The following is a 115,343-nucleotide window of genomic DNA, read 5'->3' as shown; positions in this document are numbered from 1 at the left end:
GGCCCCGGCGTCACAGGCGCTGATATCGCGCATTCCGATGCGGTAAAAGCTATTGACGATCAGCGCCTGCCCGTAGCCGATAAGCGCCGTGGACGGCACCAGAGCCAGAGTAGAGGTTTGCGTTCCGAGGTGATAAAACGTGGCGCTCAGCAGCAGCAGGCCGACAATCTGCACCGACAGGCCAATCAGCAGGATGCGCCCCATGCTGTAGCGGGCAATCAGCTTCGGCGCGTACAGCGCAGAGATGAAATAGGCCACGCCGAGGGCGATAAAGCTGTTGCCGGACTGCCATGGCGCCATTCCCAGGCCTGCCTGCATGGTCAGCGCCATACAGAACATAAACCCGGACCAGGCGCTGAAAAAGAGCAGGGCAATGGCCATGCCAAAGCGAATGCTGGTGAGCTTCAGCAGGCGGGGCGGCAATAACGGTTGTTCGCCGCGCTGCTGTTTGCCCAGCGCGCTGGCTCGCATCCACAGCAGCAGCGGCAGCACGGCGACTAGCATTAGCTGGAGTGCCCACGGCCAGTGCAGTTCCGGCCCCAGCGCCATCGGGAACAGCAGGCAGCAGAGGATCAGCGCAAGGCTGAAAGTGCCCTGCCAGTCGATACGCGAATGCGCTTCGCGCCGGGTCTCGGGGACGTAGCGCGGGCTAAAAGCCAGCACCAGCAGGCAGATTGGCACGTTGATAAAGAACGCATTTCGCCAGCTTAAACCGGCGATGTCCGCCGATACCAGCCAACCACCGCCCATCTGGCCGACGATAAACGCGATACCGCCAATGCCGCCGTACAGGCTGATGGCCCGAGCGTGGGCGGTGCCTTTGAGGGTGATATGCAAAGTGGCGAGGATCTGCGGCACGATCAGCGCCGCACCGGCACCCTGTAAGGTGCGTGCCGCCAGCAGGGTATGAATGGAATTTGCCATCCCGCACAGCAGGGAGGCGATGCCAAAAATCGCTACACCCCACATAAACAGACGGCGGCGGCCATAGTTATCGCCAAGTTTGCTGCCCATCGCCAGACAGACGGCAAAGGCGACGCCGTACAGCGCGACGATCAGTTCCAGTTGGGTGGCGCTGGCATTCAGTGATTGGGTGATCGAATCCAGCGCGACATTAGCGATCGAGGTATCGATCAACGGCAGCATCTGGCCGGTCAGCAGCAGTAATAAACCGGCACGGCCGGGCGAAACAGCAGACGAATTCATCGGATCTCTCCATTGCGTCATTCAGCGGATAGCCGTAGCATCACCGATAATTTAAACGGGTACCAGTTCCTGCCTATACTGGTATTAGTACTACCATGCTGGAGGTTTTATGACGACGATGCCGCAACGAGAATCGGTGGTCACCGCGCCAGATGACAGTCGTAAACAACTGGGGGCGTTTCTGCGCGCCCGGCGCGAAAGCCTCGACCCGCAGCGTCTGGGGCTGCCGCGCGTCGGACGGCGGCGAACGCCGGGTCTGCGCCGGGAAGAGGTGGCGATGCTGGCGGACGTTGGCGTCACCTGGTACACCTGGCTGGAGCAGGGGCGGGAAGTGAATCCGTCTGAGACGGTGCTGGTGGGGGTAGCGAATGCGTTGCAGTGCAGCCCGCTGGAGACCCGGCATCTTTTTGTCCTGGCCGGGTTGACCCCGCCGGAAGCCACTCAGGTCACGGTATGCGAAGGCATCAGCCCTGGTACCCGGAGGATGCTCGATAGCCTGATGCCGCAGCCCGCCAGTATTCAGAAGCCGAGCTTCGATATTGTGGCGTGGAACGACAGCTTTTGTCGGCTGATGGGTATCGACTTCGCCACGATCCCGGAAGAGGATCGCAACTGTATTTATCTGTATCTGACTAATGAAACCTGGCGCAGCCGCATTGAAAATCGCGATGTGCTGGCGACGTTTGTCTCTTACTTTCGCGCGGCGATGGCGGAGCACCGCGGCGACCCGCTGTGGGAGAATAAACTGGCGCGCTTTTTCGCCGCTTCGGCTGAGTTTGAGGCGCTGTGGCATCAGCGCTACGAGGTGCGCGGGGTGGAGAATCAGGTGAAAAACTTTAACCATCCGCAGCTCGGACGCTTCAGCCTGCAGCAGATGTACTGGTATTCGGCCCCGCGCAACGGCTCGCGTCTGCTGGTCTATTTACCGATGGATGAAGCGGGCGAGCAGGCGCTGGCGTGGCTGGATAAACAATAATGACAAGGAATGCCTATGAACATTACCCGTAAAGAGCAACGCATCATTCAGCGCACGCTGGACGCCTGGCAGAACAGCGGCGAGTTAACACCGGAGGATGGCCAGCGATTGGCGCAAACGCTGCACGTTTCCCCCTTCGACTGGCAGCGGCTGAGCCGCTACGCTTTCTGGACCGCGCTGGCCTGCGTGCTGGTGGCGCTCGGCAGCCTGTTTGCCGACAGCGATCTGATTGAGTATCTGCTTAGCCTGTTTAGCAGTTCGGCGCTGACGCGGATAATTCTGCCCACGCTGCTCGCGGCGGCCTGCTACGGCTGGGGTTTTCGCCGCCAGCGGCGGGAAACCCAGTGGCACTACAGTACCGAAGCGATTCTGTTTCTTGGCGTGGTCTTTACCGCCGTGGCGTTATGGCAACTGGGTGAGCGCCTGGATACCGGCAGCGGCCATATCGCGCCTCTGTTCCTGGCCGGATGTGTGATTTACGGCGCGATTGGTTTCTTTGCCCGCTCCGGGCTGGTATGGCTATTTTTCCTGCTGTCGTTGGGCAACTGGTTTGGTGCAGAAACTGGCTACGTTTCGGGCTGGGGTGCCTACTGGTTGGGCATGAGCTATCCGATTCGCTTTGTGCTGTTCGGCGGCGCGCTGCTCGCGCTCTGCTATGGCGCGCAGAAATATTTACGCGAGCGTCAGCTGTTTACCGTCAGCAAAGCGATGGGCCTGACGTATCTGTTTATCGCCCTGTGGATCCTGTCGATTTTTGGTAACTACGATCTGGATAGCTGGTCCAGTATGTCGCAAAGGCAGCTGCTGCCGTGGGGCCTGCTGTTCGCCGTAGCGGCAGGGATCTGTATTTATATCAGCCTGAAAACCGACGATGGCATGCTGCGCGGATTCGGCCTGACCTTCCTGGCTATCAATCTCTATACCCGCTTCTTCGAGTTTTTCTGGGACGGGATGCATAAGGTGGTGTTCTTCCTGATCCTTGCCGTTTCGCTGGCGGTGATTGGCCGCTATGCGGAGCGCATCTGGCACGCCGGGGAGCGGTAGTTAAGGTGGGGGTCTCCTGACTGCAAAATTCTGCGGTGTATCCCCGGGAGCGGCGCTCGACGCGCCTTGCCCGGGCTACGAGTTAGTATAGTCGGTGGTTTTGTAGCCCGGATAAGGCGACAACCGCAATCCGGGGATTATCCTGGCGTAAAAGAAAACCAGAGAATTAAATCTCGGTGATCGTCGTTGCCTGCGGCAGGCGGGATTTCGGCAGGGCGGCGTTGAAGTCTTCAACGCTGTGATGGCCGACCGGCACTACCACCAGGCTGGTGTAGCCCTGGGCTTTCAGGTCGAACTCGGCATCGAGAATCGCGAAATCGACGCCTTCAATCGGCACCGCATCCAGACCCATTGCCGCAACGCCAAGCAGGAAATTACCGACGTTCAGATAAACCTGCTTCGCCATCCACTGGTCGTCATCGTGCAGGTCTTTGCGGTGCATATCGGCAAAGAAGGTGCGACCTTTGTGGTTTGCGGCTTTGGCTTCAGCATTAGCAAAGCGGCCATCGGCCTCTTCCTGATTTACTACGCGCTCAAGCCAGGCGTCATCCATCGCGGTTTTGGCGCAGAAAACCACCACGTGGGATGCGTCGAGAATTTTACGTTCATTAAAGACGTAGGTGCCGCTCGCTGCTTTAGCAACGCGCGCTTTACCTTCATCGCTGCTGGCAACGATAAAGTGCCACGGCTGGGAGTTGGTGCTTGACGGACTGTACTGCAGCAGCGTTTTCAGGTTTTCCGCCTGCTCGGCAGTTAGCTTTTTGGTGGCGTCAAATGCCTTGGTGGAGTAGCGCTTTAAGGCAACCGATACGATATCCATACTCTTCCTCACTGTTTACAACCCCTTGCGGGTGCGTTTCGTGCAGGAAGAGTACAGCGATGTTGGGGAAATGATAAGGGGCAAAAATGCGATAACACTTATCGCGCTGCGCTGAAAATCACGCCGGGCGCAGGCGCTGCTGCTCTTTTTTACTGAGGGTATCGACTATCAGGTTCCACGAATCATTAATCAGCTCCGCCAGCAGGCCTTCACTGATATCCTCGCCGGGAATCACCGAGATCCAGTGCTTTTTGTTCATGTGATAGCCGGGCTCAATACTGCGGTAAATCTCCTGATGAAGCAGAGATTTCTGCGGGTCGCACTTCAGGTTGACCAGCGCACGGCCATGCGCCGTCATCGTCAGCATAAAAATCCGCCCACCGACTTTAAACACATCGCACTCCGGGCCAAACGGCCAGCAGTGCTCGGTAAAGGGAAGCTCCAGTGCGATACGGTGCGCGTGGTCATGCAGCGAGCGGTGGTCCATTAGTGATTGTCCTCGGCAAGCGCCTGCCACATGGCTTCAAAGCCCAGCTCGACAAAACGAACAGCGCGATCCGGCTCGTGGCTGGCGTATTCAATGGTGGTTTCGGCCAGCGAAAGAAACAGCGCATCGCCGAAGGTACGGTATTCGTCGGATTGAAAAACGGGTTTGATTGAGCGCTGACACAGCTCGTTAAGCTCGGGGAACATCTCTTTGACGCGGTTGCGGGTTTCGTCGGTGATCCTCTCGCTGAGCGCCATCCGGCGAATCGCTTTATGTTCCATCGGATTACGCACGCCCCAGCCGATATAGCTGTTCCAGATATTGCGGGTGTTCTCTTTTGGCCGGATCTCGTCTGGGTTGAGACCGGCTATCATAGTCTGAACCAGGTCAGATTTGATGGTCAGATAAAGCTCGTTGAGCAGATCGTCCTTGGTGGCAAAATAGCGAAACAGCGTCCCCTCAGCAACCCCGGCGCTGCGGGCGATGGCGGAGGTTGAGGCGGCGATTCCCGATTGGGCAAAGGCGGCGGTTGCGGCCTCCAGTAACGCTTGCTTTTTATCTTCACTCTTAGGACGAGCCACTACACTTTACCTCACACGTTATAAAAACCTGATCTAAGCATGCCTGGCATGGGCACTGCAACGCCGACTGTCAAAATTTGAAAATCGTCTTGACGACTTTCAGCTTCTTCCCAATAATGAGTGCTTACTCACTCATAATCAAGTCTTATAACAAAAACCTCCAGGAAGGAGGATTTCGCCAGGTCAGGATATGAACCGTATCATCTTCAGCGTGGTCGCCATCATGTTATTAGCGTCAGCAACAACTTTGCCGTTTGTGTTAAATGCCGGATTTGGTCAGGCACCGCAGGGCGCACAGCTCAGCCTGGTGGAACAGTCGCCGCACTATCATGACGGCCAGTTTCATAACCAACTGCCGACGCCTGGGTTTACCGGGCAAAAAAATATGCTGGCCGCGTGGTGGGAGTTTCTTGTCGCCAAACGCGAAAACGCCAGACCGGCCCAGCCGCTGCCGCTGGTAAAAACCGATCTTGCCAGTCTGCCGTTAGGGCAGGACACCATGGTCTGGCTCGGGCACTCTTCCTGGTACCTGCAACTGGCGGGCAAACGTATCCTGATTGACCCGGTGTTTAGCAACTATGCTGCACCATTCTCCTTTATTAATAAGGCGTTTCCGGGGGATTACCCGTGGCATGCTGAAGGAATGCCGGATATCGATCTGCTGATTATCTCGCACGATCACTATGACCATCTTGACTACGCCACCATCAAAGCGCTGATGCCGAAAATCAAGCGCGTGGTAACGCCGCTGGGCGTCGGCTCACACCTGCGTTACTGGGGCGTTGATAGCGCTATTATCAACGAAGCGGACTGGAATCAATCGGTGCAGATTAGCGATGAGCTGACGGTACACGCGCTGCCCGCGCGCCACTTTTCCGGTCGCGGCCTCAAGCGTAATCAGACGCTGTGGGCCAGCTTTATGTTTGTCACCCCGCAGCAGAAAATTTACTACAGCGGCGATAGCGGCTATGGCCCGCACTTTAAAGCTATTGGCGAGCAGTTCGGTGAAGTGGATTTGGCGATTATGGAAAACGGTCAATACGACCAGGACTGGAAGTACATCCATATGATGCCGGAAGAGACGGCGCAAGCCGCTGATGATGTTCGTGCTCGTGCGGTGCTGCCGGGCCATGCCGGGCGCTTCGTGCTGGCAAAACACACATGGGACGATCCGTATAAAAGGCTGGCGGAGGCCAGTACAGGGCGGCCGTGGCGACTGCTGACGCCAATGTTGGGTGAGCCGGTTTGGGTCGCTGATAAAACGCAATCATTTAACGCCTGGTGGCGGTCACGATGAGAGTGGTTCAGGAGGAGAGAGGACATATGACTATTTCCGCTCAGGTCATTGATACGATCGTCGAGTGGATTGATGATAATTTGCATCAACCGCTACGTATTGACGATATTGCGCGCCATGCCGGTTACTCGAAATGGCATCTGCAACGACTTTTTTTACAGTACAAAGGGGAGAGTCTGGGACGCTACATTCGCGAGCGTAAGCTGCTGCTGGCAGCGCGCGATCTGCGCGATACCGATCAGCGGGTTTACGATATTTGCCTGAAATACGGCTTTGACTCGCAGCAAACCTTTACCCGCATTTTCACCCGCACGTTTAACCAGCCGCCGGGTGCCTACCGTAAAGAAAATCACAGCCGCGCGCACTGAAAAGTGTCCGCCGGGGGAAGACCGGCGGACGCTTTTCTTACCAGGCGTAATTCACTGTTGCCGTTACCGTCCGACCAATGCCGTAGAAGCAGGCGCTATCGCTGGCGCATGAGGCCACGTATTTGGTATCCGCAATATTGTTGACGTTGAACTGTACTTTCGCCCCTTTCAGGCTCGAACTCAATTCGCCTAACTCATAGCTCACCATCGCGTCATACAAATCCACCGCCGGAACCTTAAAGGTGTTTTTCGCATCGCCATAGCTGGTGCCGATATAGCGTACGCCAACGCCCGCCGTCAGGCTTTTTAGCGCGCCGTCCGGCAGGGTATAGCTGGTGAACGCCGAGGCCATATGGGTCGGAATGCGCGCCGGGGTTTTTCCTTCGGTACCGACCACGGTGGTATTGACAGTTTCCGCATCGGTGTAGGTATATGAAGCAATCAGGTTGAGGTTATCAAAGACCGTCGCGTGCGCTTCGGCTTCCACTCCTTTCGAACGAACCTTACCGCTATTTTCAAACCATCCGGCCGCGCTGTTGTAGGTGGCGACGTTGCTCTGCGTCAGGTCATACAGCGCGAGGGTCATTAACGCGTTTGGGTTCGGCTGATATTTCAGGCCCACCTCCACCTGTTTGCCTTCGCTTGGATCGAACGGCCCGACGCCCGGCGCGCGGTTAGTTTGCAGGTTAGGTTCAAATGAGGTGCTGTAGCTGATATAGGGCGAGAGGCCGAAATCAAAGGCGTACAGCAACCCGGTACGCCAGGTAAACTTGTTGTCGTTTTGCTGAGTGCTGCTGGCATCGGTAAAATCAGTGGTGCGCACTTCTGCCCAGTCGTAGCGCCCGGAAACCAGCAGCTCCCAATTTTGCCAGCTCAGCTGATCCTGGAGATAAATTCCCGCCTGGTCGAGATTTTGCTGCTCATCGCTGGCGGTGCTGAAGGTGCTTTCATCAACGCTAACGCCGTAAGAGGGGCTGCGCCAGTCGATATCGTACTGTGAGCCGCCGGCGCGGCCGAGGTACTGTTTATCTTTACTGGTTTTGTAATCCAGACCGCCAATCACCGTATGCGCCACCTGGCCGCTGGCAAACTGCGCCTCAAGCTGGTTATCAATACCAAATTCATCGGTCTGGCGCTCTTCATGTTGGGCGCGGCGCGAGAGCACCGAGCTATTGGCGGCGCTGGTGGTGTACACCAGATAACGATATTTCTGTTTGATGGTGGCATAACGGGCGTTCTGGCGCAGGGTGAAGGTATCGTTGAGCTGGTGCTCGAATTCATAACCAATCATCGTTTGTTCGCGCCACGACTGATTGTAGTTAGGGTCGCTGACGTTAAAATCGCGCGGAATATAGCTTCCGTCGACGCTTTCCACGGTGCCGTAGCGCGGCAAGAAGTTACGGTAACCGGCATCCGGGTCTTTCTGGTAGCTGGTTAACAGGGTAAAGCGGGTGGCGTCGTTAGGATACCAGGTCAGTGCCGGGGCAATGGCCATCCGTGTCTCTTTGTAGTCATCTATCTGATTATTCTGGGTGCGGGCGATCCCGTTCAGGCGATAGAGCAGGTGGCCGTCATCGCTCAGCGGACCGCCAAAGTCGAAAGCCCCTTCGGCAAGGTTGTTATTGCCGGTACGGAACTGCACTTCATGAATCGGCTGGCTGGTGGGGCGTTTGCTGGTCATGCTGATAAGCCCGCCAGGGTTCACCTGACCAAACAGCACCGAGGCCGGGCCGCGCACCAGCTCAACGCGCTCCAGCAGCCACGGGTCGAAAGTCCCGGTCTGCGAGGAGGCGGTGGCCCCGTAGCTCAGGCCATCGAGGAATTTGGGCACGTAGCTAAAGCCGCGTACGAAAACTTCGTCGTTGCGGTTAGAGGCGCCGCGATATTCGGTAAAGACGCCCGCGCTATAGCGCAGCGCCTGGGAAACCGAGGTGACATCCAGCGCCTGCATTTGATCGCGGGTGACCACCGATACCGACTGCGGCGTCTTGACGATCTCTGCGGCAGTTTTCGTCGCCGACAGCGTCTTTGTTGCCACAATTCCCTTTAGCGGCGCTGTTGGATCTTCGCCGTTGCCTGCGGTGACAACGATCGTTTCCTCCGCCGCCAGCGCCTGCCCGCCGAAGGTGGATACCGCGAGGCTCGCGGCCCAGAGTGCTGTTATCTTATTATATTTAAACATTTTTATGATTTTTCCTTGGTTAAGTCGCCATCAAAAAAACCGCCATCTTCGAGATGAATCGTCCAGCGGCTGTCATTAACGGCGTCAATGTTATTGCAAATAGTTATTATTTGCATTAGCGTTATTAACAAATTTTTACAAGGAAATATCGGGCAATGAAGACGGCGTGGAGCGGCCTGCTAATTGGCATGAGTGCCTTACCGGCAGCGGCGATGAACTGTGAATCCCCTTCGTTACAAGGTGAACTGCAGGGGAAGTTTGATGCCAGCGGCGAGATCTGTTTTGACCTGCCAAAGCTGGGTGAAAACTATGTTGCGGCGACTCTCTCCGGCGTCACCGATGCCCGACTGCTGGATGAGAACAATCGTCGCCTGCGCACGCTATTGGCAGGCGGTCCGGCAGATGGAGAACAAACTTTGCTATTTTCTCTGCCGGTAAACCGTGCCTCCTCACTGGTGCTGCACGGTGAAGAGGGCGCGCGCTGGCGCTTTCAGTGGCAGATGCGAGAAACCACCGCGCTGGCAAAAACACAGGCGCTGGATCCGGTCAGCCCACGTTTGCAGCAGCTCAAGCGCGAGCTGGCGGCGGGAGGTTCAACGGCGAATTTCTGGCAGGAGCGCGAACAGGAAGGGACTCCCATGGTGGAACCGGTGGACGTCAGCCATAAGCGAGTGACTTTCCTGTGGCGCGGGGCGAGCCAGAACGTGTTTATTCTGGGTTCTCCGGCAGGGGATCACGATCCGCTGTTTCGTCTCGGTGACTCCGACGTTTGGTTTCGCAGCTATGTGGTGCCCGCCGATACCCTAATGCAGTATAAGCTGGCCCCGGATGTGCCGCAGGTGGCGGGCAGCGCGCGGGAGCAGCGGCGAGCGATTCTGGTTAGCGCCCAGGCCGATCCGCTCAACCCTAACAGCGTCAACGCAGCCCACGACCGCTGGAGTCGCTACTCTTTGCTGGCGCTTAATCCTGCACGTTTTTGCTCGGCGCAGCGTATGACACAACCGCTACGCTACGGAACCTTAACCCGCCATCAGCTACGTAGCGACTTCCTGCAAAATACACGAGAAGTGATGATTTACCGCCCGCGTCTGCCGCAGCCCGCACGCTGGACCTTAATGCTGTTCGATGGAAAGACTTATCAGGACGAATATCACTTTGCCAACGTACTGGATTCCCTGATCGCCAGCCATGTACTGCCGCCGATTAACGTGGTGTTTATCGATAGCCTTGATCATCCGCGACGGGCAAAAGAGCTGCCGCCAAACCCCCACTTCGCCGATTTTATGGCCCATGAACTGCTGCCGTGGCTGAACCGGCAGGGTCTCAACCTGACCCGGCAAAAAACCGTGGTCGCAGGTTCCAGCTACGGCGGGCTGGCCGCATCCTGGGTGGCGCTGCGTTATCCGCGACAGTTTGGCAACGTGCTGAGCTTGTCCGGGTCGTACTGGTGGTCGCCGAAAGGGGAAGATGCCAGTTGGCTGACGCGGCAGTACCAGCAATCGCCGCGCTATCCGGTACGTTTCTGGCTACAGGCGGGGAGATTCGAAACCAGCGGTCCGGATGGCGGCATTTATGCCAATACACTCGAATTTGAGCGGGTACTGAGAGAGAAGGGCTATGCGGTGAGCTTCCACCCCTCGTCCAGCGGCCATGATTACGCCGCCTGGTGTGAGGCGCTGGTCAGCGGCATGCGCGACTTTACTGGCTTAGCGCTCAAGGGAAAACCAGCGACGCCACACCCAGCGCAACACCACATACTCAATAGCGCCCAGCGCTAAGAACCACAGGCAAAAGATCAGCGTATAAAGCTGGTTGAGATCCATCAGGTGGAACGTCTCAACCAGCTTTTGCGCCAGCGTCAGGCCAAGAGACGGTGCTGGCAGCAGCAGGCAGGATATCAACGCCAGCAGAAGAATGCCGGCGGCGCTGAGGAGCGTTTCTAGCGGATGTTTCATTATTTGTTAATCATCAGTTAAAAACATATTGTCCGGTAAAAGGTGAATCAATGCAATATAGTTTCGCAGGGAATTAAATTACGTCTTAAGTATTATATCTAATAATCCTCTTTAATCCCCATGTTAATTAATTTGGGAATATTTGTGATTAAGTTAATTACACCGAACTGTAAATTAACGTCATTATTAAGCCAGTGCTTTTACAAAAGTATAGGTGCTATATCCCACCAGAGTAGCGATAATAATGGCCAGCAAGATGTACAGCACCAGACGGCGTCCGCGGTAGATTCCAAACATAGTAGACCTCGTTTAGTTTTGGTTTATTAATATTTTGCAATTATTGTTTTATAGAATTAACTTACCACAAATTTTGTATTTGCGAGAGACTAAATATTGCGCAAGCTCAAATTATCTCCCGCCTGTTTTTTAATTTTCTCATTGGCCCGGAATGATTCCAGGCTTTCCGCCTCACGGAATTTTAAGGGAGATATATTTTGACCAAAATGATCAAAACTAATAATACCACCCCCTCAGGGGATACCGCGCCACGCCGGGCATATCAGCAGACCGTTGATGCGGTGCTGGCGCAGAAAAACAGCCATACCAGCGGACTGAACTCCGCTGAAGCCGCCGAGCGTCTGCAGACCTTCGGCCCGAATGCGTTACCAGAGAAGAAAGGCAAGCCCGCCTGGCTGCGCTTTCTCGCCCACTTTAACGACGTACTGATTTTTGTCCTGCTGGCTGCTGCCGCGCTTACGGCGGTAATGGGCCACTGGGTTGATACCCTGGTTATCCTTGGCGTCACGGTGATCAATGCCCTGATCGGCCATATCCAGGAGAGCAATGCTGAAAAATCGCTACAGGGCATCCGCAATATGCTCTCCAGCGACGCCCGCGTGCAGCGCAACGGTAAGCATGAAACCATCCCAACCCGCGACCTGGTTCCGGGCGATATCGTCATTCTGCGCGCGGGAGACCGTGTGCCTGCCGATATGCGCCTGATTGAAACTCATAATCTGCGGGTGGAAGAAGCGATTTTGACCGGCGAGTCGACGGTAGTGGATAAAACCACCGACGCGCTGGAAGGTGAACTGCCGCTGGGCGATCGCACGAATATGCTGTTCTCCGGCACCACCATCAGCGCTGGTGGCGGCGTTGGCGTAGTGACCGCAACCGGTCAGGAGACCGAACTTGGCCATATCAACCAGATGATGGCGGGCATTGAGAAGCACCGCACGCCGCTGCTGGTGCAGATGGACAAGCTCGGCAAGGCGATTTTCGTCATTATTCTGGCGATGATGGCCGCGCTGTTCGTCTTCAGCCTGGCGCTGCGCGATATTCCTCTCGGCGAGCTTCTGCTCTCCCTGATTAGCCTGGCGGTTGCCGCCGTGCCGGAAGGTTTACCAGCGATTATCTCGATTATTCTCTCCCTCGGCGTACAGGCGATGGCTCGTCAGCGGGCGATTATCCGCAAGCTGCCGACGGTGGAAACCCTGGGCGCCATGACCGTGGTGTGCTCGGATAAAACCGGCACCCTGACGATGAACGAGATGACCGTCAAAGCGATCATTACCGCCGACTGCTGCTACCGCGTTGAAGGTGACAGCTACGAGCCGCAGGGCAACATTTGCCTGGAAGGCAGCGATGAGCCGGTGCAGATTAAACCGGGCAGCGTGCTGGAAACTTACCTGCGCACCATCGACCTGTGTAACGACAGCCAGATGATTCAGGATGAGCGCGGCCTGTGGGGTATTACCGGCGGGCCGACCGAAGGGGCGCTGAAGGTGCTGGCGGCGAAAGCGCAGCTGGAGCCGGTTGATGCGCGCCTGGTGGCGAAAATTCCGTTCGACTCGCAGTACAAGTACATGGCGACCCATCAGAAAATGGGCGACGTCGAGCAGGTGCTGATTACCGGCGCGCCGGACGTGATTTTTGCCATGTGCCGCCAGCAGATGAGCAAACAGGGCGCAGTGCCGTTCGAGCCGCAGTACTGGGAAGAGGAAATGGCGCGCTTTGCCCGTCAGGGCCTGCGCATGGTTGCCGCCGCCTACAAACCGGCTAACGTTGGCAGCACCACGCTGACCCACGACGATCTCCGCGAAGGTCTGGTCTTCCTCGGCATTGCCGGGATGATGGACCCGCCGCGCCCGGAAGCGATTGACGCTATCCACGCCTGCCAGAACGCGGGGATCCGCGTGAAGATGATTACCGGCGACCACCCGCAGACGGCGATGAGCATCGGCCAGATGCTGGGGATCACTAACAGCCGCCAGGCGATGACCGGCTACCAGCTGGAGCATATGGACGACGCCGAGCTGGCGAAAGCCGCCGTTGAGTACGATATTTTTGCCCGCACCAGCCCGGAGCATAAGCTGCGCCTGGTGAAAGCGCTGCAGAATAACGGTGAAGTGGTTGGCATGACCGGCGATGGCGTCAACGACGCTCCGGCACTACGCCAGGCCGACGTCGGCATCGCTATGGGGATCAAAGGAACCGAGGTGACCAAAGAGGCCGCTGACATGGTTCTGACCGATGACAATTTTGCCACCATCGCCAGTTCGGTCAAAGAGGGGCGTCGGGTCTACGACAACCTGAAGAAAACCATTCTGTTCATTATGCCGACCAACCTGGCGCAGGGGCTGCTGATTATCATCGCCCTGTTGGCGGGGAACATTATTCCGCTGACGCCGGTGCTGATTTTGTGGATGAACATGGCGACCTCCGCCACGCTCTCCTTCGGCCTCGCTTTTGAAGCCGCCGAGCGCAATGCGATGAACCGCCCGCCGCGTAAAACCGGCCAGCATGTGATGGATGCCTTTGCCGTCTGGCGCGTCGCTTTCGTCGGCACGATGATTGCCGTCGCCGCCTTTATTCTTGAGGCCTGGCTGGCGCCGCGCGGCCACAGCCCGGAGTTTATCCGCACCGTGCTGCTGCAGATGCTGGTCACCGCGCAGTGGGTCTACATGATTAACTGCCGCAGCAGCGACAGCTTCTCGCTGAACATGGGGCTGCTGCGTAACAAAGGCATCTGGCTGGTGAGCGGCGTGCTGCTGCTGATGCAGCTGATCATCATCTACGTACCGGTGATGCAGACGATGTTTGGTACCGAAGGGCTGCCGCTGCGCTACTGGTTCATCACTCTGGTCATCGGTATTGCGATGTTCCTGGTGGTCGAAGTTGAGAAACGCCTGACCCGCCGTTTCCGCAAAACCGCGTAGTCTGTCTGATTCGTCCGGCGTCCCTTCTCCTGCGGGAGGAGGGACGCCGCATCGTCGTAAGGAATTCCCCCCATGAAAAAGATCATCCGCTCCGCCTTGCTGGCCTGCGGCCTGGCAGGCTACGCCCTGACGATCGCTGCCGCTCCGGCGATTCCGGTGCGCGTTGCCACCGTTGAGCAAGCGCCGCATGCCAACGAGCGGCAAATTTCTGGTCGCGTTGAGGCCATCCACTCCGTTGATATTCGCGCCCGTACTGAAGGGGCGATCGTGCAGCGCCATTTTCAGGATGGGCAGTACGTCAATAAAGGAGATCTGCTGTTTACACTTGATGACGCCCAGCCCAAAGCCGCGCTGGCGCTGGCACAGGCCGAGCTGAGAAGTGCGCAGGCTTCGCTCCGCCAGGCCCAGCAGCTATTAAGCCGCTACCAGCAGCTAAAAAATAACCACTCGATCAGCCGCAACGACGTGGATACCGCCCAGATGCAGCGTGATGTCGCCGCCGCCGCCGTGGAGCAGGCGCAGGCGCGCATTGCCGCCCAGCAAATTACGCTCGGCTATACCCGTATAACTTCGCCGGTCACCGGACGCGTCGGCCATAGCGCATTTCACGTCGGTAGCCTGGTCAACCCTTCCAGCGGCGTGCTGGTGGATGTGGTCCAGCTCGACCCGATTCGCGTCGCCTTCTCACTCGATGAAACCGCCTTTTTCGACAAAGCGGGCCAGCATGCGGATATTGTCGCGCTGAAGCAGGCGTGGATAGCGCAGGTCGATGTTGATGGGCAGCGGCAAAACGGCGTACTGACTTCCGTCGATAACCGCATTGATAGCCGCACCGCCAGCGTGGCGCTGCGTGCTGAATTTGCAAACCTGCAGCACCGTCTGCTGCCCGGCGCTAACGTGGCGGTTTTCTTCCGCCCGCAGCAGCTTGCGCAAAGCCCGATGATCCCGGCGTCTGCGGTACAGCAGGATGCGCAGGGCTTTTACAGCTGGGTGCTGACGGCGGATAACACCGTCAGCTTGCGACGTTTTACCCCTGGCGGCCAGCAGGGGCAGGAGTTCGCAGTGTTAGACGGTATTAATGCGGGCGAGCGCGTGGTGACGGAAGGTGTGCAGCGCCTGCGTGATGGCGTAGCCGTTCAGTTGCTCAACTAAAGAGGGGGAAGGGATGTTGACGTTTTTTATCCGTCGCCCGCGTTTTGCGATGGTGATTGCGCTGCTGATGACTTTTATCGGCGCGGTATCGCTAAAGCTGATTCCGGTCGAGCAATATCCGCAGATTACGCCGCCGGTCATCAACGTTAGCGCCAGCTGGCCGGGGGCCAGCGCGGCGGACGTGGCACAAGCCATCGCCGCACCGCTGGAGACCCAGCTCAACGGCGTTGACCATATGCTGTATATGGAGTCTACCAGCTCCGATGAAGGCACCTACAGCCTGAGCCTGACCTTTGCTGCCGGTACCGATGCTGATTTAGCGGCGATTGATGTGCAGAATCGCGTTTCCCAGGCGGTGGCGCAGCTTCCTGCCGAAGTGCAGCAGAACGGCGTGCAGGTGCGCAAACGGGCAACCAACCTGCTGATGGGCGTGAGCCTCTATTCGCCGCTCGGTACGCTATCGCCGCTGTTTGTCAGCAACTACGCCAGTACCCAGGTGCGCGAAGCGCTGGCGCGCTTGCCGGGCGTTGGCGAAGTGCAGATGTTCGGCGCGCGCGACTACAGCATGCGCATCTGGCTGCGACCTGATCGCATGAATGCGCTCAATATCACCACCGATGATATTGCCCAGGCGCTGCGCGAGCAGAACGTGCAGGGCGCGGCGGGGCAGGTGGGGACGCCGCCGGTATTTAACGGCCAGCAGCAGACCCTGACCATCAACGGTATCGGTCGGCTGAGCGACGCCGCCAGCTTCGGGCAGATTGTGGTGCGCAGCGGCGAACGCGGTCAGCTGGTGCGCCTGTCGGACGTGGCAACCATTGAGCTGGGTGCGCGCAGCTATAGCTCCGGCGCACAGCTCAACGGCAAAGACTCCGCGTATCTCGGTATCTACCCGACGCCGACTGCCAATGCCTTACAGGTTGCCAGCGCGGTGCGCGCCGAGCTGACCCGGCTGCACGCGCGTTTTCCGGCGGATCTGACCTGGGAGGTGAAGTTTGATACCACCCGCTTTGTGGCGGCGACGATCAAAGAGATCGGCGTGTCGTTGGTGTTGACCCTGCTGGCGGTCGTAGTGGTGGTGTCTTTGTTCCTGCAAAGCTGGCGGGCAACCCTGATAGTGGCTCTGGCAATCCCGGTGTCGCTTATCGGCACCTTTGCCGTGCTCTATTCGCTGGGCTACAGCGCCAATACCCTGAGCCTGTTCGCGATTATTCTTGCCCTGACCATGGTGGTGGATGACGCCATCGTGGTGGTGGAGAGCGTAGAGACGAAAATGGCGGAGGGGCTGGATCGTGGGGCCGCTACCGCCGAAGCGCTGCGGCAAATCGCTGGTCCGGTGATCGCGACGACCTTAGTGCTGCTGGCGGTATTTGTTCCGGTGGCGATGCTGCCGGGTATCGTCGGCGAGCTGTATCGCCAGTTTGCGGTGACGCTATCGACGGCAGTAACGCTATCGAGCGTGGTGGCGCTGACCCTGACCCCCGCGCTGTGCGCGCTGCTGCTGCGCCCGCGTCCGGAACGTCCTGCCGCTATCTGGCGCGGCTTTAACCGCGGCCTGGATAAGGTGCGCGATGGCTATGGGCGTCTGGTGGGAGGTATGAATCGTCGTCCCTGGCTGGCGCTGGCCGCGACGGCGGCGGCTGCCGGGCTGGTGGTCTTTAGCTTCATCAACATGCCGAAGGGTTTTCTGCCGCAGGAAGATCAGGGCTACTTTTTTGCCAGCGTGCAGCTTCCTGAAGCCGCCTCGCTGGAGCGTACCGAAGCGGTGATGGCACAGGCCCGCGAGCTGCTGCTGGCAAATCCGGCGGTTGAGGATGTGATTCAGGTGTCCGGCTTCAATATTCTCAACGGCACCAGCGCCTCAAACGGCGGGTTTATCTCGGTAATGCTGAAAGACTGGCATCAGCGACCGCCGCTGGATTCGGTAATGGAGAAACTACAGGGCCAGTTGATGGGGCTACCGGAAGCGACGATTATGGCTTTTGCGCCGCCGACGTTGCCGGGGCTGGGCAACGCCTCCGGGTTTAATTTGCGCATTCTGGCCCAGGCCGGACAATCGCCAGCGGAACTGGAGCAGGTGACGCATCAGGTTCTGAGGGCGGCGAACCAGCATTCGCAGTTGAGCCGGGTATTTACCACCTGGAGCAGCAACGTCCCGCAGCTCACGCTCAACGTTGATCGCGACCAGGCGGCGCGGCTAAACGTGCCGGTGGCAAGGATTTTCAGCAGCCTGCAAACCGCGTTTGGCGGCACCCGCGCCGGGGATTTCAGCATCAACAATCGCGTTTACCATGTGGTGATGCAAAACGAGATGCAGTGGCGTGAACGGGCGGAGCAGATTAGCGAGCTGTACGTGCGTAGCGACAACGGCGAGCGGGTTCGTCTGAGCAACCTGGTGACGATTACGCCGACGGTTGGCGCGCCGTTTATTCATCAATATAACCAGTCTCCATCGGTATCGGTGAGCGGCTCGGCGGCAGAAGGCGTCAGCAGCCGCACGGCAATGGCGGTGATGGAGCAGATTTTACAATCGAACCTGCCGCAGGGGTATGACTACGCCTGGAGCGGAATTTCGTGGCAGGAGCAGCAGACCGGCAACCAGGCGGTGTGGATTGTGCTGGCGGCGGTGGCGATGGCGTGGCTGTTTCTTGTCGCTCAGTATGAGAGCTGGACGCTTCCGGCGAGCGTAATGCTGTCAGTGCTGTTTGCCATCGGCGGGTCGCTGCTGTGGTTATGGTGGGCCGGTTACGCCAACGATGTGTACGTGCAGATTGGCTTGGTATTGCTGATAGCGCTGGCGGCGAAGAATGCGATTTTGATCGTCGAGTTTGCCAGGGCGAAACGCGAAGAGGGGATGTCGATAGTCGACGCCGCCCGCGAAGGGGCCACCCGCCGCTTTCGGGCGGTGATGATGACGGCGGTTTCCTTCATCATTGGGATTATGCCGATGATGCTCGCCACCGGTGCCGGAGCGCAGAGTCGACGGATTATCGGTACCACGGTGTTTAGCGGCATGCTGGTGGCGACGGTGATTGGCATTCTGTTTATTCCATCGCTGTACGTGCTGTTCCAGCGCCTGCGCGAGTGGGGGCATCGGCGGATGTAGGTGTTTCGGGCACGGTGTCTGGAGATGTGCGGGTTTGGTAGCCCGGACAGGCGCGCCAGCGCCGCCTCCGGGACGGTGTAGAAGGGTTCCGCTCACCACTATTTCGCAGAAAATGCCTCACCGCGGTACGTGAACGGGTAAAGGGGGAGAAAACCGTCTCCCCCTTTACAATCCCCGCGGTCCCGCCAGGAAATCGGTGCTGCGCACTGCGCTCACCTCCCGGTCCTCAGCCTGCGGTCGGCTCAACTCGACATTACTCGTCCCATCCCTGGGACTCGCCCCTCCGGGGCCAGCGCAAGCGCTGTTCAAAATTGCTCCGGGCAATTTTGTCGTGTCTCGATTCGCCTCTGTCCGCCATCCCTGGCGGCCAGCCCTTGTCTTCGGACCTCCGGTTCGCCGATTTCAGCGGGCACCAGGGCATCGCTGCGAGTTTTTCTGTTTCAGGGGGATTCAGTTGCTGCATGAAAATCTTCCCGGAGGCGGCGCTGGCGCGCCTGTCCGGGCTACAAAACCCATGAAAGTGTATAGCAATTTGTTACCTTTCGGGCTACGATTACGTATAGCAATTTGTTACCAGTGAGGAAGAATCATGCAAAACACCGTCCGCAAGCCAACTCGTGATAAGCAGATCAATATCCGCGCCACTGATGAAGAGCGTGCGGTGATTGATTATGCAGCAAGTCTGGTGAATAAAAATCGAACGGATTTTATTATTGAGAAGGCTGTACATGAGGCTCAGAACATCATTCTGGATCAGCGTGTATTCGTTCTGGATGATGCCCGTTATCAGGCCTTCATCGAACAGCTTGAAGCGCCTGTACAAAATGTTGAGGGCCGCCAGCGTTTAATGGATGTGAAGCCTGAATGGAAATAAACGTGACGGCTCCGGCTTTGCTGACGGAAAGGCATATCCTTCAGTCATTCGATTGTGGGAATGATGTTTTAAACGAATGGCTGCGCCGCCGGGCGATGAAAAATCAGCTCCTCAATGCTTCCCGCACTTTTGTTATCTGTCTTGAAGGGACCCTGCGCGTAGTGGGGTATTATTCGATTGCAACCGGTTCCGTGAGCCATGCTGATTTAGGCCGTAGTTTGCGTCAGAATATGCCTGACCCGATACCGGTCGTGTTATTGGGGCGTCTTGCTGTCGACGTATGTACTCAGGGCCATCGTTTCGGAAAATGGCTGCTTAATGATGCAGTGATGCGCATTGCTAACCTGGCGGATCAGGTGGGAATTAAGGCCGTTATGGTTCATGCCATTAATGAGCAGGCTAAAGCGTTCTATGAGTACTTTGGCTTCGTTCAGTCCCCAATTGCGGCAGGCACACTATTCTACAAAATCTAAGTTCGGTATTGCGTGCGTCTTTTGCCAGGTGGCGGCTAGCGCCTGTCCAGGCATGCCGCCACCCGGGGACTACCTGCTCTCCACCGCGATCATGGTTACGAACGGGTGGTACTGCCACGGTACGCTGCCGCCTTTCTGGTACATCTTCGAAATGGTGCCGTCGAGATACAGCATCTGGCGCACGTTGAGCTTTGATTGCGCATAGCAGGCGAAATCATAGAAATTGGTTTCGCGCTCGCTGAGCATAAACACCACTTTGCCCTCACGGGTGATGCCCACGCCGTTACGCAGCTTTCGCGAGTTGGCTGAGGGCTTCAGCCGCCAGTTGATCTTGCCGTTTTCAATCAGCATCGGCCCGGACTGCACGGCGTACTGGATGGCTGGCGAGGGCTTAAATTTCTCGAGGCTGACAATGCCCGCGTTTTGCCCTTTTAGGTAAAACACTCCGCCGGGACGAATAAAAAAATTGCCGCCGCCGGAGGCGCGGTTAAGCGGGGTCAACTGTCTGCCTTTTTCGATATACAGCCCCAGCGGCGCATACGCTTTATCATAAATGCCGCCGTTCATCGCCATCTGTACCTGTCCGTTCTGGTTGATATCCGCCAGCAGCGATCGCAGCGATCCCCAGGCTTTGCCATCCTCTTTCTGCCAGTACATCACAATGCGCTCGCGCTGCGGATTGACGGTATAGCTTTGTAGCGTCAGCAACGGGTCGGTCAGCGAGCATTTCCCATTTGCGAAGGCAGGAAGAGATAACAGTAACAACGACATAAGAGATAAACAGCGCACGACAGGATCCCGGACAAAAACGAAAGCGTGCAGTATACCGTGTTATTGCCGCTACGCCGTCCAGATCTCGCAATACTTCTGTACCAGACCGATTAGCGATCCGCCGTTGGCGACAAACTCGCGCATCCGCTGAGATTCACTGCGATCCTGCTTCGCCTGGCGGACGGTTGCATCCAGTGCGCTGTCGGCCTGAAGCTTATGGGCAAAGGGCGTCAGTTTATCCGCCAGCTGTAAAATCTCTTCGCGAAACGGCTGCCGTTTACCCGTGTGAACATCGGTATTGATGCCATCCAGCCCATAACGGCAGGCTTGATAGCGGTTGAAGGGGTAGAGCAAATAATCCTCAGGCTGGTGCTTAAACGGACGCTCCGTCAGCAGCCAGCAGGCGATAATCTGGATAAATCCGGCAATATTCACCGCCTGGGCTATCGTCAGCGGTGTATCCATCACCCGCACCTCGACGGTACCAAAACCCGGACTCGGGCGAATATCCCAGTGCAGATCCTTCATACTGTCGATCATGCTGGTATAGCTGAGGCGGCGAAATAGTCCGATAAAGGCCTGCCAGCTGTCGACCCACGGCATCGGGCCGTTGTCCGGGTAGGCAGAAAAGAGATTGAGGCGCGAGCATGCAAAGCCACTATCTGCCCCGTCGAGCCAGGGAGATGCGGCGTTTAACGCAATAAAATGTGGCACAAAGCGCGACAGGCCGTGGAGAAGATAAATCGCGTCATCGCCGTTCTGACATCCCACGTGAACGTGCTGACCGAACACCGTTGACTGCTGCGCCAGATAGCCAAAGTGCTCGACGGTTTTCAGGTAGCGCGGGTTAGCGCTGATTTGCTGGCGCTGCCAGGTTTGAAACGGGTGGGTTCCGCCGCCGCAGATTTGCACGTGATGGCGGGCGGCGGCGCGCAGCACCGCCTGTTGAATGGCGCCCAGTTGCGCCGTGGCCTGGTGGATATCGCGGCAGATACCGGTCGCGATTTCCAGCATGCTTTCGGTAATGTCATGCTTGGCTTCGCCCGCTTTCAGCGTGTTTTGCACCTCATCAATCAGCGCGGAAGAGTCCTGGCTCAGATCGTAGCCCGGCGGATTGACGACCTGGAGTTCCAGCTCGATGCCGAGGGTAAAAGGCTCTGAACGGTGAAAATCGGGTAACGGCATGGTGACTCCCGGATTATCGCTATAAGAAGAGTATAGAAGAGAACGATCCAAACTGATGATTTACCGGAAATTATGAATTTAATTTATAAAAAATGACGCGGCGTGATTATTATCTCCCGGGAATATTAAGGCTGGTGCAATCCTGCAACACAATTCCCGCCGCTGGTGCAAAAAGATAAGGCTGTTTTATTTTTCAATTAAAATCATTGAGATAATATAAGTCATTCTTATTTTATAAACCATTTCACACTTATTTTCCGCAGATTCAGAACTGGTACGCATCTTGCCTGTTAAATAGCGACTTTTATTTAACAGGGACAATGTGATGCTGAAGAAAAAATTACTCTCACGTAAATGCCATCTCGCCGTTGCTGTTAGCGGGGCATTGGCGCTGTTTGCCGCTTTACCGGCTCATGCCTCAACGTTGCGGATAGCGATGACCGCCGCCGACATCCCTTTAACCCTCGGCCAGCCCGACCAGGGTTTTGAGGGAAACCGCTTCACCGGCATCCCGCTCTACGACGCTCTTGTTGAGTGGGATCTGTCGCAAGGGGAAAAGCCCAGCGGTCTGGTTCCGGGGCTGGCGACCGAGTGGCACGTTGACCCGCAAGATCAAAGTCGCTGGATTTTCACCCTGCGCCCGGGAGTGAAGTTTCACGATGGCTCGGAGGTCAACGCCGATGCTATCGTCTGGAACGTAGATAAAGTACTGAATAAAGCCGCGCCGCAGTACGCTCCGGGCCAGATTGGCAACACGCTCTCGCGCATGCCGACCCTGATTGGCGCGCAGAAGATTGACGACCACACCGTGGCGCTGACCACCTCCGAGCCGGATGCGCTGCTGCCGTACAACATCACCAACCTGTTTATCGTTTCCCCGACGGCGTGGCAGAAACTGTATGACGCGGTACCGGCAAGCAGCGGCGATACCGCCGCGCGCAGTAAGCAGGCATGGACCGAATTCGCCGCTCATGCGGTGGGCAGCGGCCCGTTTAAAATGGAAAAACTGGTTCCCCGCCAGCAGCTGATCCTCGATAAAAACCCCGACTACTGGAACAAAGATCGTATTCCACGAGTGGATAAAGTGGTGCTGATCCCGCTGCCGGAAGCCAACGCCCGCACCGCGGCGCTGCTCTCAAAGCAGGTGGACTGGATTGAGGCCCCGGCCCCGGACGCGGTCGATCAAATCAAAGCCCAGGGTTTTAAAATCTACGCTAATACCCAGCCGCACCTGTGGCCGTGGCAGTTCTCCTTCGAGGAGGGCTCGCCGTGGAAAGATATTCGCGTGCGCAAAGCTGCCAACCTGTGCCTTAACCGCGCCGAGCTGAAAAGCTATCTCGGCGGCTATATGACCGAGGCGACCGGCGTCTATGAGGCCGACAGCCCGTGGCACGGTAAGCCCACTTTCCAGATTAAGTATGACCCGGACACCGCCCGTAAGCTGATGACCGAAGCCGGATATAGCGCCGGTAAGCCGCTGCACGTGACCGTCGCCACCTCGGCATCCGGTTCCGGGCAGATGCAGCCGCTACCGATGAACGAGTACATCCAGCAGAGCCTGAAAAGCTGCTTCTTTAACGTCGATATCAAAGTTAACGAATGGAACACCCTGTTTACCAACTGGCGTCTGGGAGCGAAAGATCCGTCCGCGAAGGGGATCGACGCGATCAACGTCAGCGCCGCGGTGAACGACCCCTATTTTGGCATGATCCGCTTCTCTACCGCCAAAGCCTTCCCGCCAGTCGCAACGAACTGGGGCTACTTCTCGACGCCGGAAACCGAAAAGCTGGCCACGGCGGTGAAGCACGCCTTTACTCCGGCTGAAATGGATAAAGCCGCCGGTGAGCTGCACGCCGCGCTGGTCGATCAGGTGCCGTTCCTGTTCGTTGCCCACGATGTCGGGCCACGGGCTATATCACCTGCCGTCACCGGGGTGGTACAGCCGCAAAGCTGGTTTATCGACCTCAGTCTGGTGAGCAAAAAAGAGTAATCGTCACGGGAGCTAGAGATGATCAATACGCTGCTATATCGCATCCTGCTGGCCGTCCCCACCATGCTTGGGGTGGCGGTAATCTGTTTTATGCTGGTGCAAATAGCACCGGGCGACCCGCTGGTGTCGGTGATGCCGCCGGACGCCTCGGAAGCGTTGCGTCAGACCTTAATGCAGGCCTACGGTTTTGATAAACCTCTGCCACTACAATTTGTCCACTGGCTATGGCGGGCGCTGCACGGCGATTTGGGCATGTCGGTCGCCACCGGACGTCCGGTGATTGGCGAAGTGATGACGGCGGTGACCTACTCTCTGCGCCTGGCGCTGCTGGCGACGGTGATTGGCTTTGTGCTGGGTAGCCTGTTTGGTTTTGTCGCTGGTTACTTTCGTAACAGCATTATCGACCGCCTGGCTTCGGTGCTGTCGGTGTTTGGCGTTAGCGTGCCGCACTACTGGCTGGGGATGCTGCTGGTCATCATTTTTAGCGTCAAACTCGCGCTGCTGCCGGCCACCGGCGGCGGGCCGATTGGCGAGGTGGGCTGGCAGTGGGACTGGGAACATCTGCAGTTTATGCTGCTGCCTGCTTTTACGCTGTCGGTGATCCCAACCGGGATTATTGCCCGCACCGTCCGTTCGCAGGTGGCGGACATTCTTAGCCAGGAGTTTATCGTCGGCCTGCGCGCCAGGGGGCTTAACGAGTCGCGAATCTTCCTGCACGTGGTGAAAAACGCCGCTCCGACCGCGCTGGCGGTGATGGGGTTACAGGTCGGCTATCTGATGGGCGGCTCGATTCTGGTGGAAACGGTCTTCTCCTGGCCCGGCACCGGAATGCTGCTGAACACCGCCATTTTCCAGCGCGATCTACCGCTATTGCAGGGCACCATCTGGGTGCTGGCGCTGTTCTTTGTGCTGCTCAATCTGCTGGTGGATATTCTGCAAACCACTCTCGACCCGCGAATTAAGAGGAGCTGACGATGGTGGATACCGTGACAACCAAAGGCATTCCCGTTTCTGCAACGACGGTCGCCCGACAAGGCTACTGGCGCGGCGTGTTTAGCCGACTGCTGCGCGACCCCGGCGGGGTGTTTGTCGGGGCGATCATTCTGATTCTGCTGGCGCTGGCGCTATTTGGTCCGTGGCTGATCGTCAAAGACCCGTATCAGACCTCCATGTTTTTACGCCTTAAACCGATAGGCACCGACGGCTTTCCGCTGGGCTCCGATGAGCTGGGGCGCGATATGCTCTCCAGGCTGATCCTCGGCACTCGCCTGTCGCTGTTTATGGGCATAGTCCCGGTGGTGTTCGCCTTTTTTATCGGCGGCGCGATCGGCATTATCGCCGGATACGCGGGTGGTAAAACCAACACCATTATTATGCGTACCGTCGACGTGTTTTACGCCTTCCCGTCGGTTCTGCTGGCGATAGCGCTCTCCGGCGCGTTGGGTGCAGGCATCGGTAATGCGCTGCTGTCGCTGACCCTGGTATTTGTCCCCCAGGTGGCGCGTATCGCCGAAAGCGTCACTGCGCAGGTGCGGCATATGGATTATATCGACGCCGCCCGCGCCACCGGGGCCAGCGCGTTTACGATTATTCGCGTGCAGGTGCTGGGCAACGTGCTGGGGCCTATTTTCGTCTTCTCTACCGGGCTGATTTCGGTGTGCATGATCCTCGCTTCCGGCCTCTCTTTTCTGGGGCTTGGCGTTCGCCCGCCTGAGCCTGAGTGGGGGCTGATGCTCAACACTCTGCGCACGGCAATCTATACCCAGCCGTGGGTGGCGGCCTTGCCCGGCCTGATGATTTTTATCACCTCCATTTCGTTCAATATCCTCGCGGACCGCCTGCGTGCGGCAATGGCGATTAAGGAGTAAGCGATGCAACCCTTTATCAATATCGACCTCGGCGGACCGGCTCAGCCGCTGCTGAAGGTCAACAATCTGCTGAAACACTTTCCTGCCGGTGGCGGCAAAAAGCGCGAAGTGGTGCAGGCGGTGGATGACGTTAGCTTTACGGTGGTCAAAGGCGAAACCCTTGGCGTAGTAGGGGAGTCGGGCTGCGGTAAATCAACCACCGCCCGGCTGTTGATGCAACTGCTTAAGCAGGATAGCGGCGAGTTGATTTTTGATGGCCTGGAGGTCGGCTCATCGCGCCTGCCGATGAAAGAGTATCGCCGCCAGGTGCAAATGGTCTTTCAGGATAGCTACGCGTCGCTGAATCCGCGCATGACCATGGAAGAGAGCATTGCGTTCGGCCAGCGGGTACACGGCGTTAGCGCCAAAGAGGCCAGCGAATATGCACGCTATCTGCTGGCGCACGTCGGCCTCGAGCCTGGGCGCTTTGCCCATCGCTACCCGCACGCGCTCTCCGGCGGCCAGCGCCAGCGCGTCAACATCGCCCGCGCGCTGGCGATGAAGCCCCGGCTGGTCATTCTTGATGAAGCGGTTTCGGCGCTGGATAAATCAGTTGAGGCCCAGGTGCTGCTATTGTTGCAGGAGCTTAAGCGAACGCTGGCGCTGACCTATGTGTTTATCAGTCACGATCTGCACGTGGTGCGCTGGCTGTCCGATCGCATCCTGGTGATGTACCTCGGCGAGGTGGTGGAGATTGGCCCGGTGGAGCAGCTGTTTACCGCCTCGGCGCACCCTTATACCCGCGCGTTATTAAGCTCGATGCCGTCGATGGATCCGCAACATCGCACCTTAACCTCCCCGCTGAGCGGCGATCCGCCCAGCCCGATTTCCCCCCCTTCCGGCTGCCGGTTTCATACCCGCTGTCCGCATGCCAGAGCGGTGTGCTCGCAGGTGAAGCCGAAGCTTGAAAGCGTCGGTGAAGGACATCAAAGCGCCTGCCTGATGGCGCAGCCCGCGTCGCCCTGGCATCAGAATATCGTCATCCAGGAGGTGAGCCATGTCGCATGAAGCTTATGTCCATATCCGCGATCTGCGGGTGGAGTTTCGCCGCGACGGCCAGACGGTCAACGCGGTTAACGGCGTCTCCTTTGATGTGCAAAAAGGCGAAGTGATGGCGCTGATCGGTGAATCCGGTTCCGGGAAAAGCGTCACACTACGCGCCCTGATGCGGCTGCATCCGCCAAAAAGCAGCGTGCTTTCCGGCACCCTGAAAGTCGGGGAGGAAGAGGTGCTGACCATGAGCGCCGGGCAGCTGCGGCGCTATCGCGGCGCGCGCTGCGCGATGATTTTCCAGGAACCGCTGCTGGCGTTTGACCCGGTCTATACCGTGGGACAGCAGATTGTTGAGGGGCTGCGCCGCCACGAAGGGCTGTCGCGCCAGGCGGCGCGGGAGAGGGCGCTGGAGGCGCTGCGCCAGGTGCGTATTCCGAGTCCCGAGCGGCGGCTGGATGCTTACCCCCACGAGATGTCCGGCGGGATGCGCCAGCGGGCGATGATTGCTCTCGCGCTCTCCTGCAATCCGCAGCTGTTGCTGGCGGATGAGCCAACCACCGCGCTGGATGCCACGGTGCAAATCCAGATCCTGATCCTGCTGCGCGAGCAGCAAAAGCAGCGCGACCTGTCGATTATCTTCGTGACTCACGATATCGGCGCGGCTGTGGAGATTGCCGACCGGGTGGCGGTGATGTACGCCGGACGCATCGTTGAAGAGGCGTCGATTGAGGATATTTTATACCGCCCCTGTCATCCCTATACCCAGGTGCTGTTAGGCAGTCGTCCGAAAGAGGGGCTGAAAAAGGGCGACGCGCTGCACTGCATCCCCGGTTCGCCGCCCGATCTCTCGCGCCTGCCGCCTGGCTGTGCCTTTGCCGAGCGCTGCCCGCACGCGCGACCGGCCTGCGCCGAGAGCCAACCAACGACAGAACAGGTAGGGTCGCGTCATGTGGTGAGCTGCCATCGCTGGCGGGAGCTGAATGCGTCCGTTGAAAACCAGGCGCTTTATGCCTGAATCACAGAGGAGACCAACATGCAGGATGACCTTCGCGCCTTTATGCCCTATCCGGCGCACCCGGTGGCGCATGCCTTAAGCGGGCCGCTGAGCGGGCTGACCTTTGCGGTCAAAGATTTGTTCGATGTGGCGGGCTACCCGACCGGCGGCGGCAATCCGCACCTGCTGGCGCTGTCCGGGATTAAAAAACGCACCGCCCCGGTGGTGCAAACGCTGCTGGATAACGGTGCGCGCTTTATCGGCAAAACCCATACCAGCGAGCTGGCGTATTCGATGAGCGGGCACAACGTGCATTATGGCACCCCGCGCAACGGTGCCGCGCCCAATCATATTCCCGGCGGCTCTTCATCCGGCTCGGCGTCGGCGGTATCGAACGATGCCTGTGATTTTGCCCTCGGATCCGATACCGGCGGCTCGGTACGCACTCCCGCCAGCTATTGCGGATTGTACGGCCTGCGTCCGACCCACGGAAGAATCTCCCTCGACGGCTGTCAGCCGCTGTGTGCCACCATGGATACCTGCGGTTTCTTTGCCCGCTCGCCGGAAGTCTTTTCTGCCGTTGCCGCCTGCCTGTTCAGTGATGAGAGAGTGGATATTACCCGCGTTCGGCTGGCCAGCCATGATGGGCTATTTTCCCGTCTGCCGCCGCGCAGCCAGCAGGCCCTGCTACCGGTTCGCCAGCGGCTGGGGCACTTTTTTGGCACGGTTTCACCCTTGAGCGAATCGCTGCCGGAGGTGGACGATATCTATCTCGCCTTCCGCCAGATTCAGGGCTACGAAGCGTGGCAGGCGCAGGGGGAAACCATCGAGCGCTACGGCCTGCAATTGGGTCCGGATGTGCGCGAACGCTTTTTCTGGGGCAAAGCGGTGACTCGCGAGCAGTTTGAAACCGCCTGTCAGTTGCGCGAACGGTTTAGCGCCTGGTGGGACGCGCAGCTCGGCGATGCGGTGCTGGTGATGCCAACGGTTCCCGACGGCGCGCCGCTGCTGACGGCGCAGGCTGAAGAGATGGAAGCGGTTCGCCGCCTGTCCCACGACCTGCTGTTAATTTCCGTAATGACCCGGCGTCCGCAGGTGACGCTACCGGTTACTCAGGTGGGCGGTTTACCGCTGGGAATTTCATTTTTAGGGCCGCGCGGCAGCGATCGTCTGCTGGTTGAGCTGGCCGCCGCGTTTATGCAAGGAGACCGAAATGAGCAGTGATGTCTTTTTTACCCCGATGATAGAGACCACCGATTGCCGTGTTAATGGCGAGCGCCTGTGGGATTCGCTAATGACGCTGGCGAAAATCGGCGCCACGCCGAAAGGCGGCTGCTGTCGTCTGACGCTCACCGATCTCGACCGGCAGGGGCGCGATCTGGTCATTAGCTGGGCGCAGGCGGCCGGGATGAGCGTCACCGTTGATAAAATCGGCAACGTCTTTATGCGTCGGGAAGGGCGTAATCCGGCGCTGCCGCCGATTGTCTCCGGTAGCCATATTGACACCCAGCCGACCGGCGGCAAATTTGACGGTAACTACGGCGTGCTGGCGGCGCTGGAGGTGGTGCGTACCCTGAACGATCTGGAGATTGAAACCGACGCGCCGATTGAAGTGGTGTTCTGGACCAATGAAGAGGGTTCGCGTTTTGTGCCGGTGATGATGGGTTCCGGGGTGTTTGCCGGGATATTTCCGCTGGAGACCATCTACGCTGCGAAGGATGCAGATGGAAAAACCGTGGGCGAGGAGCTGGCGCGCATCGGCTATATCGGCAGCCAGGCGCCGGGCGACCACCCGATTGGCGCCTACTTCGAAGCGCATATCGAACAGGGGCCGATTCTGGAAGATGAAGAGAAAATCATTGGTATCGTGCAGGGCGTGCTGGGTATTCGCTGGTATGACTGCGTGGTGACAGGCCAGGAGTCCCACGCTGGGCCGACGCCGATGCGCCTGCGCCAGGATGCGTTGCAGGTCGCGACCCGCATTATGCAGGAGGTGGTGGCAATTGCCGGACGCAGCGATGAGGGGCGCGGCACGGTGGGAATGGTGCAGGTCTATCCGAACAGCCGCAACGTGGTGCCGGGCGAGGTGACCTTTTCGATTGATATGCGCAATCTTAGCGATGAGCTGGTGGATGCGATGGACCGCCAACTGCGCGAGTTTATCGGCAGCGTCGAGCAGGAGAGCGGCCTGAAGGTGGCCCTGAAAGAGGTGAGCCACTATCCGGCAGCGCCGTTCCACCCGGATTGCCAGGCGGCGATTGCCGGAGCCGCCCAGCGCCTCGGTTATCCGGCGCGGGAGATTGTATCCGGTGCCGGTCATGACGCGGTGTATATGAGCTATCTGGCGCCGACCGGGATGATTTTTATCCCCTGCAAGGACGGCATCAGCCATAACGAAATTGAGTATGCTTCGCCGGAACACGTCGAGGCCGGAGCCAACGTGCTGCTGCAGGTGATGTTGCAGTACGCCAGGGCGGTGTAGACAGTCGTTCTCCCCGGTCGCGCTGCGCTTACCGGGGCTACGTGAGTAGCCCGGGTAAGGCGTTTACGCCGCGACCCGGGATTTCCGGGCTTGGTGCCTGAAGGAGGCAGATTAGGTAGCCCGGACAGGCGCGTCAAGCGCCGCCTCCGGGACGATTTTCATGCAGCAACTGAATCCCCCCTGAAACAGAAAAACTCACAGCGATGCCCTGGTACCCGCTGAAATCGGCAAACCGAAGGTCCGAAGACAAGGGCTGGCCGCCAGGGATGGCGGCCAGAGGCGAATCGAGACAATGATGTCGAGTTGAGCCGACCGCAGGCTGAGGACCGGGAGGTGAGCGCAGTGCGTAGCACCGATTTCTTTGCGGGACCGCGGGGATTGTAAAGGGGGAGACGGTTTTCTCCCCCTTTACCCGTTCACGTACCGCGGTGAGACATTTTCTGCGAAATAGTGGTGAACGGAACCCTTCTACACAGTCCCGGAGGCGGCGCTTGACGCGCCTGTCCGGGCTACAAGAGCCCCTTCTGGCGGCTAAATTTATGCGAACCGACAACGCACAGAACCACTCCCAACGTCACCGTCGACAGAGCCAGCCTGAAGTACCGCTAACCCATCTGCGCCAGCTGACCGCGCAGCACTTCAACCCCTTGCTCAATAGCGTCGGGGTTAATGGCATGGAACCCCATGCGGAAGAAGTTATCCGGCGGCGCGTTGCTGAGAAAATGCCGCGCGCCGGGTTCAATCAGTACCCCTGCATGAGCGGCGCGCCAGGTGAGCTGCTGGGTATTGATTTGCTCCGGCGTGGCCAGCCAGAACGCATTGGCGTGCTCGCTGCCGGGAATAATCCGGCACTCCGGCAGATGATGTTGCAGCGCGTTGTTGAGCCTGTCCCAGCGCTGGGCCGAGTCGTAATGGTAGCGCCGCAGGTGCGTTTCATAGTGGCCCTGGGCGAGGAAATGCGCCATCTGATACTGAATATTGGTCGGCGGATGGCGATATACCAGCCGCCGCAGTGCTCTTGCTTCATCAATCAGGTCCGGGTCGGCGACCATAAAGCCCAGCCGCAGACCCGGCGACAGCGCTTTTGACAGGCTGCTGACGTAGACGACTCTTCCGCTGCGATCGCTGGCCTTCAGCGCCGGAAGCGGGTTAAGCATAAAGTTACTCTCCGAGTCGTAATCGTCCTCAATAATGACCGCGTCATGGCGAGCAGCATGCTCCAGCAGCTGGCTGCGTCGCGCCTTGCTCATCGCCACGCCGGTCGGTACCTGGTGGCCGGGGGTCACATAGTAGTAATCGCAGGGCGTATCGTTGAGGACGATCCCTTGTTCATCCACCGGGTGCGGCACGATATCCGTATCGGCAAGCAGGAAGGTGTTGATGGCCTCGCGAAAACAGGGGTTCTCCACGCCGACTCGCGTCTTCGACGACATCAGCAGGCGGGTCAGGAGATAGAGCGCGTTTTGTGAACCGAGGGTAATCAGGATCTCATCCGGCGCGGCGACAATACCGCGTTTGGGCAGTACCCGGGTGCGGATTTGCTCAATCAGCATCGGCACGTCCTGGTCGATATGGTCCACCACCCACGCCGGATCGCGCACCCCGCCGTGCAGCCAGTTTGCCGCTGAACGCCAGGTCGCCAGCGGAAACTGGCGGGTATCGGGCTGACCGTAGATAAACGGGTAGCGGTAGTTCATCCAGCCCGCCGGTTTCAGAATCGACTCCTGCTGGCTGGGGGTAATTTGCAGCCGCGTGCCCCAGCGTGGTGCAGCACCTTCGTCCTGCGGTGCAGCTTCCGGCGCAGTGGAAGGGGAAGTGTGCTGATAATCCGGGTGCAGGTAATACCCGCTGCGCGGGCGACTTACCAGATATCCCTCGTTCACCAGTCCCTCAAAAACCAGCGCCGTGGTGTTACGTGATACCCGCAGCTGGCTGGCCAGCTGGCGGCAGGAGGGGAGCGGCATGTCGGCGGAAAAAATGCCGCCCAGAATGGCGTTAATCAGCGTCTCGCGCACCTGCTCCTGCAAACCGCGGCGCGGGTCGAAATCAACGTGTAACAGGTGTCGGATCATGCTTAGCTCCTTACGCAAACGCTCTGTGCATGAACCGGAGCAAATTCCATACCATCCTGAAAATGACTGACACATCCACGCGGTGAATCTGGCTCTATCCGGAAATTAAAAACGCTCCCTACAGTAAAAACGCATTCATCAGTCGCGGTTCGGAACTTCCGTCGGCACATATTTTGCAAAACCTTTTCATGTTCTGGAATGAACACGTCTGGCGAATTAATTAGGGGTAGATTGATGAAAAAATCATTAGGTTCAATGTGTCTGGGCGCCGTTATGGCGATGGCCTTTTCTTATCACGCAGTTGCCGCCGATCTTCCGGAAATAGAAAAATCCGGCACATTGAAAGTCGCGACCGAAGATGATTACGCGCCGTTTAACTTTATGAATAACGGCCAGGCGGATGGCTTTAACAAAGATATGCTCGATGAATTACGTAAATACGCGAAATTCAATGTCGATCAGAGCATTCTGCCGTGGACCGGATTATTAGCGGCGGTCTCCACCGGCCAGTACGATATGGCGTTAACCGGCGCGGTGATTACCGACGACCGCCTGAAAGTTTTTGATTTCACGCCGCCGTGGGCTTCAGCGCAGCACTATTTTGTCAAACGCGCTGGCGATAATTCACTGGATACGATTGCGAGTCTGAGCGGTAAAAAAGTGGGCGTTCAGGCGGGCAGCGCGCTGCTGGCGCGTCTGCCGGAACTGAAAGCGATGCTGGAGAAAACCGGCGGTAAGCTGGGGCCGGTGGTGGAATATCCTTCCTACCCTGAAGCCTATGCCGACCTCGCCAACAAGCGCCTGGATTACGTGATTAACGTGGTTATTTCGGTTAACGACCTGGCGAAGGCCAAGCCAAAGGTATTCGCCAAAGGTCTGGCGGTTTCCGGTCCGGGCTATATGGCATGGCCGATCCCGAAAAACTCGCCGCAGCTGCTGGCTTATATGACTAAATTTATGAACCACATGAAGGAAACCGGCAAGCTCGCCGAACTGCAGAAAAAGTGGTTTGGCGAAACCTATGACGACCTGCCGACCGAAGCGATTACCAGCCCGGAACAGTTCCATAAACTAGCGGGTCTGTAATGTGTTCTGCGGCGGGTCACCGCCGCCTGTTAAGGTGTGAAGGAGGGCTTCATGGATGCAATTTCCTGGCAGTTACTGATTGAAGGCGCATGGACGACCCTCTGGATTTCGGCCATCGCCATCGCCTTTGGCGTGGTGATTGGCCTGCTGATTGCGCTGGTGCGAATGCTACGCGTACCGGTTATCGATCAGCTGCTGGTGGTCTATATCAGCCTGGCCCGCGCTACGCCGCTGGTGACGCTGGTGCTGTTCCTGTTTCTTTCTCTGCCGACGGTCGGGATTAACCTCGATAAAAACGTCGCGGCGATTGTGGCGCTGACGCTCAATACCTCGGCCTTCAACGCCGAAATCTGGCGCAACGCTTTTCGTACTTTCCCCCGCGAGCAGCGGGAAGCGGCGGAGTCGGTGGGGATGCGTCGCTGGCCCTATTTCCGCTATATCATGCTGCCGCAAATGTGGATTGAAAGCCTGCCCGCGCTGGTCAACGAAATGTCGTTTCTGATTAAAGGCAGCCCGGCCATTGCGGTGATTGGCGTGGTGGATTTGACCCGCGTAACAAACCGAATTTCTTCGGTCACCTATGAACCTCTTTCGCCGATTCTGGCGGCGGGCCTGCTGTACGTGGTGATCATTGGTCTGCTGCTGAAACTGCAGGGGATGGCGGAGCGTAAAGCGAAGCGTCTGGCGCGATAAATACAGGAGGTGCTATGAATCAGTGGGCCGTTATCTGGTCGGTGCGCGACAGCTTTATTGCCGGTTTACTCGCCACCCTTGAACTATTTATTACCGCAGCCATTGCCGGTTTAATTATCGGTATTGTGCTGTGCTATTTAACCGAATATCAAAAGAAAACCCTTAACCGGCTTATTATTGGCTTTGTCAGTTTAATGAGGGCCATTCCGTTTTTGATACTGGCCTATTTGCTCTATTACGGGCTGCCGGAAGTCGGTATCAGTATGGAGGCGTGGACCGCCGGGCTGATTGCCTTAATTATCTATCACGGCGCTTATTTCTTCGAAATATTGCGCAGTCAGCGCCGGGTATTTTCCGGCGGCTATATTGAAGCCGCGGTGGCGCAGGGTTTTTCACGCTACAAAATATTCCGCCGCATTATTCTGCCCAATATCCTGTCTTCCGCATTACCGTTGATGGGTAACCAACTAATTATTTGCCTGAAAGACACCGCTTTTCTCAGCATTATCACCGTCCAGGAGATAACCGCTGCGGCCAACAGCGTGCAGGCCACTTATTTTATCCCGTTTAACGCCTTTATCGTCGCGATTGGGCTCTACTGGGCTGTCAGCATTCTGCTGGAACTGCTGATTAAACGTCTGAGCGCCTGGGGAGCCAGAAGAGGAATGAGCCATGCATGATACGACTGCTGTAAGCGTCAAAAACGTCTCTAAACAGTTTGATAACGTTGAAGTTCTGCGTGATATCAACCTGACGGTAGAGAAGGGGACCGTGGTGAGCATCCTCGGTTCGTCAGGTTCCGGTAAATCGACGCTGCTGCGCTGCATGAACTGGCTGGAGCAGCCGGATCGCGGTGAGGTGCGCATCAGCGGCCAGCGGCTGGGTATTGATGAAGATAATGGCCGGGCCATGTCCCATCGCCAGCTGTCGAAAATCCGCGAGCGGGTCGGGATGGTGTTTCAGAGCTTTAACCTGTGGCCGCACCTGACCGTGCAGCAGAACGTCAGCGAAGCGCTGCTGCACGTGAAGGGGATGAAGCGTGATGAAGCGAAAGCTATTGCCATGCAGCAACTGGAGAAAGTGGGGATGGCGCATAAAGCCGACGTCTACCCCATTACGCTCTCAGGCGGACAGAAGCAGAGGGTGGCGATTGCCCGCTCGCTGGCGATGTCGCCGGAGGTGATTTTGTTCGACGAGCCGACGTCGGCGCTCGATCCAGAACTGGTCAACGAGGTGCTGGGCGTGATGAAAGCGCTGGCGGCCGAAGGTTATACCATGGTGGTGGTGACCCACGAGATGGACTTTGCGCGTCAGGTATCGGATGAAGTGGTGTTTCTTGAGAAGGGGTTGTTGATTGAGAAAGCGCCGCCGGAGAAGTTTTTCACTAATCCGGATTCCGAGCGCGTCAGGCAGTTTTTGCAGAGCAGCCGGTGATCAGCAGCCAATCCCCCCGGTGGCGCTGCGCTTACCGGGGCTACGGGTTTCCAGCCGTCAGCGGGGAGTAGCCCGGGTAAGGCGTTTACGCCGCGACCCGGGATTTCCGGGCCCGGAGCCTGAGGGAGGCAGATTGAGTAGCCCGGACAGGCGCGTAAGCGCCGCCTCCGGGACGCTGTTGAGGGGTTCCGTTCACCATCAAGTCGCAGAAAATGTCTCATCGAGGTACGTGAACGGGTGCATAACACGTTGTTTCAGAGACATATCCGTAGCTGCATGAAACTCTCCCGGAGGCGGCGCTTACGCGCCTCTCCGCTCTACCAAACCTCAATCCCGATCGATTGCGAACGGCTGCCAGGCCTGACGCACCGGCATCACTTCCACCCGGTTGATATTCATATGGTCCGGCAGCGTGGCGATATAAAACATCTGCTCGGCAATATCCCGCGCGCTCAGCGGCGTGGTGCCGCGATAAAGATTATCTGACGCCGCCTGGTCACCTTTGGTGCGCACCAGGGTAAATTCCGTTTCGGCAATCCCCGGCGCGAGGTCGGTCACGCGCACACCGGTGCCGAGCAGGTCGCAGCGCAGGTTGTAGCTGAACTGCTTCACGAATGCCTTGCTGGCGCCATAAACGTGGCTGCCCGGATAGGGCCACTGCCCGGCGATAGAGCCGATATTAATGATGCTCGCGCCTGCGCCGTGGTTAATCAGCGTCGGCAGCAGGGCGTGGGTCACGTTGACCAGACCGGTGACGTTGGTGTCGATCATCGTTTTCCAGTCTTCCAGCTCCACTTTCTGCGCCGGCTGCGGCGACAGCGCCAGCCCGGCGTTGTTAATCAACGTGGTGATATCGGCAAATTCAGCGGGCAGCGCTGCTACAGCCGCGGTAACCGCATCGCTATCGCGTACGTCGAGTTCGATAATATGCACCGGGACCTGTGAGGCCAGTTTATCCTGTAACGTCTTTAGCCGCTCAACACGGCGTCCGCTCAGCACCAGCGACCAGCCCGCATCGGCGAAAACCTGCGCCGCCGCTTCCCCAAAACCCGAGGTCGCCCCGGTAATAAACACCACTTTGCTCGTTGCCATTTCATTCTCCTGTGCAGGTTGTCGCTCCCACTATAAAAACGCCGTGCGGGTGGGCACAGGGCCAGTCGGTGCGCGGCGATGTGACACGGTGTCACATCATTTTCGCCGTACTGGCTCTATCCGTTTTTCTCAGGCGCAGCCAATGATGATGCCAACAACAACGACATGAGAGAGGGCAGGGTATGAAGCTGGCAATACAGAACGATGTAGCGGTAAGCAATGATGAAGTTCGGCAGCTGGATCGCGCCTACGTATTTCATTCATGGTCGATGCAGGGCAATTTACATCCGCTGGTGATCGCCGGGGCCAAAGGCTGCGAGCTATGGGATTACGAAGGCAATACGTACCTTGATTTCAGCAGCCAACTGGTGAACGTGAACATCGGCTATCAGCATCCTCGCGTGCTGGCGGCAATGAAAGCGCAACTGGAAGAGCTGGTGACCATCGCGCCTGCCACCGCCAACCTCGCCCGCGCCGAAGCGGCGAAACGTATCGTCGAGCTGGCGCCGGAAGGCTTTAGCAAAGTGTTCTTCACCAACGCCGGAGCGGATGCCAACGAGAACGCTATCCGCATGGCGCGGCTCTATACCGGGCGCGATAAAGTGCTCTCTGCCTATCGTTCCTATCACGGTAATACCGGCAGCGCGATTGCCGCTACCGGCGACTGGCGTCGCGTGCCGAACGAGTATTCGCGCGGCCACGTTCACTTCTTCAACCCCTATCTCTACCGCAGCGAGTTCAACGCCACGACGGAAGAGGAGGAGTGCCAGCGCGCGCTGGCGCATCTGCGGCGGATGATCGAGTGCGAAGGCCCGAACGCGATTGCCGCGATTCTGCTGGAGTCCATTCCGGGAACCGCCGGAATTCTGGTGCCGCCGGATGGTTATATGCAGGGCGTGCGGGCGCTGGCCGACGAGTTCGGGATTGTGCTGATCCTCGATGAGGTAATGGCCGGTTTTGGCCGTACCGGCAGTTGGTTTGCCTTCGAGCAGGATGGCGTGGTACCGGATCTGGTGACCTTTGCTAAAGGGGTGAACGCCGGTTACGTTCCGGCGGGCGGCGTGCTGATTAGCGAACCGATTGCCCGCTATTTTGACGACCATTTCTTTGCCGGAGGGCTGACCTATTCCGGCCATCCGCTGGCGATGGCGGCGATTGTCGCCACCATTGACGCGATGAAAGAAGAGAAAGTGGTGGAGAATGCGGCAATGATGGGCAACGAGGTGCTGCGCCCGGGGCTGGAAGCGCTGGCGGAGAAACACGCGATTATCGGCAACGTTCGTGGTCGTGGTCTGTTCCAGGCACTGGAACTGGTCAGCAGCCGCGAGCAGAAAACGCCGCTGACCGCTGCGGATATGGCGGCGATTAAGGGCGCGTTAACCGAGGCCGGTCTGCTGGCGTTTGTGGTGGAAAACCGCATTCACGTGGTGCCGCCGTGCACCATCAGCGCCGAGCAGGTAGCAAAAGGCCTGGCGATTTTTGATGCAGTATTCACCCGTTTCGCGAGCCTGGCGAAGTAAGGGGTTTGTGCGGTGTGTTTTCCGGAGCGCTGTACCGGGCGACCAAATCGTCGGCTGGAGTGGTGGTGTGACTCAATGAATATCGACGATGTATGGCCTGCCCGTGATGCGGTCATCCGGCCGTGGCTGGCGGTGGATAATTTTGATGGTGAAGGCAGGCAGCTGAAGCGGCTGGAAGATTTTCGGCCGATGTTGTCACAGTAGCGCCGGGTAATCAGGTTTGACTTCCCCAAAAAATAGAAGCGGGCTAAACGTTTTCTGAAAAAGAGATAGTGCTGGTTAAATATACAGCTCAATGCACAGGGAAGCGTATGATAACGGCGGGTGCCTGAGGCTTTCTGAGTTCAGGCTTAGGTGAGGATCCAGAAAGACGAAGCCCCAGGAGATGTTCCCATCAACCTGAGGCTCACGATCCAAACCCAACATTTGGATAGTAGCCTCTTCTTCGCATGGAGGCAACGAGATGCTGACAAAGTACGCCCTGGTGGCGGTCATAGTGTTATGTCTGACAGCGCTGGGGTTCACGTTAATGGTACGCGACTCGCTGTGCGAGCTGAGTATCAAAGAACGTAGTATGGAGTTTAAGGCCGTTCTCGCTTACGAAACGAAGAAGTAGCCGGTATGCGGGGAGCAATCCCCGCTTATCCGCAGGCTGGGTAAGGAACCTTAAGGCACCTTTTTTACCATTCCGGGCTAGCGCCAATGGCCCATTTTGAGTTTTCCACTTCTCTCATGAAGACGAGATCCTCCCTGAAATCCAGCCAGCCTAAACGTTTTCTGAAAAATGATTTTAGCTGGTTAAATATACAGTGATGTGAGCAGGGAAGGGTATGATGACTGCGGGTGCCTGAGGCTTTTTGAGTTCAGGCTTATTAGGTGAGGATTCAGAAAGACGAAGCCCCAGGAGATGTTCCCATCAACCTGAGGCCTACAATCCAAACCTAGCAGTTGGATAGTAGCCTCTTCTTCGCATGGAGGCAACGAGATGCTGACAAAGTACGCCCTGGTGGCGATCGTGGTGCTGTGTCTGACAGCGCTGGGATTCACGTTAATGGTACGCGACTCGCTGTGCGAGCTGAGTATCAAAGAACGCAGTATGGAGTTTAAGGCCGTTCTCGCTTACGAAACGAAGAAGTAGCCGGTATGCGGGGAGCAATCCCCGCCTATCCGCAGGCTGGGTAAGGAACCTTAAGGCACCTTTTTTCTGCTGATGGGGAGCAGGATGGACGGCGAGAGAAAATCGACCGGTTTATAGCAACAGTGCCGCCACCCTGCATAATTTTTAGCTCAGAGTATTAACGTCAATTACGTCCATACCCGCATTTTTCGCCGCTTCAATCCCAAAGCGGGAGTCTTCGAAAACAAGGCAGAGTTCAGGTTGCACATGAAGTTCGTTAGCGCACAATAAGAACGTGTCGGCGGCGGGCTTGTGATTTTTAACCCGGTCGGCGGAGACGATAGCGGCAAAGCGCTGGGTTAAATTAAAGCGGTTAAGCAGTATGTCCACAGTGCTACGTTCGCTACCGGTTCCCAGCGCCAGCGGTTTTTTATCCTGCCACGCCAGTAAAATGTCCATTGCTGGTAGAACCCGGATTTCCGCCGTTTGTAGCAATTTCTCAATGGCCTGCTTTTTACGATCGGCCAGTGAAAATGGGTCGGCTTTTAACCCTTTTAAGGCGACAAGCTGGCTGGCCACCTGCCAGGGAGCGGAGCCGTTGAACGGAATAAGTTCTTCTTCATAAATGGTGATATTGTCGGATGCGAATACGCTTAACCACGCCTGACGGTGTAAAGGTTCGGTATCAAAAAGGGTTCCATCCATATCAAAAATAAGGCCGTGATAGTGGCTATACATAATGGTTGCCTGTGTGCTGTGAACATCGTCAGGGAGGGAAATGCGGAGAGGGCTCCCCGCATTGTTATACCGTCTTACCAGCAGACAAAACCGCCATCGACGACCAGGTCAACACCAGTACAGAACGACGCGGCATCGCTTGCCAGGAACAGCGCTGGCCCGGCCATCTCTTCAACTTTCGCCATGCGCTGAATTGGCGTCTGGCTTTCGAATTCACGGGTCTGATGGACCATCTCAGGTCGGGTGTTCATTGGTGTAGCGGTATATCCAGGACTGATCGAGTTAACGCGGATCCCTTTGCCAATCCACTCCATAGCGAGGCTTTTCGATAAGTGAATAACACCGGCTTTGGAGCAGTTGTAATGGGCCTGATCGAGGCCCCGGTTAACGATAATACCGGACATGGAGGCGATATTAATGATAGAGCCGCCGCCGAATTCCTGCATCAGTTCAGCCTCTGCTTTACAGGAGTTCCATACGCCAGTGAGGTTAATATCGATAACCCGCTGCCATTGTTCCGTTTCCATCTCCAGCGCCGGATTAGCATTGGCAATCCCGGCGGCGTTAACGGCGACGTCAAGACGACCGAAGCGGCTTTTGGCCAATGCGACACCCGCGCGTAAATCGCTAAGCTGGCGGACATCACCGGTGTAAAAACAGGCCTGCCCGCCAATCGCTTCAATGTTTTTAACGGTTTCGGCAAGGCCGCCGTCTTCGCGGAGATCAAAGCAGACTACCCGAGCGCCTGCGCTGGCGAGGCCATAAGCAATCATCTGACCGATGCCGCTGCCCGCGCCTGTCACGAAGGCCACGCGGTCCTGCAGATTAAACAACTGTTGGGCAAAATCTTTTGCGATCATAGTTATTACTCTCTTAAAAATATTCTTTAGCATGCCCGGTGTTGGCGTTCCCGGAGGCGGCGCGTTGCGCCTGTCCGGGCTACGGGGCTTGTGCCGTCGGGTAGTCTTGTAGCCCGGGTAAGGCGTCAGCCGCAACCCGGGGAACGGAATTACGACATAATCAGTCCGCCATCGATATTGATGGTTTGCCCGGTGAGATAACGTGCGTCATCGGACGCCAGGAACGCCACCAGTCCGGCAACATCTTCCGGTTTACCGGCGCGCTTCATCGGAATGCCTTCGACCCACTCCGCCATCAGCTCACCCTTGCCGTAGCGTTTCTGCTCGGTGCTAAGGACTTCGCCCCATACGCGGTCGTTGTAATCCCACATCTCGCTTTCAATAATGCCCGGACAGAAGGCGTTGACGGTGATATTCCACGGAGCAAGTTCGTGGGCCAGGCTCTGCGTGATGCCGATAACGCCCATTTTGCTGGCCGCGTAATGCGGGGTGTAAATAAAGCCCTGACGACCCTGGCCGGAAGAGGTGTTGATCAGGCTGCCGTGGTTTTGTTTCACCATATATTTAGCGGCTTCGCGACAGCACAGCCAGACGCCGGTGGTGTTAACGGCCAGCACTTTTTCAAAGTCGGCTTTCGGCATGCGATCGTAATAGTCGATGGTGATCACGCCTGCGTTCTGAATAGAAACATCAATCGTGCCGAAGCGCGCTGCCGCCTGCTCGTACAGCGATTGCACCTGCGCTTCATCAGTTACATCGACCTGCAACGACAGAATGTCGGCCTGATAGCGCTGGCGTAAGGTTTCCGCCGTTTCGTGAACGCGCTCGGCGTTGGAGACCATTACCAGATTTGCGCCGTCGCGAGCAAAGCGCTCAGCAATACCGGCACCAATTCCGCGGCATGCGCCAGTGATAACAACCGTTTTGTTTTGGAAATTTCTTTGCATTTTTTCTTCCCTTGTATAGGCCGGACACCAGTGCGTCCGGCGGGGTAATGAAGACGTTATTAGCTGGTGGCTCCTGCCGCGGCCAGTTTCTCTTCATGGCGGCGCATCAGGATGACTTTGTTTTGTAGTTTCTGCTGGAACTGGTCGACAACGACGGCGGTGACGATAACCACGCCTTTAATCACCATCTGCCAGAAATCGCTGACTCCCATCATCACCATGCCGTCGGCAAGGAAGACGATAACGAAAGCACCAATAATTGAACCCGTTACCCGACCACGACCTCCCGCCAGCGCGGTTCCGCCGAGTACGGTCGCGCCGATGGCGTCCATTTCGAACATATTGCCGGTCATTGGATGCGCGGTTTGCAGCTGCGACGCGACGATCAGGCCAACGAATGCGGAGCAAAGGCCGGAGAAGGCGTACACGAAGACCTTCGCTTTCACGATGGGAACACCGGCCAGGCGGGCAGCGGATTCGTTACCACCAATAGCGTAGATATAGCGGCCCAGCGGCGTTTTAGTGGTCAGCCAGTAGCCCAGCAGCAGGAATGCAATCATCAGCCAGATTGGCAGATACACGCCCATTAGCGTACCGGAACCCAGCGTAGCAAAGCCGGTGTTGCCCAGTGCTTCCATGCCGTTAAGGTTGGGGTAGGTGCTGCCGTCGTTGAACAGCAAGGCTGAACCCCTGGCGACATACATCATGCCCAGTGTGCAGATAAAGGGCGCGACGCCGAAGCGGGTAATCACGGCACCGTTAATGAAGCCGACAATGACGCCGAAAATAGCCACGCACAGAATGACTTCAGGCACGTTGAAGAAGATAACGCTGCCGTTCCATAAGGGCAGGCCGTTGGTTAATAACGCCCCTGCGACCATGCCGCAGATCCCGGCGACAGCGCCGACGGAAAGGTCGATTCCTCCGGTCAGGATCACCAGCGTCATGCCGATGGCCAGCAGGCCGGTGATGGCCACGTGCTGAGTCATAATCAGCAGGTTAGATGTGGTCAGGAAATTCGGTACCATCACGCTGAAGAATGCGATAACCAGCAGCAGAGCGATAAACGTTCTGGCCTTCAGCAGGTACATATAAATCATATATTTCTGGTTCATGATGGGTTCCAGCCTGATTAATCTTGAGGTGTTGAAGCCGCGATTAATTTTTCGCGGGTAACCGCATGACGCGGTAAATCGGCGGTAATACGGCCATCGGCCATCACCAGGATGCGATCCGCCAGCGCCATGACTTCATCCAGTTCTGATGAAGAGAACATCACTGCCAGACCCTGTTGGGCCATTTTGCCAATCAGGTGATAAACGTCGGTTTTAGCGCCGACATCAATGCCGCGAGTCGGCTCATCGAGAAACACGACCTCCGGCTTTGTCATCAATGCCTTGCCGAGCACCACTTTTTGCTGATTACCGCCGCTTAAAGAGGTAATTGGCAGATCGGGGTCGCTAACCTTGATAGCCAGTTCTCGAATCATCTCTTTGACACAGGCGATTTCTTTCTGTGGATTCAGCCACTTCCACGCGCGGCGAAAACCCTGCAGACTAAAATCAGACAAGGTCATATTCGATTGAATCGACATCATCTGTACTACGCCTTCGCCCTGTCTGTCTTCAGGAACGAGCGCCAGCCCTTTTTTTAACCGTGCCTGGAACTGCGATTTTTCAATACTTTCGCCATTGAGATGTACGCTGCCGTTCTGGCAAGGCATCAGGCCGACCAGACCCTTGAATAGCTCCGTACGTCCTGCGCCGAGCAGGCCGTAGATGCCGATCACTTCCCCTTTACTTAAGGTGAAGGTCACGTCGTTGAGCTTATAGCCCCCGCTGGGATGCAGCGCCGTCAAACCTTCAACGGCAAGTACCGCTTCGCCTTTTGGCGCGGGCTGGTAGTCGAAATGCTTTTTCTTATCGCCGACCATTTGCTCGATGATCCACGGAATACTGGCATCGCTGACCTCGCGTTCGCTGATAAAGCGTCCATCGCGAAAAATGGTGATGTGATCGCCAATTTCCATCAGTTCTTCCAGACGATGGGAAATATAAATAATGGTGACGCCGCGACGTTTAAGCTGCTCAATGACGTTAAACAGGATTTTGACTTCCGACTGACTGAGTGCAGAAGTGGGTTCGTCCATGATTAATACGCGAGTATCTTTTGAAAGCGCTCGTGCAATTTCGACCATCTGCTGATGGCCGATACCTAACTCGCCAAGTTGCGTATAAGGGTCGACATTGAGTTCCAGCCTTTCCAGTAATTTTTTGGCTAACTCATATTGATATTTTTCGTTGATTTTCCCTTTCTGAAAGAACTCGTTGGCCATGAAAATATTATCCATGACGTTCATGTTCGGAAATAAATTCAATTCCTGAAAAATAATACTAATGCCGTGTTTTTCTGCCTGATGGGTAGAGCCAAGCGTAACCGGAGTACCATCAAGAATAATTTGACCAGATGACGGGGTTTCAACGCCAGCAAGCATTTTCATCATGGTGGATTTACCCGCACCATTTTCACCGATCAGAACGTTTACTTTATTTCGATAGACCCGGTAGTTCACGTTATCTAAGGCAATAACGCCCGGATAAACACGTGATAATTCGCGGGTTTCGATAATAACTTCAGATTCGACTGGTTGGGAATTGACGAGTTCTTGCCGCTGCATGTTATTGTCCTCCCAAACGAACAATTTTCGCTGGCGTAATATCAGGAACGGTTTGCGGAATATCCCAGGCTGAGAATACGCCATATACCTGTGTCGTTTCTCCCGGTTTAACCTGCGCTGCCTCTATCATTTTTACCGCATGTTCGTTAATTGCCCGGCCATACTCACCAAACAGAACCTGGTCGTTAAAGTCCTGATAGCTGGCGCCTTGATAGCCGTCGCGTAATAATGTGCCGCGCAGCGTTGGGCCAATTTGCACGACAACGTTGCTGCCGCTGGTATCCTGAATGGTCATTTTTCCGCTGCGGGAAGCGGAATCAATTTTGCTGATATTACCTTCAACTTTGACGTAAAAAACGCACGGGTTTTCGTCCTGAGCGCGATAGCCTAACGTTTTGCAAGCACTATCGAAATCTTTCGCCGCACGCAGGGCGGTCATTAATTCTGCGACGGGGCGAGCTTTGGCTACGACCTGTGGAACAACCTGGTCTTGCCATGTTTTATCAATGTTTGTCATGTGAGGATTGGGCGGGGATTTAAGATCGGCCAACTCCTGCTGAGAGACAATACGGCAGCCTCCAAGCGTAAGAACGGCCAGCGCCAGCCAGGTTTTTTTATACATAATTCTCTCCTATGCGCCCCCGAAGGGGCGCAACAACCCGAAATCAGGATTTGATATTGAAGTCCTGAACTTTGTCTGCGTTGTCCTGGGTGATCAGAATGCCGCGGAACATCACGCGCTGCTTCGCCGGTTTTTCGCCTTTTTGCAGGTAGTTATCCAGATCGGTAACACCCTGAGCGGCGATAGCCTGGGCCTGAAGCATGACGGTAGCCTGCAGGGTCCCTGCTTTCACTGCATCGCGTTCATCGTTGCTGCCATCAATACCGACGACCACAACATCAGTACGATTAGCGGCTTTCAGTGCGGCAATGGCGCCGAGTGCGACAGGACCGTTGCCGCAAATTACGCCCTTCACGTCAGGGTGTGCTTGCAGAATACTGTCCATAATGCGTTTGCCGTCGATCAACGTCCCTTTGGCATCTTGCTTCGCCACGCTGACCATATCCGGGTATTGGTCGATAACCTGGTGGAAAGATTTAGAGCGGGTAACGCAGTTATTATCCGCAAGGTTACAGGTCAGTTCGGCATATTTTCCTTTCTCTGCCATCTTCTCAACAAATACGTTGGCGACTTCAGAACCGGCCTGGAAGTTATTATGGGTAATCTGCTCAAGGGCGACGTCATCGACGGGGATTTCGCGGTTGATTAATACCACTGGAATACCGGCTTTTTTCGCTTTTTCAATCGCCGCGACGCTGGCGGTAGAGTCAGCATTATCCAGAATAATGCCCTGAACTTTTTTACCGATGGCAGTATCGATCAGTTCATTCTGTTTTTTTACATCTTCGCCATGCGAAAGAATGGTGGTCTGGTATCCCAGTTCTTTGGCTTTCTCACTGGCGCCTTTGGCTTCAGAAGCGTAATACGGATTATCCAGCGAGTTTACCATGATCATGATGGTGCCTTTTTCTGCCGCGTGGGCAGCAAAAGAAAAGGCGGTCAGGGTAGCAGCTGTTAAAAGCGTTAAACGTAATTTCATGACAATTTTCTCTCTTGGTTGTTATTGTCGGGTACGGTGAAACAACGTAAGGCCTGAAAATCAAATTTATGGGCCGGGGGTCTCCTTTTGTTGATGATTAAGGTTCGTCACACACAAGATTCCCTGGTGGGCGTCAGGCGGACGTTGCCGGTTTCCATAATGTTCTGTTCACCGCATGGCGCCACTCCTGCCATCTTTTCTGCAGGCGCTGGTGGCGGGCCATATCGGGGATAAATTCGCTGTGTTCAGTTAAAAAGGCCTTCAGGTCGGTAACCGAACCTGGATGCAGGGCCTTACGGGCGAGCAGGGCGGCGCCAATTGCCGAAAGTTCAGCAACATCGCTGCGCATCACCGGGCATCCCAGCAGGTCGGCCTGATACTGCATTAACCAATCATTTTTCGTTGGGCCGCCGTCGACCATTAATGCCGCCAGGTGGAAGTCATCCTGCTGACGCATGGCGACAACGACATCGGCGATTTGGTAGGTAATGGACTCCAGCGCGGCGCGAATCAGGTGCGCGCGTTTGACGCCGCGGCTCAGGCCGCAAATCACGCCTCGGGCGCTGTCATCCCACCACGGTGCGCCAAGGCCGGTTAAGGCTGGCACAAAATAGACGCCCAGCGTAGAGTCCACGGAGGCGGGTAGGGTGTTGAGCTCATGAGCCAACTCGGCATCGGAAAGCTCGCTTAGGCCGGTGCTGTCGGCCATCCACGCCACGGCATCGCCGGTGTGGGGAATATTACCTTCTAGTCCGTAGGTGATGCTGTCGCCGTCGTGCCAGGCGATGGTGGTGGCCAGTGCGTCGATATCGCACTGTGCGGATTTTACCGGCGCCATCACTGATGACCCCGTGCCGTAGGTGGCTTTAACGCAGCCCAGTTCACCAAGCGCGTGACCAAACAGCGCGGCGTGGGAATCACCCACCATCGCCATCACCGGGATACCGTCAGGGATATTGTTCAGCCCTCGGGTATAGCCAAATAATCCGCTGGAAGGTTTAATTTCCGGCAGTGCGGCGCGAGGGATTTGGAACAGCGCCAGCATCTCATCATCCCACTGTCCGGTTTGCAGATTCAGCAACTGGGTGCGTGCAGCATTGGAGTGATCGCAATGGAACGCTTCGCCCTGGGTTAAATTCCACAGCAGCCAGCTGTCGATGGTGCCGAGGCAGATTTCTCCGCGTTCAGCCAACATGCGGCCTTCAGGAATGGACTCCAGCAGCCAGCGCATTTTCGAGGCAGAGAACAGGGGCGCAATCGGCAAGCCGGTAGTCGTTTTGATTAGCTGCTCTTTGTTGTCATGGCGCAGTTCATCACAAAACGCGGCGCTGCGGGTACATTGCCATGTGATGGCTGCATTGATAGGTTTACCGCTCTGGCGGTACCAACCGATAGCGGTCTCGCGCTGGTTGCTGATGGCCAATGCGGCGATGTTCTCTGCACCCACGTGTTCAACCGCTTTAGCGATAACGTCCAGTGAGGCTTCAACCAGAACCTCTCCTGACTGCTCGACCCAGCCGTCGCGCGGCGTTTGAATTGCCAGCGGCTGCGAGAATTTCACTACCACGTCACCGCGGCTATCGAGTACGACGGCTTTGGCGTTAGTGGTGCCTTCGTCCAGTGCAATGATGAACTCTTTACGTGTTGCCTGCATTAGGTAGTCTCCTGAGTCACACTTCGTCCTGTCGCGGAGGGGGAAGGATACACACTTCTCTTTATCGCATTGCTTCCTGGCAGGCCATGATGTGACAATTCGGTTTCACTTTTTTAATCACTGAATATATATTCGATGGTGATTATTTATTTGATACCTTAGCCAGAAACTTCCCGTCGGGCTACAGGAAAAGTTATCAATTGTGCTGGCAATCACACTTATCCGTTTGGAGGAGCATCTGGCGGTGAGTGAAAAAGAGTGAAGATTAATTCATTTATCGTATTGAAATATAAGTGTTTATCTGTGTCACCTTTACGCTTTGGAGAAAGCGTAAAGGTTGTGGGAAAGTGTTTGATCAGGAAAATTAGTCAGCAACAAGCAGACGAGCGGTAGGATAATCAGTGATTAACACATCGATATAACCACCCGATAGCGCGCCTTTGATAGCCGCAACCTTATCGCTGCCGCCAGCCAGGGCAACCACATTAGGGCATTTCTTCACTTTCTCAAGCGCCATACCGATAACAGGATCTTCATCGTCGCGTAACACTGCTTTACCATTTTTGTCGTAGTAGTGCAGGCAAATGTCTCCGACCGCCCCGCGTTCCGCCAGCACCTGAAGCATATCTTCGTGGTAGTAGTTCCCTGAAGTTTTCAATAGTTGCGACGGTTCGAGAATGCCAATCCCGACGATGGCAATATCAACTTCGTCAAAACGCGCAATGACGTCGGCGACATCTTTGCTGGCAACGAGACGATTTTTCTCCTCCGTTGAGCCTTCAATGCTTTGGGAGGGAAGCAGCCAGGCATCACAGTTCAGATGCTGCGCCAGAGTTTGAGTGAGGATGGTCGCCTGTACGTTACCGTTTGGGCCTACGCCGCCCAGCAGTTGAATAACGCCGCTGGCTTTAAGATTTTGTGCATGAACCTCATCCACCATCGCGCGGATGGTGGAACTCCACGAAGAGACGCCAATCAGATCCTTTGGCCGTAATCGCGTTTCGAGGTAGTGGGCAGCGGCGGAACCGATAGCGCGCTTGATGGTGTGATCGTTTGCGTCCTCTTCGGTATCCACCACGATGGCTTGCTTAATTCCGTAGCGATCCTCAAGGCCCTTTTCAAGATTAAGAAAAATATTCGACGGCTGAACAACGCTAATTTTGACCACGCCTTCTTTTTGGCAGCGGGTAATCGCTCGGGAGATAAATGACTGAGAAAGCGAGAGAAGTTGAGCGATATCGGACTGCTTTCGTCCTTCAAGATAGTAAAGCGTGGCAATCTTAACTAATAGCCGTTGTTCATCCTGCTTAGCCATATATTTCCCCGAAAATCATTAACGTGCAGCCATTATCTTAGAGGCCTTTATCATACGCGAAAAGAAAAGACATTTAAGTGTGATGGATATCTAACTTTCGCCAATCCTCAAAATCAGCTATGGACAAAAACAGAACAGTGGCTGCATAATTGAATAAAGAGTCGTTATTGAATATATATTCATGGCGATTCCAGGTCAACTGAAAAGTACCCAGGCGCAAATATGCCTGGTGGTAAGGAGGCAGAATGTTCCTGAGTATGATGCAGCGGCGGAAGCCTTGCGATGCGTTGCCTGGGGATGTCTGGTTTTTTTAGTCCCTGACGGAATAAATATTCCAAGTTGAAAATAAATTCAGAGGTATTAAATGAATCCCTATAGCTATGATGTCCAGGCACTTGAGCGCAAAGCACGCGCCGTACGTCGCCATATCGTCAGATTGAATGCCAATAGCCCTGCAGGCGGGCACACCGGAGCCGACCTGTCTCAGGTTGAACTGATCACCGCGCTCTATTTCCGCATCATGAACGTTGCGCCGGACCGCCTGGCCGATGACCAGCGCGATATCTACATCCAGTCGAAAGGCCATGCGGTGGGCTGTTACTACTGCGTACTGGCTGAAGCGGGTTTTTTCCCGGTTGAGTGGCTGGAAACCTATCAACATGCGAATTCACATCTTCCGGGTCACCCGGTACGTCAGAAAACCCCTGGCATTGAGCTGAATACCGGCGCGCTGGGCCACGGTTTGCCTGTTGCGGTGGGGCTGGCGCTGGCTGCGAAGAAAAGCAACAGCTCCCGCCGCATCTTTTTAATTACCGGCGATGGCGAACTGGCTGAAGGCAGTAACTGGGAGGCGGCGCTGGCTGCGGCCCACTACGGCCTCGATAACCTTGTCATCATTAACGACAAGAACAACCTCCAGCTGGCTGGGCCGACCCGTGAAATTATGAATACCGATCCGCTGGCCGATAAATGGAAAGCCTTTGGTATGACGGTCACCGAGTGCCAGGGTAACGACATGGCGTCGGTGGTGGCAACCCTGGAAGGGCTGAAGCAGGAAGGTAAACCAAACGTTGTTATTGCCAACACCACGAAAGGTGCCGGTATTTCCTTTATCCAGGGGCGCCCGGAATGGCACCACCGGGTACCGAAAGGCGAAGAAATTGCACTGGCACTGGAGGAACTGAAAGATGAGTAATGCAGAACACCTGGCGAGCGTAATGGTTCAGGCTTTTATTGATGCAGTTGAAAGCGGTGTTGATTTGGTGCCGGTGGTAGCGGACTCAACCTCGACGGCAAAAATTGCTCCGTTTGTTAAACAATTCCCTGGCCGCCTGGTTAACGTGGGTATCGCAGAGCAGAGTATGGTCGGTACGGCTGCCGGTCTGGCGCTGGGCGGCAAAGTGGCGGTGACCTGTAACGCTGCGCCGTTCCTGATTTCCCGCGCCAATGAACAAATTAAAGTCGACGTTTGCTACAACAACACCAACGTTAAGCTGTTCGGCCTCAACGCCGGGGCCAGTTACGGTCCGCTAGCGAGTACTCACCATGCGATTGACGATCTGGCGGTGATGCGCGGCTTCGGCAATATCCAGATTTTTGCCCCTTCTTCACCGCGCGAATGTCGGCAGATTATCGATTACGCTATTGGCTATCAGGGGCCGGTGTATATTCGCCTTGATGGCAAGGCGCTGCCGGAACTGCACGACGAAAATTATCAGTTTGTGCCCGGTGCGGTAGTGACGCTGCGCGAAGGCGAAGATATCGCGCTGGTAGCAACTGGCTCTACGGTGCATGAAATTGTCGATGCGGCGCAGATTCTGGCCGATGCCGGGGTTCAGGCTAAAGTGGTGAGCGTGCCTTCAATCCGCCCTTGCGATACCGCAGCGCTGCTGGCGGCGTTGAAACCGTGTAAAGCGGTGATTACGGTGGAAGAGCATAACGTCAACGGCGGACTGGGTAGCCTGGTGGCGGAAGTGCTGGCAGAAGCGGGCGTCGGTATTAAGCTCAAGCGCCTGGGGATCCCGGATGGTGAGTATGCGGCTGCGGCAGATCGCGGCTGGCTACGCAAACACCACGGTTTTGATGCGGCCTCTATTGCTGAACTGGCGCAGAAGATGCGCTGATTTTATCCTGGCAGTGCACTGATAACCCGTGTGGATAACCGCGCGGGTTTTTGTTTTTATGACGAACATAGCGTAATAACAAACTCTCCGGCCTTAATCCATTGCAGCCGAAACTCCTCGGCGGATAGCCGAAGAAGCAATATTCCTTCCTTTATATACACCAACTCAAAATCGGTAAAACCTCTCCCGGCTTGTACGTTCGCATGGCAGGCCTTAAACGCGCTCTCTTTCGCCGAAAACGCCAGCGTCAGCGCCAGTTCAAACGGCAGGCCGCTGGCATCCAGCAGCATTTTTTCCTCAGCATTGACGATACTGCTTTCCAGATCTGCCGCCAGCGAAGGCGTCATGATCCTTTCGATATCAATGCCGACCGGCCGGGCAGAAACTACCGCCAGCGCCGTCTGTTTGCTGTGGCTGATGCTGCCGTACCACGGGGCGGGCCACAGGGGCTGGCGCTGGTCGCCAATGGCAGGAACGTTTTTTTCACCCACTTCCTGTAGCGCATAAGCCGCTGCGATGCGCCCGGCAAGATGCTCGGTCTGCCGCTTGCGGGCGCAGTCGGTTAGCAGGGCGTGATGCGGGAGCCAGAACAGATCTTCAGGTTGAAAGGTCGCCGGGTCGAAATCTATCCGCTGAAGCGAGTGACCGGCAAGCTGAATGATTGAGAGTTGGATTTTCATCGCGGGATGTTAACAGATTCTCCCGTCCGCCCTCTATGAGAAGAGGGCGGAGGAGATCACGCTGAGCAATCAGAAGTGGGTATTGACGCTCATATACCAGGTACGGCCCGGTTCGTTGTAGGTGTACGCGCCTGCGCCTCTCATATAGGAAACATCGGTTGTGCTTCCGGTAGTCTGGGAGTTACCTTCACGCCACAAACGTTTATCAAAGACGTTATCCACGCCGCCGGTCAGGCTGACGTTCTTCGTCACATCCCAGGTTGCGCTCAGGCCCACGATGCTATAAGGGCTAACTTCTTGTTTGTCCGAACCGGTAACCGGTTTGCCCTGATAATCGTATTTCTTCGGCTCTTGCTTGCCGTACCAGGTCAGGGTGGATTGCAGCGAAACATCCTGATGGACCTGCCAGCTCAGGGTCGAGTTCAGCGTATATTCAGGAATGATCGACAGTCGTTCACCGGTCTCTTTGTTCTTGCTCTGCAGCATATAGGTAATGTTGTTGGTCCAGTTAACGGTCTCGCTAACCGGTATATTCAACGTACCTTCCAGACCTTCAACCACGGCTTTAGGAACGTTTTCCCACTGATAGATATCGGTGTAGGTCGTTTTCCCCTTGCTGGTAATGGAGGTGCGGCTAAGTGGAACGGTACCCGCCTCAATCTTGTTTTTATAATCGTTGCGGAACCAGGTCACCCCGGCCAGCCAGCCGTCGCGTTTGAACTCAAGGCCAATCTCTTTGTTAACGCTGGTTTCGGCCTTCAGGTCGTCATTCCCCATCATGTAGCAGCCGATACCGGTGGCGGCACCGGTAGCATAGCAGCCTTGACCTTTGCTATAGAGAATATAGTTAGGGTTGGTTTGATAGAGGCTCGGCGCTTTATAGGCGCGGGCAATACCCATTTTCAAGGTGAAGTCATCCCAAAGTCCCTGGGACAAGTTCAGCGACGGGCTCCAGTTGTTGCCCACGATGCTATGGTGATCGAAACGCAGACCAGGCGTCAGCATGGTGGTGTCGGTCAGCTCCATATTGTTTTCGGCAAACAACGAGAAAATCTCAGCTTTCGAATAAGGACTACGGTTAGTGCTGTCGTAGCCCGGAATATCGCCGCCCATAAAGGTCTGCGAGTTAGAAAGCATATCCTTCATACGCTGCTGGTTCCATTCGGTACCGAGCGTCAGGTTCTGATTAACCCACAGGTCAAACGGAATGCTGACTTCGCTGTGCAGCATCACATCGTTCAGATCGGAATCGACATATTTGGATGCGGAGTTTGGATCGAAAATCCCTTCCGTTCCGCCCGCTAAACCTTCAGGCGTACGGGAGTTGCGGGTGTGCTCGTACTGTACCCAGTTGCTGGTGGTGACGCCGTTATCCCAACCGCCGTTCCAGGTCAGGGAGTAGTTCTGGCGATAGAGGCGGTTAGTCTCTTTACCGTAGTTGTCTTTTACCCGCTGGTTGGTGTTGGTGTTTTGCGTGTCACCTGCATAGAGGTTACCCTGGCGACTATAGCCAGCTTCAAGCTCAAGGGACTGCATTGGCGCGAAGTCCCAACGTACCGAGCCGTTGATATCTTTGTTTTCGACGCCTTCACGACCAGCAGGCAGCGTATCAACATAGTTACCGGTACGCTCGGACTGATGGCCCTGGTTGATATCCCATGCATCGGCCTGGGTTTTATCGAGGTTGCCGTAAAGGCGGAAGCTGAAATCCCCGCCCAGCGGGCCGGTGAGGCTAAAGTTGGTACGTTTGGTCGAGCCTTCGTCTTTGTGCTCCGGGGCGTTCATGTAGGTATTCCATGAACCGTGCCACTCATCGCCGCCTTTTTTGGTGATGATATTGACCACGCCGCCCGCCGCGCCGTTACCGTAGCGTGCGGCAGCCGGGCCGCGCAGGACTTCAATGCGTTCGATCATTTCTGGCGGAACCCAGCCGGTATCACCGCGGGTATCACGTTCGCCACGCCAGCCCTGACGCACGGAGTTGCGGCTGGTGACGGGCTTACCATCAATCAGGATCAAGGTGTTTTCCGGGCCCATGCCGCGAATATCAATCTGGCGGTTGTTGCCGCGCTGACCGCTGGTGGAGTTGCCGGTCAGGTTAACGCCCGGCATGGTGCGGATAATTTCAGATACGTCGCGCGCAGGCGGACGTTTACGGATTTCATCGGCGGTGATGGTTGAGACGCCCGGAGCCTGAAGGTTCTGTTCGGCGGCGGTAACGACCATGGTTTCGTCAGCGGTTGCGGCTTTACTATCAGAGGTGGTTTCCGCCGCGCTCAGCGGAAAGGCAGCCCCATAGATTCCCAGATTGACCAGCAAGGCCAGGGATTTGATCCTGTTATTCATTGTAAATCCTGCTTTTCGTCGCCACCTTCCCCAAAAGCCCTTTCCCGTCGGGAGGGGAGGCGGTATCAATGTTGCCAGTAGAGGGCATACGCACTCCGTCGCTGACTCAATAAGCCATCTCTGACATGTTTAATTTTGAAAGACGCGCTTCCCACAGCGCGCTAATACGCTATTGCAAATGAAAATAGTTATCAATAATATTATCAATAAATATTGCGTTTATTGATACGTTTGTTGATAAATGTCACGATAAACATAAGGTTGAAAAAGGAATGCAAAAGACAGGAAGTGACGACTGGTGGCGAAGTATCTCTGGTCCGCAGATTGAGTCCGTGGACGGCGAGTACCGGGTGACCTTCTGGTGGCGCGATCCGGCAGGCAACGAAACGTCTTCGGCAATCCAGCGGGTGTGGATTTATATCACCGGCGTGACTGATCACCATAAGAACTCCGTGCCGCAAACACTGCAGCGTATTCCCGGTACCGACGCCTGGTGCTGGCAAACCACGCTTTCTCCCACCTGGCGCGGCAGCTACTGCTTTGTGCCTTCCGCGCGCGACGACGACTTTTCTCCCCAGCTTTTTAACGGCGATAGCCCGGACCGTACGCTGCTGCGTGAAGGCTGGCGCAAACTGCTGCCGCGCGCGATTTCCGACCCGCTCAATCCGCAAAGCTGGAAAGGCGGGCGCGGTCATGCGGTGTCTGCGCTGGAGCTGCCTGAAGCCCCGGAACAACCGGGCTGGGCGCTGCGCGATGAACCTTATCAGCCGCCGGTCTGCATTGAGTGGCAGAGCCAGCGCCTCGGCAATACGCGACGGATCTGGGTTTACGCTACTGGTGATGCGAATCCGCAAGAGCGCCCTCTGGCGATTCTGCTTGATGGCCAGTTCTGGGCCGAAAGCATGCCGATATGGTCGCCGCTGGCGGGGTTAACCCGCGAAAAGCGGCTACCGCAGGCGGTTTATCTGCTGATTGACGTGATTGATAACCAACACCGGGCTGAGGAGCTTCCCTGTAATGAAACGTTCTGGCTGGCGGTTCAGGAAGAGCTGCTGCCGTTAGTTCGTCAGATGGCCCCTTTCAGCGATCGCGCTGAGCGAACCGTAGTGGCGGGGCAGAGCTTTGGCGGCCTGGCCGCCATGTTCGCCGCGCTCTACTGGCCGCAGCGCTTTGGTTGTGTACTCAGCCAGTCCGGCTCCTGGTGGTGGCCGCATCGCGGTGGGGCGCTGCCGGGCCTGCTGATTGACCGGCTAAGCCGCGGCGAATTACATCCGCAAGGGCTGCGAATCTGGCTGGAAGCCGGTATTCGCGAGCCGATCATTTTTCATGCAAGCCAGGCGCTTTTTGCGCATCTGGAACAGCAGACGATTTTCTGGCGTCAGGTTGACGGCGGGCATGATGCGCTTTGCTGGCGCGGCGGGCTGACGGCGGGACTCATCCAGCTGTGGCAGCCTCTATGCCGTGAAGAGTAGCAAAGCGCGCTTTACGAGGAATTTGACATGCAATTCAGTAACCCCTTCGACAATCCGCAAGGGCAGTTTTACATTCTGCGCAATGACCAACAGCAGTTCAGCCTGTGGCCGCATCACTGCGCGCTGCCGGAGGGCTGGACGGTAGAGTGTTCGCCGCAGTCGCTAGAAGCGTGCAACGCCTGGCTGGCAGCAAACTGGTCAACCCTCACCCCCGCGCACCATGCGTCCTAAGGAGTCGATCATGACCACTCGTTTACCGCTGGTAGCGGCACAGCCGGGGATCTGGATGGCGGAGCGACTCTCGACGCTGCCCGGCGCATGGAGCGTCGCTCACTATGTAGAACTGTATGGTGAGATCGACCCGGACCTGCTCGGACGGGCGATTGTCACCGGGCTGTCGCAGGCCGACACCCTCAGCATGCGGTTTTGTGAAGATAATGGTGAAGCCTGGCAGTGGGTCGATGAAACTCGTGCGTTTGCCGAACCGGACTATCAGGATCTGCGCGCAGTGAGCGACCCGCACGCCGCCGCGCTGGCGCTGATGCAGGCCGATCTCGAGCAGAATCTGCGCGTAGACGGCGGCAATCCGCTGGTCTGCCATCAGCTGCTGCGGGTAGGAGATAATCGCTGGTACTGGTATCAGCGTTATCACCACTTGCTGGTCGATGGCTTCAGTTTCCCGGCGATTACTCGCCAGATCGCTGCAATTTATCGCGCCTGGCAGCGAGGGGAAGAAACGCCCGCGTCACCGTTTACTCCCTTTGCGGAAGTCGTGGAAGAGTATCAACGCTACTACGGTAGCGACGCCTGGCAGCGTGACAAACAGTTCTGGCAGGAGCAGCGTAAAGCGCTACCGTCTCCGGCCTCGCTGTCTGCCGTCCCGCTGGCGGGAAGGGCGAGTAGCACCGATATCTGGCGCATGAAGCTGGAGGTCGATTCTGGCGTCTTTAGCCGTCTGGCAGCGAGCGCGCCGCAATGTCAGCGTGCGGATCTGGCGCTGGCGTTGACCACCCTGTGGTTGGGGCGACTGTGCAGCCGAATGGATTACGCGGCGGGCTTTATCTTTATGCGCCGCATGGGTTCTGCGGCGTTAACCGCGACCGGGCCGGTACTGAACGTCCTGCCGCTGGCGGTCAATATTGACGCGCAGGAAACGCTGCCCGAGCTGGCAACGCGCCTTGCCGGGCAACTGAAAAAAATGCGCCGTCATCAGCGCTACGATGCCGAACAGATCGTTCGCGACAGCGGCAAGGCGGCGGGCGATGAGCCGCTGTTTGGCCCGGTGCTCAATATCAAAGTTTTCGACTACCAGCTTGATATCGACGGCGTGCAGGCGACGACTCATACGCTGGCCACCGGCCCGGTCAACGATCTGGAGCTGGCACTGTTCCCGGACGAAGCGGGCGGCCTGTCGCTGGAAATTCTGGCTAACAAACAGCGTTACGATGAACAGACGCTGAACGGGCATATTGCGCGGCTATCCGCGCTGCTGACGCAGTTTGCTGACCATCCAGGCCTGCGCTGTGGCGACGCGAATATGCTATCGGCGGCGGAAATAACGCAACTGGAGCAGGTCAACAATACCGGCATTGCTCTGCCTTCCACTACGCTAAGCGCGCTGGTGGCGGAGCAGGCGGCGAAAACTCCGGATGCTCCGGCGCTGGCGGACGCCAGCAGGCAGTTCAGCTACCGCGAAATGCGCCAGCAGGTAGTGGCGCTGGCGCAATTACTGCGCGCGCGCGGCGTTAAGCCGGGCGATAGCGTGGCGGTGGCGCTGCCGCGTTCGGTGTTCCTGACCCTGGCGCTGCACGGTATTGTCGAAGCCGGGGCCGCGTGGCTGCCGCTGGATACGGGCTATCCTGACGATCGCCTGCGGATGATGCTGGAAGATGCGCGTCCCTCGCTACTGATTACCTCTGAGGATCAGCTGGCGCGCTTTAGCGATATCCCTAACCTGGAAAGCCTCTGCTACCAGCAGCCTCTGGCGGCGAGCGATGCCGCACCGTTGGCTATTTCTCAGCCTGAGCATACCGCGTATATCATTTTCACTTCTGGCTCCACCGGGCGACCGAAAGGGGTAATGGTCGGGCAAACGGCTATTGTCAACCGCCTGCTGTGGATGCAGAACCACTATCCGCTCTGTGTCGATGACGTAGTGGCGCAGAAAACGCCGTGCAGTTTTGATGTCTCGGTTTGGGAGTTCTGGTGGCCGTTTATTGCCGGTGCGCAACTGGTGATGGCCGAGCCGGAGGCTCATCGCGACCCGCTGGCGATGCAGCAGTTCTTTGCCCGCTATGACGTGACCACGACCCACTTTGTGCCGTCAATGCTGGCGGCGTTCGTTGCTTCGCTGGATGCGGAAAATGTCGCCTCCTGTCAAACTCTGCGGCGGGTATTCTGCAGTGGTGAAGCGCTGCCGACGGCGCTGTGCCGGGAGTGGGAGTCGCTGACCGGAGCGCCATTGCATAACCTGTACGGCCCGACGGAAGCGGCAGTGGACGTCAGCTGGTATCCGGCCTGCGGGCCTGAGCTGGCGGCGGTGACCGGCACCAGCGTGCCGATTGGCTGGCCGGTTTGGAATACCGGTTTGCGTATTCTGGATGCGTCCATGCGCCCGGTACCGCCGGGCGTGGCGGGAGATCTCTACCTGACCGGCATTCAGCTGGCGCAGGGCTACCTGGGGCGTCCTGATTTAACCGCCAGCCGCTTTATTGCCGACCCTTATGCGGCGGGTGAGCGTATGTATCGCACTGGCGACGTTGCCCGCTGGCGGGATAACGGCGCGGTGGAGTATCTCGGGCGCAGCGACGATCAGCTGAAAATACGCGGTCAGCGCATTGAGCTTGGCGAAATCGATCGCGTGATGTCGGAGTTGCCGGACGTCGCGCAGGCGGTGACTCATGCCTGCGTTTTCAACCAGGCGGCGGCGACCGGCGGCGATGCTCGCCAATTGGTGGGTTATCTGGTTTCTGAATCCGGCCTGCCGCTGGATACCGCCGCGCTCAAAGCGCGGCTGGGGGAACAACTGCCGCCGCATATGGTGCCGGTAGTGCTGATTCAATTACCGGAGCTGCCGCTGAGCGCCAACGGCAAGCTGGATCGCAAAGCGCTGCCGCTGCCAACGCTAAACCGCGAGCGCAGCGGCCGTCCGCCGGAGCCGGGGATTGAAAGCACTGTGGCAGTGGCATTCAGTCAGCTGCTGGGTTGCGAAGTAAACGATATTGAAGCTGATTTCTTCGCCCTCGGCGGCCATTCGCTGCTGGCGATGCGTCTGGCGGCGCAGCTGAGCCGCGAGCTGGAACGTCAGGTAACGCCGGGGCAGGTAATGGTCGCCTCGACAGTTGGCAAGCTGAGCGCGTTGCTGGCTTCGGATCTCAGCGATGAGCAGGCGCAGCGCCTGGGCTTCGACACGATCCTGCCGCTGCGCGCGAGCGATGGCCCGACGCTGTTTTGCTTCCATCCTGCTTCCGGTTTTGCCTGGCAGTTCAGCGTGCTGGCGCGTTATTTAAGCCCGCGCTGGTCTATCACCGGCATTCAGTCGCCGCGACTGCGGGGACCAATGGCGACGGCGGCGGATCTGGATGCGGTTTGCGAGCATCATCTGCAAACCCTGCTTTCGCAGCAGCCGCATGGCCCGTATTACCTGTTCGGTTATTCGCTCGGCGGCACGCTGGCGCAGGGCATTGCCGCCCGTTTACGCCAGCGCGGCGAAGCGGTAGCGTTCCTCGGGCTGCTGGATACCTGGCCGCCGGAAACGCAGAACTGGGCGGAGAAGGAGGCTAACGGTCTGGATCCAGAAGTGCTGGCGGAGATTGCCCGCGAACGCGAGGCATTTCTTGCTGCTCAGCAAGGGCAGGCTTCCGGCGAACTGTTCAGCGTTATCGAAGGCAACTATGCCGATGCGGTGCGCCTGCTGACCACCGCGCACAGCGCGAAGTTTGACGGTAAGGCGACGCTGTTCGTCGCGGAGAGAACTCGTCAGGCGGGTATGGATCCGCAGGTGGTCTGGGGACCGTGGGTTGGTGAGCTGGAGGTCTTTAGCCAGGATTGCGCCCATGTGGATATTATCTCTCCGCAGGCCTTTGAGGCGATTGGCCCGGTAGTCAGGGAGATATTGGGGTAATTGAACGCCGGGTAGCCCTCACCCTAACCCTCTCCCACAGGGAGAGGGGACAGATCGGCAGGGCGCGGGCGGTGGCTTTCTACCTTCGAATTGTCGTTGGGGGCCAATGTCAAAAATGAGCGCGGGTTTTCCCCCTCTCCCACAGGGAGAGGGGACAGATCGGCAGGGCGCGGGCGGTGGCTTTCCACCTGCGAATTGTGGTTGGGGACCAATGTCAAAAATGAGCGCTGGTTTTCTCCCTCTCCCTGTGGGAGAGGGGCGGGGTGAGGGGAAAGGAATTACCGACGTCCTAACGGCACCACCAGCGGCGTATGCGCCACCGGATCTTCAATGATCGTACAGCGCAGGCCGTAAATCCTCTCGATAAGCTCCGCGCTGACAATCTCTTTCGGCGCGCCTTCCGCGACGATTTTGCCATCGCGCAGGGCAATCAAATGGGTGGCATAGCGGCAGGCCTGGTTCAGGTCATGCAGCACCGCCGCCAGCGTATATCCCTTCTCCCGATTCAGCTCGCTCAGCAGCTCCAGCAGATCGATCTGATGGCTGATATCGAGCCAGGTGGTCGGTTCATCCAACAGCATAATTGCCGTTTCCTGGGCCAGCACCATGGCGATCCACGCCCGCTGACGCTGACCGCCGGAGAGCGTATCGACGCTTTGCAGCGCCAGGTCGGTGATCCCGGTGGCTTTCATCGCCTTGCTGACCGCCTCTTCATCCTCTTTACGCCAACGAGTAAACATCGGTTGATGCGGGTAGCGCCCACGGGCTACCAGCTCCTGAACCGTGATATCGCCCGGTGTGGTGGCGTTTTGCGCCAGCAGGCCGATGCGTTTGGCGACCTCTTTACTGGCGTAATGCTGGATCTGCTCACCATCGAGCCAGACATGACCGCTGGTCGGCGTCATCAGGCGACTCAGGGTACGCAGCAGCGTCGATTTACCGCAGCCGTTAGGGCCAATAATGGCGGTAAAATGGCCGTCGGGAATAGTCACGTTCAGCGATTCGGCGATGGTCTTTTTGCCGTACGCCAGGGTCAACTGGTCGCCGCGCAAACGGGAGGTTACAGCGGTCATTTTTTGCGGGACTCCTGAATTAATAACCCAATGAGGTAGATGCCGCCGAGGCTGACGGTTACCACGCCCACCGGTAACTGATAGGGCATAAACAGGCGCTGCGCGCAGTAGTCAGAGAGCGCCAGCACCAGCGCGCCGCACAGAGCGGATTGAGTCAGGCCCCAGCGAGCGGTACCGCTAAGGCGGCGCGCAATATGCGGGGCCACCAGGGCGATAAATGAAATCGGCCCGGCAAGCGCGGTAGCGGCGGCGGTCAGCACCACCCCGACCAGCATCAGCAGCAGGCGCGAACGCTCGACCCGCACGCCCAGCGCGCAGGCGGTATCGTCGCCCATCTCCAGTAGCCGCATACGTCGCGCCAGCAGCGCAGCACAAACCAGCATCAGCAGAATCAGCGGCGCGGAGGGCCAGGTTTTTCCCCAGGTCAGGCCGTTAAGCGAACCGGCGTACCATAATCCGGCAGAGAGCGCGGTTTCCAGCGAAGCACGCAGCAGTAGCCAGGTGTTGAACGCCACCAGCATGGCGCGGATGCCGATGCCGATAATAATCAGGCGGAAAGTTTCAATGCCGTTGCGCCAGGCTAGCAGCCAGACCACCAGCGCGGTGAGGATACCGCCAGCCATTGCCGCCATGGCGATAGCCGCCAGGTTCTGGCCGAACATCACCATCGCCACTAGCACGCCGCTCCAGGCGCCGGTGTTAAAGCCCATGACGTCCGGGCTGCCCAGCGGGTTGCGGGTGAGAGACTGGAAAATCGCCCCGCTAATGCCGAGCGCGGCGCCGATCAGCAGCGCCATCAGCACGCGGGGCAGACGCCACTCGGTCACCACCATGGTGACGTTACGCGGCGCATCGCCAATTAACGCGGAGATAACCTGGTCAACGCTTAACGGCACCAGGCCAGTGCCGAGCCCCCACAGGGAGACCAGCACGCTGGCGATAACTAACAGCAGGCAGCTAAAAATCAAGCGGCGGGAAGGGGCTATCACATTCCACCTCCACGCGGCTGGCGGCGCACCAGCCAGATCAGAACCGGCGCGCCGATAAAGGCGCTGACCACCGATACACGAAGCTCGCCGGGCACCAGCAGACGGCCCAGTACGTCAGCAAACAGCAGCAGGGCAGGGGTGGCCAGCAGGGTGACCGGCAGCGACCAGCGATGATCCGCGCCCACCAGCCAGCGGGCCATATGCGGCATCATCAGGCCGATAAAAGCAATTGGCCCAACCACCGCGGTGGCGCTACCGCACAGGACGGTAATCGCCAGCAGACCAATCAGTTGAGTTCGCGCGACCCGGCTGCCGAGGGCGGTTGCCGTATCGTTGCCGAGGCTCAGGCTATTTAAGGCCCGGCTGAGCAGCAGCGTGACCAGACCGGCGATAATGACCGGAATCAGGACGATTTTCAGGGTTTGCAGGGTGCGCACATCCAGCGAACCCGCCTGCCAGAAGCGCAACTGATCGTAGACGTCGGGATTCAGCAGCGCGATGCCGCTGGAAAGACCTTCCAGTACCGCCGCCAGGGCCACGCCCGCAAGCGTCAGGCGGACCGGACTAAGCTGACCGCCGCCCTGGCTGCCGGTAAAGGCCACCAGCAGTGATGCGCCGAACGCGCCGCAAAAGGCCATCAGCAGCTGCTCCTGCGGCGATGAAATGCCAAATAGCGCCGCGCCCAGCACGATGGCGAAACTGGCGCCGGAGTTAACGCCGAGGATCCCCGGATCGGCAAGCGGGTTACGGGTGAGCGTTTGCATCAGCGCCCCGGCCAGGCCCAGCGCGGCACCCGCCAGCAGTCCAGCGAGGGTTCGCGGCAGTCGGGCATCAAGAACGATAGTGCAATCGGCGCTCTGGCAGGTGCCGGTGAAGGCATCGACAACGACGCTAAACGGCAGGGGTTTGGCACCAATCAGCAGGCTGAGCGCAATAGCAATGATTAAAACGATTAAAAGACCCGGTACGGCAAAGGCGCGCACCGCAGTCGTGGAAGACGACATGGCTTACATCCCTGACATGATAATGATAGTAATTATCGTTATCGATTCTATCCAGTTATGTTAGCATGTGCACCCATAAAAATGGTATGGAAAATAATAACAAGGCGCTGTCATGAACCGACAATCCTGGCTGCTGAATCTCAGCTTGCTGAAAACTCATCCGGCCTTTCGCGCTGTCTTTATCGCCCGCTTTATCTCAATCCTGTCGCTTGGCCTGCTGGGCGTGGCGATCCCGGTACAAATCCAGATGATGACCCACTCGACCTGGCAGGTTGGGCTGTCGGTCACCTTAACCGGTGGTTCGATGTTTGTCGGTCTGATGATCGGTGGCGTGCTGGCCGACCGCTATGAGCGCAAACGCCTGATTCTGCTGGCGCGCGGTACCTGTGGGATTGGCTTCGTCGGCCTGTGTCTGAACGCGATGCTGCCGGATCCGTCGCTAATTGCTATCTATCTGCTGGGGATCTGGGACGGCCTGTTTGCCTCCATTGGCGTGACTGCGCTGTTGGCGGCGACTCCGGCGCTGGTCGGGCGGGAAAACCTGATGCAGGCGGGGGCTATCACCATGTTGACGGTGCGCCTGGGTTCGGTGATTTCGCCGATGATCGGTGGCCTGCTGCTGGCGACCGGCGGGGTGGTATGGAACTACGGTCTGGCGGCGGCTGGAACCTTTATCACCACGCTGACGCTGCTGCGTTTACCGCTGCTGGCTCCGCCACCGCAGCCGCGCGAGCATCCGCTGAAGTCGTTGAAGGCGGGAGTGACGTTTCTCTTTAATAGCCCGCTTATCGGCGGCATTGCGCTGCTCGGCGGTTTGCTGACGATGGCGAGCGCGGTGCGCGTTCTCTATCCGGCGCTGGCCGGAAGCTGGCAGATGTCGGCATCGCAGATTGGCCTGCTGTACGCCGCGATCCCTCTGGGGGCGGCGCTGGGGGCATTGACCAGCGGACAGCTGGCGCAAACGGCGAAACCCGGCGTGCTGATGCTGGCAACCACCGTCGGCTCGTTTGTGGCGATTGCGCTGTTCAGCCTGATGCCCATGTGGGAGCTGGGGGCGCTGTGCCTGGCGCTGTTTGGCTGGCTGAGCGCAATTAGCTCGCTGCTGCAATATACGCTGATTCAGACGCAAACCCCGGAAAACATGCTCGGGCGCATCAACGGCTTGTGGACCGCGCAAAACGTGACCGGCGATGCGATAGGCGCGGCGCTGCTCGGCGGCCTGGGCGCGATCCTGACGCCGGTGGCTTCGGCAAGTACCAGCGGATGGGCGCTGGTGATTGTTGGCATGATCCTGGTGGGATTGTTACGTGAACTGCGCCGTTTTCAACGCCCGGACAGCGCAGCGCCACCGGGAAAATAACGGAGAGACGAGAACAGCGATAATAAAAAGCCCCGGATTGCTCCGGGGCCTGTTATCACTCGTCAGTGAGGGTTAGCGCTTAGTACGCGCCAAGGTCAGTCCAGACGGCGAACTGGCCGCAGTTCAGGTCCGGCTGGTTGCCCTGAGACCACCATTTCACCTGGTAGTTGTGGCCTTTCCAGCTTACGGTTTCGAATGTGCCCCAATTGCCGCCATAGACGGTATTGGTATCCCACAGCGGGTAAGGTGTGGTTTCATCAGACGGAACGACATCGTCATCTGCCGGTTGAGGCTGATCGTCGGTGTTATCCTGCTCGTCTGCTGGCTCATCATCTTTCTGCTCTTCGGACTCCTCTTCGTCTTTGCCTTCGTCATTCTGAGACGCTGCAGCGACAACGGAGAGCACAAAGCGCTGCTGCGTTGACGGCTCGCCCCAGGTATCGCGAACGAACAGAGTGAAGGTGAATTCGGTATCGGCGGTTACTTCCGGTACGTCGAACTCGATAGTTGCGGTGGTTTTGTCCGCAACATCGATAGCCGCAGGCACGCCCCAGCTGTAGGTGATATCGTCATCATCTTCATCAGTCGATTTTTCACCGGACAGGCGAACGCGGGAACCGCCAACCACCATCAGTTCGATCGCGGCTTTCGGCGCGTGGTTGATTTTAGCCGGAGTCTGATCGTCTTCTTCCTGCTCTTCTTCTTCCGCCGGTTCTACGTTAATACCTTCGAAGTAGAACGGTTCCATATCAACGACTTCAGAAGCAATTTCATAGCCCAGACCTTCACGTGCAGCGTTAACCAGCACGCCGTTGTCCTGGTCAATAGTCCAGGTGAACAGGGCGCCCAGACCCAGTTTCGCGGCATATTCACCCTTGGCTTTTACTGAGCGAGGAGTATCGATGGACATAAACAGTTTGGTTTCTGGGTTGTACAGGTAGTCAGCATCAGCCACCTGGTCGGTGTAGACGTTGAAGCCGTTACGGCCTTTCTGGTTTTCCAGATCCAGGTAGTTATAAATGGTGTCGTACCATTCGGTCGTACCCGATTCAAAGGTGCCGACTGTGGTGCCAGTACCCGCGTCATAGGTGCCTTTCAGCGGAGACAGGGATTCCAGTTCTACATTACGGCCGTTACGGCTGTATGCTGCGTAACCAATGTTGATACGTTCAGCCGGGAAGCCTTCGGACAGCAGATGATCGACGATGGTATCCACCGCCCAGCCGCCTTCTTCAATGGCTTTCAGGTTAGTGTGGTGCGCGACGGTTTCGGCCCACGGCGTGCCGAAGAAGTCGTAGGTCATCAGGTTGATGCCGTACAGACCGGCATTCAGCAGCGCTTTCACGTTGGAGTAGCCGAATGTTTTGACCACCGCGGAGCTGGCGATAGAGATTTTTACGTTGCTCAGTCCGGCAGAGTCCAGCTGTTTACGCATTTCAGCAATCAGCAGCGCGTAGTTTTCGCCATCTTCCGGGCCGTAAGGGTTGCCTGCGCCTTCAGCGTTCGGGTATTCCCAGTCGATATCCACTTCGCTGAACATCGGGAACTGTTTGAACAGTTTCACCACGCCTTTAGCGAAGGTTTTACGGGCGGAATCGGAAGCTGCGGTCTCGTGGAAACCGTTACTCATGGTCCAGCCGCCGATGCTCATGGACAGCACCAGGTCGTGATTCTGTTGTTTAGCTTTTGCCTGCAGATCGCGCAGGCCGCCGAGCAGGCCTTTGGTGTTGGTCTGGGTAACGGTTTTCGGGTCAACGTCCCAGCCGCTTACGGAGTGGCCGACGTTGACGTAGGACTGGAAGTCGCCCCACGGATCGAGGAAGGTCGGTTCGTACTGAACTTTACCGCACTGCTCAGCGCCTTCGGCAACCACGTCACGCCACAGGCCATCCACCTTATGGAAGCCGGTCACGCCGACGAAACCCACGATGATTTTGTCGTAAGCGGTAGGGGAGACGTTAGTCAAATCGTAGCCGCGGCCGCGATTATCCTTCGAATCTCCACCCTGCAGGCGACCATCGTACTGTGACCAGTCGGTGTAGTAGCCGAATACTTTTGGTTTGGTGGTAGAGGCTTTGTATTGGTTATAAACCGGTTTTGCGACGCGGGCAGAAGTGTAGCTATAGTTGCTGACTTCTGTTGCCGGGTTAAAACCATCGGCGGCGTTGCTGGTTTCTGTCAGCGTATCGCCCTTAATCAATTTGCTTGTTGCCACGATAATTTCCTTTTGAGTTGAATGCGCCACCTTCAGCGGTGTGGAGCAGATAATCGGGCAACGTGGCGACCAGGGCTAATCACAAAACAACACCTGAAACGATGATATTTTGGCTGAGGTGATGATGATGGCGATGAGATATAGAAGGAAAAGTTAAAATAAAAAATACTTTTATAACAAAGAGATGATGCTAATGATGAGGCTTGATGATATTCCGGCGACGGGCGTCGCCGGAAAAAATACTTAATCGAAGAGTGCCGACAAACGCTGCAGCACCAGTACGGCGCTGTAGTAGTCAAGGCGGAAGGTTTCCGTGCCCAGCTGATAAACGCGTTTGCCTTCAACCGCAGGCAGATGCGACAGCAGCGGGTTGGCGTAAATCGCATCAGCATCTTTTTGGTCACCGGCGAACAGGAACAGGCTCTGGCCGTTAAGCCCGGCGGCTAAATTCTCACCACCCAACTGCACAATATCATGGCGTTTCCCCTGACTCTGGCTGGCATGTAGCCCGGCGGGCAGCTCGGCGAGGGTAAAGCCCAGTTGTTCGAGCATCTGTCCCTGAGCGGATTCTTTGGTCCAGATATTGGCGCTATGAGCCGCGGCGGTGTAGACCAGCGCGGTGACCGGCTGCGGCGGCAACTGCATTTTCTCTTTTAGCGCCGCCAGCTTCTTATCAAATTCAGCAATTCTTTCCGCCGCCTGTTTTTCATGACCGGTGATATTCCCCAATTGCGTCAGCAGCGCCTGCCAGCTTTTATCATCGTAGTTAATGATGAGCGTCGGGGCGATGGTTGAAAGCTGATCGTAGAGCGTCATCGCCGAATCGCCGCCGGTGGCGCTAATCAGTATCAGATCCGGCATTTGGGCGGCGACGGCCTCAGCGCTCGGTTCGCCAATATAAAGTCGCGACAATTTGCGTTCTTTCGCCACATCACTCCACTGGCGCAAAAAACCCTGACCATCGGCGACGCGGTTATTGGGCGTGGTGGCCCCGCTGGCGACGACCGGCGCGTCAATCGCCAGTAGCGAACCGGTCAGCGTCACGCTAGTGGAAACAATGCGCAGCGGCTGGCTTTCCAGCGTATGCGTTCCGCGGCTGTCGGTAATCTGGCGCGGCCAGTCTGCCGCCAGCGCTGAGCTAATTCCTAAAATCGCCAGACCGCTGGCGAGGAGAGTACGGCGGCAAAAAGTGGAGAAATTCACGTATTCGCATCCTGATTAAGTTGTGATAAATGCTTCTCATTTTCAGCTTTGCGCCGCATGGATGCAAGTCTAAGTAGCACAACATGCTACCTGTACGGTTGACATGTAGAGCAATACCTTTTAGGTTAGCCAACCAAAATATAAATGATAATTATTCGTAATATCTTTATCGTTTTTTTGGAGGATGATATGGAAACGTCTTTGGCTGAGGATGTTCGGGAGAAAAAAATGACCCTGCCGCCGGAAAGCTTCTTCTTTATGTCGCCGTACCGCAGTTTCAGAACATCTGGCTGCTTTAGTCGTTTTTCGCACCCTGCCGCCGATGGCGATAATCTGGACGGGGAATTTCAGCGCAAAATGGCGACCGCGTTTAAAGCCGCGCGGGCTGCGGGGATCGCGAAGCCGGTGATGGTTGGCGCTATCCCGTTCGACACCAATGAGCCGTCCGAGCTGTTTATCCCCGAGCGCTGGGAAGCGTTTTCCCGCACTGAAAAACAGCACTCCGCGCGTTATGCATCAAACCAAACGCCGATGGACGTGGTGCAGCGCCAGGAGATCCCCGAGCAGGACACCTTTATGGCGATGGTTGAGCGGGCTGCGGCTCTGACTGCAACGCCGGAAGTGGACAAAGTTGTCTTGTCGCGCCTGATTGATATCACCACTCGTGAACGGGTTGATAGCGGTGCGCTGCTTGAGCGCCTGATCGCCCAGAACCCGGCCAGCTTTAACTTTCACGTGCCGTTATCAGACGGCGGCGTGCTGTTGGGTGCCAGCCCGGAACTGCTGCTGCGTAAAGAAGGGGCGCATTTTAGCTCGGTGCCGCTGGCCGGTTCGGCCCGCCGTCAGCCGGATGATGTGCTGGATCGCGAAGCGGGGCATAAGCTGCTGGCGTCGGCAAAAGACCGCCATGAGCACGACCTGGTCACCCAGGCGATGAAAGCCGTATTAACGCCGCGCAGCAGCGAGCTTTCCCTGCCGGACTCCCCACAACTGATTACGACGCCGACCCTGTGGCATCTGGCAACGCAGATTCAGGGCACCGCGCTGGCAAAAGAGAATGCGATGTCGCTGGCCTGCCTGCTGCACCCGACGCCGGCGCTGAGCGGTTTCCCGCATCAGGTGGCGAAACGCCTGATTAACGAACTGGAGCCGTTTGACCGCCAGCTGTTTGGCGGCATTGTCGGCTGGTGTGATGACGAAGGCAACGGCGAGTGGGTGGTGACGATTCGCTGCGCGCGCTTGCATCAGCGCACCCTGCGGCTATTTGCCGGCGCAGGTATCGTTCCGGCCTCTTCGCCGCTGGGCGAGTGGCGCGAAACCGGCGTCAAACTGACTACCATGCTGAACGTATTCGGCTTGCAATAAGGGACTATGATGATCGAATTTAACCGCTGGCCGGAAGATTTCGCGGCCCGCTATCGGCAAAAAGGTTACTGGCAGGATCTGCCGCTCACCAATCTGATTACCCGCCATGCGGAAAACGATGCCGCCGCTATTATCGATGGCGACAAAATCTATAGCTACCGTGAATTCAACCGCCGGGTGGATAACCTCGGCTCCTCGCTGCAACGTCAGGGCCTGAAGCGCGGCGAAACGGCGCTGGTGCAGTTGGGTAACGTTGCGGAATTTTACATTACTCTGTTTGCGCTGCTGCGGATCGGCGTTGCGCCGGTTAACGCGTTGTTCAGCCATCAACGTAGCGAGCTGAATGCCTATGCCACCCAGATTGAACCCGCGCTGCTGATTGCTGACCGCGAACATGCGCTGTTTGCTAATGATGTTTTTCTTAACGCTTTTGTTGAGCAGCATCCGTCGGTACGCGTGGCGCTGCTGCTGAACGACAGCGGCGAACAGAGCCTGACGGCGGCCATTGAACAACCGGCCGATAATTTCGTGGCGAATCCGACGCCTGCCGATGAAGTGGCGTTTTTCCAGCTTTCCGGCGGCAGTACCGGCACGCCGAAACTGATCCCGCGTACCCATAATGATTATGACTACAGCATTCGCCGCAGCAATGAACTGTGCGGTGTGAGCGCCGAAACGCGCTATCTGAACGCGCTTCCCGCCGCTCACAACTATGCCATGAGTTCGCCGGGTTCATTAGGCGTGTTTCTCGCTGGTGGCGTAGTGGTTCTGGCGCATGATCCGAGCGCGACGCTGTGCTTCCCGCTGATCGAAAAACACCAGATTAACCTGACCTCGCTGGTGCCGCCTGCGGTGAGCCTGTGGCTACAGGAGATCCATGATTCCGGCAGCAATGCCCAACTGCAATCACTGCAGCTTTTACAGGTTGGCGGAGCGCGCCTGTCCGCGACGCTCGCCGCCCGTATTCCGGCGGAAATTGGTTGCCAGCTTCAGCAGGTCTTCGGCATGGCTGAAGGGCTGGTGAACTACACCCGTCTCAACGACAGCCCGGAGCGCATTATCAACACCCAGGGCAGCCCGATGTGCCCGGATGATGAAGTGTGGGTGGCCGATGCCGATGGTAATCCGCTGCCGCGCGGTGAAGTGGGGCGTCTGATGACCCGTGGTCCCTATACCTTCCGCGGCTACTACAAAAGCCCGCAGCACAATGCCGAAGCGTTTGATGCCGACGGTTTCTACTGCTCGGGCGATCTGATTTCGATCGACGAGGACGGTTACATCACCGTGCAGGGTCGGGAAAAAGATCAGATCAACCGCGGCGGTGAAAAGATCGCGGCGGAAGAGATCGAAAACCTGCTGCTGCGCCACCCTGCGGTGATCCACGTTGCGCTGGTCAGCATGGAAGACAGCCTGCTGGGCGAAAAAAGCTGTGCATATCTGGTGGTCAAAGAACCTCTGCGCGCGGTGGCGGTACGCCGCTTCCTGCGCGAACAAGGGGTCGCAGAATTTAAACTTCCGGACCGCGTGGAGTGCGTTGACGCGCTGCCGCTGACGCCGGTGGGCAAAGTCGATAAAAAACAATTACGTCAGTGGCTGGCTGAACGCAAGCTGGGCTGAAGGAGAAGACAGAATGGCAATTCCTAAATTACAGGCTTACGCGCTGCCGGAAGCCAGCGATATCCCGGCGAACAAAGTGAACTGGGCATTTGAGCCGTCCCGTGCCGCGCTGTTAATCCATGATATGCAGGAATATTTCCTCAATTTCTGGGGCGAAAACAGCGCGATGATGGAGAAAGTGGTGGCCAACATCGCTGCCCTGCGCGATTTCTGCAAACAGAATGGCATTCCGGTGTTTTACACCGCGCAGCCAAAAGAGCAGAGCGATGAAGACCGCGCGCTGCTGAACGATATGTGGGGGCCGGGCCTGACCCGCTCGCCGGAACAGCAGCAGGTGATCGCTGCGCTTGCGCCGGACGATACCGACACCGTGCTGGTGAAGTGGCGCTACAGCGCGTTCCATCGTTCACCGCTGGAAGAGATGCTGAAAGAAGCCGGTCGCGATCAGTTGATCATTACCGGTGTTTACGCCCATATCGGCTGTATGACGACGGCGACCGACGCGTTTATGCGCGATATTAAGCCGTTCTTCGTTGCCGATGCGCTGGCTGATTTTAGCCGTGAAGAGCACCTGATGGCGCTGAAATACGTTGCGGGCCGCTCCGGTCGGGTGGTGATGACCGAAGAGCTGCTGCCACTACCGGCGTCGAAAGCCGCGCTGCGCGCGCTGGTGTTGCCGCTGCTGGATGAATCCGACGAGCCAATGGATGATGAAAACCTGATCGACTACGGTCTGGATTCGGTGCGCATGATGGCGCTCGCCGCCCGTTGGCGTAAAGTGCACGGCGATATCGATTTCGTGGTACTGGCGAAAAATCCGACCATTGATGCCTGGTGGACGCTGCTTTCCCGCGAGGTGAAATAATGTCTGGATTAGATTTTCACGGCCAGACCGTGTGGGTAACCGGTGCGGGCAAAGGCATCGGTTATGCGACCGCGCTGGCGTTTGTTGAAGCCGGGGCGAGGGTAACCGGTTTTGATCTGGCGTTTGACGGCGAAAACTACCCCTTTGCTACCGAGACGCTGAACGTTGCCGATGCGCAGCAGGTGGCGCAGGTCTGCGGCCGCCTGCTGGATAATATCGAGCGACTGGATGTGCTGGTCAATGCCGCCGGGATTTTGCGCATGGGGGCGACCGATACGCTGAGTCTGGAAGACTGGCAACAGACCTTCGCCGTCAACGTCGGCGGGGCGTTTAACCTGTTCCAGCAGACGATGGCGCAGTTTCGCCGCCAGAAGGGCGGGGCGATTGTCACCGTGGCTTCCGACGCCGCACATACCCCGCGTATCGGCATGAGCGCTTACGGCGCTTCGAAAGCGGCGCTAAAGAGCCTGGCGCTGACCGTCGGTCTGGAGCTGGCGGGCAGCGGCGTGCGCTGTAATCTGGTCTCTCCTGGCTCGACGGATACCGATATGCAGCGGACGCTGTGGGTCAGCGACGACGCTGAACAGCAGCGTATTCGTGGTTTCGGCGAGCAGTTTAAGCTGGGCATTCCGCTAGGGAAAATTGCCCGCCCGCAGGAGATCGCCAATACGATTCTGTTCCTCGCTTCCGCCCACGCCAGCCACATCACGCTGCAGGATATCGTGGTGGACGGTGGCTCAACGCTGGGGGCATAAATGGCCTGGAAACGTCAGCTGACGCTGGATGAGCTTAATGCGACCAGCGTGAATACGATGGTGGCGCATCTGGGTATCGTCTATACCCGGATTGAGGAGGGCGTGCTGGAGGCCGAAATGCCGGTCGACGGCCGTACTCATCAGCCTTTTGGCTTGTTACACGGAGGCGCATCCGCGGCGCTGGCGGAAACCCTCGGCTCCATGGCTGGGTGGCTGATGACCGTAGAGGGCCAGTGCGTGGTGGGGACCGAGCTTAACGCCACCCATCACCGGGCGGTTTCCAGCGGCAAAGTGCGCGGCGAGTGCCGTCCGCTGCACCTGGGGCGCCAGGGCCAGAGCTGGGAGATTGCCGTATTTGACGAGCGGGGCCGGCGCTGCTGTACCTGCCGTCTGGGCACGGCGGTCCTCGGCTGAGGCATAGCCTGTTCCCGGGTCAGGCGTTTACGCCGCAACCCGGGGATGCGCCGCGATGAATACATCGGTGCGGCTTCTTCCCGGTGGCGCTGCGCTGACCGGGCTACGGGTTTGCAACCGTCTGCGGGCCGGTAGCCCGGACAGGCGCGTCTAGCGCCGCCTCCGGGGAAACAACCTGCGATGCAGTTACAGAATATCCCTCCCTGTTTTCATTCATTTTCCTGCCAGAAGTGATCTCGCTAGCAATGTGAGATAAATCCTTGCCGTCAGGCGACATCTGCATCGTTTCTAAGTTGTTAAAATCCATATTGTGTTCTAGAAACAAATTGTAACATCCTGATTACCCTACCTGTGGAACACAATGATGAATAATTCAGGGAAATACCTTATCTGGACACTGCTCTCCGTTATCGGAGCCTTTGCCCTTGGTTATATCGCGTTAAACCGGGGTGAACAGATCAACGCGCTATGGATTGTCGTCGCGGCAGTCTGCGTGTATCTGATCGCTTATCGTTTCTATGGCCTGTATATCGCAAAAAACGTGCTGGGAGTTGACCCGACGCGGATGACGCCTGCGGTGCGTCACAACGACGGTCTCGACTATGTCCCGACCGACAAAAAAGTGCTGTTCGGTCACCATTTTGCGGCGATTGCCGGAGCAGGCCCGCTGGTCGGGCCGGTGCTGGCAGCGCAAATGGGCTACCTGCCGGGGATGATCTGGATCCTCGCGGGCGTAGTGCTGGCCGGAGCGGTACAGGACTTTATGGTACTGTTCGTCTCTACCCGCCGCGATGGACGTTCGCTCGGTGAGCTGGTCAAAGAGGAGATGGGGCCAACCGCTGGGGTACTGGCGCTGGTGGCCTGTTTTATGATCATGGTGATTATCCTCGCGGTACTGGCGATGATCGTGGTGAAAGCGTTGACCCACAGCCCGTGGGGGACTTACACCGTGGCCTTCACCATTCCGCTGGCGATTTTCATGGGGATCTATATTCGCTATCTGCGTCCCGGACGCATTGGCGAAGTGTCGGTGATTGGCCTGGTGATGCTGGTATTCGCCATTATCTCCGGCGGCTGGGTGGCGGAAAGCCCAACCTGGGCACCGTGGTTTGATTATACCGGCGTACAGCTGACCTGGATTCTGGTGGGCTATGGCTTTATCGCTGCCGTCCTGCCGGTGTGGCTGCTGTTGGCACCGCGCGACTACCTCTCCACTTTCCTGAAAATCGGCACTATCGTTGGTCTGGCAATTGGTATCCTGATTATGCGCCCAACCCTGACGATGCCGGCGCTGACCAAGTTTATTGATGGCACCGGTCCGGTCTGGAGCGGCAGTATGTTCCCGTTCCTGTTTATCACTATCGCCTGCGGTGCGGTCTCCGGCTTCCATGCCCTGATCGCCTCCGGCACTACGCCGAAAATGCTGGCCAATGAAGGCCAGGCCTGCTTTATCGGCTACGGCGGCATGCTGATGGAGTCCTTCGTGGCGATTATGGCGCTGGTGGCGGCCTGTATTATCGACCCGGGCGTCTACTTCGCCATGAACAGCCCGATGGCGGTACTGGCTCCGGCGGGCGTCACCGATGTGGTGGCATCAGCGGCGCAGGTGGTGAGCAGTTGGGGCTTTACCATCACGCCTGATACCCTCAGCCAGATTGCTAAAGAAGTAGGCGAGCAGTCGATTATCTCCCGTGCTGGCGGCGCGCCAACGCTAGCGGTGGGGATGGCCTACATCCTGCACGGCTCGCTGGGCGGGCTGATGGATGTCTCCTTCTGGTATCACTTCGCGATTTTGTTTGAGGCGCTGTTTATCCTGACCGCGGTGGATGCGGGAACGCGTGCAGCGCGCTTTATGCTCCAGGATCTGCTGGGAGTGATAAGTCCGGGGCTGAAGAAAACCAGTTCGCTTCCAGCTAACCTTCTGGCGACCGGGCTATGCGTGCTGGCGTGGGGTTACTTCCTGCATCAGGGCGTGGTCGACCCACTCGGCGGCATCAACACCCTGTGGCCGCTGTTTGGTATCGCCAACCAGATGCTGGCGGGGATGGCGCTGATGCTCTGTGCGGTGGTACTGTTTAAGATGAAACGCCAGCGCTACGCGTGGGTCGCGCTGCTGCCGACTTCCTGGCTGCTGATTTGTACCCTGACGGCGGGCTGGCAGAAGTCGTTCAGTACTGATACCAAAGTGGGCTTCCTGGCGATTGCCAATAAGTTCCAGGCGATGATTGACAGCGGCAACATCCCGCCGCAGTACACCGAATCGCAACTGGCGCAGCTGGTGTTTAATAATCGTCTGGACGCCGGTCTGACCATCTTCTTTATGGTCGTGGTGGTGGTGCTGGCGCTGTTCTCAATTAAAACCGCGCTGGCGGCGCTGAAAGAGGACAAACCGACGGCGAAAGAGACCCCTTACCAGGCGATGCCTGCTGATGCAGACAACCTGGTGGCTCAGGCCAAACGTGCGCACTAATAGAGTTAGCCCCTTTCCTGAATGGGAAAGGGGCAATGGTTAGAGGTAAATATGTTCGATACCCTTTCAAAAGCAGGAAAATATTTAGGTCAGGCGGCGAAAATGATGATCGGCGTGCCGGATTACGACAACTACGTCGAACACATTCGCGCCACTCATCCTGAGCAGACGCCGATGACCTACGAAGAGTTTTTCCGCGAACGCCAGGATGCGCGCTATGGCGGTAAAGGTGGGGCGAAGTGCTGTTAACCCTCTTTCGGCAGATACAGGCTGATTTGCTCCTGCGTGCAGCCGTATATTGCCGCCAGCTTTTCGCGGGTGCGCTTTTGCGGGCGGGAGTCGATAGCTTCTAGCTGGGAAACCGCAGACTGACTCACGCCAAGCTTATCGGCAACTTCCTGCTGCGACAGGCCACGCAGGATACGCCAGGCAGCCTGCAGGCTGACTTTCTCACGATGCATGATGTCGCAGACGCTGTCAGGTAATGGGACATCGTCGAATTCATCAGATTCGTAGGGGACGTCTTCCCACTCTTCCTCTTTTTCATCATCGTATTCCGCCATTTTCAGACGCATCTGGAAGTATTCGTTATAGGGGATCACCACATACTGTGGGTTGCCCTCGTCATCCTTAATTAGTTGCACAGCCATAAGGCGTTGCCTCCTCGTGAAGATAGGTTGTTGAGGTTCTGCGCTTTTCGACCAAAAAACGATCATCCTGACCTCCACTTTATGTCAAAGCTCATCATAAGTAAATAATAAGATTATAAGTAAATTTAAATTATCTTATAGGAGACGATAATGCAGATTTTATGCGGAATAAAGACAGAAACATTAGCTTTGCGAGGCGACTCGAAAGCGCCTCCGCCGGGTGGCAGAGGCGAATAAAACGGGGACGTTAACCGGCGAAGCGTTCGACTTTTTCGAACGCCGCGCGCAGGGTTTCGGCGTTCAGCTCAACCGGCAGGAAATGGATGGACTCCACCGGGCGCAGGGTATGAGCGATGACTTTATCCAGCTCCTGGCGATTGTTGATATCGACCTCCAGCGCTGCCAGGGTGGTCGGCAGGTTAAAGCGCTGATACGCCTGCACTAACTGCGCCAGCACATCGTCCTGGCCAAGCAGGGCGCTCTGTACCAGAATGCCGTAGGCGACTTTGGTCCCGTGAAGATACTTCTCGGTCTGCGGCAGCACCGTCAGTCCGTTATGCACCGCATGGGCCGCGGCGACGCGGGTATAGCGCTCGCCTAATCCGCCGACCATACCGCCGCCGGCGATAATCGCATCGACTACATCGCGGAAAGCCTGAGTCAGTTCGCCGCGCTGCTGGTCGGCCAGCGCGGTTTCGCTGCTTTCCAGCAGCACATCGCGGATCGCCAGCGCGCCGTTGATACCGAGGCGCACGGTAAGCGGCAGCGTCTCCGGCTGCGGAGCCAGCACCACCGCTTCATACCACTTCGCCAGCGTATCGCCGATACCCGCCAGCAGATATTCCGCCGGTGCGTTGAGGATAATTTGCGGCTCCACCAGCACGAGGAAGTTGGCATCGTCGAAGATTTCAAACTGCAGCGCCTGACCGGCATCGTTGTACCACACCGACAGCGGCGTCCACGCTGCGCAGGTGGCGGCGATGGTGGGGATCGCCACCACCGGCAAGCCGAGGCGGCGGGCCAGCGCTTTCGCGGTATCCAGCAGCGCACCGCCGCCGACGCCAATCACCACCGACCGATCGTCGCCAGACTCGCGGGCCAGTTCGCTGACATCGCTTTCGCTGCAATGACCTTTAAATAAGATTCTTTTGGCTCCAGGAGCGTTAAACGCTTCCGGCAGGAATGCCTGCGCGCCAGCGATAGCCCGCTCGCCGTAAACCCATACCGCCCGTGAAAGCTGCTCTTCGCTGTAAAAATCATGTAGTCGGGCCAGGCTGCCAGGATGGGAGTAGTAGTTGGCGGGGCCGGGGACCACGCGGATATCGCTGTGACTCATAAATGCTGTCCTTGTTCTGTTTTGCTAACCCGATGTTATGTCTGGACATCCGGATGGCTAATATTATTTCGTTTTATCTTATGCCTTTTATGCATTTGTCAGTCAAGAGCGGCTATGAAAAATTCGTTAAATCAGAAGATTAATCGACAGGGTACAGGGGATGAGCGGCAATCGCCTTGAGATGCAAAATATTAGCCTGGCCTTTTCCGGCTTGCGGGCACTGAGCAACGTCTCTTTCACCCTGAACGGTGGTTCGGTGCATGCGCTGACCGGGGCCAACGGTGCGGGTAAATCGACGCTCATGGCGGTGCTGTGCGGTACGCACGCGCATTACGAAGGCGAAGTGGTGATCAACAATCAGCCGGTGGGTATTCGCTCGCCGCGCGATGCCAAACAACTGGGCATTCATCTGGTGCAGCAGGAGGTCGACGTTGCGCTGGTTCCGGGCCTGAGCATCGCCGAAAACATTATGCTCGACAGACTGGCGGAACCGGGGATCGCCTTTCGCTGGGGACGACTGCGCCAACTGGCGCGCGAAGCGCTGGCCCAGCTGGACGTCACCCTCGACGTGCGGCGTTCAATCGATAGCTGCACGTTGGCGGAAAAACAGCAAATCCTGCTGGCCCGCGCCCTGTCGCACCATTGCCGTTTTCTTATCCTCGACGAACCCACCGCGCCGCTGGACCAGAACGAAAGCGAACGCCTGTTTGCGGTGGTTCGCCGCCTGCAGCAGCAGGGGATTGGCGTGGTGTTTATCTCACACCGAATTCATGAGCTGAAGGCGATTTGCGACACCCTGACGGTGCTGCGCGACGGTCGCCTGATTGAGAGCGGGCCGATGGCTGAACTGAGCGGCGAGCAGATCGTCGAGAAGATGCTCGGCCATGAGCTGAGCGATATCTTCCCGCCGAAGCGTCCGCCGCACAGCGATGAGGTTCTGCTGCAGGTTGAAGGGCTGCACGACGAAGGGTTGCTGCAGGATATCTCCCTGCGCCTGCGCAAAGGGGAAATTCTCGGTATTGCCGGGCTGGCCGGGGCCGGGAAAACGGAACTGTGCAAGGCGCTGTTTGGTGCCAGCAAAAGCCGCCTGAAGCATGGAGAACTGAACAACCAGCCCTGGCGACCGCGCGATCCGGCGGATTCAGTCGCCCGCGGTCTGGCGCTGGTGCCGGAAGAGCGGCGCAAAGAGGGGATTTTTATCGAAGAGCCGGTGGCGATGAATCTGGCGGTCAGCGCCGATAACAGCTTTTCCCGCTGGAGCCTGTTTGGCCATCGTCAGGCCTGGCGCTGGGCAGAAGAAGTCATTGCGCGGGTAGGTATTCGCACTTCCGGACCGGCGCAGACCCTGCGCCGCCTCTCCGGCGGCAATCAGCAGAAAGTGGCGATTGGCAAATGGCTGCGCGGTAGCGCCAATGTACTGATTTTTGATGAGCCGACCAAAGGCGTCGATGTGAAAGCCAAAACGGATTTATTCCATCTGATTGACGGCCTGGCGCGGGAAGGCAAAGGAGTGATTTACGCCTCAGGCGAATTCTCCGAGCTGGTTGGTCTGTGCGATCGCATCTGCGTGCTGTGGGACGGGCGCATCGTGGCGGAAATTCCCGGCGCTGAGGCCCGGGAAGAGAACATTCTTTATTACTCCACCGGAGGAGCAGCAGCGTGAGTAAGGCCCTGACAGTTAACGCGACGGTATCGGGCCGTCAGCGATTTTTTGATTTTCTCTACAAATGGGGCATGTTGCTGACCGTTGTTTTGCTGATCGCCGTTTTTGGCCTGGCGTCGGACAACTTCCTCGACCCGTTTAACATCATCAACATCCTGCGATCCATCGCCATCGTGACGGTGATTGCCATCGGCGTGTCGATATCGCTGACTATTGGCGGGTTTGATTTGTCGGTGGGATCAACCGCCTCGCTGGCCAACGCGCTGGTGATTTCGCTGTTCGTCTGGCACGGCTTTGGCACTACCGAGGCGATTCTTATCACCCTCGCGCTCTGTACTTTAGTCGGGCTGTTTAACGCTTTTCTGATTGTGATCCTGCGTATTCCCGACATGCTGGCGACGCTTGCCAGCCTGTTTGTGATTCAGGGCGTGGCGATGACCTACAGCTACGGCGGATCAATCACCGAAAACATGGTGCTGCCGAGCGGCGATATGGCGGAAGGTGCGATTCCGGCGGCGTTTGGTCTGCTGGGGCAGGTGCCGACTATCGTGATCATTATGCTGGTGGTGACCGTTATCGCCCAGCTGGCGCTCTCGTTGACCACTCACGGACGGCGGATGTACGCCATCGGCGGCAACCCGGAAGCGGCGCGCCTGTCTGGCCTGCGGATCACTCGCTACAAAGTGGCGGCCTACGTCATTGCCTCTCTGCTGGCAGGGCTGGGCGGCATTCTTCTGGCTTCGCGCATCGGTTCATCACAGGTGAATGCCGGCAGCGGCTATCTGATGGATGCGGTCGCGGCGGCGTGGATAGGCTTTTCGCTGGCCGGTTCCGGCAAACCGAACGCGCTCGGTACGCTGGTGGGGGCGGTGATTCTGGGGGTGCTCTCCAACGGCCTGGTGATGCTCTCGGTGCCGTATTACGCAATGGACATTATTAAAGGGCTGGTGCTGGCTGGCGCGCTGGCACTGACTTATTTTCAACGCCGCACCTAATACTTTACAGGGTAAACACTATGAAAAAGATAACGCTGTCACTCATCGCACTGGGGTTATTCAACTCTGCGGCGGCCTTTGCTGAAACCCCGACGCCGGTTCCGGCGGCGATTGCCGAACATAGCGGCCCGATTCGCATCGCGGTGATCCGTAATTTGGGCTCTGATGATAACACTACCCAGTTTGTCTCCGGGGCAATTCAGGAAGGCAAAAAGCTCGGTTTTAAAATCAGCACCTTCCTCAGCAACGGCGATGACGCTAAGTTTCAGGACTTCGTTAACCAGGCGATTAGTCAGAAATATGACGGCATTATTCTTTCCCAGGGACGCGACCCTTACGCCACCGCGCTGGTAAAAAAAGCCGTGGACGCGGGGATTAAAGTCTCGGTCTTCGATACCGCAGTCAACGGCGAAATTCCGGGCGTGACCGTCACTCAGCAGGATGATGCCTCGCTGACCGAACTCTCCTTTGGCCAACTGGTGAAAGACTTCAACGGCAAAGCCAATATCGTCAAGCTGTGGGTCGCGGGCTTCCCGCCGATGGAGCGCCGTCAGGCCGCTTACCAGACGCTGCTTAAGCAAAACCCCGGCATCAAGGAGCTGGAGTCGATTGGCGCCGTCTCTTCTGACGTGCAGGGCGATACCGCCAACAAAGTCGGCGCGATCTTAGCCAAATACCCGAAAGGCAAAATTGATGCTATCTGGGGCACCTGGGATGCCTTCAGCCAGGGCGCTTATAAAGCGCTGAAAGAGAACGGTCGCACCGAGATCAAGCTCTACAGCATCGATATTTCTAACCAGGATCTGCAACTGATGCGCGAATCCGGCAGCCCGTGGAAAGTGAGCGTGGCGGTGGATCCTAAGCTTATCGGTGCGACCAACGTGCGTCTGATCGCCAATAAGATTGCTGGTGAAGCGACTCCGGCCACCTACGACTTTAAAGCCGCGGCGATCCCGCAGGCGCTGCTGGCGGCGCAGCCGGGAGCGGTGAACGTCGCCTCGCTGGGTAAAATTATTCCGGGCTGGGGGCAGACCGAAGACTTTATCGCCCCGTGGTTCGCCACTCTGGAAGCTAAGGCAAAATAATGCCCGGTGGCGCAGCCGCCACCCGGCAACAGGAGCTAACGTGACTGCATTACCCACCCCCGAATATAGCCGCAATATGCGGCTGATTGGGCATAGCGAACAGGGGGGACGCCCGGATGGCGTCCAGTTGATGGTGCACCGCGGCTTTGCGTATATCGGCCATATGGTGTCGCAAGGCTTTTCGGTGGTCGACGTGCGCGATCCGAAAAATCCGCGAACGGTCAATAACATTGCCGCGCCGCCCGGTACCTGGAACGTCCATTTGCAGGCCCATGACGATCTGCTGCTGGTGATCAACGCCCGGGATCTGTTTGCCGATACCCGTTTTGCTGACGAGAAAGTTTACTACACCCGCTCGGTGGGCGAGACGGTCAGCGACGTGCAGGATAAGGGCTGGAGCGCCGGACTGCGGGTTTTTGATATTTCGAAGCCGGATCAACCGCGCGAAATCAGCTTTCTGTCGCTCAACGGGATCGGTATTCATCGGATCTGGTACGTCGGTGGACGCTGGGCCTACGTTTCCGCGCTGATCGACGGTTTTAGCGATTATATTTTCCTGACCATCGATCTGGCCGATCCGCGTAAACCTGAAGTCGCCGGGCGCTGGTGGCTGCCGGGAATGAATCAGGCGGCAGGGGAAACCCCGCAGTGGCAGGAAGGTAAGCGCTATGCCCTGCATCACGCGATTATCGCCGGGGATACCGCTTACGGTAGCTGGCGCGACGGTGGCCTGACGCTGCTGGATGTCAAAGACCGCGCACAGCCGAAGTTGATTAGCCATCGCAACTGGAGCCCGCCGTTTGGCGGCGGTACCCACACCGCGCTGCCGCTACCGGACCGGGATCTGCTGGTGGTGCTTGATGAAGCGGTGCTGGATAACCAGCAGGATGGCGAGAAGCTGATCTGGCTGTTTGATATTCGCGACCCGACAAACCCGGTGAGTATTTCGACTTTCCCGCAGCCGGATGAGACCGACTACGTGGCGAAAGGGGCGCACTTTGGCCCGCATAATCTGCATGAAAACCGTCCCGGTAGCTTTGTCAGTTCAACGCTGATTTTTGCCACGTACCAGAATGCGGGCGTTCGTTCTTACGATATATCTAACCCTTATCGACCGGTGGAAACCGGGGCGCTGGTGCCTGCCGCTCCGGCAAAAATGATGGATACCCGCCCTGGCCGCCCGCAGGTGATTCAGTCCTGCGACGTGTTTGTTGATGCGCAGGGAATTATCTACAGCACCGATTATAACGGTGGGCTGTCGGTGATTGAGTATCTGGGGTAGGAATATTTCCCGGAGGCGGCGCGTTGCGCCTGTCCGGGCTACGGGTCTGTGCGGTTTGCGGGTTTGGTAGCCCGGACAGATGCGCAGCATCGCCTCCGGGGAAGTGGGGAAATACCTGGAGGCGGCGCTTGATACTCATTAACCGTACTGACGAATTCGCGCAATCAGCTCTTCGACGTTGTCGATGCGATCGGCAAGCACAATCAGCGCTTTACCCAGCGTGATGGCGTGGCGCAGGCATTCATGGCGCATGGCTTCGTCCTGAATAGTGTCGATATCCGCCACGTGCGACAGCCCGACGCTGCGGCGAATCAGCTCGGTACCGCAGAAGCCAATGGCATCGGCCCATGCTTTCTTCAGGAACGTGGAGGCATAGCCGGGGTAAGCCAGCGCCGCATCGCGGGTTTTCTCCGCCGTCAGCGCCTGGAAACGCTCGGCGAAGGTATTCCAGAACTGCTGAATATCGCTCAAACGCTGTTCACGGGCGGCGGCGGCATCGCGAATACCTAAATGCCCTGGCAGGCCGCAGTAGTTGAGCAGCAGGTTGCCGATGGCGGTGCCGATATCAAAACCAATCGGCCCGAAATAGCCAAACTCGGCGTCGATAGCTTTAAAGCTGCCTTCGGCGACGAATATCGAGCCGCTATGGATATCGCCGTGCAGCAGCGCTTCGGCATGGGAGAAGAAACGGTGCTTCAGCGCGGCCACCGCCAGCTTTAGCTGGGCATCGTCGCGCAGGGCGGCGACATCGGCTTCCAGCGCCGCGGGGTAGTTATTGCGCTCGTGAACCTGATACGGATCGTTAAAGAACAGGTCCTCGGTGATTTCGCACATCTCTGGGTTAATAAATTGTGCCACCTGGGCCTTTTTCTCATGCGGATGCAGATAAAAGTCGCTGGTGTGAAACAGCGCCTGGGCCAGGTATTCCCCCAACTGGCTGGCGGCCTGCGGGTAGTAAACGTTGTTAATCAGCTCGCCGCGCCAGATGCGGTGATCGGAGAGATCTTCCATCGCCATCACCGCCAGCTCGGGATCGAAATGCAGAATTTGTACCGTGTGCTGCGGGCAGTGCTGATAGTGAGCGACCAGGGTTTGCGCCTCAAGGCGGGCGCGGTCGAGCGTTAGCGGCCAGGACTCCCCGACGCAGCGCACGTAGGGCAGGGCCTGCTTAACGATAACCCGGCTGACGCCCTGGTTATCAAAAATTTTAAATACCAGATTGAGGTTGCCGTCGCCCACTTCCTGTGCGGACACCAGTTCTGACGGGTTATCGAGACCGCCAAATTGTTGTGCGTAAGCCACCGCATCGTTGGCGGTGAAAGTATGGTATTGCGACATTGCCTTGATCCTCAAAATTCTGATTAAGCCGTTCAGACGTCTATACTTCTGGATTCCATCCTGACACAATGTGATACAACAACGCAACAGGGATTTAACTAAATGCAGACACTACAGACCACCAGCCTGCGGGTAAGCGAAAATCAGCTCTTTATTCTTGACCAGCAGGCTCTACCGCAGGAGAAACGCTGGCTGGCGGCGGATAACGTGGCGCTGCTGGTGGACCATATTCTCGCGCTACGGGTACGCGGCGCACCGCTGATTGGCCTTTCTGCCAGCCTGCTGCTGGCGCTGCTGGGGAAGCGCGGCCTGACCCGCGATGAACTTTCTCAGGCGCTGGAGACGCTGCGCGCGGCGCGCCCGACGGCGGTGAACCTGATGAACAATCTCGATCGCATGAAGCTGGCGCTGGCGGAAGAGAATTATCCCCAGGCGCTGGAAGCGGAGGCGCTGCGCCTGATCGAAGAAGATAAGCAGCTTTGCGCCCATATTGCCGAAGCGGGCAGCGCGCTGGTCACGCCGGGCAGCCGCCTGTTAACCCACTGTAATACCGGCGGTCTGGCGACAGCGGGAGTCGGCACCGCGCTGGGGGTGATTGCGCTGGCGCACGAACAGGGGAAAGTGGCAAACGTGTGGGTGGATGAAACGCGTCCTCTGTTACAGGGCGGACGTCTGACCGCCTGGGAGTTGGGGGAGCTGGGCGTACCGTATCGTCTGATCACCGATTCGATGGCTGCCAGCCTGATGGCGCAGGGAGAGGTCGATGCGGTTTGGGTCGGTGCTGACCGTATTGCGGCCAACGGCGACGTGGCGAATAAAATCGGCACCTATTCTCTGGCGGTGCTGGCGAAGTATCACCAGATCCCGTTTTACGTGGCTGCGCCGCAAACTACGCTTGACCGTCATTGCCCGAACGGCGCGGCGATCCCGATTGAGCAGCGGGCGGCGGCGGAAGTGACTGGCGTGGCCGGAAGTTTTGGCGCGGTACAGTGGGCGCCGAAAGACGCGGCGGTCTACAACCCAGCGTTTGACGTGACGCCCGCCGCGCTGATTAGCGGCTGGGTACTGGACAGCGGCGTGGTGACCCCGGCGCAGGTTGCAGCCGGGGCGTTTGCGTTAGAAAGCGCTTAAGTTAAAACGCGAAGCTACCTCCATCGCTTCGCGTCCGTTATGGATAAAGCGCACCTCTTTCAATTGCCTACGAAACGGTTGTCGGTCAGGTAAGGCGCTAGCCGCCACCTGACAAGCGTGCGGGTACGATAATTAAATCATGGCAGCACCATCTCAACCGCCGGAGCGGACTGCCGGTCGATATGCTGGCCCAGCGCCGTCAGCGCCGCCTGGTAAGGGCACAGCGTCCCGACATCAGTCGTCTGGCAACCTGACTGACGCCACTCCTGGCGCAGCATCGGGTGCTGGCTATCCGGCGTTTGCAGACGGCGTAAATCGTCCAGACCTTGCGCCTGGAAGTAGGCGCGGAGGTAGCGTTGACCGCTGTGGGTATCGCGCCAGCGTTCCAGCACCAGGCTGCTGCCCGGCGGGATATTACCCCGGCTGTATCCCGGTAGCTGCCAGCTAAAATCCATCAGCGTACGTACCATGGCGATATTGGTATCGTGGGCCACCAGCAGCAGCCAGCGCACGTTCGGCGTAGCGTCTTCTTTCACCCCTTCAAGCATGGCGTTGAGCAGAATCGACCCGCGTTTTTGCGCGGTATAAAAAACGTCGTTGCTCAGGTCGTAGTTCTCCGTCAGCAGCGGCAGCAGGGCGGTAATCTGACTGGAGCGGGTGATATTGCCCCACGCCAGCTGGCTGAGCGGCAGGTTTTCGCTCCAGCCCAGGCGCAGTGTCTCGACCATATTAGCCATCACGCTCAGCCCGCTAATCGACGTTTTGCCGCTTTTGCTCTGCTCCACCTGCCACGGTAGATCAAACACCGGGCAGGGCTTATTGGCTACGCATACTGCGTTTTTTAGCAACTGAATCACCGGAGCCAGCGCCTGCCGACGCTGTGCCAGATCTCCGGCTTTCGCTTTCACCTCCGCCAGCTGGCGAGCGGGGTCGGTTTGCGTGGCGGCAAACTTATCGGTCTGAAACAGCGGGTCGGCGTCGGTACTGACGTGATGAATCTCTACGCCGCAGCCGGGAAATGCGCCATCAACCAGCGCTTGTGCGGTGGCTCGCGTGCGCTGCAAGGGGCTGGCGCGAACGTAAATCTCTCCGCTTGCCGGGCAGTCCGCAGTCAGCAGGCCGAGCTGGCGATAGTGTGCGCCTTCTTCGCGCCCTTTATTCACCACTGCGGCATAGCCATGGCCGGTCAATTCGCCGTCGTGAGTGGTCCACTGGGTCCACGGGCGCTGGGTTGCGGCTTCGATGGCTTCCCGGTTGCCTGGCGTTGGCGGGCGAATACCATGGCGGCTGAGTTCAACCACTTTTTCCAGTTGATATTGCGCAGCGGCGTGGCCCGGGGCCGCCAGCAGCGGCAGGGCGCAGGCAAGCAGCAGGCGTAGCAAAACCTGATGTCGTACAGGCATCATAAGATCTTCCTTATGGGTTAAAGGGTTATGAAGAGAATGAAGTCTGACGTTCTATCGCGTGTCGCCTGGCGACAATCGCGGCGGTGGTAAAACAGAATAGCGCGGACATCAGGCCGGTGCCCACCCAAAACAGCGACAGCGTACTGAAGTCGTACAGCGTTTTACCGTTTTCGATAATTGCCGTTTTGTCGATGATTATCCCGGTCAGAAACTCGCCGAGGCCGGCCCCCGCGTAGCTGGCGATGCCGATGGTGCCGAGCGCTGCGCCTGCGGCTTTGCGCGATGAGATATCGACGGCAATTAATCCGCCGAGGAAGCAGGTCAATGCGCCAATGGTCGCGCCGAAGATAATCATCGCCAGAATATCGCTGTAGTAGCCGTGCGGCGACCAGAGCATTAGCGCGAAGCCTGCGGTGTTGAGCAAGCTGATAAACCCGGCCATCACGCTGCGGTTACGCGGGAAAAAGCGGTCAGAGAGCATCCCGGCAATAATGGTTCCGGCAATACCCGCGATGGCGTTGACCCCAATAATCCCGGAAGCTTCCAGCGTTGAGTAGGCTTTATCCTGCTCAAGGAAGAAGATCCCCCACGAGTTCACTGCATAGCGGTCGATATACATAAATGCCGAGGCCAGCGCCAGCGTCCACAAGGCCGGATTGCGCAGCGCCAGCAGCTGGTTTTTAAACACCGAGCCACGCGCTTCGGTCTCCTCCTGCGGTTCATCGCGAATCACGTTGATTGACGGAAAGCCGCTGCTTTGCGGGGAGTCGCGCATAAACAGCAGGAGCAGCACCACCCCGGCAGCGCCGAGCGCGGCGGTCGAGAGATAGCCCATCTGCCAGCCGAACCCGGCAATCACCGCCGCGATCACCATATAGGTCATCGCTTCGCCGATGTTATGCGCCGTTGACCAGATGGCGTAAAAGGTGCCCCTCTCTTTGCAGCCGTACCAGCGCGCCAGCGACACCGCGCACGGGCCGACGCCCATCGATTGCGCCCAGCCGTTGATCCCCCAGAAGATGGCCAGCAGCATGGCGTTGGTGGTCATTCCCATCATCAGGTTCATCCCGGCGCTCAGCAGCAGCCCGAGGCTCATATAGCGCACGACGTTGGCATGATCGGCGATAAAACCGTTCACCAGCTTGCCGATGGCGTAGCTAAAAAACAGCGTTGAGCCGATCATGCCAAGCTCGGTCGGAGTGATGCCAAGCTCAACCAGCGCGCTCTTGGCGACGGTAAACGACAGCCGGCAAACATAGAACGTGACGTACGCCAGGGTCATGGCAATAAAGGTTTGCCAGCGCACGCTGCGAAAGCGCTGCTCGTTGAACTCTCCGCCCGTTTTGGGCGGCGAAGCGCGAAAAAATGCGATAATTCCAGACATTGTGTTATCTCCGAAGGTCGGAGGCCTGACTGATTAGTGTGGTTCATCCTTGAGGGTTCATTTTCGTTGTGTAGAGTACATAATCAGATAAAGCCTGACCCCATACGGGTTAAGGTAATGGGTGGCAAAGCATGTTTTTTAATTGTGGGTAAAGCGTTTTACTGGCCAGCAGCAGCGGGTTGCCATTGCGAATGCCATCCGCTGCCAGGTAGTCGTTGGTGAGGCCGCCTGCTTCGCGCATCAGCACCAGCCCCGGCAGGCCATCCCACGGATTCATATGCGGTTCGTAGTAGCCGATTAAGCGTCCCGCCGCCGCCCACGCGCTCATTAATGCCCCGGAGCCGTTGCGGATAAACATGCCGCCGTCGCTGAGCAGCGCATCGAGGAAAGGCAGGAAGAGAGCAGGCGTTACGCGGTGTGAGGTGCCGACGCCCATGACTCCCTCTTTGACCGTGGCTGCCGGATGCGGCGTGACAGGCGCGTCATTGAGCCACGCGCCCTGGCCTTTCAGGGCGTGGAACAGCTCGCGATGGTTGGGGTCATACACCACGCCGATAACCGGTTCGCCGTCGGCGACGATAGCCAGCGAAAGACACCAGGTATGCAGGCCGTTAAGAAAACAGCTGGTGCCGTCGATAGGGTCGACCACCCACAGCACGCGGGCGTCTGGCATCTGCGTTCCGCTCTCCTCGCCAAGAAAACCATCCTGTGGGAACGCGCCGAGAATGCGTTGCTTAACAAACTCTTCGACCCGCTTATCGGCGATGCTGACCACATCCTGTAGGTCATCGCCTTTGTGATCCACCGCCAGCCGGTCGCGCTGTTGATAGTATTCGAAAGCTAATTCCGCACCGGCCTTAGCCAGCTCGCAGGCCAGGCGATAGCGGGCTTGCAGAGCATCTGATTCCAGGGGTTTCATGCTTATTCTCCATTTTTGCACACGTGTGCATTTTGCGTGTAAAAAATAGCCCCGAAGGGCGAAATGAGTGTGGAGGGATCTTAAAGATTATTCTGTGATCGCGTCTGCATAAAATAAAATTTTCATTTTGCGCTTTGACGAATGATTAATTTCACCGGTACTTCGCGGTGTCGCGAGGGCAGGCTGAACTTGGCGATCCTAGTGACCAGTAGATCCACCGCGTGATGGGCGAGCAGGGCGGTATTCTGCTGCACGGTGGTGAGCTGGTAGGGTTGCCAGTCGGCCTGGGGGATATCATCGAAGCCAACAATTGCTGGCAGGGGCGCGGAAGGGTTATCTGCCCGCAGACCGTCCAGCGCGCCGAGCGCCAGCATATCAGTGGCGCAAAATAGTGCCTGGAGCTGCGGATGCGCTGCGAGCAACTGCCTGGCGGCGGCAAAGCCTGCCTGATAACCGGCGCTTTCGCAGAAATGCGCGGCAACGTCCATACCTTGAGTATGGGCGACAAACGCTTCGTAGCGCTGCCGGGTGCTGAAGTTATCCAGACTTTCGCCAATAAACCCGGCCTGTTGCCACTGACGCTGGGTAAATAAATCGGCAACCATTTTTGCACCCTGGGCGTTATCGCTGCAAACGCGGTCGCAGCCGGTTAAGTCGGCGTGACGGTTGATAAGCGTCACCGGGATTTTTCGCTCCAGATACTCTTCCGCCAGCGACAGCGGCGGTGCCCCGGAGGTGATAATGACTCCTGCGACGTGGTAGCTCAGCAGTTGTTTAAGCGACGGAGCAAGCTGCTGCGGATCGTCAGCGTTCATCAGCAGCGGCATAAAACCGTTGAGTGCCAGTTGGTGGACCAGCGGCGACAGCAGCTTGCTACGAAACGGGTTATCAAATCCGGCAGTGACGATGCCGATAAAATTGCTGCTGCCGGTAATCATCGTGCGGGCGATGATATTGACCTGATAGCCAAGCGTTTCCGCAGCGGCGAGAACTTTCTGTCGGGTTTTATCCGCCACCGATGCGCCGGGCGTAAAGGTACGGGAAACCGCCGAACGAGAGACGCCTGCGAGTCGGGCAACGTCCTCAGCCTTAATCCATTTTTTTTCGCTCATAGTATCAGGGTACGGGTTGTTCTCAGGGAGCCATGGTCGGTAACGAAAAGTAGTAAGAAGGTACCACATAAATCCCCGGGCGAGCAGAGGGTTGATGCGCTTTCCCTGTCAGCTTTTGATATATATTATTCCTAATCATTTATTTCACTAAGCATTGTAATAATATAGATATATGTGTGGCTAAAATAAAAATTCTTTATAAAACAAAAAACTAAACTCTATTTTTATAGCATATTCATGTGACGCATAAGTTATGCTATCTGCGTTATAGACAGCAATTATTTCCGCAAGCTAATTTCATCTGTATTACCAGGGCTGAATATAAATATTGTTCGATTTATAACTTGCGGAGTCAAACCTGTGGCAAGAAACCATTTTTTGCGTATTTCCGGCGCGGCGATATTAACTATGCTGGCGTTGCCTTCCTTATCTACAGCCTATGCGGCCAATGTTAAAATCGTTATCAACCAGTCGCCATGGCTCGATGGCTTTAAAAAAACGGTCGAAAAATATAATCAAGACACCGGAAATAACGTCAGTATCGATGCGGTACCCTACGGCGGATTACTCGATAAAATTCGCAGTTCGGTGCGGGCGAAGGAGGGGGTCTATGATATCACTATGATAGATATCAACTGGTTAGGGGAGTTCTATGGTGGCGGTTTTTTGACGCCGATTAAAAGCATTGAGGCCGATTATCGCCTGCCTGAGCAGGTACTGACATTTGGCGATGCGCTTTACTGGGACAATGCGCGCAAGGTTTTCAATAAACAATCCGGCGATCTCTATACCTTCCCGGTTACCGCGAATCCGCAGCTGTTTTATTATCGCAAAGATATTTACCAGAAGGCCGGGCTGACCCCGCCGAAAACCTGGGAAGAGTTAACCGAGAATACAAAAAAACTGCATCAGCCGCCGCGCCAGAATGGTTTTTTGATTCGTGGTGGTCCGCAGGATATCGTTTTTGATATTTCCCCCTTCCTGCTCTCTGCCGGTGGTGGGATATTTAAGGATCCGCGCGAAGGTGATTTTAATATTATCCTCAATAGCCCGGAAACGTTGCGTGGGCTTAAATACTATATCGCCATTGCCAAAGCGGGTTACAGCAATCCAGGCGCATTAACCCAGGGGGAGTTAATTCAGCTTTTCGCCACCGGGAAGGCCGCGCAGGCGAATATTGTGGCGGCAGCTCGGGGCCCGCTGAGCAATCCGGATAGCTCCATTGTCACGGATAAGTATGGCGTCACGGTTATTCCTCACCCCGCTGGAGCGAAGGGTGTTTATGCCGCAGGGCACTGGGTCGGCGGTATCCCACAGAATATTCCGGCGGCAAACAAGCAGGCGGCGCTGGATTTCTTCAAATGGTATGAAGAACAGGCCAGTCAGGTATATCTGTATGAATCTGGCGGTGTGCCGGTACGTTCCGACCTGGTGGGTGTTGCAAAAGACCCGCTCAACTTCTTACCTGCGCTGACGGAAGCGACCGCCGAGGCGCAGATTATTAGCCCGGTTAAGGAGTCCGCCCAGATCAACGCGCTGCTGGGGCTCCAGCTTTACAAAGCGCTAAGTGGTGAACAGTCGGCGGAGAAGGCGCTGAATACCGCCGCACATCAGGTGCATCAGCTGCTGTCGGCTGCGGGTTATCAAACGCAGCTTCCGCCGGATCTGCCTGATGATGCCGCGAGCAAAGGATAATCGCTATGTCTGGACAACCTCTCTCCGTGCTTCGGCCCTTATCCTCTTCACGCCATCAGCACCGTGACTGGTGGCCGTGGCTAGCATTGACGCCGCTGATTGTCATTATTGCCGCGTTGATGGTTACCCCAGTGATCCATCTTTTCAGCCTGATTACCCAGGAGGTGAGCTGGCAGGATGGACGCGCCGTCACCCGGTTTGTCGGACTGGATAATATTCGCGCTTTTCTTGCCAATCCCTACTACTGGCCGGGGCTGGTCAATACGCTGGCATTTTCCGTTATTGCCGTGACGCTGCAAGTTGTTATCGGTTTTGCGCTGGCGCTGGCGGTTAACGATATGAAGAAAGAGCCGCGTTTACTGACAACCATCCTGCTGCTGCCGATTGTGATTTCTCCCATCGTAATCGGTGCGATGTGGCGACTGATCCTCAACAACGACTCTGGGGTTCTTAACGTGGTGCTGAGTCAACTGGATATCGTACCGCCTGACTGGTTGGGAACACCATCGCTGGCGTTTCTATCGGTGATTGTGGTTGATGTCTGGCACTGGACGCCGTTTTCCTTCCTGCTGCTGCTTGCGGGCCTGAAGGCGCTGCCCCGCGAGGTGCTGGAGGCTGCCCAACTGGATGGTTGCAGCCGCTGGCAGCGCCTGCGTTTCGTCATTTTACCCATGATGTGGCCAGCGTTATTGATAACCCTGATGCTGCGCATCATCTTCTCGTTCAAGGTCTTTGATGAAATCTATCTGCTGACCAAAGGCGGGCCAGGCACTGCCACCGAGATGGTCAGCTACTCCATTTATCGCGCCTTTTTTATTGAGGACCGTGAGGGGCTGGGGGCAGTGATGTCCCTGTTTACCTTCTTCATTATTGCTCTGCTGCTGGTGGTATTGATGAGCCTACGTAAGCGGAGGATAAGCTGATGCTGCTATCGCTACGCGGGCGCGCCCGGCTGTTTACGGCTGGTCGTGGCGCCGCAATCACGTTGTACGCTGTGCTGGTGCTGTTTCCTTTTATCTGGTTATTGAGCACCGCATTTAAAAAGCAAATCGATATTCTGCTCGCCCGTTTTGTGTTTACGCCGACGCTGAATACTTTGCGTGAGCTGTTATTCGACCCCGGCTCGATGTTTAGCGCTTATTTCGTCAACAGCGTGGTGATTACGCTGACCACGACCGCGATTATCGTCGCCGTGACGCTGTTTTCCGCCTACGCGCTGACCACCGTACGTAAGCTGCCTCCCGCGTTAGGGGCGGTTCTGCTTGGCTGGTGCCTGCTGTTCAACCTGTTGCCGGTGGTGACCTTTGTGGGTTCCTGGTTCAATCTTTTTCGCCAGTTGGGCCTCTACGATACGCGGATTGCCATCATTATCGCCAGCGTGGCCGCCTGGCTACCCATGGCGCTCTGGCTGGGCGTGACGTTTGCCCGCGAGATCCCTAAAGAGCTGCTGGATGCCGCCAGCGTTGACGGCTGTAGCCACTGGCAACGCTTTCGCTACGTTTTCGTACCGCTGATTAGATCCGGTATGACCGCAACGACGATTCTGGTGCTGCTGTTTGTGTGGAATGACTTTCCGATAGCGTTAATTCTCAGTTCGGAGCAGGCGCGAACTTTGCCCGTATACATCACTGCTTTTTCGCAAAATGAACAGATTCGCTATGCGGAAATGGCCTCTTCATCCCTGCTGGTTTCGATTCCGGTACTGCTGCTGCTCGTGGTGGGCCAGCGCTTTATCGTCAAAGGATTACTGTCCGGCGCGGTGAAGGCATGACATTAAAAAGGAAAATCCAATGAGCGCGGTTGCAATCGAGAGCGTCAATAAGAAATACGGCAACGTCACGGTCTTGCAGAATATCGATCTGCATATTGAAAAGCGGGAGTTTATTGTCCTCGTCGGGCCTTCCGGCTGCGGAAAATCCACACTATTACGGATGATCGCCGGGCTGGAGGAGGTTGAGAATGGGCGAATTTTGCTCCAGGGGAGCGATATCAATGAGATACCCGCCAGCGAGCGCGATATTGCCATGGTTTTCCAGAGCTATGCGCTTTATCCGCATATGAGCGTGGCGGAGAACATGGGCTTCTCGCTGAAGATAAAAGGGGTGAAAAAGCAGGAAATTACCGGGCGGGTCAACGCTACTGCCGAAGCGCTACAGCTTACGCCGCTGCTGGCGCGTCACCCGCGCGAGCTCTCCGGCGGTCAGCGCCAGCGGGTGGCAATAGGTCGGGCGATGGTGCGCAACCCCGAGGTTTTTTTGTTCGATGAGCCGTTGTCGAACCTCGATGCCAAGCTGCGGGTGGATATGCGCCTTGAGATCAAAAAACTCCACCAACAGCTGGACGCCACGATGATCTACGTGACCCACGATCAGATAGAGGCGATGACCCTCGCCGATCGGATCGCCATTATGAATCAGGGGCGTATTGAACAAGTGGCGACCCCGCTGGAGCTATACGACCAGCCGCGTAACCTGTTTGTCGCCTCATTTATTGGTTCGCCGGAGATCAACCGCGTATCCGGTCGCATTTCTGACGATGGCGAAGGTTTTGTCAGCGATTCCGGTCTGCTTCTGCCGCTGGCGGATAACCTGGCGCATCTTGCCGGAAGGGCGCTGATTTACGCCATCCGACCGGAGCACTTTGTTCTCAATTCTGCTGATGGTCTGCCTGCTGAGGTTGACGTTACCGAGCCCACCGGTGTGGAAACCCTGATCAACGCCCGTCTGGGCGGCGAAACCCTGACTTGTACCTTCCGCCAGCGGCTTGAACTCCAGCCGGGCGATAGCATCCGCCTGCTGCCGGATGTTCGCCACATTCACCTGTTTGATGCCGAAAGCGGCGAAAGAATTCCCCTGACTAAGGAGCAATAATGCGTACCGTCTTCCTGCTGTTTGATTCACTGAACCGTCTGGCTCTGTCGCCTTACGGTGGCCAGCATGTGCCAACACCGAACTTTGACCGTCTGGCGCGGCACTCAGTGGCGTTCGATCGCCACTATGTCGGCAGCATGCCGTGTATGCCCGCCAGACGCGATATGCAGACCGGTCGCCTGAGTTTTTTGCACCGTAGTTGGGGGCCGCTGGAGCCCTTTGATAACTCTTTCCCTGAGCTGTTGTATCAGCAGGGGGTCTACAGCCATCTGATCACCGATCATAACCACTATTTTGAAGATGGCGGCGCGACCTATCATAACCGTTATGATTCGTTTGAGTTTATTCGCGGTCAGGAGGGCGACCCGTGGAAGGCGATGGTGCAGCCGCACTGGGAGCGCCTGCGGGAAAAATACCATCCCTCGCAGTTTGCAAACGGACGGCGGGATTTAAAAGCGCGCAATATCATCAACCGGGAGTATATCCGCGAAGAGAAAGACTTCCCCTCGGTGCAATGCTTTGCTCGTGGCCTGGAGTTTCTGGATACCAATCGCCATGCTGACAACTGGTTCCTACAAATTGAAACCTTCGATCCGCATGAGCCATTTACCGCCCCGGAGCGTTTTTATAATGTGATTAACACCGACTGGACCGGGCCGGTTCTTGACTGGCCGCGCTATGGTCGCGTCGATGAACTACCGGAAGAGGGCGAGGAACTTCGCGCCAATTACTATCGGCTAATTGCGCTGTGCGATTCGCTGCTTGGCGATGTGCTGGATTATTTTGATCAACACGATCTGTGGAAGGACACCGTGCTGGTGCTCTCCACCGACCACGGTTTCCTGCTGGGCGAGCATGACTTTTGGGCGAAAAACCGCATGAACATGTACGAGGAGGTGGCGCATATTCCGCTGTTTATTCACCATCCTGAGTACGCGCACTTTGCCGGGCAGCGCAGGCAGGCTCTGACCCAGACGCCGGACCTTGCCGCCACCTTCCTTGATATTCACGGCGCGAAACGCCCGGCGGAGATGCAAGGACACTCGCTGCTGCCGGTTGTGGCGCAGGATCGGGCGCTACGGGAGGGCATTCTCTTTGGCTATTTCGGCGGGGCGGTCAACGTGACCGATGGCCGCTATACCTACCACCGCTACCCGGAAAACCTCAGCGAGCAGGAGATTTACCAGTATACGCTGATGCCGACGCATATCACCTCGCGTTTCAGCACCGAAGAGCTGGCGGATACCACGCTGGCTGCACCTTTCCCCTTCACCAAAGGCGTTCCACTGCTGAAAGTGCCGGTTATCGATACCTCGCCGATGTATAACAACTATGGGCCGGGGTCGCTCCTGGAAAAAGAGACCCGCCTGTACGACCTGGCTGAGGACCCGGGGCAGCTCGCCCCGCTGTACGACCCGGTAGTTGAGCAGCAGCTTAGCGAGTTAATGGTCGATTTAATGGCGAAAAACGATGCGCCGCCGGAAGCCTTTGAGCGGCTGGGGTTAACGCCCCAGGACGTTTCTTCTGAGGTTTAACCCACGGTGTGACGGCCCGCTGACATGCGGGCCATAAACAGTAAGCGATGCTCCCATGAACCAACCGAATATTTTGTGGATATGTACCGACCAGCAGCGTTGGGATACGCTTTCCTGTCTTGGGACGCCCGGCGCGCAGACGCCGCACATTGATAACCTTGCCGCTGCCGGAGTGCTGTTTGAACGCGCCTATGTGCAAAGCCCAATTTGTACCCCCAGCCGGGCATCGTTTCTGACTGGAATGTACCCGATTGCGCATCAAATACAGCGCAACGGCAACCGCCGCTTTCCCGAGCACCTGCATCTGTTGCCTCGTTCATTTCAGCAGGCGGGATATCGCACCGGGCTGATTGGTAAGTTGCATCTTTCCGCCAGCCAGCACGGCGTAGAGCAGCGTCCCGACGATGGCTACGATGAGTTTTACTGGAGCCAACATCCGCACCCAGACTGGTCGGAGGGCCACGATTATCAGACGTGGTTGGAAGAGAAAGGCGTCGATCCGCAGGCGCTATACGCCCACGCGCAGGGCGCGATTTATCCGGGAGTTGAGGCGGAATTTCACCAGACCACCTGGGCGACAGAGCGGGCGCGGGAATTTATCTCCCGCCATCAGCAGTCGCCGTGGTTCCTCAGCATTAACCTCTACGATCCGCATCCGCCGTTTGACCCGCCGCAGGCGTATTTGCAGCGTATTGATGCGGATGCCATTCGCCCACCGCTGTTTGCCGAAAGCGATCTGGCCCATCAGGCGCGTTTTACGCGGGTCGACCAGCAGACCAAAAAGGCTGTCAATCCGAACGTGGCGGTAGAGGGGGAAAGCCTGCAAGGCAGCCATGACACGCCGCCGGAATCCTGGGATGCGAAGGCCATTCGCGCGGCCTATTTCGCCATGATAGCTCAGATAGATGATTTGGTCGGCAGCCTGACCTCGCTGCTTGATGAGAGCGGGCAGCGGCAGAATACGCTGGTTATCTTTATGAGCGATCACGGAGAGATGCTGGGCGATCACGGCCTACTCTACAAGGGCTGCCGCTTTTATGAAGGGCTGGTGCATGTGCCACTGATCGTTTCGTGGCCGCAGCGTTTCGCGCCGCAGAGGCGCTCGAATGCCTTAGTCGAGCTGGTAGATATTCCAGCGACGCTGCTGGAGAGCGCGGGGCTACCGATACCCGCGCAGAACCAGGGACTGTCTCTGTACGCTTTGCTCAATGGCGACAGCGCGCTGCATCAGCATAAGCCCTATGTGCTGAGCGAATATTTTGACGCGCTTGGCTTTCCCGGCAGCATCGGTTCGCGCGCCAGCATGTATTTTGATGGTCGCTATAAACTGATTGTTTATCACGATGCTGAAGAGGGGGAGCTGTTTGATTTAGATAACGATCCGCATGAATTTCATGACCGCTGGCACGACCCGCAGTTTAAGCCGCTCAAGGCGCAGCTTATTCAGCAGCATTTTTCCGCCATGATGAAGGTGAGCGGCGCAGGGCCGGAGCGCATCAGTGATTTTTAGCCCGGCAGGGTAACCTGCCGGGTGTTTAATGCATCAGTTTGGATAGCAAATCTGTTCCGGCTGGCGCTGCAAAATAATGTCGCCATGGCGAATGGAGGTCAGCACTTTGGCCTGGCGGCGCACGGCGTCATAGTCGTTTTCTGCATCAAGGATCAGCAGGTTCGCCGGACGTCCTTCGGCAATACCGTAGTTATCGCCCAGGCACAGCGCCCGGGCGCTGTTATCGGTAATGAGATCGAGACAGCGCTGCAAATCTTCATACCCCAGCATGTGGCAGATGTGCAGCCCGGCGTCGAGGATACGCATGATATTGCCGTTGCCCAGCGGATACCACGGATCCTGAATGGAGTCCTGAGCAAAGCAGACGTTGATCCCGGCGCGGTCCAGCTCCGCCACCCGGGTCACGCCACGGCGTTTCGGCCAGGTATCAAAGCGCCCCTGCAGGTGAATGCTTTCGGTCGGGCAGGAGATAAAGCTGATCCCCGAGGCTTTTAACAGGCGGAACAGCTTCGAACAGTAGGCGTTATCGTAAGAGCCCATCGCGCAGGTATGGCTGGCGGTGACCTGCGCGCCCATGCCGCGAACCCGGGCTTCTTCCGCCAGCACTTCCAGAAAACGTGACTGCGGGTCGTCAATTTCATCGCAGTGCACGTCCACCAGGCAGCCGTGGCGCTGGGCCAGATCCATCAAAAACATCACTGAGCTAACGCCCTTGTCGCGGGTATTTTCGTAATGCGGAATGCCGCCGACCACATCGGCACCCATCTCGATAGCGCGGGTCATCAGCTCGCGCCCGCCGGGGAAGGATTCGATGCCCTCCTGCGGGAAGGCGACGATTTGCAGGTCGATAAGATGGGCCGCCTCTTTTTTTACCCTCAGCATGGCTTCCAGCGCGGTCAGGGAGGGGTCGGTGACATCAATATGGGTACGCACGTGCTGTACGCCGTTATCGCGCAGCATACCAATAGTTTTCAGCGCGCGCTGGCGCGTATCTTCAACCGTGACGCTCTCTTTACGCTGGCTCCAGCGGGCGATGCCCTCAAACAGCGTGCCGCTCATATTCCACTCCGGTTCGCCCGCCGTCAGGGTGGCGTCGAGGTGGATATGCGGTTCGACGAACGGCGGGATCACCAGCTTTTGCTGCGCGTCGATATCGTTGGCCTCAACCGCCTGCGCGGCGGCCTGCGCGGTGATGCTTTTAATCAAACCGTCCTGGAGATCAAGGGTATAGAGCGCTTCTTTATGGCGCAGGCGCGCGTTGATAATTTTCATGGTTGTTCCCGTAAATGGTTTTGCGACATACGCCAGATAGCCAGGGCGACCGAGGCGTTGAGATGAAATTGCGGATGGCTGACCGGATAGCTTGTCAGCTTTTCAATTCGTTGGATGCGCTGATGCAGCGTGTTGCGGTGAATACCCAATCGCTCGGCGGCCCTGACTACGTTGCCGCTCTCCTGGAGCAGCGTTTCAAGCGTCTCCATTAACAGCCACGGGCTTTTGCGGTCGGGTTCGATCAGGCAGCCGAGAGTGTCATGCATAAAGTCGGTTAGCAGCCCAGGGTCGCTGACGGCGGAAAGCAGCTTGATAAAGCCCAGTTGCTGATAGTCGCTGATGCGTTGGGCCGGACGCAGGTTATCGCTGAGATCCAGCGCCTGGCGCGCCTGCGACAGCGCGCGCTGATATCCCTGTAGATGCTGCACCGGTGCGGACAGTCCGCACAGCAGCGATAACTTATCATCGCTTTCCGCCAGCGCCAGCAACCACTGCTCTAACCACTTTTTCTGTTGATAAAACTCGCCTTCCTCATCCGGGAGCAGGAAGAGAAACATATTGCTGCGCTCGACCAGCGGAAAAGGGTTTCCCTGCTGATTGAGCTGCTGCTGCAAGCGCTGGCGCACGGTGCGGCGGGCCTGCTGGAGCCAGGCTTCGGCCTGCTCGGGCGGAAACTGGCGAAACAGGCGCGCTATCCCCTCAAGGCGCAGCGCCGCTACCCGCAGCGGGCGGGTAAAATCCAGCTGCTGGTGGAGCGCACGCTGATGCAGGATTTGCAGGTCGGGATAGTCGCCGGTTAGCAGTTGCAGCAGAATATCGCGCTGTGATTGCAGGGCGTTCTCGCTGCGCACCAGCGCGGTGCCGATGCGTTCGGTAACAATCACCATCTTCAGCAGATAGGGCTGTTCAATTAGCGGGATGCCCAGTTCGTCGGCCAGCGCGATCAGCCGCGGTGGAATCGCCTGAATATATTGGTCACCGGTCAGGATCACCATCCCGGCGATCCCGCGCTGCTTTCCTTCCATCAGTAAATGAATCAAGTTGTCTTCATCGCGGGGATGGTTGATCCCGGTGATAAATACCAGTTCCCCGCCCATGATCCACTCGGCGATATTTTCATTTTCCGCCACGTAGTACCAGCGAACCGCCAGCTGGAGGCCCTGTTTACCCGCGCGCAGGCGCATGGCGGAGAGCCCGTCCAGCGCGAGGATTTCATTGACCGTCAGACTCATGGTTACTGTTCCGCAACTGAGTCAGCGGCGGGCTGGCGTTTGCTCAGGCGGATCAGGGCGATGTAGACCAGCGCGGAGACGGTAATCCCCACCAGCGGCGCGATCCACGGCGACAGATAAGCCACCACCGCGCCGACGGCGTAGGCACTGAGCCCCAACCAGTTAAAGCGCGGTAAACGGGCGGTTTGCAGCAGCGGATAGCGCCCGCCGCGATAGAACCAATAGTCGGCGAGGATAACGCCACCGATGGGCGGGATGATACTACCGAGCAGCACCAGGAACGGGATCAGCATTTCATACATCCCGCCAATGGCCAGCAGAATGCCGACGCCAGCGGCGACCACGGTCAGGCTACGACGGCGCTCGCTGCGCAGCAGATGGCAGGCGGCAGCCGAGACGTTGTAAATCGTCGGCCCCTGAATCGTCAGCAGGTTGAGGCACAGCATGACCACCGCGGCGACGGACAGTCCCTGTAAAATCAGTACCTCCACAATGTCGGCCTGCTGATAAACGATGGCGCACCACGCCCCGGCAACAATCATCAGCCCGTTACCGACGAGGAAGCTGCTCATACTGGCGACGATAGCGGTGCGGCTGGAGTTAGCCAGACGGGTCCAGTTCGTCGCCTGGGTTGCGCCGCTGGCGAAGGTGCCGAACACCATGGTGATCGCCGCCGACCAGGTCATGGTTTCGCCCGGTTCGATTTTGGTCATCGCCTGCCAGCCGCCGACGTGATGGGCGGCAAGATACATAGAAACGACCAGCAGAATAAACATCAGCGGCACCGACACGCGCGATAGCGCATCCAGCCCCTTGTAGCCCACCAGCGCGGTCACGCAGAACAGGATCCCAAACAGGATCATCAGCGGAATGGTCATCGCCTCGGGCAGGGCGAGGATTTTGACCAGCGAGATAGCGACCGTCGCGGTACCCCAGGCGTACCAGCCCAGTTCGGCGAAACCGAGAATAAAATCGGCGAGCTTGCTGCCGATTTCCCCGAAGCAAAAGCGCCCCATCAGCACGGTATTCAGCCCGCTGCGCGCGGCAATCCAACCGAGCGACGCGGCGTATAGCGCCAGCAGAAAGTTACCGATAACCGCAATCCATAGCAGGTTCACAATCGAAAAAGAGACGCCAAGCTTGCCGCCCGCGAACATCGTGCCGGTAAAAAAGGTGAAGCTGAACAGGACCATGGAGATCGAAAATACGCCTTTGCGCCCTGAGGCAGGCGCTTCGACGAGCGGAAAATCATTGCTGTTTGACATTGTGGAACCTCTGAGTGGCTATCCGAATGGCGATGCCAGAGGGGTAGCAAGAGATATGCCAACAAAATCGGGGCAGGGGTAACACGGATAAGTGGGCACTGTGCACATAAAATGGTGTTGTTTAGCCGATGTTTGCCATAAATGTGTGCACTGTGACAGGTTTTGCACCGCCGTGGAGCAGTGGGATTGAGCTATTGCGCGCATTCCTGTCGGGTGGCGGCTGGCGCCTTACCCGACCTACAGGGAGGGCTGAATCGACAAATGATGCCAATTTTGCGTCGTTTTCTGGCGGAACGATCCCCTATCTTTTTGGCAGCATATGGTGGGTAATGTTGGCATCATGAAGACATTCAATTTCTTTATTGTTAAAAATAGTAATTTCATATGCAATTCCATTATAACCATTATTAATGTAAGTCTTTTCTGAAATATTGTTCACTTGAGCGGGCGGTGTTAGTATCGGGTGAATAGCCATTTAGACGGCTAAAGAACCTTTCTCCAGGCTATTTTATTGGCCATTTTGGACCTGGGCAGTGCTCACACTCCTCACGTACTACGTGTACGTTCCGGGTGTTCCGCGCTGTCCGTGTCCAAACTGCCTGCAACAATAACGCCTGACCGTAAAGGTTCTCAAATCAACATCGCTAAACTAAGGAACTGCTATGTGGCAAGAAAGACTCGCGCAACTGGTCACCACCTGTCATTGGATCGGCGCAAAAGGCTGGGCACCGGCCACCGGCGGCAATATGTCGGTGCGTCAGGATGAGACCTGGTGCTGGCTCAGCGAGTCGGGACGCGATAAAGGCAGCCTGACGACAGAAGATTTCCTCCAGGTTGAGATCGCCAGCAATAAAGCGCCTTCCGGGCGTAAACCTTCCGCCGAAACCGGCCTGCATACGCTGGTGTATCGCCTGTTCCCGGAGGCCAACTTTGTGCTGCACGTGCATACCGTCAACGCCACCGTGCTGTCGCGCATTGAAAAAAGCGACACCCTGGCGCTGCAGGGTTATGAGATGCAGAAAACCCTGACCGGTCAGCATAGCCACCTTGATACCGTACCGGTGGCGATTTTCGATAACGACCAGGATATCGACGCCCTGGCGGCGCGCATTGAAGACTATGCGCAGACCAACCCGCTACGCTACGGCTTCCTGCTGCGCGGCCACGGCCTGACCTGCTGGGGCAAAGACATTAACGAGGCCCGTCGTCAATTGGAAGGACTGGAGTTTCTGTTCGAGTGCGAGCTGATGCGTCGCCGCTACGAGCGCGACTAAATTTCTCTCCACTAACGGGTCAGGCATGGATTTTTATCTCGGAATCGATATCGGCACCTCGCGGGTCAAAGCGGTGCTGTTTGATGAACATTTTCAGGCGTGCGCCAGCGCGGCGCAGAATACCGGCCCGCGCCTGTCGGCCAACGGTCACGCTGAGCAGGATATGGCCCAGCTGTGGCAGTCGGTGGTGGCGATTCTGTGCGAGATTGCTCAGCATCCGGCGCTGCAAAAAGGGCGTTTACGCGCAATTGGCCTTGCCGGGCAGGGCGAAGGCGTTTGGCTTAGCGACGCCGAGGGCGAACCGGTTGGGCCGGGTATCCTGTGGAGCGATACCCGCAGCCGCGAGCTGATGAGCGAACTGCTCAACCGCCCCGGTTTTGACCGCCGTTTCTTTGACGATACCGGCACCCATCTGCAACCCTGCAACACCAGCATGCAGCTATGCTGGCTCAAACATCATCAGCCCGAACGGCTGGCGGCGGCCCGCTATCTGTTTTTCGCTAAGGACTGGATCCGCTTTCGCCTCACCGGCGTTGCGGCGCTGGATCTCACCGATGCCAGCACCTCTTTGCTTAACCAGCAGAGCGGAACATTATCCGGGGTCGTGCTCAATGAGATGGGGCTGGCGGATTTAGCCCATCTGTTCCCGCCGCTGCTGGCGCCGGACGCGCAGGCAGGTAAGCTGCGGGAAGAGGTCGCGGCGCTGACAGGGCTTCCCGTTGCGACGCCGGTGGCGGCTGGCGCGCTCGATGTCTGCAGCGCGGCGCTTGGCTGCGGCGCGGTGAACGACGGCGACATCTATACCATTCTCGGCACCACCTGCTGCACCGGCATCGTCTGCCATGGTCGTCAAACGGTCAATGAGGGGACGCGCTACGTCACCCACACCGAGGCGGGCAGCTTTATTAACCTTTTTCCGATGCAGGCCGGAACGCCAAATATCGACTGGCTCCAGCAGCAGATTTCGCTGAATCCCGATTTACAGCAGCTGGAACAGAGCATCGCCAGCGTTGAGCCGGGCAGCGGCGGCGTCTTCTGGCAGCCCTATCTCAACGGCGAACGCGCACCGTTCTTTAGCCCCGAAGCGCGGGCCGGGTATTTTGGTATTGGCCAGCACACCACTCGCGCGCAGCTACAGCGGGCGGTGTTTGAAGGGCTGGCTTACGCCATCGTCGACTCCCTTCAGGGCTACCCGCAGGGCGGTGAGCTGTACCTGACCGGCGGCGGGGCGGCGTCAGCGACCTGGCTGCAAATTATTGCCGACTGCACCGGCAGAACGGTGGTTTCCAGTACTTTTAACGAGCTTAGCGCGCGCGGAGCGGCGATTCTGGCGGCGCGCAGCGTCGATGCGCTGACCCGCTACCCCGCACTTGAGCAGACTCGTTACCAACCTAATCCGCAGGCGCATAGCCGTTATGCCGCTCTGTATCCGGTTTATCGCCTGCTGCGCGAGCAGATGCTCCCGGTCTGGCAGGCCCGCCACGAGGCGCTTCAACGTATTTCTCAGGAACAACGCATATGAAAATTGTTTTTACCGCCGAACACGCCGGCGACCTCAGCGCATTTCAGCAACTGGGTGAACTGCAAGTAGAAGGTTGGGCGCTGGGTAAACCGAAGCTGAGCGCAGGCCAGCTGATTGAGCTGGCTCACGACGCAGACGTACTGGTGACCAGCTACGATGATGTGACGGAAGAGGTGATTGCTGGCTGCCCGCGTCTGAAGGTTATCGCCTGCACCCGCGCCAACCCGGTGAATATTGATACCAAAGCCGCTCAGGCGCGCGATATCCGCGTACTCTATACGCCGGGACGCAATGCGGATGCTGCCGCAGAGCTGACGCTGGGGCTGATGCTGAGCCTGGCGCGGCATATTCCGCAATCTCACGCGGCGCTGAAGCGCGGTGAATTCACTAACGCCGAGAACGCCGCCCAGGCCATCCAGAGCGGGTTGCGCCGTGATGTGGTGTGGGACGTCAGCCCGGAAAGTCCTTATGAAGTGTTTAAAGGCAGCGAGCTGCGCAATAAATCCCTGGGGCTGATCGGCTATGGCAATATTGGCCGCCGCGTGGCGCGTATCGCCCGCGCCTTTGGCATGGCGGTGCTGGTGGTGGATCCGTTTGTCGCCGCCGAAGATATCAACGAGCCAGGGCTACAGAAAACAACGCTTGAGGGGCTGTTCCGTGAGGCGGATATTGTCAGCCTGCATCTGAGCAGCGGCCCGCACAGCGATGGCCTGGTGAACGCGCAGTTGTTGAATAGCATGAAGCCGGGGGCGCTGCTGATTAATACCTCTCGCGCCGCGGTGGTGGATGAAGAAGCGTTGATTAACGCGCTGCGCCACGGCCCGCTGGGCGGCGCGGCATTGGATGTTTATCACCGCGAGCCGCTGTGGCGCGACCATCCGTTTGTTACCGAGTTTGATAACGTGATTATCACCCCGCATATCGCCGGGGCGACGAGAGAAAGCATCGCTAAACATACGGCGATGATTGCTGCCGACCTCCAGCGCTATGTTGCCGGGGAGCCGCTGCTCTATCAGTGGCGTTAAGCCTTTTCAGCCGCCGCGAGATGCGGCGGCGACGCTTTTTGTCAGCTGCGGTTAGCCGCCATAAATTCCAGCGTGTGCTCCCAGTCGACCACGCCCGCATCCGATCCCATCCCGGTCGCCACCAGCGCGGCGACGGCGGAAGCCACCTCACATGCCTCTTTGACGCTTAACCCACGGGCCAGTGCAGCAATAAAGCCGCCGCAGTAGCTGTCGCCGCAGCCGGTGGTGTCGACAGCATCGACCCGGTACGGAGCGATATGCTCGACTGCGCCGTCGCGGGTCAGCAGCCAGGAGCCGTTTTCACCCTCTTTCAGAATGCAGGTCCCGACGCCAAGTTCGAAGAAGAAGCGGGCGATCGCTTCCGGCTGCGCCTGTCCAGAGAGATACGCGGCCTCCTCAAGAGAAGGCATAAAGTAGTCCACCGACGGCAGCAGCGGGCGCAGCAGATCGAGGGTGTGCTCATTGGGCGCGATTAAATCAAAGCTGGTGGTGACGCCGCGAGCCTTTGCGGCTTGCAGCAAAAGGGCGCTTTGCCCCTGGTCCATCGCCGCCAGCAGGCCGGTGCCGCCGTGGTGCAGGAAGCGGCAGTCAAGAATCGCGGCGAACTGTTCTTCACTGATGAAAAGCTCATCGGAAGCTCCCCGGCAGTGCAGCGCCGGGCGCTCGCCGTTGGGGCGGATGGGTAGAATGGTTGCCGACGTTTCTTTCAGTGCCGTGCGCTGGACCCGCGAGCAGTCAATGCCCAGCCGCGCATAGCTGGCGAGGATAAAATCAGCTTTTTCATCTTCGCCCAGACAGGCTACCGCTGCGGTACGGATCCCCAGCTTGGCTGCGTTAATGTTGGCCCCGGCGGCGGTTCCTGCGGGATTAAGGCGAATCTGTTCAATAAAGGCTACCCCGCCGCGCGGCGGGATGTCGATAACCGGGCGGCCGGCGATATCAAGAATAGTCAGGCCGACAAAGGCGGCGTCAAAGGTTGCCATGAGAGCTCCACTTAACGATGGGTTTGACGCAGGCGCGCCTGCCAGAAGGAGAGGGCCAGCGCGACGACCAGAATCACGCCAACCAGCGCATCTTTCACCAGATAGTTAAGCCCCATCAGGTTCAGGCCGTTATCAATAATCGCGAGGAACAGCACGCCGCCGAGGGTTCCGGCGATGCTGACCCGGCCCAGCCGGTTAAAGGCGGTGCCGATAAATACCGCGGCGATAGCGTCCATCAGATAGGCCTGACCGGCCAGCGGCGTAAACTGGCGCAGGTTGGCGGAAAGGATAACGCCGCCGACGGCGCACAGGGCGGAGGCCGCCACCAGTACCCACAGCATGGTGCGGCGGTCGCGAATTCCGGCGATACGCGCCGCTTCGCCGTTCTGACCGATAGCGCGAACGTATTTGCCGAACAGCGTACGTTCGGTAATCAGCCAGGCCGCCAGCCACAGCAGCAGAACAATGACCACTGGCGTTGGAATACCGGCGATATTACCGACCGCCAGATCGTGATACTCCGGTGCCATCCGGCGATAAGAGATAGAGCCGCCGCCGTCGGTATAGATGCGCTCGGCGCTGCTGGCGATAAACCAGGTACCGAGGGTGGCGAGGAAAGGACGAATCTGGCAGATAAGGATCAGGAAGGCGTTCAGCAGGCCAATAATTACGCCGCCGAGCAGCGCGCAGCCGACCGCAGCCTGCCACGGCAGGTGCCAGGTTTTCAGCGCCACCAGCGCAAAAGCCGCGCCGAAATCAAGCGCTACGCCGACGGAGAGGTCAATCGCCCCGGCGCTGACGATAAGGGTCATCGCCATCGCCACAATCAGCAGGATCGCGCTGCCCTGCAGCAGGTTCGCCCAGTTATCGAAGGTCAAAAAAACCGGGTTTGCCCAGCCGAACAGAATAATCGCCAGCAGAGTCATCACGCCGAATCCCGCCCGCGATAGCCATGCCAGGGGGCTGCTGCCGGTTTGCCCCGTTGATGGGGTCTTGAGCGTCAACTGGCTCATCAGTTGCCTCCTTTATGTCTGACTGCCGAAGCTGCCAGCACCACGAGGATCAGGCCGCCTTTAATCGCCCCCATCCAGAAAATATTCACCCCCAGCAGGCCGAGCCCGTTAGAGAGCGCGTTGACCAGCACCGCGCCGAGCAGCGCGCCCCAGATGGTGACCACGCGACGCCGCGAGAACGCCGCGCCGATAAAGGTGGCGAGGACGGTTTCCAGCAACAACGGCGTTGCCGTGCCGCTGGAGCTGCCGGAGCCCTGGCTGAGCAGCGGTAAAATCGCCAGACCGGCGGCGATCCCCGCCAGCAGCCAGACGATGATGGTCAAACGGCGCACATTGAGTCCGCTCATCTGCGCCATATCGCGGTTGCCGCCGACCGCCTGTAAATGCTGGCCGAAACGTGAGTGGTGGATTAGAAACTGAAACAGCGCGAAGACCGCCAGCAGATAGATAAGCGGCCAGGGAATACCGAACAGGTCGTTATCGCGAAAGGCCACCATCAGCGGATCGTTTACCGCGATCCGCCGCTGTCCGGTCAGCAGGTCCGTCAGCCCGGTGAAGGCGACGGAGGTTGACAGGGTCGCCAGCAGCGGCGGCAGGCCCGCCGCCAGCACCAGAGTGGCGTTGACCGCGCCGCAGGCCAGGCTGACGGCAATCAGCAGTAAAAACAGCAGCAGGTAAGGGGTGTTCCACTCCGTCATGCCGAGGCTCAGCAGCGCCACACCGAGCACCGCGATGGCAGGCAGCGAGAGGTCGATGCCGCCGGAGACCACGTCATCGCCACCGACGGCAATCACGCACACCAGGCCGAAGCAGAGGATCGCCAACGGCACGCTCTGCACCAGCATCATGCTGATGTTTTGCCAGCTTAAAAAAAACGGCGACTGGAGGCTGAGCCAGACCAGCAGCGCAAAAAAGAGAATAAGAGGAAATTTTTCGATTAGCGTCGTTATGCCCGCAAGGGGGCGACGCTGGATATCTGCACTCATACCTGTTGTTCCTGTCCACCGTTGATCGTCACCAGCAGGGCGTCCAGCGTCAGCCCCTGGGTCGGAAGATTGGCCACCAGCTCGCCGCGCCACATCACCAGGATGCGGTCGCAAAGGCCCAGCAGCTCCGGTGCGTCGCTGGAAGAGACCAGTACGCCGCGACCGCGATCCGCCAGTTCGCGGGTGCGCTGATAAATATCGCTGCGTGCGCCGATATCGACCCCGAGCGTCGGTTCATCAAGAATAAATAGCCGCGCGTCTGTGCCCAGCCAGCGGGCGAGAATCGCCTTTTGCTGGTTGCCGCCGCTCATAAAGCGCACCGGCAGTTCCGGACGGCCGGGGCGAATGGAGAGCTGTTTAATCCAGCTGCGCGCTTTTTCCAGTGCCCGCCCTCGGTGTTCCCAGCCGAAGGTGGCGGTGTCCGGCAGCGAGGCAAGGTTAATATTGTCGGCGGTAGAGAAGGGGAGAATCAGCCCCTGATGGCGACGGTCGCGCGGGACCAGCGCCAGCCCGGCGCGGGTGGCCTGATAGGGCGTGCGCAGTCGTTTCAGCTCGCCGTCGATGCTAATCGTGCCGCTACGGGCGCGGCGCAGGCCGTAGAGAAGATCGACCAGCACGTCGCGCCCTGCGCCAAGCAGACCCGCCACGCCGACGATCTCGCCGGGTTGAATATCAAAGCTAATATCGTTTAATTGCTGGCCGTCGCTAAGGTGGCGAACCGACAGCACCGGTACGGCGGTATCAACTTCCTGAGCGCTGCTCTGACGCGGGGTATAGAGCTGTTCGATATCGCGCCCGACCATCATTTTGATTAGCGCATCGGTATTTTGCAGGAGTTCACGGTCGGGATAGCCGACAACCTCGCCGTTACGCAGCACCGTGCCGCGATCGCAAAGGGCGGCGATTTCGTTGAGATAGTGAGAAATATAAAGAATCGCGATCCCTTGCTCGCGAAGGCGCAAGATGGCAGAGGAGACAAGGCTGGCTTCCTGTGCTTCCAGCGGCGCGGTGGGTTCGTCGAACACTACCAGCTTTGCCGCGCCGTCAATCAGCGCTCGGGCGATTTGTACCAGCTTGCGCTCGGCAAGGCTGAGATCGCGGATCAGGCGGCGCGGATTGATTTCCAGTTGCCAGCTGTCGCGGAAAAACGCCTCGGTCGCGGCATTCATCCGCCGTCGGTCCAGCGCGCCCCAGCGGGTGCGGTACTCCTGGCCGAGAAACACCGATTCCGCGACGGTAAAGTGCGCGATCAGGTTGAGCTCCTGGTGAATGACGCGAATGCCCAACGCTTCAATAGCCGCCGGATTGCCGAGCGGCAGAGGCGCGCCGTCGAGCGTGGCGTTGCCGCTATCGGCCTGATAGACGCCCGCAAGAATTTTAATAAGCGTCGATTTTCCCGCGCCGTTCTCGCCGATCAGGCCGTGAATTTCGCCAGGGTTCAGAAGCAGCGTGACCGCATTTAATGCAGTCACGTTGGCGAAGCTTTTACTGATCTGGTTCATCGCCAGACCAGCGGCGGGATTGGTCCCGCCGGTGGATTGAGTGATCACTGCAGTTCGCCATATCCCAGCTGTTTGTAGACCGCTTTCGCTTCTTGCGGGCCTTTCACCGGGACCACCGGGATAAAGGTTTGTACCGGCAGCTTCTGCTTATCGAAGTAGCGGGCGACGTTGTCGGCAGAGGTCTGGCCAATCAGGTGCGGCTGCTGCGCGACGTTGGCAACGAACGGGCTGCCCGGCTCGGCCATGATTTCCAGCGTTTCCGGGCCCGCATCGATGGCGGTGACTTTAACGTCTTTGTCGCGACCGGTCTCTTCCAGCGCCTGGACAATACCGATAGCGGGCTGATCCCAGCAGGCAACATGGATGGCGTCGAGCTTACCTTTTGGATATTGGCTCAGCAGTTCGAGGGTTTTCTTACGTGCATCTTCCGGAGAGTTGGCAAACTGTTCCGCCAGCTCTGGTTGAATAATATGAATATCCGGGTAATCCTTAAGGACATATTTCCACTGGTCATAACGAATGCCGCAAATACGCAGGGAGCTGGAGAAGGCGTTAAATACTGCAACGTTGCCTTTGCCGCCTAGCTCATCGGCCATATAACGACCAATGGTCGAGCCTAATGTGTAGTTATCGGAAGTAGTGTTATTGACGGAGTATTTTGAAACGTGGTCAACGGTAAATACCGGAATGCCCGCATCGCGCAGTGCTTTGAATTTAGGCTCAACGGCGCTATCGCCCAGAATGCTAATTACAGCATCGACTTTTCGCGACAGCAAAATATCGTGGTTATTGGCATGAACCTGGTTGTCACGACCACCGTCGACGCCGATCACTTTACCACCCAGTTTCTCTACCTCTTCGGTCGCACCTTTATAGGCTTCACGATCCCAGAAGTGCTGCGTGCCGACAACGGCGACGCCGATAGTCTTTCCCTGAAGCGATAAGGCATCGGCCGCCAGAGCGTTAACGGAGGCGAGCGAGAGCAGGCCCAGCGCGATGGGCAATAATTTCATTTTCTGCGACATTCTTATTATGGTCCTGTGATGGAGGTGGCTGCGGAGCAGTAGCATGACAATAACAGCCATGCAACCTCAAATACAAAATATGTCTAAGTTATATCAACAATGTTATATCGCAGATTTGCCTGAGGAAAACGTAAATTTGTCATCTGCAACCTGAAAATATTTCATGATGCGATTTTATCCATTTTTATTTTGTGGGTTTAATTTGCTTGCAAGTCTTATTTATTCAAATAAATATTGCTACGTAATTATAATTATTCTGTCGCTGTAATATATCGCATCCTGGAATAACGTAGACCTATTCTGCGTGGAGAATCCTTTCTCTGTAGCAGATTGTATGGTGATACGTATTTTATTCCCAAGATTCGCGCGCTTTATTATGGCGACCTTTATCGAGTGAGAAGAAAACAGGCAATATGAGAAAACAACATAATCTGACCGTGATGCACTGGGGAACCTGGCAAGTACAGGCTCGCGACGGCAAGGTTGATGCGGTTACGCCGGTGCCCTGGGATAAAAATCCCTCACGTATCGGTCAGTCGCTCCCCGATGCGGTCACCAGCAAGACGCGAATTCGTCGCCCGGCGGTGCGCGCGGGTTACCTGCAAAATGGCCCGGCTTCGCGAGAGGGTCGTGGCAAAGAGCCGTTTGTAGAAGTGAGTTGGGAGGTGGCGCTCGACCTGCTGGCCCGCGAGCTGAAGTCGGTCAAAGCGCGCTGCGGCAATGAAGCCATTTTCGGTGGCTCCTACGGCTGGGCCAGCGCCGGGCGTTTTCACCATGCCCAAAGCCAGCTGCACCGTTTCCTCAAGTCCTTCGGCGGCTATACCGCCAGCACCAATACCTACAGCAGCGCGGCGGGTGAGCGCATTCTGCCGCATATCCTCGGGCCGCTAAGCCCACTGCACCGTCAGCACACCCATTTCTCCGAGCTGGCGCGGGAGTGTCAACTGTTTGTGGCGATTGGCGGCCTGCCGCTGCGTAATTCGCAGGTTAACGGCGGCGGCGCCAACGACCATATGCTGAAATTCTGGCTGGAGAAGATGCAGGAGCAGGGAACGCGCTTCGTCAATATCAGTCCGGTGCGTAATGATCTGAGCGCCGTGGAGAGCGCTGAGTGGCTTGCTGTTCGTCCGGGGACCGATACCGCTCTGTTGCTGGCGCTCTGTTACGTTCTGATTAACGAATCCCTGTACGACAGCGGCTTTGTCGCCAGCCATACGGTGGGATTTGCCGTTTATCGCGCCTACCTGATGGGGGAGAGTGACGGCGTCGCGAAAACGCCGGAGTGGGCGGCGGCGATAACCGGCATTGACGCTCCGCAGATTGTTGCGCTGGCGCGTGAGATGGCCAACAAGCGCACGATGGTGAATATTTCCTGGTCGATTCAGCGGGCGCGCCAGGGCGAGCAGGCTTACTGGGCAACGGTAGCGCTTACCGCGCTGCTGGGGCAAATTGGTACGCCGGGCGGCGGGCTGGGATTTGGTTATGCCTGTACCAATCTGGCGGGAGCGGCGCGTAAAGCGTTTTCCGGCCCACGTCTTCCGGCTGGCAAAAACGCGGTGAACAGCGTGATCCCGGTGGCGCGGCTCTCCGATATGCTGCTGCATCCGGGCGAAGCCTATGAGTTTGACGGTCAGCATTTGCGCTATCCCGATATTCGCCTGGTTTACTGGGCGGGCGGCAACACGTTTCATCATCACCAGGATATTAACCGTCTGTGTGAAGCCTGGCGGCGGCCGGAAACCGTCGTGGTACATGAACAGTACTGGACCGCGCAGGCCAAATTCTCCGATATCGTTCTGCCGGTCACCACCTCGCTTGAGCGGGAAGATATTGGCAGCGGCGGCCACGACGGCTTTATGATTGCCATGAGCGCGCAAATCCCGCCGGTAGGCGAAGCGCGCGACGATTACGCCATCTTTTGCGACCTTGCCGAAAGGCTGGGCTGCGGCGAGCGCTTTAGCGAAGGGCGCGATGCCGGGCAGTGGCTACGGCAAATCTATGAAGAGTCGCGACCACGCGCCCGGGAAGAGGGAATTGAGCTGCCGTCGTTCGAGGCGTTCTGGCAACAAGGGGTACTGGAATACAGCGCGCCTGAAAAACCGCAGGTCTTTCTGGCCGATTTTCGCGCCGACCCGCAGCGATATCCGCTCTCTACGCCGTCCGGCAAGATTGAGCTATTTTCCGAAACTATCGCCGGATTTGGCTATCGTGAATGCCCCGGCCACCCGTGGTGGGATGAGCAGGAGGCGGCCTGGCAGCGGCAAGAAGCAGCGCGCTGGCCGCTGCATCTGCTCTCCAGCCAGCCGCGTACTCGGTTACATAGTCAGTACGATCACGGTAGCGTAAGCCGGGCGACAAAAATTCAGGGACGTGAGCCGCTGTGGATGCACCCGCTGGATGCGCAGGCGAGGGACATTAGCGAAGGCAGCGTGGTGAAGGTTTATAACGCCCGTGGGGCGATTCTGGCCGGGGTACATCTTAGCGAACAGATTTTGCCAGGCGTAGTGCAGATGTCGACCGGCGCCTGGTACGATCCGCTGGACCCAAATGAAAAGGGGTCGCTGGATAAGCACGGTAATCCTAACGTGTTAACTGAAGATCGCGGAAGCTCGCGGCTGGGGCAGGGCTGCAGCGCTCAAAGTTGCTGGGTGGAAATTGAACCGTGGCGCGAGGCGCTGCCGCCGGTGACTGCTTTCGATCCGCCAAGGTTTATTCGGGCTTAGGCGCCGGGAATTGCCGGGCGGCGGCTGGCGCCTTGCCCGGCCTACGGGGTGGGTAGCCTGGACAAGGCGCGTCAGGGAAACTGCACGAATATAAATTCTGGCGTTATGCCAGGCGCGGGTAGGCGCTGGCGATATCGTCGCCGGTAAACTGGGCGATCCAGCCTTCCGGGTTATCGAAAATGCGGATCGCGGTGAAGTTCGGCTCTGACCCCATGTCAAACCAGTGCGGCGTATGCGCAGGGACGGAAATCAAATCGTTCTTTTCGCACAGGACCTGAAACACCTCGTCGCCAATATGAAGGCAAAACAGACCGGCGCCTTCGACGAAGAAGCGCACTTCGTCTTCTCCATGAGTATGTTCATTGAGGAATTTTTCCCGCAGCGCATCTTTCTGCGGGTTATCCGCGCGCAAGCTGATAACGTCCCAGCTCTGGTAACCCTTCTCTGCTACCAGCTTATCAATCGCGTGTTGATAAGCGGCAATGACCGTTTCTGATGTTGGCGCAGCGCCTAAATCGCGGTCGGCCTGCCAGCGCTCGAAACGTACGCCTTTAGCGTTGAGCTGCTGTTGGATCTCTTCGGCGTTGGTGCTGTGCCAGAGCGGGGTTTGCGGGTCTTTCACGGAAAAAATGGTTAATGCGCTCATGCTGGGATCTGCTCCGGATGAATATCGTCAAAACGCTGAACTTGCGGATGATGGCTGGCCGGGTCACGGTCGCCGCGCACCAGTTGTACGGTACGGAAACCGGCCTCTTCTGCGGCATCCAGCTCCTGATGGATATCGGACAGGAACAAAACCGCGGCGGGAGGGTGCCCCAGTTGCTCAGCAATATTGTGGTAGGACTGCACTTCACGCTTAGCGCCTACCAGGGTATCGAAATAGCCGTTGAACAAATGAGTAATATCACCTTCATCGCTGTAGCCAAATAACAATTTCTGCGCGGCAACGGAGCCTGAGGAATATACATACAAATCAATACCCTGAGACTTCCATTTTTCCAGCGCCGGAAGAACATCCGGATAAAGATGCCCGGTGAAGTCGCCGTTCACATAGCCTTCGCGCCAGATAATGCCCTGTAGCGCCTTCAGGGCGGTGGACTTGCGGTCTTCATCCATAAAGGTGAACAGCGTAGCAATAAGCTGCTCGGTGCTGGCTCCTGGCTGGGCTATCTCTTCGCGCAGGTTATCAAGGATAGTCTTTACCGGTTCAACAAACTGCTGAGCGGTAACAAAACCGGTCAGCCGTTCGCGGGCGTAGGGAAACAGGATGTTATGGACGAAGCGAATATCGCTGGTGGTGCCTTCAATATCGGTCACGATAGCGCGGATCATGAGTTCTCCAGAGTGAGCGGTGGGTCGTGCTGACGGTGGCGTTGTGTTGATAGCTGCATTTCAATCATAAGCGAAATAACATTATCATTTAGACGTCTAAGCGTCTTGATTGCCAAATATTAGCATCGTGTTATAGTGGCTTCAACAACAGCATTACAGACGGTACAAAAAGAATGAGCAATAAGCCACTGATTCCTGAGAGTAAACTCCCTTCACTGGGCACCACTATTTTTACCCAAATGAGCGCCCTGGCCCAACAGCATCAGGCGATTAACCTGTCGCAAGGGTTTCCGGATTTTGACGGCCCGCGCTACCTGCAGGAGCGGCTGGCGTATCATGTTGCGCAGGGGGCCAACCAGTATGCTCCGATGACCGGCGTGGCGGCGCTGCGCGAAGCTATTGTCGATAAAACCGAAGAGTTGTACGGTTACCGCCCCGATGCCAATAGCGACGTAACCGTGACCGCCGGGGCGACGGAGGCGCTGTATGCGGCGATTACTGCCCTGGTGCGCGCCGGTGATGAAGTTATCTGTTTTGACCCGAGCTACGACAGCTATGCCCCGGCGATTGAGCTGTCGGGCGGCGTGCTCAAGCGTATTGCTCTCCAGCCGCCGTATTTTCGCGTTGACTGGCAGCAGTTCGCCGGGACCCTCAGCGATAAAACCCGATTGGTGATCCTCAATACTCCGCACAACCCGTCGGCGACGGTATGGCAGCGCGAAGATTTCGCCGCCCTGTGGCAGGCTATTGCCGATCGTGAAATCTATGTGATTAGCGATGAAGTTTATGAACATATCTGCTTTGCCGCCGAAGGGCATGCCAGCGTGTTGGCGCATCCGCAGCTGCGCGAACGGGCGGTGGCGGTTTCTTCATTCGGCAAAACTTTTCACATGACCGGCTGGAAGGTGGGTTACTGCGTGGCGCCCGCCGCCATTAGCGCCGAACTGCGTAAGGTGCATCAGTATCTGACGTTTGCCGTCAATACACCTGCTCAGTTGGCGATTGCCGATATGTTGCGCAGCGAACCGGAGCACTATCGTCAGTTGCCGGAGTTTTACCGCGAGCGTCGGGATCTGTTTATTGACGCGCTGCGTACCAGCCGTCTTGAAATTCTGCCCTGCGAAGGGACGTATTTCCTGCTGGCGGACTACAGCGCAATCTCGGATCTGGATGATGTGAATTTTTGCCGCTGGCTAACCACAGAAATTGGCGTGGCGGCGATCCCGCTGTCGGTATTCTGCGCTGACCCGTTCCCGCATAAGCTGATTCGCCTGTGCTTCGCGAAACAGCCAGCAACGCTGCTGGCTGCGGCAGAACGCCTGTGTCGTTTGTAGCTA

Annotated in this window: 97 protein-coding genes and 1 pseudogene (2 of these 98 running past the window's edge); 54 read left to right on the top strand and 44 right to left on the bottom strand. The window is 57.4% G+C overall.

Going from position 1 to position 115,343, the window contains the following annotated elements:
* On the bottom strand, nt 1-1,206 hold the 5' portion of the coding sequence (locus tag FN082_RS03100) for an MFS transporter (RefSeq protein WP_142981121.1). It extends 222 nt beyond the left edge of the window; the window shows 1,206 of its 1,428 coding nt (coding positions 1-1,206); it begins with the start codon at nt 1,204-1,206; the stop codon falls past the left edge of the window.
* Between the two features lie 109 nt (nt 1,207-1,315).
* Between FN082_RS03100 and FN082_RS03095 the strand changes: the two genes are divergently transcribed.
* Entirely contained in the window at nt 1,316-2,182 is an 867-nt protein-coding gene (locus tag FN082_RS03095) for a helix-turn-helix transcriptional regulator (RefSeq protein WP_139538570.1), read from the top strand.
* Between the two features lie 15 nt (nt 2,183-2,197).
* Entirely contained in the window at nt 2,198-3,226 is a 1,029-nt protein-coding gene (locus tag FN082_RS03090; protein WP_142981120.1) for a DUF2157 domain-containing protein, read from the top strand.
* A gap of 166 nt (nt 3,227-3,392) precedes the next feature.
* Here FN082_RS03090 and nfsB read toward each other — a convergent pair whose 3' ends face one another.
* The 3 genes from nfsB to FN082_RS03075 all read right to left on the bottom strand — a co-directional run bounded on the left by nfsB (nt 3,393) and on the right by FN082_RS03075 (nt 5,114).
* Nucleotides 3,393-4,046 (bottom strand): oxygen-insensitive NAD(P)H nitroreductase, encoded by a 654-nt coding sequence (gene nfsB, locus FN082_RS03085; RefSeq protein WP_142464064.1) that lies wholly within the window; start codon nt 4,044-4,046, stop codon nt 3,393-3,395.
* A gap of 118 nt (nt 4,047-4,164) precedes the next feature.
* Nucleotides 4,165-4,533: an MmcQ/YjbR family DNA-binding protein gene (locus FN082_RS03080; protein WP_139538573.1), complete on the bottom strand. Its 369-nt coding sequence runs from the start codon at nt 4,531-4,533 to the stop codon at nt 4,165-4,167.
* Nucleotides 4,533-5,114, bottom strand: a complete 582-nt coding sequence (locus tag FN082_RS03075; protein ID WP_142464065.1) for a TetR/AcrR family transcriptional regulator — start codon at nt 5,112-5,114, stop codon at nt 4,533-4,535. The genes FN082_RS03080 and FN082_RS03075 overlap by 1 nt, the downstream gene beginning before the upstream one ends.
* 190 nt (nt 5,115-5,304) lie before the next feature.
* Between FN082_RS03075 and FN082_RS03070 the strand changes: the two genes are divergently transcribed.
* The gene (locus FN082_RS03070) at nt 5,305-6,411 is read left to right on the top strand and encodes an MBL fold metallo-hydrolase (RefSeq protein ID WP_139538575.1); all 1,107 of its coding nucleotides are present in this window, start codon (nt 5,305-5,307) and stop codon (nt 6,409-6,411) included.
* Nucleotides 6,412-6,437: 26 nt separating this feature from the next.
* On the top strand, nt 6,438-6,779 hold the full coding sequence (locus FN082_RS03065) for a RamA family antibiotic efflux transcriptional regulator (RefSeq protein WP_004848570.1): 342 nt from the start codon (nt 6,438-6,440) through the stop codon (nt 6,777-6,779).
* Nucleotides 6,780-6,816: 37 nt separating this feature from the next.
* Here FN082_RS03065 and FN082_RS03060 read toward each other — a convergent pair whose 3' ends face one another.
* Nucleotides 6,817-8,961: a TonB-dependent siderophore receptor gene (locus FN082_RS03060; protein WP_112215320.1), complete on the bottom strand. Its 2,145-nt coding sequence runs from the start codon at nt 8,959-8,961 to the stop codon at nt 6,817-6,819.
* A 155-nt stretch (nt 8,962-9,116) separates the two neighbouring features.
* Here FN082_RS03060 and FN082_RS03055 point away from each other — a divergent pair, with 155 nt between their 5' ends.
* A complete protein-coding gene (locus tag FN082_RS03055; protein WP_139538576.1) occupies nt 9,117-10,739 on the top strand; it encodes an alpha/beta hydrolase-fold protein in 1,623 nt (540 codons plus the stop codon).
* Here the strand turns inward: FN082_RS03055 and FN082_RS03050 are convergent.
* Nucleotides 10,668-10,916 (bottom strand): DUF1158 domain-containing protein, encoded by a 249-nt coding sequence (locus FN082_RS03050; RefSeq protein WP_139538577.1) that lies wholly within the window; start codon nt 10,914-10,916, stop codon nt 10,668-10,670. The two genes, FN082_RS03055 and FN082_RS03050, sit on opposite strands and share 72 nt — an antisense overlap.
* Nucleotides 10,917-11,419: 503 nt before the next feature.
* Between FN082_RS03050 and FN082_RS03045 the strand changes: the two genes are divergently transcribed.
* The 5 genes from FN082_RS03045 to FN082_RS03025 all read left to right on the top strand — a co-directional run bounded on the left by FN082_RS03045 (nt 11,420) and on the right by FN082_RS03025 (nt 19,739).
* On the top strand, nt 11,420-14,134 hold the full coding sequence (locus tag FN082_RS03045) for a cation-transporting P-type ATPase (RefSeq protein WP_139538881.1): 2,715 nt from the start codon (nt 11,420-11,422) through the stop codon (nt 14,132-14,134).
* Between the two features lie 72 nt (nt 14,135-14,206).
* Entirely contained in the window at nt 14,207-15,286 is a 1,080-nt protein-coding gene (locus FN082_RS03040) for an efflux RND transporter periplasmic adaptor subunit (RefSeq protein ID WP_139538578.1), read from the top strand.
* 13 nt (nt 15,287-15,299) lie between these two features.
* Entirely contained in the window at nt 15,300-18,392 is a 3,093-nt protein-coding gene (locus FN082_RS03035) for an efflux RND transporter permease subunit (protein ID WP_139538579.1), read from the top strand.
* Between the two features lie 589 nt (nt 18,393-18,981).
* A complete protein-coding gene (locus tag FN082_RS03030) occupies nt 18,982-19,266 on the top strand; it encodes a type II toxin-antitoxin system TacA family antitoxin (RefSeq protein WP_139538580.1) in 285 nt (94 codons plus the stop codon).
* Complete coding sequence (locus FN082_RS03025) at nt 19,257-19,739, top strand: GNAT family N-acetyltransferase (protein ID WP_139538581.1); 483 nt, start codon at nt 19,257-19,259, stop codon at nt 19,737-19,739. The genes FN082_RS03030 and FN082_RS03025 overlap by 10 nt, the downstream gene beginning before the upstream one ends.
* Nucleotides 19,740-19,808: 69 nt before the next feature.
* Here the strand turns inward: FN082_RS03025 and FN082_RS03020 are convergent, their stop codons facing one another.
* Both FN082_RS03020 and FN082_RS03015 read right to left on the bottom strand, forming a co-directional pair.
* On the bottom strand, nt 19,809-20,510 hold the full coding sequence (locus FN082_RS03020; protein ID WP_185932099.1) for a phosphodiester glycosidase family protein: 702 nt from the start codon (nt 20,508-20,510) through the stop codon (nt 19,809-19,811).
* 69 nt (nt 20,511-20,579) lie between these two features.
* A complete protein-coding gene (locus FN082_RS03015; protein WP_142981118.1) occupies nt 20,580-21,695 on the bottom strand; it encodes a YbdK family carboxylate-amine ligase in 1,116 nt (371 codons plus the stop codon).
* Nucleotides 21,696-22,020: 325 nt separating this feature from the next.
* On the opposite strand from FN082_RS03015, the gene FN082_RS03010 reads away from it, so the two are divergent.
* Genes FN082_RS03010 through FN082_RS02980 form a run of 7 tightly spaced genes read left to right on the top strand, consistent with a single transcriptional unit; the run spans nt 22,021 to nt 30,061 of the window.
* The gene (locus FN082_RS03010) at nt 22,021-23,685 is read left to right on the top strand and encodes an ABC transporter substrate-binding protein (protein ID WP_142466792.1); all 1,665 of its coding nucleotides are present in this window, start codon (nt 22,021-22,023) and stop codon (nt 23,683-23,685) included.
* A gap of 18 nt (nt 23,686-23,703) precedes the next feature.
* Entirely contained in the window at nt 23,704-24,657 is a 954-nt protein-coding gene (locus FN082_RS03005; protein WP_112217375.1) for an ABC transporter permease, read from the top strand.
* Between the two features lie 2 nt (nt 24,658-24,659).
* A complete protein-coding gene (locus FN082_RS03000; protein WP_142464074.1) occupies nt 24,660-25,553 on the top strand; it encodes an ABC transporter permease in 894 nt (297 codons plus the stop codon).
* A 3-nt stretch (nt 25,554-25,556) separates the two neighbouring features.
* Nucleotides 25,557-26,600, top strand: coding sequence for an ABC transporter ATP-binding protein (locus tag FN082_RS02995; RefSeq protein ID WP_142981117.1), 1,044 nt, complete (start codon nt 25,557-25,559; stop codon nt 26,598-26,600).
* On the top strand, nt 26,590-27,600 hold the full coding sequence (locus FN082_RS02990; RefSeq protein WP_139538587.1) for an ABC transporter ATP-binding protein: 1,011 nt from the start codon (nt 26,590-26,592) through the stop codon (nt 27,598-27,600). Before FN082_RS02995 ends, FN082_RS02990 begins: the two co-directional genes overlap by 11 nt.
* Nucleotides 27,601-27,618: 18 nt before the next feature.
* The gene (locus FN082_RS02985) at nt 27,619-28,803 is read left to right on the top strand and encodes an amidase (protein WP_142981116.1); all 1,185 of its coding nucleotides are present in this window, start codon (nt 27,619-27,621) and stop codon (nt 28,801-28,803) included.
* Nucleotides 28,793-30,061, top strand: coding sequence for a Zn-dependent hydrolase (locus FN082_RS02980; protein WP_139538589.1), 1,269 nt, complete (start codon nt 28,793-28,795; stop codon nt 30,059-30,061). The genes FN082_RS02985 and FN082_RS02980 overlap by 11 nt, the downstream gene beginning before the upstream one ends.
* 605 nt (nt 30,062-30,666) lie before the next feature.
* On the opposite strand, the gene pdxR is transcribed toward FN082_RS02980, so the two are convergent.
* Nucleotides 30,667-32,133 (bottom strand): MocR-like pyridoxine biosynthesis transcription factor PdxR, encoded by a 1,467-nt coding sequence (pdxR, locus tag FN082_RS02975; RefSeq protein ID WP_139538590.1) that lies wholly within the window; start codon nt 32,131-32,133, stop codon nt 30,667-30,669.
* 234 nt (nt 32,134-32,367) lie between these two features.
* Between pdxR and FN082_RS02970 the strand changes: the two genes are divergently transcribed.
* The 4 genes from FN082_RS02970 to FN082_RS02955 are packed head-to-tail and all read left to right on the top strand — an operon-like array spanning nt 32,368 to nt 35,346.
* The gene (locus FN082_RS02970) at nt 32,368-33,219 is read left to right on the top strand and encodes a transporter substrate-binding domain-containing protein (RefSeq protein ID WP_110273234.1); all 852 of its coding nucleotides are present in this window, start codon (nt 32,368-32,370) and stop codon (nt 33,217-33,219) included.
* A 51-nt stretch (nt 33,220-33,270) separates the two neighbouring features.
* Nucleotides 33,271-33,912 carry an amino acid ABC transporter permease gene (locus FN082_RS02965; protein ID WP_110273235.1) on the top strand — a complete coding sequence of 214 codons (642 nt, stop codon included), beginning with the start codon at nt 33,271-33,273 and terminating at the stop codon, nt 33,910-33,912.
* Between the two features lie 14 nt (nt 33,913-33,926).
* A complete protein-coding gene (locus tag FN082_RS02960) occupies nt 33,927-34,592 on the top strand; it encodes an amino acid ABC transporter permease (protein WP_110273236.1) in 666 nt (221 codons plus the stop codon).
* Nucleotides 34,585-35,346 carry an amino acid ABC transporter ATP-binding protein gene (locus tag FN082_RS02955; RefSeq protein WP_139538591.1) on the top strand — a complete coding sequence of 254 codons (762 nt, stop codon included), beginning with the start codon at nt 34,585-34,587 and terminating at the stop codon, nt 35,344-35,346. Before FN082_RS02960 ends, FN082_RS02955 begins: the two co-directional genes overlap by 8 nt.
* A 327-nt stretch (nt 35,347-35,673) precedes the next feature.
* Here the strand turns inward: FN082_RS02955 and FN082_RS02950 are convergent, their stop codons facing one another.
* Nucleotides 35,674-36,438, bottom strand: coding sequence for an SDR family NAD(P)-dependent oxidoreductase (locus FN082_RS02950; RefSeq protein WP_142981115.1), 765 nt, complete (start codon nt 36,436-36,438; stop codon nt 35,674-35,676).
* A gap of 182 nt (nt 36,439-36,620) precedes the next feature.
* On the opposite strand from FN082_RS02950, the gene FN082_RS02945 reads away from it, so the two are divergent.
* The 4 genes and pseudogenes from FN082_RS02945 to FN082_RS02930 all read left to right on the top strand — a co-directional run bounded on the left by FN082_RS02945 (nt 36,621) and on the right by FN082_RS02930 (nt 39,096).
* The gene (locus FN082_RS02945) at nt 36,621-37,958 is read left to right on the top strand and encodes an aspartate aminotransferase family protein (RefSeq protein WP_139538593.1); all 1,338 of its coding nucleotides are present in this window, start codon (nt 36,621-36,623) and stop codon (nt 37,956-37,958) included.
* A gap of 48 nt (nt 37,959-38,006) precedes the next feature.
* Nucleotides 38,007-38,162 (top strand): annotated as a pseudogene (locus tag FN082_RS02940) (GNAT family N-acetyltransferase); the annotation flags it as partial.
* Between the two features lie 259 nt (nt 38,163-38,421).
* Nucleotides 38,422-38,574, top strand: a complete 153-nt coding sequence (locus FN082_RS02935) for a Hok/Gef family protein (RefSeq protein ID WP_142981114.1) — start codon at nt 38,422-38,424, stop codon at nt 38,572-38,574.
* Nucleotides 38,575-38,943: 369 nt separating this feature from the next.
* Nucleotides 38,944-39,096 carry a Hok/Gef family protein gene (locus FN082_RS02930; protein ID WP_112217260.1) on the top strand — a complete coding sequence of 51 codons (153 nt, stop codon included), beginning with the start codon at nt 38,944-38,946 and terminating at the stop codon, nt 39,094-39,096.
* Nucleotides 39,097-39,240: 144 nt separating this feature from the next.
* On the opposite strand, the gene FN082_RS02925 is transcribed toward FN082_RS02930, so the two are convergent.
* The 9 genes from FN082_RS02925 to FN082_RS02885 form a co-directional block, all read right to left on the bottom strand.
* Nucleotides 39,241-39,813 (bottom strand): beta-phosphoglucomutase family hydrolase, encoded by a 573-nt coding sequence (locus FN082_RS02925; protein ID WP_139538595.1) that lies wholly within the window; start codon nt 39,811-39,813, stop codon nt 39,241-39,243.
* A gap of 74 nt (nt 39,814-39,887) precedes the next feature.
* Nucleotides 39,888-40,673: an SDR family oxidoreductase gene (locus FN082_RS02920; protein ID WP_139538596.1), complete on the bottom strand. Its 786-nt coding sequence runs from the start codon at nt 40,671-40,673 to the stop codon at nt 39,888-39,890.
* Between the two features lie 149 nt (nt 40,674-40,822).
* Nucleotides 40,823-41,620: an SDR family oxidoreductase gene (locus FN082_RS02915; protein WP_112217257.1), complete on the bottom strand. Its 798-nt coding sequence runs from the start codon at nt 41,618-41,620 to the stop codon at nt 40,823-40,825.
* A 59-nt stretch (nt 41,621-41,679) separates the two neighbouring features.
* On the bottom strand, nt 41,680-42,735 hold the full coding sequence (locus tag FN082_RS02910; protein WP_139538597.1) for an ABC transporter permease: 1,056 nt from the start codon (nt 42,733-42,735) through the stop codon (nt 41,680-41,682).
* Nucleotides 42,736-42,752: 17 nt separating this feature from the next.
* Nucleotides 42,753-44,297: a sugar ABC transporter ATP-binding protein gene (locus tag FN082_RS02905; protein WP_139538598.1), complete on the bottom strand. Its 1,545-nt coding sequence runs from the start codon at nt 44,295-44,297 to the stop codon at nt 42,753-42,755.
* Nucleotide 44,298: 1 nt separating this feature from the next.
* Nucleotides 44,299-44,919, bottom strand: coding sequence for a DUF2291 family protein (locus FN082_RS02900; RefSeq protein WP_142464082.1), 621 nt, complete (start codon nt 44,917-44,919; stop codon nt 44,299-44,301).
* Between the two features lie 43 nt (nt 44,920-44,962).
* The gene (locus FN082_RS02895) at nt 44,963-45,898 is read right to left on the bottom strand and encodes a D-ribose ABC transporter substrate-binding protein (RefSeq protein ID WP_112217253.1); all 936 of its coding nucleotides are present in this window, start codon (nt 45,896-45,898) and stop codon (nt 44,963-44,965) included.
* A gap of 133 nt (nt 45,899-46,031) precedes the next feature.
* Nucleotides 46,032-47,552, bottom strand: a complete 1,521-nt coding sequence (locus tag FN082_RS02890; protein ID WP_142981113.1) for an FGGY family carbohydrate kinase — start codon at nt 47,550-47,552, stop codon at nt 46,032-46,034.
* A gap of 364 nt (nt 47,553-47,916) precedes the next feature.
* On the bottom strand, nt 47,917-48,867 hold the full coding sequence (locus tag FN082_RS02885) for a sugar-binding transcriptional regulator (RefSeq protein WP_142981112.1): 951 nt from the start codon (nt 48,865-48,867) through the stop codon (nt 47,917-47,919).
* A gap of 364 nt (nt 48,868-49,231) precedes the next feature.
* On the opposite strand from FN082_RS02885, the gene FN082_RS02880 reads away from it, so the two are divergent.
* Both FN082_RS02880 and FN082_RS02875 read left to right on the top strand, forming a co-directional pair.
* Nucleotides 49,232-50,062, top strand: a complete 831-nt coding sequence (locus FN082_RS02880; RefSeq protein ID WP_139538602.1) for a transketolase — start codon at nt 49,232-49,234, stop codon at nt 50,060-50,062.
* The gene (locus tag FN082_RS02875; protein WP_139538603.1) at nt 50,055-50,990 is read left to right on the top strand and encodes a transketolase family protein; all 936 of its coding nucleotides are present in this window, start codon (nt 50,055-50,057) and stop codon (nt 50,988-50,990) included. The genes FN082_RS02880 and FN082_RS02875 overlap by 8 nt, the downstream gene beginning before the upstream one ends.
* Nucleotides 50,991-51,046: 56 nt before the next feature.
* On the opposite strand, the gene entD is transcribed toward FN082_RS02875, so the two are convergent.
* Nucleotides 51,047-51,670: an enterobactin synthase subunit EntD gene (gene entD / locus FN082_RS02870; protein ID WP_142981111.1), complete on the bottom strand. Its 624-nt coding sequence runs from the start codon at nt 51,668-51,670 to the stop codon at nt 51,047-51,049.
* A 69-nt stretch (nt 51,671-51,739) separates the two neighbouring features.
* Entirely contained in the window at nt 51,740-54,016 is a 2,277-nt protein-coding gene (locus FN082_RS02865) for a TonB-dependent siderophore receptor (RefSeq protein ID WP_139538605.1), read from the bottom strand.
* A 221-nt stretch (nt 54,017-54,237) separates the two neighbouring features.
* On the opposite strand from FN082_RS02865, the gene fes reads away from it, so the two are divergent.
* The 3 genes from fes to entF are packed head-to-tail and all read left to right on the top strand — an operon-like array spanning nt 54,238 to nt 59,611.
* Nucleotides 54,238-55,488, top strand: a complete 1,251-nt coding sequence (fes, locus tag FN082_RS02860; RefSeq protein WP_268887523.1) for an enterochelin esterase — start codon at nt 54,238-54,240, stop codon at nt 55,486-55,488.
* A 27-nt stretch (nt 55,489-55,515) separates the two neighbouring features.
* Nucleotides 55,516-55,719 (top strand): MbtH family protein, encoded by a 204-nt coding sequence (locus tag FN082_RS02855; RefSeq protein ID WP_142512065.1) that lies wholly within the window; start codon nt 55,516-55,518, stop codon nt 55,717-55,719.
* A gap of 10 nt (nt 55,720-55,729) precedes the next feature.
* Entirely contained in the window at nt 55,730-59,611 is a 3,882-nt protein-coding gene (gene entF, locus FN082_RS02850) for an enterobactin non-ribosomal peptide synthetase EntF (protein WP_142981109.1), read from the top strand.
* Nucleotides 59,612-59,889: 278 nt separating this feature from the next.
* On the opposite strand, the gene fepC is transcribed toward entF, so the two are convergent.
* From fepC to fepD, 3 genes are read right to left on the bottom strand one after another with little or no spacing between them, the layout of a single operon-like run.
* Nucleotides 59,890-60,684, bottom strand: coding sequence for an iron-enterobactin ABC transporter ATP-binding protein (gene fepC, locus FN082_RS02845; protein ID WP_139538609.1), 795 nt, complete (start codon nt 60,682-60,684; stop codon nt 59,890-59,892).
* Nucleotides 60,681-61,673: an iron-enterobactin ABC transporter permease gene (gene fepG / locus FN082_RS02840; RefSeq protein ID WP_180349557.1), complete on the bottom strand. Its 993-nt coding sequence runs from the start codon at nt 61,671-61,673 to the stop codon at nt 60,681-60,683. Before fepG ends, fepC begins: the two co-directional genes overlap by 4 nt.
* Complete coding sequence (gene fepD, locus FN082_RS02835; RefSeq protein ID WP_112214584.1) at nt 61,670-62,677, bottom strand: Fe(3+)-siderophore ABC transporter permease; 1,008 nt, start codon at nt 62,675-62,677, stop codon at nt 61,670-61,672. Before fepD ends, fepG begins: the two co-directional genes overlap by 4 nt.
* Nucleotides 62,678-62,789: 112 nt before the next feature.
* On the opposite strand from fepD, the gene entS reads away from it, so the two are divergent.
* Nucleotides 62,790-64,037 (top strand): enterobactin transporter EntS, encoded by a 1,248-nt coding sequence (entS, locus tag FN082_RS02830; RefSeq protein WP_142466577.1) that lies wholly within the window; start codon nt 62,790-62,792, stop codon nt 64,035-64,037.
* Nucleotides 64,038-64,116: 79 nt separating this feature from the next.
* On the opposite strand, the gene FN082_RS02825 is transcribed toward entS, so the two are convergent.
* Nucleotides 64,117-66,252, bottom strand: a complete 2,136-nt coding sequence (locus FN082_RS02825) for a glycosyl hydrolase family 18 protein (protein ID WP_139538611.1) — start codon at nt 66,250-66,252, stop codon at nt 64,117-64,119.
* 243 nt (nt 66,253-66,495) lie between these two features.
* Nucleotides 66,496-67,455, bottom strand: coding sequence for a Fe2+-enterobactin ABC transporter substrate-binding protein (gene fepB / locus FN082_RS02820; RefSeq protein WP_142981108.1), 960 nt, complete (start codon nt 67,453-67,455; stop codon nt 66,496-66,498).
* A 189-nt stretch (nt 67,456-67,644) separates the two neighbouring features.
* Between fepB and entC the strand changes: the two genes are divergently transcribed.
* The 7 genes from entC (at nt 67,645) to FN082_RS02780 (ending at nt 75,190) form a co-directional block, all read left to right on the top strand.
* The gene (gene entC / locus FN082_RS02815) at nt 67,645-68,820 is read left to right on the top strand and encodes an isochorismate synthase EntC (protein ID WP_142981107.1); all 1,176 of its coding nucleotides are present in this window, start codon (nt 67,645-67,647) and stop codon (nt 68,818-68,820) included.
* Nucleotides 68,821-68,829: 9 nt separating this feature from the next.
* Nucleotides 68,830-70,437: a (2,3-dihydroxybenzoyl)adenylate synthase EntE gene (gene entE / locus FN082_RS02810; RefSeq protein WP_139538883.1), complete on the top strand. Its 1,608-nt coding sequence runs from the start codon at nt 68,830-68,832 to the stop codon at nt 70,435-70,437.
* Between the two features lie 13 nt (nt 70,438-70,450).
* On the top strand, nt 70,451-71,302 hold the full coding sequence (gene entB / locus FN082_RS02805; protein ID WP_139538614.1) for an enterobactin biosynthesis bifunctional isochorismatase/aryl carrier protein EntB: 852 nt from the start codon (nt 70,451-70,453) through the stop codon (nt 71,300-71,302).
* Nucleotides 71,302-72,057, top strand: coding sequence for a 2,3-dihydro-2,3-dihydroxybenzoate dehydrogenase EntA (gene entA / locus FN082_RS02800; RefSeq protein ID WP_142981106.1), 756 nt, complete (start codon nt 71,302-71,304; stop codon nt 72,055-72,057). Before entB ends, entA begins: the two co-directional genes overlap by 1 nt.
* Nucleotides 72,058-72,471, top strand: a complete 414-nt coding sequence (entH, locus tag FN082_RS02795; protein WP_139538616.1) for a proofreading thioesterase EntH — start codon at nt 72,058-72,060, stop codon at nt 72,469-72,471. It abuts the gene before it with no gap.
* A 364-nt stretch (nt 72,472-72,835) separates the two neighbouring features.
* Nucleotides 72,836-74,941 (top strand): pyruvate/proton symporter CstA, encoded by a 2,106-nt coding sequence (gene cstA / locus FN082_RS02785; RefSeq protein WP_139538884.1) that lies wholly within the window; start codon nt 72,836-72,838, stop codon nt 74,939-74,941.
* Between the two features lie 51 nt (nt 74,942-74,992).
* Complete coding sequence (locus FN082_RS02780; RefSeq protein ID WP_004130340.1) at nt 74,993-75,190, top strand: YbdD/YjiX family protein; 198 nt, start codon at nt 74,993-74,995, stop codon at nt 75,188-75,190.
* Here the strand turns inward: FN082_RS02780 and FN082_RS02775 are convergent.
* A complete protein-coding gene (locus FN082_RS02775; RefSeq protein WP_110273283.1) occupies nt 75,187-75,591 on the bottom strand; it encodes a helix-turn-helix domain-containing protein in 405 nt (134 codons plus the stop codon). The two genes, FN082_RS02780 and FN082_RS02775, sit on opposite strands and share 4 nt — an antisense overlap.
* 247 nt (nt 75,592-75,838) lie before the next feature.
* Nucleotides 75,839-76,927, bottom strand: coding sequence for an oxidoreductase (locus FN082_RS02765; protein ID WP_142981105.1), 1,089 nt, complete (start codon nt 76,925-76,927; stop codon nt 75,839-75,841).
* 160 nt (nt 76,928-77,087) lie between these two features.
* Between FN082_RS02765 and FN082_RS02760 the strand changes: the two genes are divergently transcribed.
* The 4 genes from FN082_RS02760 to FN082_RS02745 are packed head-to-tail and all read left to right on the top strand — an operon-like array spanning nt 77,088 to nt 81,952.
* Nucleotides 77,088-78,590, top strand: coding sequence for a sugar ABC transporter ATP-binding protein (locus FN082_RS02760; protein ID WP_139538619.1), 1,503 nt, complete (start codon nt 77,088-77,090; stop codon nt 78,588-78,590).
* Nucleotides 78,587-79,585, top strand: a complete 999-nt coding sequence (locus FN082_RS02755) for an ABC transporter permease (RefSeq protein ID WP_139538620.1) — start codon at nt 78,587-78,589, stop codon at nt 79,583-79,585. The genes FN082_RS02760 and FN082_RS02755 overlap by 4 nt, the downstream gene beginning before the upstream one ends.
* 20 nt (nt 79,586-79,605) lie before the next feature.
* Nucleotides 79,606-80,670 (top strand): sugar ABC transporter substrate-binding protein, encoded by a 1,065-nt coding sequence (locus tag FN082_RS02750; protein ID WP_112214564.1) that lies wholly within the window; start codon nt 79,606-79,608, stop codon nt 80,668-80,670.
* A 40-nt stretch (nt 80,671-80,710) separates the two neighbouring features.
* Nucleotides 80,711-81,952: an LVIVD repeat-containing protein gene (locus FN082_RS02745; RefSeq protein ID WP_142981104.1), complete on the top strand. Its 1,242-nt coding sequence runs from the start codon at nt 80,711-80,713 to the stop codon at nt 81,950-81,952.
* A gap of 138 nt (nt 81,953-82,090) precedes the next feature.
* On the opposite strand, the gene mtnK is transcribed toward FN082_RS02745, so the two are convergent.
* A complete protein-coding gene (gene mtnK / locus FN082_RS02740; protein ID WP_139538622.1) occupies nt 82,091-83,290 on the bottom strand; it encodes an S-methyl-5-thioribose kinase in 1,200 nt (399 codons plus the stop codon).
* Between the two features lie 102 nt (nt 83,291-83,392).
* Between mtnK and mtnA the strand changes: the two genes are divergently transcribed.
* The gene (gene mtnA, locus FN082_RS02735; RefSeq protein WP_139538623.1) at nt 83,393-84,421 is read left to right on the top strand and encodes an S-methyl-5-thioribose-1-phosphate isomerase; all 1,029 of its coding nucleotides are present in this window, start codon (nt 83,393-83,395) and stop codon (nt 84,419-84,421) included.
* 137 nt (nt 84,422-84,558) lie between these two features.
* Here the strand turns inward: mtnA and FN082_RS02730 are convergent, their stop codons facing one another.
* The 4 genes from FN082_RS02730 to FN082_RS02715 form a co-directional block, all read right to left on the bottom strand.
* Nucleotides 84,559-85,827 carry a histidine-type phosphatase gene (locus FN082_RS02730; RefSeq protein ID WP_142981103.1) on the bottom strand — a complete coding sequence of 423 codons (1,269 nt, stop codon included), beginning with the start codon at nt 85,825-85,827 and terminating at the stop codon, nt 84,559-84,561.
* Nucleotides 85,828-85,852: 25 nt separating this feature from the next.
* Nucleotides 85,853-87,211 carry an MFS transporter gene (locus FN082_RS02725; RefSeq protein ID WP_112214559.1) on the bottom strand — a complete coding sequence of 453 codons (1,359 nt, stop codon included), beginning with the start codon at nt 87,209-87,211 and terminating at the stop codon, nt 85,853-85,855.
* Between the two features lie 109 nt (nt 87,212-87,320).
* A complete protein-coding gene (locus tag FN082_RS02720) occupies nt 87,321-88,130 on the bottom strand; it encodes an inositol monophosphatase family protein (RefSeq protein WP_139538625.1) in 810 nt (269 codons plus the stop codon).
* Nucleotides 88,131-88,252: 122 nt separating this feature from the next.
* A complete protein-coding gene (locus FN082_RS02715) occupies nt 88,253-89,242 on the bottom strand; it encodes a LacI family DNA-binding transcriptional regulator (RefSeq protein ID WP_112214557.1) in 990 nt (329 codons plus the stop codon).
* Nucleotides 89,243-89,602: 360 nt separating this feature from the next.
* Between FN082_RS02715 and FN082_RS02710 the strand changes: the two genes are divergently transcribed.
* The 6 genes from FN082_RS02710 to FN082_RS02685 are packed head-to-tail and all read left to right on the top strand — an operon-like array spanning nt 89,603 to nt 96,852.
* A complete protein-coding gene (locus FN082_RS02710) occupies nt 89,603-90,937 on the top strand; it encodes an extracellular solute-binding protein (RefSeq protein ID WP_142981102.1) in 1,335 nt (444 codons plus the stop codon).
* 5 nt (nt 90,938-90,942) lie between these two features.
* On the top strand, nt 90,943-91,860 hold the full coding sequence (locus tag FN082_RS02705) for a carbohydrate ABC transporter permease (RefSeq protein WP_112214555.1): 918 nt from the start codon (nt 90,943-90,945) through the stop codon (nt 91,858-91,860).
* Nucleotides 91,860-92,708: a carbohydrate ABC transporter permease gene (locus tag FN082_RS02700; RefSeq protein ID WP_110273298.1), complete on the top strand. Its 849-nt coding sequence runs from the start codon at nt 91,860-91,862 to the stop codon at nt 92,706-92,708. Before FN082_RS02705 ends, FN082_RS02700 begins: the two co-directional genes overlap by 1 nt.
* Nucleotides 92,709-92,727: 19 nt before the next feature.
* The gene (locus FN082_RS02695; protein WP_139538627.1) at nt 92,728-93,807 is read left to right on the top strand and encodes an ABC transporter ATP-binding protein; all 1,080 of its coding nucleotides are present in this window, start codon (nt 92,728-92,730) and stop codon (nt 93,805-93,807) included.
* Nucleotides 93,807-95,342, top strand: coding sequence for a sulfatase (locus FN082_RS02690; protein ID WP_142981101.1), 1,536 nt, complete (start codon nt 93,807-93,809; stop codon nt 95,340-95,342). Before FN082_RS02695 ends, FN082_RS02690 begins: the two co-directional genes overlap by 1 nt.
* Nucleotides 95,343-95,397: 55 nt before the next feature.
* Nucleotides 95,398-96,852 carry a sulfatase family protein gene (locus FN082_RS02685; RefSeq protein ID WP_142981100.1) on the top strand — a complete coding sequence of 485 codons (1,455 nt, stop codon included), beginning with the start codon at nt 95,398-95,400 and terminating at the stop codon, nt 96,850-96,852.
* Nucleotides 96,853-96,885: 33 nt separating this feature from the next.
* Here the strand turns inward: FN082_RS02685 and codA are convergent, their stop codons facing one another.
* From codA to codB, 3 genes are read right to left on the bottom strand one after another with little or no spacing between them, the layout of a single operon-like run.
* Nucleotides 96,886-98,124 (bottom strand): cytosine deaminase, encoded by a 1,239-nt coding sequence (codA, locus tag FN082_RS02680; RefSeq protein WP_142464111.1) that lies wholly within the window; start codon nt 98,122-98,124, stop codon nt 96,886-96,888.
* The gene (locus FN082_RS02675; protein ID WP_139538630.1) at nt 98,121-99,356 is read right to left on the bottom strand and encodes a PucR family transcriptional regulator; all 1,236 of its coding nucleotides are present in this window, start codon (nt 99,354-99,356) and stop codon (nt 98,121-98,123) included. Before FN082_RS02675 ends, codA begins: the two co-directional genes overlap by 4 nt.
* A gap of 2 nt (nt 99,357-99,358) precedes the next feature.
* A complete protein-coding gene (gene codB / locus FN082_RS02670) occupies nt 99,359-100,621 on the bottom strand; it encodes a cytosine permease (RefSeq protein WP_142981099.1) in 1,263 nt (420 codons plus the stop codon).
* 662 nt (nt 100,622-101,283) lie between these two features.
* Between codB and FN082_RS02665 the strand changes: the two genes are divergently transcribed.
* The 3 genes from FN082_RS02665 to FN082_RS02655 are packed head-to-tail and all read left to right on the top strand — an operon-like array spanning nt 101,284 to nt 104,442.
* Complete coding sequence (locus tag FN082_RS02665; protein ID WP_139538632.1) at nt 101,284-101,895, top strand: methylthioribulose 1-phosphate dehydratase; 612 nt, start codon at nt 101,284-101,286, stop codon at nt 101,893-101,895.
* A gap of 25 nt (nt 101,896-101,920) precedes the next feature.
* Complete coding sequence (locus FN082_RS02660; protein WP_142981098.1) at nt 101,921-103,417, top strand: FGGY-family carbohydrate kinase; 1,497 nt, start codon at nt 101,921-101,923, stop codon at nt 103,415-103,417.
* Complete coding sequence (locus tag FN082_RS02655) at nt 103,414-104,442, top strand: 2-hydroxyacid dehydrogenase (RefSeq protein WP_142981097.1); 1,029 nt, start codon at nt 103,414-103,416, stop codon at nt 104,440-104,442. The genes FN082_RS02660 and FN082_RS02655 overlap by 4 nt, the downstream gene beginning before the upstream one ends.
* A gap of 41 nt (nt 104,443-104,483) precedes the next feature.
* Here the strand turns inward: FN082_RS02655 and FN082_RS02650 are convergent, their stop codons facing one another.
* Genes FN082_RS02650 through FN082_RS02630 form a run of 5 tightly spaced genes read right to left on the bottom strand, consistent with a single transcriptional unit; the run spans nt 104,484 to nt 109,951 of the window.
* The gene (locus FN082_RS02650) at nt 104,484-105,425 is read right to left on the bottom strand and encodes a carbohydrate kinase family protein (RefSeq protein WP_139538635.1); all 942 of its coding nucleotides are present in this window, start codon (nt 105,423-105,425) and stop codon (nt 104,484-104,486) included.
* A gap of 11 nt (nt 105,426-105,436) precedes the next feature.
* Nucleotides 105,437-106,438 carry an ABC transporter permease gene (locus tag FN082_RS02645; protein WP_139538636.1) on the bottom strand — a complete coding sequence of 334 codons (1,002 nt, stop codon included), beginning with the start codon at nt 106,436-106,438 and terminating at the stop codon, nt 105,437-105,439.
* The gene (locus FN082_RS02640; protein WP_142981096.1) at nt 106,438-107,424 is read right to left on the bottom strand and encodes an ABC transporter permease; all 987 of its coding nucleotides are present in this window, start codon (nt 107,422-107,424) and stop codon (nt 106,438-106,440) included. The genes FN082_RS02645 and FN082_RS02640 overlap by 1 nt, the downstream gene beginning before the upstream one ends.
* Nucleotides 107,421-108,926 carry a sugar ABC transporter ATP-binding protein gene (locus tag FN082_RS02635; protein WP_185932098.1) on the bottom strand — a complete coding sequence of 502 codons (1,506 nt, stop codon included), beginning with the start codon at nt 108,924-108,926 and terminating at the stop codon, nt 107,421-107,423. Before FN082_RS02635 ends, FN082_RS02640 begins: the two co-directional genes overlap by 4 nt.
* A 44-nt stretch (nt 108,927-108,970) precedes the next feature.
* Entirely contained in the window at nt 108,971-109,951 is a 981-nt protein-coding gene (locus FN082_RS02630) for a sugar ABC transporter substrate-binding protein (protein ID WP_110273311.1), read from the bottom strand.
* Nucleotides 109,952-110,364: 413 nt separating this feature from the next.
* On the opposite strand from FN082_RS02630, the gene FN082_RS02625 reads away from it, so the two are divergent.
* A complete protein-coding gene (locus FN082_RS02625) occupies nt 110,365-112,674 on the top strand; it encodes a molybdopterin-dependent oxidoreductase (RefSeq protein ID WP_142981094.1) in 2,310 nt (769 codons plus the stop codon).
* A 103-nt stretch (nt 112,675-112,777) separates the two neighbouring features.
* Here the strand turns inward: FN082_RS02625 and FN082_RS02620 are convergent, their stop codons facing one another.
* Together FN082_RS02620 and mtnC are read right to left on the bottom strand one after the other, a co-directional pair.
* On the bottom strand, nt 112,778-113,320 hold the full coding sequence (locus tag FN082_RS02620) for a 1,2-dihydroxy-3-keto-5-methylthiopentene dioxygenase (protein ID WP_139538640.1): 543 nt from the start codon (nt 113,318-113,320) through the stop codon (nt 112,778-112,780).
* Nucleotides 113,317-114,006, bottom strand: a complete 690-nt coding sequence (gene mtnC, locus FN082_RS02615; RefSeq protein ID WP_142981093.1) for an acireductone synthase — start codon at nt 114,004-114,006, stop codon at nt 113,317-113,319. Before mtnC ends, FN082_RS02620 begins: the two co-directional genes overlap by 4 nt.
* A gap of 188 nt (nt 114,007-114,194) precedes the next feature.
* On the opposite strand from mtnC, the gene FN082_RS02610 reads away from it, so the two are divergent.
* Nucleotides 114,195-115,340, top strand: a complete 1,146-nt coding sequence (locus tag FN082_RS02610) for a pyridoxal phosphate-dependent aminotransferase (protein WP_185932097.1) — start codon at nt 114,195-114,197, stop codon at nt 115,338-115,340.
* Here FN082_RS02610 and FN082_RS02605 read toward each other — a convergent pair whose 3' ends face one another.
* Nucleotides 115,341-115,343, bottom strand: the 3' portion of a protein-coding gene (locus FN082_RS02605) for an IbrB-like domain-containing protein (RefSeq protein ID WP_142464120.1). It continues 627 nt past the right edge of the window; only the last 3 of its 630 coding nucleotides appear in the window; its start codon lies off the right edge, out of view; its stop codon occupies nt 115,341-115,343.

The organism is Klebsiella spallanzanii, from assembly GCF_902158555.1.
Taxonomy (GTDB): Bacteria; Pseudomonadota; Gammaproteobacteria; order Enterobacterales; family Enterobacteriaceae; genus Klebsiella; species Klebsiella spallanzanii.
Note: the sequence above shows the minus strand (reverse complement) of the source record. Positions and strands in the feature narration are given on the sequence as shown.

Bases quoted from the DNA above. Each gene is read 5' to 3' on its own strand.
- FN082_RS03040 (WP_139538578.1), top strand. From the start codon at position 14,207: ATGAAAAAGATCATCCGCTCCGCCTTGCTGGCCTGCGGCCTGGCAGGC.
- FN082_RS02990 (WP_139538587.1), top strand. From the start codon at position 26,590: ATGTCGCATGAAGCTTATGTCCATATCCGCGATCTGCGGGTGGAGTTT.
- mtnK (WP_139538622.1), bottom strand. From the start codon at position 83,290: ATGTCGCAATACCATACTTTCACCGCCAACGATGCGGTGGCTTACGCA.
- mtnA (WP_139538623.1), top strand. From the start codon at position 83,393: ATGCAGACACTACAGACCACCAGCCTGCGGGTAAGCGAAAATCAGCTC.
- FN082_RS03030 (WP_139538580.1), top strand. From the start codon at position 18,982: ATGCAAAACACCGTCCGCAAGCCAACTCGTGATAAGCAGATCAATATC.
- FN082_RS03035 (WP_139538579.1), top strand. From the start codon at position 15,300: ATGTTGACGTTTTTTATCCGTCGCCCGCGTTTTGCGATGGTGATTGCG.
- FN082_RS02640 (WP_142981096.1), bottom strand. From the start codon at position 107,424: ATGAGTGCAGATATCCAGCGTCGCCCCCTTGCGGGCATAACGACGCTA.
- cstA (WP_139538884.1), top strand. From the start codon at position 72,836: ATGAATAATTCAGGGAAATACCTTATCTGGACACTGCTCTCCGTTATC.
- entB (WP_139538614.1), top strand. From the start codon at position 70,451: ATGGCAATTCCTAAATTACAGGCTTACGCGCTGCCGGAAGCCAGCGAT.
- FN082_RS02875 (WP_139538603.1), top strand. From the start codon at position 50,055: ATGAGTAATGCAGAACACCTGGCGAGCGTAATGGTTCAGGCTTTTATT.
- FN082_RS02690 (WP_142981101.1), top strand. From the start codon at position 93,807: ATGCGTACCGTCTTCCTGCTGTTTGATTCACTGAACCGTCTGGCTCTG.
- FN082_RS02630 (WP_110273311.1), bottom strand. From the start codon at position 109,951: ATGTCGCAGAAAATGAAATTATTGCCCATCGCGCTGGGCCTGCTCTCG.
- FN082_RS02895 (WP_112217253.1), bottom strand. From the start codon at position 45,898: ATGAAATTACGTTTAACGCTTTTAACAGCTGCTACCCTGACCGCCTTT.
- FN082_RS03020 (WP_185932099.1), bottom strand. From the start codon at position 20,510: ATGTCGTTGTTACTGTTATCTCTTCCTGCCTTCGCAAATGGGAAATGC.
- FN082_RS02685 (WP_142981100.1), top strand. From the start codon at position 95,398: ATGAACCAACCGAATATTTTGTGGATATGTACCGACCAGCAGCGTTGG.
- fepD (WP_112214584.1), bottom strand. From the start codon at position 62,677: ATGTCGTCTTCCACGACTGCGGTGCGCGCCTTTGCCGTACCGGGTCTT.
- FN082_RS02980 (WP_139538589.1), top strand. From the start codon at position 28,793: ATGAGCAGTGATGTCTTTTTTACCCCGATGATAGAGACCACCGATTGC.
- FN082_RS02750 (WP_112214564.1), top strand. From the start codon at position 79,606: ATGAAAAAGATAACGCTGTCACTCATCGCACTGGGGTTATTCAACTCT.
- FN082_RS02625 (WP_142981094.1), top strand. From the start codon at position 110,365: ATGAGAAAACAACATAATCTGACCGTGATGCACTGGGGAACCTGGCAA.
- codA (WP_142464111.1), bottom strand. From the start codon at position 98,124: ATGAAAATTATCAACGCGCGCCTGCGCCATAAAGAAGCGCTCTATACC.
- FN082_RS03080 (WP_139538573.1), bottom strand. From the start codon at position 4,533: ATGGACCACCGCTCGCTGCATGACCACGCGCACCGTATCGCACTGGAG.
- FN082_RS03000 (WP_142464074.1), top strand. From the start codon at position 24,660: ATGGTGGATACCGTGACAACCAAAGGCATTCCCGTTTCTGCAACGACG.
- nfsB (WP_142464064.1), bottom strand. From the start codon at position 4,046: ATGGATATCGTATCGGTTGCCTTAAAGCGCTACTCCACCAAGGCATTT.
- FN082_RS02780 (WP_004130340.1), top strand. From the start codon at position 74,993: ATGTTCGATACCCTTTCAAAAGCAGGAAAATATTTAGGTCAGGCGGCG.
- FN082_RS02900 (WP_142464082.1), bottom strand. From the start codon at position 44,919: ATGTATAAAAAAACCTGGCTGGCGCTGGCCGTTCTTACGCTTGGAGGC.
- FN082_RS02960 (WP_110273236.1), top strand. From the start codon at position 33,927: ATGAATCAGTGGGCCGTTATCTGGTCGGTGCGCGACAGCTTTATTGCC.
- FN082_RS02620 (WP_139538640.1), bottom strand. From the start codon at position 113,320: ATGAGCGCATTAACCATTTTTTCCGTGAAAGACCCGCAAACCCCGCTC.
- codB (WP_142981099.1), bottom strand. From the start codon at position 100,621: ATGTCAAACAGCAATGATTTTCCGCTCGTCGAAGCGCCTGCCTCAGGG.
- FN082_RS02635 (WP_185932098.1), bottom strand. From the start codon at position 108,926: ATGAACCAGATCAGTAAAAGCTTCGCCAACGTGACTGCATTAAATGCG.
- FN082_RS02995 (WP_142981117.1), top strand. From the start codon at position 25,557: ATGCAACCCTTTATCAATATCGACCTCGGCGGACCGGCTCAGCCGCTG.
- FN082_RS02955 (WP_139538591.1), top strand. From the start codon at position 34,585: ATGCATGATACGACTGCTGTAAGCGTCAAAAACGTCTCTAAACAGTTT.
- pdxR (WP_139538590.1), bottom strand. From the start codon at position 32,133: ATGATCCGACACCTGTTACACGTTGATTTCGACCCGCGCCGCGGTTTG.
- FN082_RS02905 (WP_139538598.1), bottom strand. From the start codon at position 44,297: ATGCAGCGGCAAGAACTCGTCAATTCCCAACCAGTCGAATCTGAAGTT.
- FN082_RS02970 (WP_110273234.1), top strand. From the start codon at position 32,368: ATGAAAAAATCATTAGGTTCAATGTGTCTGGGCGCCGTTATGGCGATG.
- FN082_RS02660 (WP_142981098.1), top strand. From the start codon at position 101,921: ATGGATTTTTATCTCGGAATCGATATCGGCACCTCGCGGGTCAAAGCG.
- entA (WP_142981106.1), top strand. From the start codon at position 71,302: ATGTCTGGATTAGATTTTCACGGCCAGACCGTGTGGGTAACCGGTGCG.
- FN082_RS02725 (WP_112214559.1), bottom strand. From the start codon at position 87,211: ATGTCTGGAATTATCGCATTTTTTCGCGCTTCGCCGCCCAAAACGGGC.
- entE (WP_139538883.1), top strand. From the start codon at position 68,830: ATGATCGAATTTAACCGCTGGCCGGAAGATTTCGCGGCCCGCTATCGG.
- FN082_RS02665 (WP_139538632.1), top strand. From the start codon at position 101,284: ATGTGGCAAGAAAGACTCGCGCAACTGGTCACCACCTGTCATTGGATC.
- FN082_RS02650 (WP_139538635.1), bottom strand. From the start codon at position 105,425: ATGGCAACCTTTGACGCCGCCTTTGTCGGCCTGACTATTCTTGATATC.
- FN082_RS02890 (WP_142981113.1), bottom strand. From the start codon at position 47,552: ATGCAGGCAACACGTAAAGAGTTCATCATTGCACTGGACGAAGGCACC.
- FN082_RS02885 (WP_142981112.1), bottom strand. From the start codon at position 48,867: ATGGCTAAGCAGGATGAACAACGGCTATTAGTTAAGATTGCCACGCTT.
- FN082_RS03050 (WP_139538577.1), bottom strand. From the start codon at position 10,916: ATGAAACATCCGCTAGAAACGCTCCTCAGCGCCGCCGGCATTCTTCTG.
- mtnC (WP_142981093.1), bottom strand. From the start codon at position 114,006: ATGATCCGCGCTATCGTGACCGATATTGAAGGCACCACCAGCGATATT.
- FN082_RS03045 (WP_139538881.1), top strand. From the start codon at position 11,420: ATGATCAAAACTAATAATACCACCCCCTCAGGGGATACCGCGCCACGC.
- entC (WP_142981107.1), top strand. From the start codon at position 67,645: ATGGAAACGTCTTTGGCTGAGGATGTTCGGGAGAAAAAAATGACCCTG.
- FN082_RS02720 (WP_139538625.1), bottom strand. From the start codon at position 88,130: ATGAAACCCCTGGAATCAGATGCTCTGCAAGCCCGCTATCGCCTGGCC.
- entD (WP_142981111.1), bottom strand. From the start codon at position 51,670: ATGAAAATCCAACTCTCAATCATTCAGCTTGCCGGTCACTCGCTTCAG.
- FN082_RS03055 (WP_139538576.1), top strand. From the start codon at position 9,117: ATGAAGACGGCGTGGAGCGGCCTGCTAATTGGCATGAGTGCCTTACCG.
- FN082_RS03070 (WP_139538575.1), top strand. From the start codon at position 5,305: ATGAACCGTATCATCTTCAGCGTGGTCGCCATCATGTTATTAGCGTCA.
- FN082_RS02675 (WP_139538630.1), bottom strand. From the start codon at position 99,356: ATGAGTCTGACGGTCAATGAAATCCTCGCGCTGGACGGGCTCTCCGCC.
- FN082_RS03065 (WP_004848570.1), top strand. From the start codon at position 6,438: ATGACTATTTCCGCTCAGGTCATTGATACGATCGTCGAGTGGATTGAT.
- FN082_RS02705 (WP_112214555.1), top strand. From the start codon at position 90,943: ATGTCTGGACAACCTCTCTCCGTGCTTCGGCCCTTATCCTCTTCACGC.
- FN082_RS02700 (WP_110273298.1), top strand. From the start codon at position 91,860: ATGCTGCTATCGCTACGCGGGCGCGCCCGGCTGTTTACGGCTGGTCGT.
- FN082_RS02920 (WP_139538596.1), bottom strand. From the start codon at position 40,673: ATGATCGCAAAAGATTTTGCCCAACAGTTGTTTAATCTGCAGGACCGC.
- FN082_RS02950 (WP_142981115.1), bottom strand. From the start codon at position 36,438: ATGGCAACGAGCAAAGTGGTGTTTATTACCGGGGCGACCTCGGGTTTT.
- FN082_RS02645 (WP_139538636.1), bottom strand. From the start codon at position 106,438: ATGAGCCAGTTGACGCTCAAGACCCCATCAACGGGGCAAACCGGCAGC.
- fepC (WP_139538609.1), bottom strand. From the start codon at position 60,684: ATGACCGCTGTAACCTCCCGTTTGCGCGGCGACCAGTTGACCCTGGCG.
- FN082_RS02965 (WP_110273235.1), top strand. From the start codon at position 33,271: ATGGATGCAATTTCCTGGCAGTTACTGATTGAAGGCGCATGGACGACC.
- FN082_RS03015 (WP_142981118.1), bottom strand. From the start codon at position 21,695: ATGCCGTTACCCGATTTTCACCGTTCAGAGCCTTTTACCCTCGGCATC.
- entH (WP_139538616.1), top strand. From the start codon at position 72,058: ATGGCCTGGAAACGTCAGCTGACGCTGGATGAGCTTAATGCGACCAGC.
- FN082_RS02945 (WP_139538593.1), top strand. From the start codon at position 36,621: ATGAAGCTGGCAATACAGAACGATGTAGCGGTAAGCAATGATGAAGTT.
- FN082_RS02715 (WP_112214557.1), bottom strand. From the start codon at position 89,242: ATGAGCGAAAAAAAATGGATTAAGGCTGAGGACGTTGCCCGACTCGCA.
- FN082_RS02865 (WP_139538605.1), bottom strand. From the start codon at position 54,016: ATGAATAACAGGATCAAATCCCTGGCCTTGCTGGTCAATCTGGGAATC.
- FN082_RS03060 (WP_112215320.1), bottom strand. From the start codon at position 8,961: ATGTTTAAATATAATAAGATAACAGCACTCTGGGCCGCGAGCCTCGCG.
- FN082_RS03090 (WP_142981120.1), top strand. From the start codon at position 2,198: ATGAACATTACCCGTAAAGAGCAACGCATCATTCAGCGCACGCTGGAC.
- FN082_RS02765 (WP_142981105.1), bottom strand. From the start codon at position 76,927: ATGAGTCACAGCGATATCCGCGTGGTCCCCGGCCCCGCCAACTACTAC.
- FN082_RS02915 (WP_112217257.1), bottom strand. From the start codon at position 41,620: ATGCAAAGAAATTTCCAAAACAAAACGGTTGTTATCACTGGCGCATGC.
- FN082_RS03025 (WP_139538581.1), top strand. From the start codon at position 19,257: ATGGAAATAAACGTGACGGCTCCGGCTTTGCTGACGGAAAGGCATATC.
- FN082_RS02730 (WP_142981103.1), bottom strand. From the start codon at position 85,827: ATGATGCCTGTACGACATCAGGTTTTGCTACGCCTGCTGCTTGCCTGC.
- FN082_RS02925 (WP_139538595.1), bottom strand. From the start codon at position 39,813: ATGTATAGCCACTATCACGGCCTTATTTTTGATATGGATGGAACCCTT.
- FN082_RS03095 (WP_139538570.1), top strand. From the start codon at position 1,316: ATGACGACGATGCCGCAACGAGAATCGGTGGTCACCGCGCCAGATGAC.
- entF (WP_142981109.1), top strand. From the start codon at position 55,730: ATGACCACTCGTTTACCGCTGGTAGCGGCACAGCCGGGGATCTGGATG.
- FN082_RS02910 (WP_139538597.1), bottom strand. From the start codon at position 42,735: ATGAACCAGAAATATATGATTTATATGTACCTGCTGAAGGCCAGAACG.
- FN082_RS02880 (WP_139538602.1), top strand. From the start codon at position 49,232: ATGAATCCCTATAGCTATGATGTCCAGGCACTTGAGCGCAAAGCACGC.
- FN082_RS02775 (WP_110273283.1), bottom strand. From the start codon at position 75,591: ATGGCTGTGCAACTAATTAAGGATGACGAGGGCAACCCACAGTATGTG.
- FN082_RS02930 (WP_112217260.1), top strand. From the start codon at position 38,944: ATGCTGACAAAGTACGCCCTGGTGGCGATCGTGGTGCTGTGTCTGACA.
- entS (WP_142466577.1), top strand. From the start codon at position 62,790: ATGAACCGACAATCCTGGCTGCTGAATCTCAGCTTGCTGAAAACTCAT.
- FN082_RS03010 (WP_142466792.1), top strand. From the start codon at position 22,021: ATGCTGAAGAAAAAATTACTCTCACGTAAATGCCATCTCGCCGTTGCT.
- FN082_RS03005 (WP_112217375.1), top strand. From the start codon at position 23,704: ATGATCAATACGCTGCTATATCGCATCCTGCTGGCCGTCCCCACCATG.
- FN082_RS02985 (WP_142981116.1), top strand. From the start codon at position 27,619: ATGCAGGATGACCTTCGCGCCTTTATGCCCTATCCGGCGCACCCGGTG.
- FN082_RS02695 (WP_139538627.1), top strand. From the start codon at position 92,728: ATGAGCGCGGTTGCAATCGAGAGCGTCAATAAGAAATACGGCAACGTC.
- FN082_RS02655 (WP_142981097.1), top strand. From the start codon at position 103,414: ATGAAAATTGTTTTTACCGCCGAACACGCCGGCGACCTCAGCGCATTT.
- FN082_RS02935 (WP_142981114.1), top strand. From the start codon at position 38,422: ATGCTGACAAAGTACGCCCTGGTGGCGGTCATAGTGTTATGTCTGACA.
- FN082_RS02760 (WP_139538619.1), top strand. From the start codon at position 77,088: ATGAGCGGCAATCGCCTTGAGATGCAAAATATTAGCCTGGCCTTTTCC.
- FN082_RS02855 (WP_142512065.1), top strand. From the start codon at position 55,516: ATGCAATTCAGTAACCCCTTCGACAATCCGCAAGGGCAGTTTTACATT.